This is a genomic window from Actinoplanes cyaneus (assembly GCF_016862095.1).
GTDB classification, from domain to species: Bacteria; Actinomycetota; Actinomycetes; order Mycobacteriales; family Micromonosporaceae; genus Actinoplanes; species Actinoplanes cyaneus.
Window position 1 is genome coordinate 1 of sequence record NZ_BOMH01000040.1, and the last position, 115,343, is coordinate 115,343.

At 71.5% G+C, this 115,343-nt stretch carries 103 protein-coding genes and 1 pseudogene (1 of these 104 running past the window's edge); 28 read left to right on the forward strand and 76 right to left on the reverse strand.

The window, feature by feature from the left end; all coding sequences use genetic code 11:
* Positions 1–218: 218 nt before the first annotated feature.
* Entirely contained in the window at positions 219–1,076 is an 858-nt protein-coding gene (gene map / locus Acy02nite_RS26695) for a type I methionyl aminopeptidase (RefSeq protein WP_203745308.1), read from the reverse strand.
* A 73-nt stretch (positions 1,077–1,149) separates the two neighbouring features.
* Here map and Acy02nite_RS26700 point away from each other — a divergent pair, with 73 nt between their 5' ends.
* Entirely contained in the window at positions 1,150–1,464 is a 315-nt protein-coding gene (locus tag Acy02nite_RS26700; RefSeq protein WP_203745310.1) for an STAS domain-containing protein, read from the forward strand.
* Here the strand turns inward: Acy02nite_RS26700 and Acy02nite_RS26705 are convergent.
* From Acy02nite_RS26705 to Acy02nite_RS26790, 18 genes are all read right to left on the reverse strand, one after another.
* Entirely contained in the window at positions 1,457–4,894 is a 3,438-nt protein-coding gene (locus Acy02nite_RS26705) for a SpoIIE family protein phosphatase (protein ID WP_203745312.1), read from the reverse strand. The two genes, Acy02nite_RS26700 and Acy02nite_RS26705, sit on opposite strands and share 8 nt — an antisense overlap.
* A 73-nt stretch (positions 4,895–4,967) precedes the next feature.
* Positions 4,968–5,705, reverse strand: coding sequence for a gamma-glutamyl-gamma-aminobutyrate hydrolase family protein (locus tag Acy02nite_RS26710; RefSeq protein ID WP_203745314.1), 738 nt, complete (start codon positions 5,703–5,705; stop codon positions 4,968–4,970).
* Between the two features lie 17 nt (positions 5,706–5,722).
* Positions 5,723–6,412, reverse strand: a complete 690-nt coding sequence (locus Acy02nite_RS26715; protein ID WP_203745316.1) for a gamma-glutamyl-gamma-aminobutyrate hydrolase family protein — start codon at positions 6,410–6,412, stop codon at positions 5,723–5,725.
* Between the two features lie 179 nt (positions 6,413–6,591).
* Complete coding sequence (locus Acy02nite_RS26720; RefSeq protein WP_203745541.1) at positions 6,592–7,359, reverse strand: 3-oxoacyl-ACP reductase; 768 nt, start codon at positions 7,357–7,359, stop codon at positions 6,592–6,594.
* Positions 7,359–8,720 carry an aldehyde dehydrogenase family protein gene (locus Acy02nite_RS26725; protein WP_203745318.1) on the reverse strand — a complete coding sequence of 454 codons (1,362 nt, stop codon included), beginning with the start codon at positions 8,718–8,720 and terminating at the stop codon, positions 7,359–7,361. The genes Acy02nite_RS26720 and Acy02nite_RS26725 overlap by 1 nt, the downstream gene beginning before the upstream one ends.
* Before the next feature lie 16 nt (positions 8,721–8,736).
* On the reverse strand, positions 8,737–10,083 hold the full coding sequence (locus Acy02nite_RS26730) for a glutamine synthetase family protein (protein ID WP_203745319.1): 1,347 nt from the start codon (positions 10,081–10,083) through the stop codon (positions 8,737–8,739).
* 12 nt (positions 10,084–10,095) lie between these two features.
* Entirely contained in the window at positions 10,096–11,634 is a 1,539-nt protein-coding gene (locus Acy02nite_RS26735) for an amino acid permease (RefSeq protein ID WP_203745321.1), read from the reverse strand.
* 364 nt (positions 11,635–11,998) lie between these two features.
* On the reverse strand, positions 11,999–12,586 hold the full coding sequence (locus Acy02nite_RS26740) for a hypothetical protein (protein ID WP_203745323.1): 588 nt from the start codon (positions 12,584–12,586) through the stop codon (positions 11,999–12,001).
* 263 nt (positions 12,587–12,849) lie between these two features.
* Positions 12,850–13,905 carry an ABC transporter permease gene (locus tag Acy02nite_RS26745; protein ID WP_203745325.1) on the reverse strand — a complete coding sequence of 352 codons (1,056 nt, stop codon included), beginning with the start codon at positions 13,903–13,905 and terminating at the stop codon, positions 12,850–12,852.
* Positions 13,902–14,795: an ABC transporter ATP-binding protein gene (locus Acy02nite_RS26750; protein WP_203745333.1), complete on the reverse strand. Its 894-nt coding sequence runs from the start codon at positions 14,793–14,795 to the stop codon at positions 13,902–13,904. The genes Acy02nite_RS26745 and Acy02nite_RS26750 overlap by 4 nt, the downstream gene beginning before the upstream one ends.
* A 61-nt stretch (positions 14,796–14,856) precedes the next feature.
* Complete coding sequence (locus Acy02nite_RS26755; RefSeq protein WP_203745335.1) at positions 14,857–15,513, reverse strand: response regulator; 657 nt, start codon at positions 15,511–15,513, stop codon at positions 14,857–14,859.
* Positions 15,510–16,778, reverse strand: coding sequence for a sensor histidine kinase (locus tag Acy02nite_RS26760; protein WP_203745337.1), 1,269 nt, complete (start codon positions 16,776–16,778; stop codon positions 15,510–15,512). Before Acy02nite_RS26760 ends, Acy02nite_RS26755 begins: the two co-directional genes overlap by 4 nt.
* Positions 16,779–16,788: 10 nt before the next feature.
* On the reverse strand, positions 16,789–17,205 hold the full coding sequence (locus Acy02nite_RS26765) for a MerR family transcriptional regulator (RefSeq protein ID WP_425548137.1): 417 nt from the start codon (positions 17,203–17,205) through the stop codon (positions 16,789–16,791).
* Between the two features lie 729 nt (positions 17,206–17,934).
* A complete protein-coding gene (locus Acy02nite_RS26770) occupies positions 17,935–18,306 on the reverse strand; it encodes a hypothetical protein (RefSeq protein ID WP_203745339.1) in 372 nt (123 codons plus the stop codon).
* A 486-nt stretch (positions 18,307–18,792) separates the two neighbouring features.
* On the reverse strand, positions 18,793–19,638 hold the full coding sequence (locus Acy02nite_RS26775) for a helix-turn-helix transcriptional regulator (RefSeq protein WP_203745341.1): 846 nt from the start codon (positions 19,636–19,638) through the stop codon (positions 18,793–18,795).
* A gap of 130 nt (positions 19,639–19,768) precedes the next feature.
* Positions 19,769–20,356, reverse strand: a complete 588-nt coding sequence (locus tag Acy02nite_RS26780) for a TetR/AcrR family transcriptional regulator (protein WP_203745545.1) — start codon at positions 20,354–20,356, stop codon at positions 19,769–19,771.
* Between the two features lie 12 nt (positions 20,357–20,368).
* Positions 20,369–22,507: a YhgE/Pip domain-containing protein gene (locus Acy02nite_RS26785; protein WP_203745343.1), complete on the reverse strand. Its 2,139-nt coding sequence runs from the start codon at positions 22,505–22,507 to the stop codon at positions 20,369–20,371.
* Positions 22,504–23,283 carry an ABC transporter ATP-binding protein gene (locus Acy02nite_RS26790; protein WP_203745353.1) on the reverse strand — a complete coding sequence of 260 codons (780 nt, stop codon included), beginning with the start codon at positions 23,281–23,283 and terminating at the stop codon, positions 22,504–22,506. The genes Acy02nite_RS26785 and Acy02nite_RS26790 overlap by 4 nt, the downstream gene beginning before the upstream one ends.
* 112 nt (positions 23,284–23,395) lie before the next feature.
* Between Acy02nite_RS26790 and Acy02nite_RS26795 the strand changes: the two genes are divergently transcribed.
* Both Acy02nite_RS26795 and Acy02nite_RS26800 read left to right on the forward strand, forming a co-directional pair.
* Positions 23,396–24,382, forward strand: a complete 987-nt coding sequence (locus tag Acy02nite_RS26795; protein WP_239175234.1) for an LLM class F420-dependent oxidoreductase — start codon at positions 23,396–23,398, stop codon at positions 24,380–24,382.
* 180 nt (positions 24,383–24,562) lie between these two features.
* On the forward strand, positions 24,563–25,261 hold the full coding sequence (locus Acy02nite_RS26800; protein WP_203745355.1) for an ArsR/SmtB family transcription factor: 699 nt from the start codon (positions 24,563–24,565) through the stop codon (positions 25,259–25,261).
* 146 nt (positions 25,262–25,407) lie between these two features.
* On the opposite strand, the gene Acy02nite_RS26805 is transcribed toward Acy02nite_RS26800, so the two are convergent.
* Entirely contained in the window at positions 25,408–26,019 is a 612-nt protein-coding gene (locus Acy02nite_RS26805) for a PadR family transcriptional regulator (protein ID WP_203745357.1), read from the reverse strand.
* 123 nt (positions 26,020–26,142) lie between these two features.
* Here Acy02nite_RS26805 and Acy02nite_RS26810 point away from each other — a divergent pair, with 123 nt between their 5' ends.
* Complete coding sequence (locus Acy02nite_RS26810; protein WP_203745359.1) at positions 26,143–26,982, forward strand: GNAT family N-acetyltransferase; 840 nt, start codon at positions 26,143–26,145, stop codon at positions 26,980–26,982.
* A gap of 143 nt (positions 26,983–27,125) precedes the next feature.
* On the opposite strand, the gene ispG is transcribed toward Acy02nite_RS26810, so the two are convergent.
* The 4 genes from ispG to Acy02nite_RS26830 form a co-directional block, all read right to left on the reverse strand.
* Positions 27,126–28,298 carry a flavodoxin-dependent (E)-4-hydroxy-3-methylbut-2-enyl-diphosphate synthase gene (gene ispG, locus Acy02nite_RS26815; protein ID WP_203745549.1) on the reverse strand — a complete coding sequence of 391 codons (1,173 nt, stop codon included), beginning with the start codon at positions 28,296–28,298 and terminating at the stop codon, positions 27,126–27,128.
* A gap of 8 nt (positions 28,299–28,306) precedes the next feature.
* Complete coding sequence (locus tag Acy02nite_RS26820) at positions 28,307–29,599, reverse strand: M50 family metallopeptidase (protein WP_203745361.1); 1,293 nt, start codon at positions 29,597–29,599, stop codon at positions 28,307–28,309.
* On the reverse strand, positions 29,599–30,807 hold the full coding sequence (gene dxr, locus Acy02nite_RS26825; protein WP_203745363.1) for a 1-deoxy-D-xylulose-5-phosphate reductoisomerase: 1,209 nt from the start codon (positions 30,805–30,807) through the stop codon (positions 29,599–29,601). The genes Acy02nite_RS26820 and dxr overlap by 1 nt, the downstream gene beginning before the upstream one ends.
* A 68-nt stretch (positions 30,808–30,875) precedes the next feature.
* Positions 30,876–31,361 (reverse strand): hypothetical protein, encoded by a 486-nt coding sequence (locus tag Acy02nite_RS26830; protein ID WP_203745365.1) that lies wholly within the window; start codon positions 31,359–31,361, stop codon positions 30,876–30,878.
* A 53-nt stretch (positions 31,362–31,414) separates the two neighbouring features.
* Between Acy02nite_RS26830 and Acy02nite_RS26835 the strand changes: the two genes are divergently transcribed.
* Entirely contained in the window at positions 31,415–32,254 is an 840-nt protein-coding gene (locus tag Acy02nite_RS26835) for a YhjD/YihY/BrkB family envelope integrity protein (protein ID WP_203745556.1), read from the forward strand.
* An 11-nt stretch (positions 32,255–32,265) separates the two neighbouring features.
* Entirely contained in the window at positions 32,266–33,840 is a 1,575-nt protein-coding gene (locus tag Acy02nite_RS26840) for a phytoene desaturase family protein (protein WP_203745367.1), read from the forward strand.
* Between the two features lie 429 nt (positions 33,841–34,269).
* Here Acy02nite_RS26840 and Acy02nite_RS26845 read toward each other — a convergent pair whose 3' ends face one another.
* Complete coding sequence (locus tag Acy02nite_RS26845; protein WP_203745558.1) at positions 34,270–35,829, reverse strand: Rieske 2Fe-2S domain-containing protein; 1,560 nt, start codon at positions 35,827–35,829, stop codon at positions 34,270–34,272.
* A gap of 153 nt (positions 35,830–35,982) precedes the next feature.
* On the opposite strand from Acy02nite_RS26845, the gene Acy02nite_RS26850 reads away from it, so the two are divergent.
* The gene (locus Acy02nite_RS26850) at positions 35,983–36,219 is read left to right on the forward strand and encodes a DUF2631 domain-containing protein (protein WP_203745370.1); all 237 of its coding nucleotides are present in this window, start codon (positions 35,983–35,985) and stop codon (positions 36,217–36,219) included.
* Between the two features lie 57 nt (positions 36,220–36,276).
* On the opposite strand, the gene Acy02nite_RS26855 is transcribed toward Acy02nite_RS26850, so the two are convergent.
* From Acy02nite_RS26855 to rpsB, 7 genes are all read right to left on the reverse strand, one after another.
* Positions 36,277–37,626 (reverse strand): DivIVA domain-containing protein, encoded by a 1,350-nt coding sequence (locus Acy02nite_RS26855; protein WP_203745372.1) that lies wholly within the window; start codon positions 37,624–37,626, stop codon positions 36,277–36,279.
* A gap of 37 nt (positions 37,627–37,663) precedes the next feature.
* Positions 37,664–38,842, reverse strand: a complete 1,179-nt coding sequence (gene rlmN, locus Acy02nite_RS26860) for a dual-specificity RNA methyltransferase RlmN (RefSeq protein WP_203745374.1) — start codon at positions 38,840–38,842, stop codon at positions 37,664–37,666.
* Positions 38,843–38,885: 43 nt separating this feature from the next.
* Complete coding sequence (locus tag Acy02nite_RS26865; RefSeq protein ID WP_203745376.1) at positions 38,886–39,857, reverse strand: phosphatidate cytidylyltransferase; 972 nt, start codon at positions 39,855–39,857, stop codon at positions 38,886–38,888.
* A complete protein-coding gene (gene frr, locus Acy02nite_RS26870) occupies positions 39,857–40,414 on the reverse strand; it encodes a ribosome recycling factor (protein WP_203745378.1) in 558 nt (185 codons plus the stop codon). The genes Acy02nite_RS26865 and frr overlap by 1 nt, the downstream gene beginning before the upstream one ends.
* Positions 40,415–40,471: 57 nt before the next feature.
* Positions 40,472–41,224 carry a UMP kinase gene (gene pyrH, locus Acy02nite_RS26875; protein ID WP_203745560.1) on the reverse strand — a complete coding sequence of 251 codons (753 nt, stop codon included), beginning with the start codon at positions 41,222–41,224 and terminating at the stop codon, positions 40,472–40,474.
* A gap of 107 nt (positions 41,225–41,331) precedes the next feature.
* Entirely contained in the window at positions 41,332–42,162 is an 831-nt protein-coding gene (gene tsf, locus Acy02nite_RS26880; RefSeq protein ID WP_203745380.1) for a translation elongation factor Ts, read from the reverse strand.
* Between the two features lie 75 nt (positions 42,163–42,237).
* On the reverse strand, positions 42,238–43,173 hold the full coding sequence (rpsB, locus tag Acy02nite_RS26885) for a 30S ribosomal protein S2 (RefSeq protein WP_203745382.1): 936 nt from the start codon (positions 43,171–43,173) through the stop codon (positions 42,238–42,240).
* Positions 43,174–43,647: 474 nt separating this feature from the next.
* Here rpsB and Acy02nite_RS26890 point away from each other — a divergent pair, with 474 nt between their 5' ends.
* From Acy02nite_RS26890 to dprA, 3 genes and pseudogenes are all read left to right on the forward strand, one after another.
* Positions 43,648–44,007, forward strand: coding sequence for a YraN family protein (locus tag Acy02nite_RS26890; protein WP_203745384.1), 360 nt, complete (start codon positions 43,648–43,650; stop codon positions 44,005–44,007).
* Positions 44,007–45,518: pseudogene (locus tag Acy02nite_RS26895) on the forward strand (YifB family Mg chelatase-like AAA ATPase); the annotation flags it as partial. The gene Acy02nite_RS26890 and the pseudogene Acy02nite_RS26895, both read left to right, overlap by 1 nt.
* Before the next feature lie 230 nt (positions 45,519–45,748).
* Positions 45,749–46,954 (forward strand): DNA-processing protein DprA, encoded by a 1,206-nt coding sequence (gene dprA / locus Acy02nite_RS26900; protein ID WP_203745391.1) that lies wholly within the window; start codon positions 45,749–45,751, stop codon positions 46,952–46,954.
* A 206-nt stretch (positions 46,955–47,160) separates the two neighbouring features.
* Here dprA and Acy02nite_RS26905 read toward each other — a convergent pair whose 3' ends face one another.
* Positions 47,161–47,346 carry a DNA-binding protein gene (locus Acy02nite_RS26905; protein ID WP_203745562.1) on the reverse strand — a complete coding sequence of 62 codons (186 nt, stop codon included), beginning with the start codon at positions 47,344–47,346 and terminating at the stop codon, positions 47,161–47,163.
* 778 nt (positions 47,347–48,124) lie between these two features.
* On the opposite strand from Acy02nite_RS26905, the gene Acy02nite_RS26910 reads away from it, so the two are divergent.
* From Acy02nite_RS26910 to Acy02nite_RS26925, 4 genes are all read left to right on the forward strand, one after another.
* Positions 48,125–48,382, forward strand: coding sequence for a hypothetical protein (locus Acy02nite_RS26910; protein ID WP_203745393.1), 258 nt, complete (start codon positions 48,125–48,127; stop codon positions 48,380–48,382).
* A 259-nt stretch (positions 48,383–48,641) separates the two neighbouring features.
* Positions 48,642–49,046: a winged helix-turn-helix domain-containing protein gene (locus Acy02nite_RS26915; RefSeq protein ID WP_203745395.1), complete on the forward strand. Its 405-nt coding sequence runs from the start codon at positions 48,642–48,644 to the stop codon at positions 49,044–49,046.
* 290 nt (positions 49,047–49,336) lie between these two features.
* Positions 49,337–50,494: a tyrosine recombinase XerC gene (locus tag Acy02nite_RS26920; protein WP_203745397.1), complete on the forward strand. Its 1,158-nt coding sequence runs from the start codon at positions 49,337–49,339 to the stop codon at positions 50,492–50,494.
* 21 nt (positions 50,495–50,515) lie between these two features.
* Positions 50,516–51,700, forward strand: coding sequence for an aminotransferase class V-fold PLP-dependent enzyme (locus Acy02nite_RS26925; RefSeq protein ID WP_203745399.1), 1,185 nt, complete (start codon positions 50,516–50,518; stop codon positions 51,698–51,700).
* Here Acy02nite_RS26925 and Acy02nite_RS26930 read toward each other — a convergent pair.
* From Acy02nite_RS26930 to proS, 13 genes are all read right to left on the reverse strand, one after another.
* Entirely contained in the window at positions 51,668–52,150 is a 483-nt protein-coding gene (locus Acy02nite_RS26930) for a murein hydrolase activator EnvC family protein (protein WP_203745401.1), read from the reverse strand. The two genes, Acy02nite_RS26925 and Acy02nite_RS26930, sit on opposite strands and share 33 nt — an antisense overlap.
* Positions 52,151–52,223: 73 nt before the next feature.
* A complete protein-coding gene (locus tag Acy02nite_RS26935) occupies positions 52,224–52,547 on the reverse strand; it encodes a DUF2469 domain-containing protein (RefSeq protein WP_043532656.1) in 324 nt (107 codons plus the stop codon).
* Positions 52,544–53,383 carry a ribonuclease HII gene (locus tag Acy02nite_RS26940; RefSeq protein ID WP_203745403.1) on the reverse strand — a complete coding sequence of 280 codons (840 nt, stop codon included), beginning with the start codon at positions 53,381–53,383 and terminating at the stop codon, positions 52,544–52,546. The genes Acy02nite_RS26935 and Acy02nite_RS26940 overlap by 4 nt, the downstream gene beginning before the upstream one ends.
* Entirely contained in the window at positions 53,383–53,994 is a 612-nt protein-coding gene (locus Acy02nite_RS26945) for an NUDIX hydrolase (protein WP_239175238.1), read from the reverse strand. Before Acy02nite_RS26945 ends, Acy02nite_RS26940 begins: the two co-directional genes overlap by 1 nt.
* A 44-nt stretch (positions 53,995–54,038) precedes the next feature.
* Positions 54,039–54,701 (reverse strand): signal peptidase I, encoded by a 663-nt coding sequence (gene lepB, locus Acy02nite_RS26950; RefSeq protein WP_203745405.1) that lies wholly within the window; start codon positions 54,699–54,701, stop codon positions 54,039–54,041.
* Entirely contained in the window at positions 54,698–55,591 is an 894-nt protein-coding gene (gene lepB / locus Acy02nite_RS26955; RefSeq protein ID WP_203745413.1) for a signal peptidase I, read from the reverse strand. The genes lepB (Acy02nite_RS26950) and lepB (Acy02nite_RS26955) overlap by 4 nt, the downstream gene beginning before the upstream one ends.
* Before the next feature lie 153 nt (positions 55,592–55,744).
* Positions 55,745–56,101 (reverse strand): 50S ribosomal protein L19, encoded by a 357-nt coding sequence (rplS, locus tag Acy02nite_RS26960; protein ID WP_203745415.1) that lies wholly within the window; start codon positions 56,099–56,101, stop codon positions 55,745–55,747.
* Between the two features lie 127 nt (positions 56,102–56,228).
* Complete coding sequence (trmD, locus tag Acy02nite_RS26965; protein WP_203745423.1) at positions 56,229–56,993, reverse strand: tRNA (guanosine(37)-N1)-methyltransferase TrmD; 765 nt, start codon at positions 56,991–56,993, stop codon at positions 56,229–56,231.
* A complete protein-coding gene (rimM, locus tag Acy02nite_RS26970) occupies positions 56,990–57,556 on the reverse strand; it encodes a ribosome maturation factor RimM (RefSeq protein WP_203745565.1) in 567 nt (188 codons plus the stop codon). The genes trmD and rimM overlap by 4 nt, the downstream gene beginning before the upstream one ends.
* A gap of 6 nt (positions 57,557–57,562) precedes the next feature.
* The gene (locus Acy02nite_RS26975; RefSeq protein WP_111651360.1) at positions 57,563–57,820 is read right to left on the reverse strand and encodes an RNA-binding protein; all 258 of its coding nucleotides are present in this window, start codon (positions 57,818–57,820) and stop codon (positions 57,563–57,565) included.
* Complete coding sequence (gene rpsP, locus Acy02nite_RS26980; protein WP_203745425.1) at positions 57,798–58,325, reverse strand: 30S ribosomal protein S16; 528 nt, start codon at positions 58,323–58,325, stop codon at positions 57,798–57,800. Before rpsP ends, Acy02nite_RS26975 begins: the two co-directional genes overlap by 23 nt.
* Positions 58,326–58,497: 172 nt before the next feature.
* Positions 58,498–59,145 (reverse strand): ribonuclease FAU-1 family protein, encoded by a 648-nt coding sequence (locus Acy02nite_RS26985; RefSeq protein WP_203745427.1) that lies wholly within the window; start codon positions 59,143–59,145, stop codon positions 58,498–58,500.
* Positions 59,146–59,147: 2 nt separating this feature from the next.
* Positions 59,148–60,554 carry a proline--tRNA ligase gene (gene proS / locus Acy02nite_RS26990; RefSeq protein ID WP_203745429.1) on the reverse strand — a complete coding sequence of 469 codons (1,407 nt, stop codon included), beginning with the start codon at positions 60,552–60,554 and terminating at the stop codon, positions 59,148–59,150.
* Positions 60,555–60,637: 83 nt separating this feature from the next.
* Between proS and Acy02nite_RS26995 the strand changes: the two genes are divergently transcribed.
* Entirely contained in the window at positions 60,638–61,168 is a 531-nt protein-coding gene (locus Acy02nite_RS26995; RefSeq protein ID WP_203745431.1) for a SigE family RNA polymerase sigma factor, read from the forward strand.
* Entirely contained in the window at positions 61,158–62,600 is a 1,443-nt protein-coding gene (locus tag Acy02nite_RS27000; protein WP_203745433.1) for a PQQ-binding-like beta-propeller repeat protein, read from the forward strand. The genes Acy02nite_RS26995 and Acy02nite_RS27000 overlap by 11 nt, the downstream gene beginning before the upstream one ends.
* Positions 62,601–62,701: 101 nt before the next feature.
* Here Acy02nite_RS27000 and Acy02nite_RS27005 read toward each other — a convergent pair whose 3' ends face one another.
* From Acy02nite_RS27005 to Acy02nite_RS27015, 3 genes are all read right to left on the reverse strand, one after another.
* Positions 62,702–63,778 (reverse strand): amidohydrolase family protein, encoded by a 1,077-nt coding sequence (locus Acy02nite_RS27005; RefSeq protein ID WP_203745442.1) that lies wholly within the window; start codon positions 63,776–63,778, stop codon positions 62,702–62,704.
* A gap of 460 nt (positions 63,779–64,238) precedes the next feature.
* The gene (gene ffh, locus Acy02nite_RS27010) at positions 64,239–65,786 is read right to left on the reverse strand and encodes a signal recognition particle protein (RefSeq protein WP_203745444.1); all 1,548 of its coding nucleotides are present in this window, start codon (positions 65,784–65,786) and stop codon (positions 64,239–64,241) included.
* A gap of 65 nt (positions 65,787–65,851) precedes the next feature.
* Complete coding sequence (locus Acy02nite_RS27015) at positions 65,852–66,079, reverse strand: hypothetical protein (protein ID WP_203745446.1); 228 nt, start codon at positions 66,077–66,079, stop codon at positions 65,852–65,854.
* A 193-nt stretch (positions 66,080–66,272) separates the two neighbouring features.
* On the opposite strand from Acy02nite_RS27015, the gene Acy02nite_RS27020 reads away from it, so the two are divergent.
* Complete coding sequence (locus Acy02nite_RS27020; protein WP_239175240.1) at positions 66,273–67,955, forward strand: stealth family protein; 1,683 nt, start codon at positions 66,273–66,275, stop codon at positions 67,953–67,955.
* The gene (locus tag Acy02nite_RS27025; protein ID WP_203745456.1) at positions 67,952–69,214 is read left to right on the forward strand and encodes a nucleotide sugar dehydrogenase; all 1,263 of its coding nucleotides are present in this window, start codon (positions 67,952–67,954) and stop codon (positions 69,212–69,214) included. Before Acy02nite_RS27020 ends, Acy02nite_RS27025 begins: the two co-directional genes overlap by 4 nt.
* 594 nt (positions 69,215–69,808) lie before the next feature.
* On the opposite strand, the gene Acy02nite_RS27030 is transcribed toward Acy02nite_RS27025, so the two are convergent.
* The 3 genes from Acy02nite_RS27030 to Acy02nite_RS27040 are packed head-to-tail and all read right to left on the reverse strand — an operon-like array spanning position 69,809 to position 72,802.
* A complete protein-coding gene (locus Acy02nite_RS27030) occupies positions 69,809–70,192 on the reverse strand; it encodes a GtrA family protein (RefSeq protein WP_239175241.1) in 384 nt (127 codons plus the stop codon).
* Complete coding sequence (locus Acy02nite_RS27035; RefSeq protein ID WP_203745460.1) at positions 70,176–71,183, reverse strand: glycosyltransferase family 2 protein; 1,008 nt, start codon at positions 71,181–71,183, stop codon at positions 70,176–70,178. Before Acy02nite_RS27035 ends, Acy02nite_RS27030 begins: the two co-directional genes overlap by 17 nt.
* Positions 71,180–72,802: a hypothetical protein gene (locus tag Acy02nite_RS27040; protein WP_203745462.1), complete on the reverse strand. Its 1,623-nt coding sequence runs from the start codon at positions 72,800–72,802 to the stop codon at positions 71,180–71,182. Before Acy02nite_RS27040 ends, Acy02nite_RS27035 begins: the two co-directional genes overlap by 4 nt.
* Before the next feature lie 69 nt (positions 72,803–72,871).
* Here Acy02nite_RS27040 and Acy02nite_RS27045 point away from each other — a divergent pair, with 69 nt between their 5' ends.
* Complete coding sequence (locus Acy02nite_RS27045) at positions 72,872–74,857, forward strand: acyltransferase family protein (protein WP_203745464.1); 1,986 nt, start codon at positions 72,872–72,874, stop codon at positions 74,855–74,857.
* On the opposite strand, the gene Acy02nite_RS27050 is transcribed toward Acy02nite_RS27045, so the two are convergent.
* Together Acy02nite_RS27050 and Acy02nite_RS27055 are read right to left on the reverse strand one after the other, a co-directional pair.
* Positions 74,834–75,493 (reverse strand): hypothetical protein, encoded by a 660-nt coding sequence (locus tag Acy02nite_RS27050; protein WP_203745465.1) that lies wholly within the window; start codon positions 75,491–75,493, stop codon positions 74,834–74,836. The two genes, Acy02nite_RS27045 and Acy02nite_RS27050, sit on opposite strands and share 24 nt — an antisense overlap.
* 4 nt (positions 75,494–75,497) lie before the next feature.
* Positions 75,498–77,675 (reverse strand): glycosyltransferase, encoded by a 2,178-nt coding sequence (locus Acy02nite_RS27055; RefSeq protein ID WP_203745467.1) that lies wholly within the window; start codon positions 77,673–77,675, stop codon positions 75,498–75,500.
* A gap of 96 nt (positions 77,676–77,771) precedes the next feature.
* Here Acy02nite_RS27055 and Acy02nite_RS27060 point away from each other — a divergent pair, with 96 nt between their 5' ends.
* Entirely contained in the window at positions 77,772–79,958 is a 2,187-nt protein-coding gene (locus tag Acy02nite_RS27060) for a glycosyltransferase (RefSeq protein ID WP_203745469.1), read from the forward strand.
* A 476-nt stretch (positions 79,959–80,434) separates the two neighbouring features.
* Positions 80,435–80,920, forward strand: a complete 486-nt coding sequence (locus Acy02nite_RS27065) for a CAP domain-containing protein (protein ID WP_203745471.1) — start codon at positions 80,435–80,437, stop codon at positions 80,918–80,920.
* A gap of 62 nt (positions 80,921–80,982) precedes the next feature.
* Here the strand turns inward: Acy02nite_RS27065 and Acy02nite_RS27070 are convergent, their stop codons facing one another.
* From Acy02nite_RS27070 to ftsY, 7 genes are all read right to left on the reverse strand, one after another.
* The gene (locus Acy02nite_RS27070; protein ID WP_203745473.1) at positions 80,983–82,026 is read right to left on the reverse strand and encodes an O-methyltransferase; all 1,044 of its coding nucleotides are present in this window, start codon (positions 82,024–82,026) and stop codon (positions 80,983–80,985) included.
* 64 nt (positions 82,027–82,090) lie between these two features.
* Positions 82,091–84,250, reverse strand: coding sequence for a glycosyltransferase family 2 protein (locus Acy02nite_RS27075; RefSeq protein WP_203745475.1), 2,160 nt, complete (start codon positions 84,248–84,250; stop codon positions 82,091–82,093).
* A 31-nt stretch (positions 84,251–84,281) separates the two neighbouring features.
* Positions 84,282–86,555, reverse strand: coding sequence for a [protein-PII] uridylyltransferase (locus Acy02nite_RS27080; RefSeq protein WP_203745480.1), 2,274 nt, complete (start codon positions 86,553–86,555; stop codon positions 84,282–84,284).
* 4 nt (positions 86,556–86,559) lie between these two features.
* Positions 86,560–86,898: a P-II family nitrogen regulator gene (locus tag Acy02nite_RS27085; RefSeq protein ID WP_203745482.1), complete on the reverse strand. Its 339-nt coding sequence runs from the start codon at positions 86,896–86,898 to the stop codon at positions 86,560–86,562.
* 35 nt (positions 86,899–86,933) lie between these two features.
* The gene (locus Acy02nite_RS27090; RefSeq protein ID WP_275407302.1) at positions 86,934–88,358 is read right to left on the reverse strand and encodes an ammonium transporter; all 1,425 of its coding nucleotides are present in this window, start codon (positions 88,356–88,358) and stop codon (positions 86,934–86,936) included.
* Between the two features lie 133 nt (positions 88,359–88,491).
* Entirely contained in the window at positions 88,492–89,289 is a 798-nt protein-coding gene (locus Acy02nite_RS27095; RefSeq protein ID WP_122980938.1) for an aminoglycoside phosphotransferase family protein, read from the reverse strand.
* A gap of 41 nt (positions 89,290–89,330) precedes the next feature.
* The gene (gene ftsY, locus Acy02nite_RS27100; RefSeq protein WP_203745484.1) at positions 89,331–90,476 is read right to left on the reverse strand and encodes a signal recognition particle-docking protein FtsY; all 1,146 of its coding nucleotides are present in this window, start codon (positions 90,474–90,476) and stop codon (positions 89,331–89,333) included.
* 122 nt (positions 90,477–90,598) lie between these two features.
* Here ftsY and Acy02nite_RS27105 point away from each other — a divergent pair, with 122 nt between their 5' ends.
* A complete protein-coding gene (locus tag Acy02nite_RS27105) occupies positions 90,599–92,281 on the forward strand; it encodes an alkaline phosphatase D family protein (protein ID WP_203745486.1) in 1,683 nt (560 codons plus the stop codon).
* A gap of 42 nt (positions 92,282–92,323) precedes the next feature.
* Complete coding sequence (locus Acy02nite_RS27110) at positions 92,324–92,848, forward strand: DinB family protein (protein WP_203745488.1); 525 nt, start codon at positions 92,324–92,326, stop codon at positions 92,846–92,848.
* 5 nt (positions 92,849–92,853) lie between these two features.
* Here the strand turns inward: Acy02nite_RS27110 and Acy02nite_RS27115 are convergent, their stop codons facing one another.
* From Acy02nite_RS27115 to Acy02nite_RS27130, 4 genes are all read right to left on the reverse strand, one after another.
* Complete coding sequence (locus Acy02nite_RS27115) at positions 92,854–93,510, reverse strand: hypothetical protein (protein ID WP_203745490.1); 657 nt, start codon at positions 93,508–93,510, stop codon at positions 92,854–92,856.
* A 91-nt stretch (positions 93,511–93,601) separates the two neighbouring features.
* Positions 93,602–94,216 (reverse strand): HAD family hydrolase, encoded by a 615-nt coding sequence (locus Acy02nite_RS27120; protein WP_203745492.1) that lies wholly within the window; start codon positions 94,214–94,216, stop codon positions 93,602–93,604.
* Positions 94,217–94,223: 7 nt separating this feature from the next.
* A complete protein-coding gene (gene smc / locus Acy02nite_RS27125) occupies positions 94,224–97,805 on the reverse strand; it encodes a chromosome segregation protein SMC (RefSeq protein WP_203745499.1) in 3,582 nt (1,193 codons plus the stop codon).
* A gap of 737 nt (positions 97,806–98,542) precedes the next feature.
* Entirely contained in the window at positions 98,543–98,737 is a 195-nt protein-coding gene (locus tag Acy02nite_RS27130) for a hypothetical protein (protein WP_089291272.1), read from the reverse strand.
* Positions 98,738–99,495: 758 nt separating this feature from the next.
* Here Acy02nite_RS27130 and Acy02nite_RS27135 point away from each other — a divergent pair.
* Genes Acy02nite_RS27135 through Acy02nite_RS27145 form a run of 3 tightly spaced genes read left to right on the forward strand, consistent with a single transcriptional unit; the run spans position 99,496 to position 104,161 of the window.
* On the forward strand, positions 99,496–100,998 hold the full coding sequence (locus Acy02nite_RS27135; RefSeq protein WP_203745501.1) for a DUF3492 domain-containing protein: 1,503 nt from the start codon (positions 99,496–99,498) through the stop codon (positions 100,996–100,998).
* A 2-nt stretch (positions 100,999–101,000) separates the two neighbouring features.
* On the forward strand, positions 101,001–103,595 hold the full coding sequence (locus Acy02nite_RS46690) for a hypothetical protein (protein ID WP_239175243.1): 2,595 nt from the start codon (positions 101,001–101,003) through the stop codon (positions 103,593–103,595).
* Entirely contained in the window at positions 103,592–104,161 is a 570-nt protein-coding gene (locus Acy02nite_RS27145) for a spherulation-specific family 4 protein (RefSeq protein WP_203745503.1), read from the forward strand. Before Acy02nite_RS46690 ends, Acy02nite_RS27145 begins: the two co-directional genes overlap by 4 nt.
* A 348-nt stretch (positions 104,162–104,509) precedes the next feature.
* On the opposite strand, the gene mutM is transcribed toward Acy02nite_RS27145, so the two are convergent.
* The 9 genes from mutM to rsmD form a co-directional block, all read right to left on the reverse strand.
* The gene (mutM, locus tag Acy02nite_RS27150; RefSeq protein WP_203745505.1) at positions 104,510–105,352 is read right to left on the reverse strand and encodes a bifunctional DNA-formamidopyrimidine glycosylase/DNA-(apurinic or apyrimidinic site) lyase; all 843 of its coding nucleotides are present in this window, start codon (positions 105,350–105,352) and stop codon (positions 104,510–104,512) included.
* Positions 105,353–105,361: 9 nt separating this feature from the next.
* On the reverse strand, positions 105,362–106,552 hold the full coding sequence (locus Acy02nite_RS27155; protein WP_203745507.1) for a mannosyltransferase family protein: 1,191 nt from the start codon (positions 106,550–106,552) through the stop codon (positions 105,362–105,364).
* The gene (rnc, locus tag Acy02nite_RS27160) at positions 106,530–107,267 is read right to left on the reverse strand and encodes a ribonuclease III (RefSeq protein ID WP_203745508.1); all 738 of its coding nucleotides are present in this window, start codon (positions 107,265–107,267) and stop codon (positions 106,530–106,532) included. Before rnc ends, Acy02nite_RS27155 begins: the two co-directional genes overlap by 23 nt.
* The gene (locus Acy02nite_RS27165) at positions 107,264–108,163 is read right to left on the reverse strand and encodes a phosphate acyltransferase PlsX (protein ID WP_239175246.1); all 900 of its coding nucleotides are present in this window, start codon (positions 108,161–108,163) and stop codon (positions 107,264–107,266) included. The genes rnc and Acy02nite_RS27165 overlap by 4 nt, the downstream gene beginning before the upstream one ends.
* 24 nt (positions 108,164–108,187) lie before the next feature.
* Positions 108,188–108,361 carry a 50S ribosomal protein L32 gene (gene rpmF / locus Acy02nite_RS27170; RefSeq protein WP_014694262.1) on the reverse strand — a complete coding sequence of 58 codons (174 nt, stop codon included), beginning with the start codon at positions 108,359–108,361 and terminating at the stop codon, positions 108,188–108,190.
* Positions 108,362–108,366: 5 nt separating this feature from the next.
* Positions 108,367–108,957, reverse strand: a complete 591-nt coding sequence (locus Acy02nite_RS27175; protein WP_203745512.1) for a YceD family protein — start codon at positions 108,955–108,957, stop codon at positions 108,367–108,369.
* Between the two features lie 86 nt (positions 108,958–109,043).
* Positions 109,044–109,541 carry an SPFH domain-containing protein gene (locus tag Acy02nite_RS27180; RefSeq protein WP_203745514.1) on the reverse strand — a complete coding sequence of 166 codons (498 nt, stop codon included), beginning with the start codon at positions 109,539–109,541 and terminating at the stop codon, positions 109,044–109,046.
* A 136-nt stretch (positions 109,542–109,677) separates the two neighbouring features.
* Positions 109,678–110,157: a pantetheine-phosphate adenylyltransferase gene (coaD, locus tag Acy02nite_RS27185; protein WP_203745516.1), complete on the reverse strand. Its 480-nt coding sequence runs from the start codon at positions 110,155–110,157 to the stop codon at positions 109,678–109,680.
* Entirely contained in the window at positions 110,154–110,726 is a 573-nt protein-coding gene (gene rsmD / locus Acy02nite_RS27190) for a 16S rRNA (guanine(966)-N(2))-methyltransferase RsmD (protein WP_203745520.1), read from the reverse strand. Before rsmD ends, coaD begins: the two co-directional genes overlap by 4 nt.
* A 330-nt stretch (positions 110,727–111,056) precedes the next feature.
* Between rsmD and Acy02nite_RS27195 the strand changes: the two genes are divergently transcribed.
* Entirely contained in the window at positions 111,057–112,091 is a 1,035-nt protein-coding gene (locus Acy02nite_RS27195) for an LAETG motif-containing sortase-dependent surface protein (protein WP_203745522.1), read from the forward strand.
* 86 nt (positions 112,092–112,177) lie between these two features.
* Positions 112,178–113,509, forward strand: a complete 1,332-nt coding sequence (locus tag Acy02nite_RS27200; protein WP_203745524.1) for an LAETG motif-containing sortase-dependent surface protein — start codon at positions 112,178–112,180, stop codon at positions 113,507–113,509.
* 93 nt (positions 113,510–113,602) lie between these two features.
* Here Acy02nite_RS27200 and Acy02nite_RS27205 read toward each other — a convergent pair whose 3' ends face one another.
* A complete protein-coding gene (locus tag Acy02nite_RS27205) occupies positions 113,603–113,935 on the reverse strand; it encodes a DUF952 domain-containing protein (protein WP_203745526.1) in 333 nt (110 codons plus the stop codon).
* Positions 113,932–115,343: the 3' portion of an ATP-dependent DNA helicase RecG gene (gene recG, locus Acy02nite_RS27210; RefSeq protein ID WP_203745528.1), read on the reverse strand. 799 nt of this gene lie beyond the right edge of the window; 1,412 of the gene's 2,211 nt are visible here — the last part of the coding sequence; the start codon falls outside the window, past its right edge; its stop codon occupies positions 113,932–113,934. The genes Acy02nite_RS27205 and recG overlap by 4 nt, the downstream gene beginning before the upstream one ends.

Below are 115,343 nucleotides of genomic sequence, written 5' to 3' on the forward strand. Positions count from 1 at the left end.
GCTCGCGGTTGTCATGAGGCACGAATGACGACCGTCAGTGCCAGCCGCGGGCGGGAGCCGCGTTGCGGCCGGGAGTGCCCGCGGGGTCGCGAGGGTGACCGCCCGCCACGGCCGGACGGTCGCCGGGCGGCCCGGACCACCGGCGAGCTCGCGTCACTCACGACGGGACCGGGACGCTGCGGTCGATCGAGCCGGACCCCCGTACCGTCGAAGGGTTTTCAGGGAAGGGTGAGGATCTCGTAGCCGTCGTCGGTGACCACCAGGGTGTGCTCGAACTGGGCCGTCCACCGGCGGTCCTTGGTGACGACTGTCCAGCCGTCCTTCCACACCTCGTACTCGTGGGTGCCGAGCGTGATCATCGGCTCGATCGTGAACGTCATCCCGGGCTCCATGACGGTGTCCAGGCGCGGGTTGTCGTAGTGCGGCACGTAGAGGCCGGAGTGGAACGTCTCGCCGATGCCGTGGCCGGTGAAGTCGCGGACGACGCCGTAGCCGAACCGGCGCGCGTACGCCTCGATGACCCGCCCGATGGCGTTGATCGGCCGGCCCGGGGCGACCGCGCGGATGCCCCGCATCATCGCCTCGTGGGTGCGCTCGACGAGCAGTCGCGCCTCCTCGTCGACGTCGCCGACCAGGAACGTCGCGTCGGTGTCGCCGTGCACGCCGCCGATGAACGCGGTGACGTCGACGTTGATGATGTCGCCGTCCTGCAGCACCGTGGAGTCGGGGATGCCGTGGCAGATCACCTCGTTCAGCGAGGTGCAGCAGGACTTGGGGAAGCCCTTGTAGCCCAGGGTCGACGGGTACGCCCCGTGGTCGAGGATGAACTCGTGCACCACCCGGTCGATCTCGTCGGTGGTCACGCCCGGCTTGCAGTGCTCGCCGGCGAGCTGGGTGGCCTGCGCGGCGATCCGGCCGGCGACCCGCATCTTCTCGATGGTCTCCGGGGTCTGCACGTGGGAGCCGCGCCATTCCCTGGGGCGCTTCTTACCCACGTATTCGGGGCGGACGATGCTCGCCGGGACCGATCGCTCACGCGACTGCTTGCCCGGCGCGAGTGGCGCACGTACGGTCATGGTCCCAGCCTATCCGCCGCGCGGGACCACGTTCGGGCCTGTCCTTGCCGCTCCCGGGGCGCTGTGAAATCGTATGTCGGTGGATCAAGAGGGCCAGGACCCGACTTTCTCGGCGATCGGTGCGGTCTCCGGTGACCGGGTCGTCGTGACGGTGGCCGGCGAGGTCGACATGGCCACGGCACCCGCCCTCTTCGAGGCCGCCACCCCGGACCGGATCACCGGCGCGACGATCGACCTGCGCGCCGTGACGTTCTTCGACTCGGCCGCGATCCACACCCTGATCCGGCTCGCGGAGCGGTTCCCGGGGACGCTCGAGGTGTTCCCCTCCGACCGGGTCCGCCGGGTGCTCGACATCTCCGGGCTGGGCGATCAGCCCTGGCTCAGGTAAGGGGCCGGCGCAAGGTCACCGCCGTGCCCTCCGGGGAGCGGTGCACGGAGAGCTCGGTCAGCGCGCCGATCAGGGCCAGCCCCCGGCCGCGGAAGCCGGCGTCGGTCGCCGCCCGCCACCCGCCGGTGTCGCGCACGGTCACCACTACCGCGTTCTCGTGCATCGACGCCTCCACCGTGATGAACGGCTCGTCCGGCTCGATCGGGTGCTCGATGGCGTTGGCCGCCGCCTCGGAGACCGCCACCGTCAGGTCGAACGCGTCCGCCTCCGGGACGTCGTGCGTGGCCAGGAAGTCCTCCAGCCGTTTGCGCAGGACGCTGAGGCGGGCCGGGTCGGCAGGCAGCCGCATGGAGAACTCGCGCGGCTCGGTCACCTCCAGCGCGATCAGCGCGATGTCGTCGCGCCGCACCTGCCGGGCCGCCTTGGCGAGCAGCTGATCGAGCAGGTCCTCGACGTGCTCGGTGGGCTTGGCGGCGTCCTCGGTCAGCTCGACCAGCCCCGCGTCGACGCCCTGCCGCCGGTCCTCGACCAGCCCGTCGGTGTAGAGCAGCAGCCGGTCACCGGGGTCGAGCTGCATCTCCAGGGTCGGGTAGGGCACGTCGCCGAGCGCGCCGATCGGCGGCCCGAGCGCCGTCCCGTAGAGGAACGTGCCCAGTTCACCGCGGGCGACCCGGATCGGCGACGGGTGACCGGCCGACGAGTACCGCACGACCCGCGTATGCGGATCGAAACGCAGGCAGAAGACCGTGGCGAACTGCCGCCGGCCGAGCGTGTCGACCAGACGGTTGAGCCGGCTCAGGGCCGGACCGCAGTCGAACCCCTCGAGGACGTACGCCCGGAGCGCGTTGCGCAGTTGCCCCATCGCGGCCGCGGCCTGCACGCCCTTGCCCACCACGTCGCCGATGACCAGGTAGAGCCGGCCGTCGGGGGCGGCGATCACGTCGTACCAGTCGCCACCGACCCGGGCTTCGCTGCTGCCGGCGACGTAGCGGCTGCCGACCACCGCGCCGGGCACCCGGGGCAGCGACTGCGGGAGCAGGCTGTGCTGCAGCGTCCGGGCGATCCGGTGCTCGGTCTCGTAGAGGCGCGCGTTGGCCAGCCGCAGCCCGATGAGCCGGGCGAGCTGGGTGAGCACCATCGGCTCGACCGGCCCGCCGGCACCGGCCCAGACCCGCAGCTCGCCGAGCGCGACCCCGGCCGTGTCCGGCAGCGGCAGCACCAGGTCGGGCTCCGCGGCGGCGTCGGCGCCACCGTCCCGCTCGGCACGCGCGTCCGGCGCGGCCAGCACCACCCGGCCGGCCGACGTCATGGCCTGCACGTGCCGGGCCGCCACGTCGAGCACCTCGGCGGTGCCGGTCACGACGTTCAGCGCGACCGCGGCGTCGACCAGGCCGCGCAGCCGGCTCACGGTTTCCCGGCGCAGCTGGCCGAGCTCCACATTGGCGCGTACGCGCGCTGTCAGCTCCCGCGTCGAGAACGGCTTGACCAGGTAGTCGTCGGCCCCGGCGCCCAACCCCTCGACCGCCGCCTCCTCCCCGGCGCGGGCGGAGAGCACCACGATCGGCACGTCCCGGGTCCGCGGGTCGCCCCGGAGCGCGGCGATCAGCCCGAAGCCGTCCAGCCCGGGCATCATCACGTCGGTCAGCACCAGGTCGAAGGAGTGTTCCCGGGCCAGCTCGAGCGCGGACAGTCCGTCGGCGGCGGTGGCCACGTCCCAGTACGGGCTGAGCAGCCGCGACACGTGCTCGCGCAGGTCGGCGTTGTCGTCGGCGAGCAGGATGCTGCCGTGGCCGGCGCCCGCGGCGGGCGGGACGGCCGCGGAGTTCCCGCTCCACCAGACCGCCTCGTCGACCCACAGCCGCGGGTCCGCACCGGCCGGCTCGTCGCTGATCCGGTCGGCCGGCAGGTGCGCGGTGCCGAACGGGATCCGGACCCGGAACTCGCTGCCCGTGCCCGGTTCGCTGTGCACACTGACCGAGCCACCGTGCAGCTCGGCCAGCTCACGGACGAGCGCCAGCCCGATGCCGGTGCCCTCGTGGCTGCGCGACCACGTGCCGGTGACCCGGTGGAACCGGTCGAAGAGCAACGGCTGCTCGTCGAGGGGGATGCCGACCCCGGTGTCCCGCACGGTCAGCTCGGCCTGCGCGTGCACCTCGTCGGCCCGGACACGCACCTCGACCCGGCCCTCACGGGTGAACTTCACCGCGTTGGAGAGCAGGTTGAAGACGATCTTCTCCCAGAGTTCGTGGTCCACGTGTACCGGTACGGGTGACGGTGGCGTCTCGATCACCAGGTCCAGCCCGGCGCGCTCGGTGGCCGGGCGGAACGACGTGGCCAGGCGCGCCGTGTGCCCGGCCAGGTCGGTCGGGCGGTAGACCGCGCGCATCCGGCCGGACTCCAGCCGGGAGAAGTCCAGCACAGTGTTGACCAGTTTGAGCAGGCGCAGGCCGTTGCGATGCAGCGGGATCAGCCGCTCGCGCAGGCCGGGACCGGTGGCCGGGTCCTCGAGCAGGTCCTCCAGCGGGCCGAGGATCAACGTCAGCGGGGTACGGAACTCGTGGCTGACGTTCGAGAAGAAGTCGGTCTTCGCCCGGTCCAGCGCGGCCAGTTCGGCGGCCCGGCGGAGCTGCAGCTCGTAGGCCCGCGCGTTCTCCACCGCCCGGGAGATCTGCGCCGCGGCCAGCTCGAGGAAGTCCTGGTAGCCGTCGTCCAGGGCGAGGTGCGGGCTCACGGCGACCACCAGCGCGCCGGCGTCGTCGATGGGCAGCACCAGTTCCCGCTCGGCGGGCTCCGGCCGCGGGCCGTCCAGCACCAGCCGCGCGGACGGCACGTCGGCCCGGTTCTCGGCGAGTACCGCGATCGCCTCGATGGCCAGCGCCGACAGGTCGGGCGAGTCGGCGAGCCGGCGGCCGAGCGCGGAGAGGGTCCGGGCCCGTCGTTCCGCCAGCACCCGGCCGGTGGTCTCGGTGACCACGCAGATGATCCCGCCGATCGAGCCGTCCCCGGACCGGACCGGGTCGTACGAGATGTCGAAGTACGTCTCCTCCAGGAAGCCGAACCGCTCGATCATGAAGAGGTGGTCGGTGGCGTAGAAGGCCTCGTCGCTCTCGTACACCTGCCGGAACAGGTCCTCCAGCACGCCCCAGGCCTCGGCCCACATCTCCCGGCCGGGCCGGCCGAGGTGCGCGGGATGCTTCCCGCCCGTGGTGGGCACGTAGGCGTCGTTGTAGAGCGCGACGTGCTCGGGCCCCCAGAACATCACCATCTGCGCCTTCGACCGAAGCATCATGATCACCGCGTCGGCCAGCTCCGGCGGCCAGGTGGACGGATCACCCACCGGTGAGGCCGACCAGTCCAGGGCGGCCATCCGCCGGCCCATCTCGCCGCCGCGCTCGAAGGCGACACGCAGCCGGGCCGGCAGGGCGCCCATCAGAAGCCTCCCGTTGGGGGTCGGGTGACCGGTGAAGCCGGCTCGGTGGCACGTTAACACCGGAAGAGACCGGTCACACGGTGGCCGCCTCCCGGCCCACCAGGGCGGCCTGGTTCAGGGCCGCGAACACCCGTAGGTCGGCGGTGCGCTCCGGGTGCCACTGCACGCCGAGCGCGAAGGTGCGCCCCGGGTGCTCCAGGATCTCCACCACCCGGTCGTCCGGGCACCAGCCGGTCGCCACGCACTCGCCCGGGTCGGCGACCGCCTGGTGGTGGAACGAGTTCACCGTGGTCTGCCGGCCGAACAGCTGGCGGGCCCGGGAGCCCTCCGCGGTCACCACGCCGTGCCGGCCGTAGTCGTCGGCTCCGGCCGCCAGCGGGTCGGTGCCGGCGTGCGCCCGGTGCCGGTCGTGGTTGATCAGATCGGGCAGGTGCTGGTGCAGGGAGCCGCCGGTGGCCACCGCCATCACCTGGTGTCCCCGGCAGACGCCGAGCACCGGCAGGTCCATCTCCAGCGCCGCGCGCATCAGCATGATCTCGGCGGCGTCCCGCACCGGGTCCACCTCGGTCTCCGGGTGCGGCTCGGCGCCGTAGTTCGCCGGGTCGACGTCGCCGCCGCCGGTGAAGACGATGCCGTCCAGGGACTCCAGCACATCGGTCCCGGGGTCGTCGGGGGTGATCAGCACGGCCCGGCCGCCGGTCGCGTGCACCGCCTTGACGTAGGTCATCGGCAGCATGCCGGCCATCATTTCGTTGCGGCCGAAGAGCACGTGCTGGGCGTACGAGGTGAGGCCGATCAGCGGTCTGCGCATGAGGGTGCGGTTCTCCTTCAGCTCCGTGCGGCCGCCGCCACCAGGGCGCCGAAGAGCCGGAGGTCACGGCTCACCTCGGGGTGCCACTGCACGCCGAGCAGGAACCGCCGATCCGGGTCCTCGACCGCCTCGGGCAGGCCGTCCTCGGCCCGGCCGGTGACGGTCAGTTTTCCAGGATCGGCGACGCCCTGGTGGTGGAAGCAGTTGATGGTCACGTCCTCGCCCATGAGCCCGGCGATCCGGCTGCCGGGGGTGAAGACGGCTTCGTGCTCGCTGTACACCGCGGGGGCGACGCGGTGCCGCTCGTGCCCGAGCACTTCGGGCAGGTGCTGGTGCAGGGTGCCACCGTGCGCGGCGACCAGCAGTTGCATGCCCCGGCACACGCCGAGCACCGGGAGGTCACGGTCGAGCGCGGCCTGCAGCAGCGCGAGCTCGGCGGCGTCCCGTTCCGGGTGGGTGACGGTGTGCGGGCCCGGCTGTTCGCCGTACAGCTCCGGGGAGATGTCCGGCCCGCCGGAGAACAGCAGGCCGTCCAGCACCCGCAGCACGTCGGTGTCCAGGTCGTCCGGGGGCAGCAGCACCGCCCGGCCGCCGGCCAGGGTCACCGCGGCGGCGTAGTCCTGCGGGACCAGAGCGGTGGGGAGATCACGCCAGACCCCCCAGGAGGCGGGCATCACGTACGTCGTTATCCCGATGATCGGACGCATCGCACCACCGTAGTCACTCCGCACAGGTTTTCCGCCCCGGACAGGCGCGCGGCGCCGGCTCTCCGGCGCCGCGCGACGGGCCCATCTGTCCTATCCCGGACGGGGATCCAAGCCCGCCCGACCAGGGATTCGACCCCTGTGTAAGAAGGCCGTTCCCGTTCCGGGGAGTGCTAAACGTTTTACAGGGGCGTCACATAGGCCCCGGTGATGCCGCCGTCGACGACGAACTGGGACGCGGTCATGAACGAGGCGTCGTCGCTGGCGAGGAACGCGACCGCCGCGGCGATCTCCTCGGGCTCGGCGAACCGGCCCATCGGCACGTGCACCAGCCGGCGGGCGGCCCGCTCCGGGTCCTTCGCGAACAGCTCCAGCAGCAGCGGCGTGGCGACCGGGCCGGGGCAGAGCGCGTTGATCCGGATGCCCTCGCGGGCGAACTGGACACCCAGCTCCCGGGTCATCGCCAGCACGCCGCCCTTGCTCGCGGTATAGGCGATCTGCGACGTCGCCGCCCCGAGCAGCGCCACGAACGAGGCCGTGTTGATGATCGAGCCCTTGCCCTGCCGCTGCATGTGCGGGATCGCGTACTTGCAACAGAAGAAGACGCTGGTGGTGTTGACCCGGATGACCCGCTCCCACGCGTCGATCCCGGTGACCAGGATCGAATCGTCGTCGGGCGGGGAGATGCCGGCGTTGTTGAACGCGATGTCGACCCGTCCGTGCCGCTCCACGACGCCGTCGAAGAGGGCCTTGACCTGCTCCTCGTCACTGACGTCGCAGGCCACGAACTCGCCACCGACCTCGCTGGCCACGGCCTTGCCGGCCTCCTCCGAGATGTCGACGGCGACGACCTTGGCCCCCTCGGCGGCGAACCGCCGGGCGGTGGCCAGGCCGATACCGCTGCCGGCGCCGGTGATCACGGCGATCCGGTCCTGTAGACGCTCCACTATCAATCTCCCGTAGCCAGGAACACGTTTTTCACATCGGTGAACGACAGCAGCGCGTCCGGACCCAGCTCGCGGCCGAGGCCGGACTGCTTCATCCCGCCGAACGGGGTCCAGTACCGCACCGACGAGTTGCTGTTGACGCTGAGCGCGCCGGTCTCGACCGCGCGGGCCGCCCGCAGCGCGCGGCCGACGTCACGGGTCCAGATCGAGCCGGACAGCCCGTACTCCGTGTCGTTGGCCAGGCGGATCGCCTCGGCCTCGTCGCGGAACGGCAGGACGCTCACGACCGGGCCGAAGATCTCCTCACGCCAGTGCCGGTCCCCTGTGGACCCGGCGAGCAGAACCGTCGGAGGGAACCACCAGCCTTCGCTTTCCGGAGCGTCGCCGCGGAAAGCGACGTCGGCAGCGGTGACGAAACCCGCCACGGTCTCCCGCTGACCGGAAGAGATCAGTGGACCCATTTCCGACGAGTCCCGGGAGGGGTCCTCCACCCGGAAGTTCTTCACCGCCGGTTCCAGCAGCGAGAGGAACTTGTCGTAGACGGAAGCCTCGACCAGCAGGCGCGACCGGGCGCAACAGTCCTGCCCGGCGTTGTCGAACACCGCCCCCGGAGCCGCGGCCGCCGCCTTCTCCAGGTCGGCGTCGGCGAACACGATGTTGGCCGACTTGCCGCCCAGCTCCAGCGTCACCCGCTTCACCTGGTCGGCACAGCCTGCCATGATCGACTTGCCGACCGCCGTCGAACCGGTGAAGCACACCTTCCGGACCGCCGGGTGCGTGACGAACCGCTGCCCCACCACGCTGCCCTTGCCCGGCAGCACCTGGAACACGCCCTCCGGCAGGCCGGCCTCCAGGGCCAGCTCGCCGAGACGGATCGCGGTCAGCGGGGTCAGCTCGGCCGGCTTGAGGACGACGGTGTTGCCGGCGGCGAGCGCCGGGGCGAAACCCCAGCCGGCGATCGGCATCGGGAAGTTCCACGGCACGATGATCCCGACCACGCCGAGCGGCTCGTGGAACGTCACGTCCACGCCGCCGGCCACCGGGATCTGCCGGCCCGAGAGCCGCTCCGGCGCGCCGGCGTAGTAGTTCAGCACGTCCCGGACGTTGCCGGCCTCCCAGCGCGCGTTGCCAATGGTGTGCCCCGCGTTGCGTACCTCCAGCCGGGCCAGCTCTTCGAGATGCTCGTCGACCACCGCCGCGAAGCGGCGCAGCAGCCGCGCGCGATCACCGGGGGCGATCGCGCGCCACCCGTCGAAAGCCCGCTGCGCACGCTCGATCGCCGCGTCGGTCCCGGCAAGATCCGTCGACGGCACGGTCATGAAGACCGCACCGGTCGACGGATCGACCACGTCAGTTGTGCTCACGCCAAGATCCTCACACTCACAGGCGCTCGAATCCACGGCGTAGTTCCCAATCGGTCACCGCGGCGTCGAAAGCGGCCAGCTCCACCCGTCCCATGTTCGCGTAATGGGCGACCACGTCGCTCCCGAACGCCGCTTCCGCGAGCCCGCTGGACGCCCACAGGTCCGTCGCCTCCCGCAGCGTCCCGGGCACTCGCCCGGCGTCCGGGTCCTGGTAGGCGTTGCCGACGAACTCGTCCTCGAGCGACAACTCGCTCTCGATCCCGTGCACCGCGCCCGCGACCAGGGCGGCGATCGCCAGGTACGGGTTCACGTCCCCGCCGGGCACCCGGTTCTCCACCCGCATGCCCTGCCCGTGCCCGGCGATCCGCAGCGCGCAGGTCCGGTTGTCCACCCCCCAGCGCAGCGCGGTCGGCGCGAACGAGCCCGGCTGGTACCGCTTGTACGAGTTGATGTTCGGCGCGAAGAGCAGGCTGAACTCCCGCATCGTGGCGAGCAGCCCGGCCAGCACGCGCTGCCCGGTCACGCTCAGGTGGGCCGGCCCGTCGCCGAGCATCGCCGACTTCCCGTCCTGACCGCGCAGCGAGAAGTGGATGTGGCAGGAGTTGCCCTCACGCTCGTTGGGCTTGGCCATGAAGGTCAGCGCCATGCCCTCCTGCGCGGCGATCTCCTTCGCGCCGTTCTTGTAGACCACGTGGTTGTCCGCGGCGGCGAGCGCGTCCGCGTACCGGAACGCGATCTCGTGCTGACCGAGGTTGCACTCGCCCTTGGCGCTCTCCGGGAGCAGGCCCGCGCCGTACATCTCGTTGCGGATCCTGCGCAGCAGCGGCTCCACGCGCGTCGTGCCGAGCAACGAGTAGTCCACGTTGTACTGATTCGCCGGGGTCAGGTCCCGGTAACGCTTGTCGAAGGCCTGCTCGTAGGTGTCCCGGTAGAGCACGAACTCCAGCTCGGTCCCGGCGAACGCGGTCAGCCCGTGCGCCGCCAGCCGGTCCAGCTGGCGGCGCAGGATCTGCCGCGGGGACGGCGCCACCGGCTGCCCCGCGGTGTCGAACAGGTCGGCGAGCACCAGCGCGGTGCCCGGCAGCCACGGCACCTTCCGCAGCGTGCCGAAGTCCGGCCGCATCACGAAATCGCCGTAACCGGTGGACCAGGAGGACATCTCGTAGCCGTCGACGGTGTTCATGTCGACGTCCACCGCCAGCAGATAGTTGCAGCCCTCGCTCCCGCCCCCGGCCACCTCGTCGATGAAGTAACGGCCGTGCAGCCGCTTGCCCTGCAATCGCCCCTGCATGTCGGTGAGCGCCAGCAGAACGGTGTCGATCGAGCCGTTGCCGACCGCTACGTCCAGGTCCTCGAGATCCATGGATCAGTCCTATCAGTCGTTGGGCGTCGGCATGGTCTGCTCGCCGTGCGCCGCTTTCTCCAGGAGGTTGGAGCGCGGGCCGGTGAACCACTTGCGGGCGCTCGCGAACCACCAGACGGTCGCGCCGCCGACCACGATCGCCACCGCGACGATCGTGTAGTTGAAGTTCTTCGCCGTGATCGGGCCGGCCGTCGGCAGCACGAACAGCACGCAGATGATCGCCACCCAGACGATCGAGATCCAGCCGACCGCTGCGCTCCACCGCCCGAGGTTCCACGGCCCGGCCGGGAAGTCGTCCCTGCGGCGACGGAGGAAGACCGGTCCCACGTACGCGATGTACAGGCCGATCACCGCGATCGACGTGGCCGCCGCGTACGCCGTGGTGTTCCAGAGCGACGGGAGCACCAGCAGGGTGGAGATCGTCACGCACAGCCAGATCGAGTTCGTCGGGGTGCCGGTGCGCGGGTTGACCTGCTTCCACAGCCGCGAGCCGGGCAGCGCGCCGTCCCGGGCGAAGGCGTACGACATCCGCGAGTTCGCGGTCACCGACGCCATCCCGCAGAACCACTGCGCGACCATGCAGATGAACAGCAGGAACGTGCCGGTGTTGTGCCCTGCCGCGTCGATGAAGATCTGGGCCGGTGGCAGCCCGAGAGCGGTGGTCGCCTCGGCGTCGTAGTCCTGGATCGACCAGGTGATCGCGGACAGCAGCACGAACCCGGCGATCACCGAGACGACCACCGACAGCACGATGCCGCGCGGCGCCGCGTTGGCCGCGTCGTGGGTCTCCTCCGCGACGTGCGCCGAGGCGTCGTACCCGGTGTATGTGTACTGCGCCATCAGCAGTCCGATCAGGACGGCGTAGACGGTGGCTCCGGCGAACCCGAACCCGGTCGTGTTCCGCACCTCGAAGAACACCTCGGAGATCGGCTTGTGCTGGTCCGGGATGACGGCCAGCACGACCACGATCACCGCGACGCCCACCAGGTGCCACCAGGCGCTGACATCGGAGAGCAGCCGCACCAGGTTCACGCCGAACGTGTTCAGCAGCCCGTGCGCCACGATGATGACCAGGAAGATCAGGAACGTCTTGCCCGGCGTGACCTCCAGATCGAAGGTCAGACTCAGGAACGCCGCGGTGGTGATCGCGGCGCCGAAGTCGATGGCCGCGGTCACCGCGACCTCGCCGAGGAAGTTGAACCAGCCGATGAACCAGGCCCAGGCCGCCTTGTTCCGCTTCGCCAGCGCCGCGGCCCACCAGTAGAGCGCGCCCGCCGTCGGATAGGCCGAGCAGACCTCGGCCATCGCCATCGCCACCAGCGTCACCATGATGCCGACGAACAGCCAGCCGATGGTGATCGCGAACGGGCCGCCCGCGTTCATCGCGATCACATAGGACGTGATCGCGCCGGCCAGGATCGAGATGATCGAGAAGGAGACCGCGAAGTTGGAGAAGCCGGACAACCGGCGGTGGAGTTCCTGCTTGTATCCGAGTTGCGCGAGACGTTCCTCGTCGCTGCTGCTTCCGGTGACGGCTGGTTCAGTGCTCATGCGCGAGCTCCCTATGCCGAAGGTGTGACGTGAGCCACGGGTTTCGGTGATGATCGCTCCGCTGTGTTACGGCCGTCAATGATCAGCGTTAATTGCGTTGCCGGTTGTCGCGGCCGGTGCAAGCCTTGGTGGCAACAGGGCGGTGGCTCGGGAGGCTTCACCCGCCCCGGTTGTCGACAACCTGCCCGCGGCGATGCGGGGCGCGGTCACCTCTCTCTTCCCGCACGCGGCGGCACGGCCGCGAGCGCCCGCCCCGCATCGCCGCCCTTCTCAGAACCTTCCAGAATTGCTTTCGCCGTACGCCGTGAGCCCGGATTCCGTGGTATCCGGCGACTGGCTTCCGGGGCGTGCTGACCGATCTGCCTCAGTACCCGGTCGCTCCGGCGGCCGCGCAGGCCGCGTCCAAGCGGTCGTCAGCGGCGGACGGCGCGGAGCCCTCGGAAGCGGCCATCGGATCCTTCGCCGCCGCGACCTTCGACACCGCGGCCGCAAGCCGGCGTACCGCCGAGGTCACCTTGGTCGTCCCGCCGGTGCCGGCGGCCGACGACAGGGCCCGGGCGAACTTCTTGAAGGCCGGCCCGGCGATCCCGGCCGGCACGTCGCCGTCGTCGTCCATGTTGCCGAGCAGGGTTCCGGCGAGGTCCTCCTTGGCGCTGATCACCGAGGCGCACAGTTTCCGGTCGCTGACCACCGGCTTGGCCGACGTCCTCGTCGCGCTCGGGCTCTTCGACGGCGTCCGGGACGGTTTCACGGACTTCGACGGCGACGGCGACGGCGCGGCGGTCCCGGCCGGAGTGACGGTGACCGGCGCGACGACCGGCAGACCGAGGGTGGACTCCACGGCGGTCGGCGTCACCCACGTCTCCTCCGCCGTTCCGGCGCCGCCGCACGCCGTCAGCGCGATCAGCGGAGACACGAGCAGAGCGGCGGTAACCAGCCTGAGGGGAGTCACGCGCGCGGACACTACCGGCACACATTTCCATGATCAAATACTTCCATTATGCATTCGCCCCGCGCTCCGGGTAGCTCCGCGCGGCCCCGATCGACCGGGGTCACCGCGGACCTGATCGGCCGGCGCTGATGGTTGTCGCCGGGCCTGGAACGGACCGTGAGCGCCAGCCGGGCCGCGACTCGCGTCGCGGCCCGGAGTGGTGGCCCTCCGGCGTCGCCGTCTGCGGACGGGCGACTCACGCCGTACGGGCAGATCGGGTTTGATCAGGCTTTCTTCAGAGCGGCCATGAGCGACGTGCGCACCTGGGTCCGCAGCAGCGATCCGGTGTAGACCCTGGCGCCGACCACGAGCAGCGCCACCGCCGTCGCCGCCAGCAGGATCAGCGACACCACCGGCTCCCACGCCGCCACGCCACCGTCGAAGAGCCGGATCGGCATCGCGATCGGGGCGGAGAACGGGACGTACGACAGGATGCGCATCAGCATCCCGTCGTGCGGCACGCTGATCGCCAGGAAGAACGGGATCAGGACGAGCATCTGCACCGGAACCGTGGTGCTGGCCAGTTCCTCCTGCCGGGAGGCGAGCGCGCCCACCCCGGCCCAGAGCGCGGCCAGCATGACGAAGCCGAGCACGAAGAACGGCACGAACCAGCCGACCGCCGGGAGCACCGCGGAGACCAGGCCGGGCGCGGCGTCGGTGGCGCTCATCCCGACGACTGCGACCAGCGCGAGCAGCGCCACCTGGGCGAACGCGAGGACGCTGAGGGCGAACACCTTGCCGGCCAGCAGCGCCCGGACCGGGACACTGGCGACCAGGATCTCCACGATCCGGGTCTGTTTCTCCTCGACGACACTCTGCGCGATCTGCATGCCGAACGAGAACGAGGTGAAGAAGAACAGCATCGCGAACGCGATCGGCACCAGCACCTTGAGGACCGGCGCGACGTCGCTGGGTTCGAGCAGGCGGACCGGAGGCTCGGTGCTGAGCGCCTCGACGACCTCGTCGGGGGCGTCGTCCTTGGCGATCACCTCGGGGCCGGGCAGCACCGCGGCGTCGACGTCACCGTCGCGGACGAGCTGCTCGGCGGTGGCCGTGTCGGCGACCGTCCGCACCTCGAGCCCCTCGGCCTGCAGCACGCTGACGGTGCTGCTGTCGGTGACCGCGACCTTGGTGGCGCCGCTGTTCAGCATCGACGGCAGCAGGAACGACGCCGCCATGATGACCAGGAAGAACACGGTGCCGAAGAGGAACGCCTTGTCACGCAGCTTGGTCCGGATCTCGCGCGCGGCGACGAGCTGAGCGGCCTGGAACGTGGTCACTGGATCACCTCTCGGAAGATCTCGGCGAGCGAGGGACGGACCGGGCCGAACGCGTGCACCGGGCCGCGGTCGAGCGCGGCGCGCAGGATCGGCTGGTCCTCGAACCCGGGCTCCAGGTCGAAGGTCGCGTGCCGGCCGTCCAGGTCGATCAGGGTCACCCCGGGCTGGTCGCGCAGCCAGCCGGCGTCGCCACCGACCTCGATGCGGTAACGCGGCAACGCGTACTGGTCGCGTAGCCCGGACCGGTCGCCGGCGGCGCGGATCGTGCCGTCCGCGATGATCACCAGGTCGTCGCAGAGGCGTTCGACGACGTCGAGCTGGTGGCTGGAGAAGAGCACCGCGGCACCGGCGGCGGCCCGTTCGCGCAGCACGGTGACCACGTTGTCGACGGCCAGCGGGTCGAGGCCGGAGAACGGCTCGTCGAGGACCAGCAGCTCCGGGTCGTGGACCAGGGCCGCGGCGATCTGCGCGCGCTGCTGGTTGCCCAGCGACAGCTTCTGCACGTGATCGTTGGCTCGTTCGGCCAGCTCGAGGCGTTCGAGCAGGGCCATCGTGCGGCGGCGCGCGGTGGCCGCGTCCAGCCCGTGCAGCCGTCCCAGGTAGACGATCTGGTCGAGGACGCTCATCTTCGGGTAGAGGCCGCGCTCCTCCGGCATGTAGCCGAACCGCTGCCTGATCTCCCGCCCGAGCGGCTCGCCGCGCCAGCTCACCGTGCCAGAGTCGGCGGCCAGCACGCCCAGGATGATCCGCATGGTGGTGGTCTTGCCGGCGCCGTTGGCACCGACGAATCCGGTCAGCCGCCCGGAGGCCACGGTGAACGACACGTCCTTGAGGACCTGCCGATCGCCGAACGACCGGTCGACCGCGTCGACGCTGAGATCGGGGTTCATGCCATTGACGGTAGGCATTCCGCACGCTCGTGGCGTCCGGCCCGCGAAGGACCCGGCGATGTCATCCCTGCGAAGGACGGACCACCCCCATCTCATACGCCAGGACCACCGCCTGCGTCCGGTCACGTGCCCCGAGCTTCATCAGGACCCGGCTCACGTGCGTCTTCACCGTCGTCTCGCCCAGGTGCAGGGCGGTCGCGATCTCCGCGTTCGTCGCGCCCCCGGCGAGCTGCACCAGGACCTCGTGCTCGCGCGGGGTGAGGTCGTCGAGGCGTACGCCCGGCTCGGGTGAACGCTGACGGGGCAGGCTGAACTCGGCGATCACCCGACGCGTGACCGCCGGGGCGAGCAGCGCGTCACCGGCCGCCAGCACCCGGACGGCCTCGGTCAGCGCCTCTGGCGTGCCGTTCTTCAGCAGGAACCCGCTGGCCCCGGCCTGCAGCGCGGCGAACAGGTAGTCGTCGCGGTCGAAGGTCGTCAGGATCAGGATCGACGGGCCACCCCCGGCCGCGATCCGGCGGGTCGCCTCCAGCCCGTCCATCTCCGGCATCTCGACATCCATCAGCACGACGTCGGGCCGCAGCCGCAACGCCAGGTCGACCGCCGCGGCGCCGTCGGCCGCCTCGCCGACCACCGTGATGTCATCCTCCATCTCGAGGATGACCCGGAACCCGGACCGGACCAATTGATGGTCGTCCGCGAGGAGGACCCGGATCACGTGGAACTCCCCACCGTCGACGCGTACGGCAACCGCGCCCGTACGCGATAGCCCCCGCCACCGCGCCGGCCGTGCTCCAGCGTCCCGTCGTGCACCGCCACCCGCTCCCGCATCCCGATCAGTCCCATCCCGCTGCCGCCCGCCGCGGCCCCGCCGTGCCCGTCGTCGGCCACGTCCAGCTCCAGCTCGCCCGCCAGGTACCGCACCCGGATGTCGAGCGTCCCGGCCCGCGCGTGCTTGAGGGTATTGGTCACCGACTCCTGCACGATCCGGAAGGCCGCCTGGGAGAGCGACTCGGGCAGGGGCGCCGGATCGCCGTACGTCCCGAAGTGCACCTCGAGCCCCGCCTCCCGGGCCCGGTCGGCGATCTCGCCGATCCGATCGATGCCCGCGCCCGGGGCCGGCTCGACCTCGGCGCTGGTCGCGCGCAACGCCCCCAGCATGCGGCGCAGCTCGTCGACGGCGGTCCGCGCGCCGGCCTCGACCGCGGTCAGCGCGGTCACCGCCTTGACCGGGTCCTTCTCCAGCGCCCGGCGGCACGCGGACGCCTGGATGCCCATCACCGAGACGTGGTGCGCCACGACGTCGTGCAGCTCCCGCGCGATCCGGACCCGTTCCTGCAGGACGGCACGGCCGGCCGCCGCCTCCTGCGCCGCGCGCAGCTCCTCGGCCTGCTCCTGCAGCCGGTGCTCCCGGTGAACCGCCCGCCAGGCCGCGTCGCCCATCAGGTACGTGAACCCGAAGTACACGAGGTTCTGCAGATAGCCGAGCAGGACCGCGGCCCAGAGCTCCGGCTTCTCGCCGCTTTCCGGATCGACCGCGGTGAGGGCGTCGTGGTACAGCGCGTAGGACACGGTCAGCCAGCCGAACATCACCGCGATGATCACCAGCCGGATGGTGCGCGCCCGCGACCGGTCCGGCCCCCACGCGCCGAGCGTGTAGATCGCGGCGCACAACGCGTACGTCGTGATCACCTGCTCCGGCGAGAACCGGACCTGGGCCACGATGAACGCGACCGAGACCACCACTGCGACCGCCTCGGGGGCGCGTCGCCGCCAGGCCAGCGGCAGCGTGGTCACCACCGCCCAGAAGATCTGCTCGGCCAGCGCCGGGGCCCGCTCGGTGTGGTAGTACCCGGCCCTGCGCAGCATGAACAGGGTGAAGACGGCGAGGGCGGCGACACCGGAGCCGATCCACAGGTCGTTCTGACGCTGCCGCGGGGTGGGCCCGGGCCGTCGCCATTCTTCGACGTTCCACGATCGCATGCTGAGACGATTACATGTTTTGTCGAGCCCTGGTGTCGCGGCGGGTCTGCATCGGGATGGTGGCGTCCTCGCCGGGACCCAGCCTGCCGCCCAGCTCCACGATCCGCCGGTGCGCGGCGGCCAGGCGGTCCTCCAGGGTGACGACCCGGACCGCGGCGGTGAGCAGGAAACCCTCGTCGAGCAGGAGCCGGACGCGTTCGGCCAGCTGGAGCTGATGCCGGGAGTAACGGCGATGGCCGCCGGCCGAGCGCTCGGGCTCGATCAGGCCGGTGCCGTCCAGCGAGCGGAGAAATGCCTGCGTCACGCCGATCAGCTCGGCGGCCCGGCCCATCGAATACGCCGGGAGGTCGACGTCGTCCCGCGGTCCGGTCGGCATTCTCACCTCGGGCATCATCTCCTCGGGCGTCGTCTCCTCAGGCACTGTCACCGCGGGCATCGTCCCCTCGGGCACTGTCTCTTCACGCACAGAGTCCAGGGCCCCGGCGGGTAACCGGGGCCCTGGATTTTCAATTCTTGTGCCGGCTCACTGGGCCGGCGCAGGTGGTCGACCGGCTGCGTGCCGCTAGCGGTCGACCGGAGTGATGGGCATCGGCTGCGATCACCTCTTGTCGGGTCGGGGACGTCGTGATTACGCGTTGCTGCGGTATCTCGTCCTCCTTCTCCAACTCAGCTGTTCGCCAGAACAAGCCGGATGTACCAGTTGCGATGCCGGCCGGAGCCGACCTGGAAAACATATCCCCGTTCGCCGCCAATTTCTAGAGTCGCCGCTGTAGATTTTTTCGCCGTGTCCCGGATTGACCTGCGATAACGCAAGCGCCCGTCAATGCCTGCAAGCCCATCCACCCCCGCGATCAAGATCCTCCAACCACCTTTCCCGTACGCCGTGAGACGCCCGCCCCGCGCCTCCGGCCGCCCGCGACCCCCGCCGTTGTCCAGGCTCCGGCCGCGCCCACCCCCACCGGCTGGCCCTCAGGGCTGTCTCCGCCCGCTGAAACAACCCTCACCACCAGCTCACCCCTCTCGACTGGCCCTGAAGGCTGTGTCCCGCCGCCGAAGCAACCCCCAGCACCAGCTCACCGCCCTCGGCTGGCCCTGAAGGGTGTGTCCGGCCGCTGAAACAACCCCCCAGCACTAGCTCGCCGCCCTCGGCTGGCGCTCAAGGGTGTGTCCGGGAGGCTGGAGGCGCCGTGAGCGCCGGCCGGGACAGGCGGCTGGCGACCGCCGTCGCGGTGATCACCAGGACCACGCCGATCGGGATGGCGGCCATGGCCAGCAGGCCGCCGCCGATATTGCCGCCCATCACGCCGGCAGTCAGCGCGCGACCGGTGAGGGCGGCCAGGAACCCGGCCGCGACCAGCGGAATCAGCACGAACCCCCAGGTCCAGCGAAGCCGGCGAGTGAGAGTCGCCCCCACCAGCACCATCGTGGAGGCGACCGCGACGAGGCAGGCCACGATGCCGATCACACGGTCAGCGGCGGCACCGAAACTGACCGCCTCGTAGCCGTAGTCCAGCGGGTATGCCTTCACGCAGCAGGTCCGGATCGGTCATGTCACCGATCAGCCACCAGGCAGCGACAGGCGCGGCGACGACCACGGCGATCCCCGAACGCAGAAGTGCCTTACGCGAACTCATCCCATCCTCCGGCTGCGTCGTACGAGGTCACGAGCGTAGATCCCACCATCAAGATCACAAACAGTTCGCCGGCCCCGATGGTGCTTCCGTCCGTTACACCGCTGAGGGCCGGCCCGCTCCTGACGACTGACTCTCAGCGGTGCTTCAGCCCGGGCGATGCACCCGTGGGCACCAGCCGGCTTTCCGCGGCTGGCTCTCAGCGGTGCTTCAACCGCGCGATGCACCCCTGAGCACCAGCCGGCATCCCGCGGCTGGCTCTCAGCGGTGTTTCCGCTCACTGAGGCACCGCTGGGCACCAGCCGGCCGGGCGGGGCGCGGCTGGGGTCGTGGTCGACGGTGGACGGGCTGACGACGTACCGGGGAAGGCGGGCGAACGCGGGTCAGTCGACGAGGGACTGGGTGCCGAGGACGATGGCCAGGGCGAGACGCTCGGCGTCCTCGGTGTGCGGCTCGGCGCTGTAGACCATGATGCGGAGATCGTCGAACGCGACCGTCAGCGTGTCGCAGTCCAGCGTCAGGCGGCCGGCCGACGGGTGGTCGATCACCTTGCGACGTGACGGGTCCGGCGCCGGGGGCGGGGCCTCCGCGTCCCACAACTGCGTGAAGCGCGGGCACGCGGCGGCCAGGTCGGCGATGAGCCGCGACAGGGTCCGGTCGGCCGGGTACCGGGAGGCGGTCAGGCGCAGGTCGGCGACCAGCCGGGCCTCGTGGTCGGCCTGCTCCTGCGGGGTGTTCACGACCCGGGTCCGATTGCCGGTCAGGTTGCGCCAGATGGCGTTGCGCTCCAGCCCGCGCCAGGTCGTCGTGTCGCCCATCAGCGCGTCGTAGGCCGCGTTGGCCAGCACCACCGTCCAGCTCGCGTCGTAGACGACGATCGGGTTGCCGGAGAGCCGGTCGAGCAGGCGCTGCACGCTGGCGGTGACCCGGGACGTGACGACGCCGTGGCCCGGGGCGGCGTGACCGGCGAGCTGGAAGAGCAGGTCACGCTCGCTGTCGGACACCCGCAGCGCCCGGGCCAGCGACTCGACCACCTGCGCGGACGGGGCGGTGGCGCGGCCCTGCTCGAGGCGGGTCAGGTAGTCCGCCGAGATGCCGGCGAGGGTGGCCAGTTCCTCGCGGCGCAGGCCGGTGGCGCGACGGCGCGAACCGGCCGGGATCCCGGCGGCCTCGGGGGTGACCCGATCACGCAGGCGACGGACCGTCCTGCCGAACTCCCACGACTCCACGCCCCCAAGTCTCCTCGTGCCGCCGGATGTTGTCCTGGCCCTGGCAGTCCTACGAAAAGCGGGCTGCCGGCGAGAAGCGGGCTCACGGCGTACGCGCGAATCGTCTTTTGATCGGCTCTGAGGCGAAGGGTCAGGCCACGCGGCGGACGATCGCGAGCATCGCTTCCTCGATCTCCTCGATCGGCCGGTCGGGCTGGAAGACCAGCCAGTCCACGGCGACGACCAGCCCCACTCCGAACAGGGCCGCGGACGCGACCCGCACGTCCAGGTCGGCCGGGAGCGCCCCGGAGTCCACCCCGGCCTGGACCGTCTCCGCGATCACGCCGATCGCCTGCTCGCGGAGCAGGACCAGGGTCTGCTGCCACTCCCGGTTCGTCCGCCACATCTCGGAGACGAGCAGCTGGGCGAAGGCCCGGTATCGCTGGATGTAGGAGAGCTGCGCCCGGACCAGCGCCCGCACCGCCTCGCGCGGCGGCAATCCTTGCACCGCGGCGCGGAACTCGTCGGTGAGCAGCCCGATCCCGTGCCGCAGCAGCTCCTCGAAGAGGTCGGTCTTGGACTTGAAGTTGTAGTAGACCGTGCCCTTGGCCACGTTGGCCCGCAGGGCGATGTCGTCCACCGTGGTCTCGTTGAAGCCTTTCTCGGCGATCAGCTGCACGGCAGCCTCGTACAGCTTCTGCCGGGTGTCCTCACGTCGCCGGCCCCGCCCGTCGCTCACCACGAGCCCAGGTTAGAGGACCAGCTCGGGATGCAGATCGGTGGTGCTCATCCGGCGTTTCCGGCCGGCGACGACAACCGTCAGCAGGAAGGCGACGAGACCGAAACCGGCCAGGACGATCGCGCCGTGCACGACCGGCCCGGACTCACCGCCGTCGATCGCGTGGCGCATGGCTTCGACGACGTACGTCATGGGCAGCAACGGGTGGATGGCCTGGAAGAACCCGGGCGAGGTCTGCACCGGGTACGTCCCGCCGGACGAGGTGAGCTGGAACATCAGCAGGACCAGCGCCACGATCCGGCCGGGCGCGCCGAGGGCCGCCCCGATCAGCTGCATGATCGCGGCGAAGACGGCGGCGGTCCCGGCGAGCAGGCCGAGGCTGGTCCACGGGTGGACCGGAGACAGCCCGAGACCGAAACGGACCACGGTGTAGAGCAGCGCCGCCTGAACCAGGCCCATCAGCACCCCGGGGAGCAGTCCGGCCAGGGCGACCCGGGGCGCGGGCGCACCCGACGCCAGGTAGCGGCGGTTCAGCGGGCGCAACAGCATGTAGTTGATCATCGCGCCGACCCAGAGGGCCAGGGCCAGGAAGTACGGGGCGAAGCCGACGCCGTACGTCCCGGCGGGGTTGCGCACCACCCGGTCGAGCGAGACCGGGTCGGCCAGGATGCCGGAGCGCGCGGACGCGTCGTCGTAGCCGGGAATCTGCTTCGCGCCGTCGGCGAGCTGGTCCGCGAGCTGCCCGGCCCCGTCCTGCAGGTCGGTGAGCGCGTCGGCGATCTTGTGCCCGCCGTCGGAGAGCTTCGCCAGCCCGTTGTCGAGCTCGCGGGCGCCACTGGCCAGCCGGTAGACGCCGTTCTCCAGCTCGTTCGCGCCGTCCGCGGCCTGCGCGGTGCCGGTCTGCAGCTTCTTGGCGCCGGTGGCGAGCTGGTCCAGGCCGCTCGCGAGCTGGTCCACCTGGGAGCGGGCGTTCGCCACGTCGTCGGCCAGGTGCGGCGCGGCGGCGGCCACCACGCGGGCGTCCTTCGCCACCTCGCGCAGCTTGACGCGCAGCCCGTCCAGGTCTGCCGCGCCGACCCGCTGCTGGATCCGCTCGGCGTCGGCGACCAGGCGTGCGGCCAGGCCTTTCGCCTCCGGCAGGCCGTCGCTGTCGGGCAGCTCGTTCAGCTGCGCCTGCAGGTTCTTCGCGTCCTGGACGGCCCGGTCGGCGGCGTCGTCGATCGCGCCGACGTTCTTCGCGAGCAGGTCGGCGCCGTTCGCGACCAGGGTCGCGGCGTTCTCGATGGTCTGCGCGTTGTCCCGCAGCACCGGCTCGACCTTGTCGGCGGCGGCGTCGACAGCGGTGGCCAGCTTGCGGCCGCCGGTCGCGGCCTGCGCGGTGCCCGAGGCGAGCTGGCCGGCGCCGGTCTCCAGCTGCTCGAGGCCGTCCGCGAGCTGGCCGACGCCGCGGCCGGCGGCACCGAGCTTGCCGGCGATCTGGCCGGCGCCGTCGTGCGCGTGGTCGATCCCGGCGGCCTCCTCGGCGGCGCCCTTGTGGATGGTGCCGGCGCCGTCGGCGAGCTGCCCGGCGCCGTCGGCGGCCTCCTTGGTCTTCGCCTTCAGGTCGGTGAACCCGATCAGCATCTGGTCGTAGTACTTCGCCGAGGCGCTGGTGCTCGCGGCGGCCCGGACCTCGTCGAAGGCGGTGCGGGCGAAAACGCCGGAAAGGTAGTTGGTGGAATCGTCGGAGACGGCACTCAACTGCGCGTTCTCCGGCTTCTTCGCGGCGTTGGGAGCGGCGGCCAGATTGCCCGAGAAGTCGGCGGGGATGTGCAGCTCGATCTGGTACTTGCCGTCCTTGAGACCCGATTCCGCGGTCTTCGCGTCGACGACGTGCCAGTCGAAGACCTGACGCTGGATGAGCTCGTCGGCCAGGTCATGGCCCGCGTCGACGGTCTCGCCGTTCTGCGCGGTCGCCGGTTTGTCCTCGACGACCAGGGCGGCGGGAATGTGGTTGAGCCGGCCGTAAGGATCCCAGAACGCATAGAGGTAAAGGGCGCCGTAGAGCAGCGGCACGACGGCCAGAACTGCCAGGGCGGCGGCGGTCAGGCGGCTCCGGAAGAAACGACGGAGTTCGAGGCCGGCCAGTGAGAGGGATGAGAATCCGATCATTTCGCACCCTGTTCTTCGGTGTCTTCTTCCGAGGTCGTCTCCTGGGCCGGAGGCGTGTCCTCGACGGGCTCTGCCACGGGCGCCGGCTCGTCCACGGGCGCCGGCTCGTCCACAACCGGCTCCGGCTCTTCCGCAGCGGGCTCCGGCTCCTCTACAGGCTTCGGGGACTCCTGGACCTCCGCGTGGCCCGGCTCGCCCGTTCTCGGGTCGCTCAGCACCACCACCCGGGACACCCGCGCCGGATCGATCGCACGTGCCGTGACCAGCACCGCCACGCCCTGCGCTGCCACTTCGCCGAGCAACGCCCACAGCGCGGCCTGCTCCCCCGCGTCCAGCCCGCTGTCCACCCCGTCCAGCGCGATCAGCGACGGCCCTGCCAGACGCGCCAGGATCACCCCCAGGACCTGCTTCTGGTACGGCGTGAGATCGCGCCCCCGCGCCAGCGGGTCCAGCCCGTGCAGGTCCACCGCGGCGGCCCCCCGGCGTGGACGCCCGAGCAGCGCCAGCCGTTCATCGACGTGCTCCCGGACGGTGAACACCGGCTCGGGGTCGTTGACGCCGGTCACGTGCGCGAGTGCCGCCGGACCGGACAGGGAAACCTGGCCCGCGGACAACCGCAGCTTGCGCGCCAGGGCGAGCAGTGTGCTGGTCCGGCCGCTGCCGGGCGGCCCGGTGACGGCGACGGTCTCGCCTGCGTCGATCGTCAGGTCGAGATCCCGCAGGAGCCAGCGCCGGTGGTGCCGCACCCCGGCGCCGGTCGCTGTCAGCACCGTCATGAAGACTCCTCATTTGAACTGACCGGTCAGTCTAAAAACATACCCGCGGCAGATCGTGGGACTGTCCACAGGTGGTGGACATCACGCCCGGGTGACCGGCAGGATCGGGGTCATGTCGATGCGATGGGGCATGACCGTGCCGCTCGGTGGCGTTCCGCTGGCCGATCACGCTGCCGTTTTCACTGCTCTGGCCGATGCCGGGTTCACCGACGCGTGGTCCTCCGAGGTGGCCGGCACCGATGCGTTCACGCCACTCACGCTCGCCGCGGCCTGGGAGCCACGGCTGCGCCTCGGCACCGCGATCGCCCCCGTCTACACGCGCGGGCCCGGCCTGCTCGCGATGACCGCGGCGGCGCTCGCCGAGACCGCGCCCGGGCGGTTCCAGTTCGGGATCGGCGCGTCGTCACCGGTGGTGGCCGGCGACTGGAACGCGGCAGAGTTCGTCAAGCCGTTCGCGCGCAGCCGCGACACGCTCCGCTTCCTGCGCGGCGCGCTCGCCGGCGAGCTGGTCGACCAGGAGTTCTCCACGTTCACCGTGAAACGCTTCCGCCTGGAGCGTCCGCCGGCCGTCCCGCCGCGCATCATGCTGGCCGCGCTACGCCCGCAGATGCTGCACCTGGCAGCCGCCGAGGCCGACGGCGTGATCCTCAACTGGCTCTCCGCCGGCGACGTGCACACCGCGCTCGCCGAGATCAAGGACACCGGCCCGGATTTCGACGTGGCGACCCGGATCTTCGTCGTCCCCACCGACGACGCGGCCTACGCGCGGAGCATCGGCCGCCGGCTCATCACGTCGTATCTGACCGTTCCCGCCTATGCCGCGTTCCACCGCTGGCTGGGCCGGTCGGAGATCCTCGCCCCGATGTGGCAGGCCTGGGAGTCCGGGGACCGCAAGGGCGCGCTGGCCGCCATCCCGGATTCGCTGGTCGACGAGCTGATCGTGCACGGCGCTCCGGACCAGGTCCGAGCCCGGGTCCGGGTCTACGCCGACGCCGGGGTCACCGTCCCGGTGATGGCCCTGCTGCCGACGCCGGAGCTGGAGCGTGGCGGCTTCTCCGCGCTGATGTCGCTGATCGCCGCGCTCGGCCGCCCCGCCTGACCGCACGCCGGCCATCCAGCGCTGTGCCTCACCTCACGCCGGCCGGTTCACACCACCCCGGCGATCACCGCGGGCGCCTGCGACGAAGTCGTGCGGCATCGCGGCGGGCATCGTCGCCGGGCCGTGCGGCATCGCGGCACTTCGGCGGGCGCCGAACCGTCGCCGGCGAACAATGGCGCCATGAGTGATGCCTCGGAACTGGCGGCGTTCGCGGCCCTGCTCGCCGACCGCACCCGGGCCGCGATGTGCCTCGCCCTGTTCGACGGCCGCGCGTGGACCGCGGGCGAGCTGGCCGCGCACGCCGGCGTGGCCCGGTCGACGGCGACCGGTCACCTGGACCGGCTGATCGGCGGCGGCCTGCTGGTCGAGGCGCGGCAGGGGCGGCACCGGTACGTCCGGCTCGCCGACCCCGGTGTCGCCGGCCTGCTGGAGGACATCACCGCCCGCCTCGAGCCCGGCCTCCCACCGGCGCGCGGCCTGCGGGCGGCGACGGCGGATGCCGCCCTGCGCCGCGGCCGAACCTGTTACGACCACCTCGCGGGGCGGCTCGGCGTGGCGGTCACCGACGCGTTGACCGCCGCGGGAGTGCTCGACCAGGCGGCCGGTTTCGCGGTCACCGACGACGGGCTGACCTGGCTGACGGACCGGCTGGGCGTGGCGCCCGATCGGCTGCGGGCGGGCCGGCGGCCACTGGCCCGGGCGTGCCTGGACTGGACCGAGCGGCGATCACATCTGGGCGGGCTGGCCGGGGCACGGGTCTGCGAGACGTTCCTCGATCGGCGCTGGGTGACCCGGATCGGCTCGGGCCGGGCGGTCCGTGTCACGCCGGCCGGGCAGGCCGCCCTGCACGAGCTGCTGGGGCTCACCGGGCTCGACTGACCTCGCCACGCCGGGCGTGACCAGTGCGAACGAGATGAGCGGGGCAAACGGCGTACCGAAGCGAAAGGAGCGCAACCCGAAGGATTGCGCTCCTTTCCCGCGGGCCTGGACCGGCGACGGCCCCAGGTTTTCCGCAGTCACCGCTGTCACTCGCCGTCGGCGAGAATCGCGTACAGCTTGCGCTTGGTGTCGTTGAGCACCTCGAGTGCCCGCTGACGCTGCTCCGGCGTGCCGGAGAACCCGACCTGCTTGAGCGCGCTGAAGATGCCGACCGCCGCGTCGCGGAAGTCCTGCACCTGGTTGAGGGTGTCGTCGCCGAACTGCGCCCACGGCGGGTTCTGCGCGGCGGTCTCGGCCTCGGGCCGGCCGTCGGCGGTGAGCTGGTAGCTCTTGCGGCCGCCCTCGGCGGTCGCCTCGATCAGGCCCTCGTCCTCCAGCAGCTGGAGGGTGGGGTAGATCGAGCCGGGGCTGGGGCGCCAGATCCCGTTGGTGCGGGCATCCAGCTCCTGGATCATCTCGTAGCCGTGCATGGGGCGCTCCAGCAGCAGCGCCAGGACGGCGGGGCGGACGTTGAGCCGGCCGCGACCGCCGCGGCGACCACCGCCTCGCCCGCCGAACTCACCGCCACCAGGGCCGAACGCGCCGCCGGGACCGAACCCGCCGTGACCGCCCGGGCCACCGGAACCGAAGGGGAATCCGGGCGGGAAGCCGAAACCGCGCATGCGACGTCCGTGATGACTCTCGTGGGGGAACCTCATGACCTTCTCCGTTCTGTTGTCGATAGCTAGACGATATATCGGCAACGTGTCGGCTGCAAGGGTTTCCGAACTGATGGGGTTGCCATGCGTGTCGAGAGGCCGGGATCTGGCAATGTGGTAGCTGTGTTGACGGTGCCCATTCGCCAGCTCGGTGAGCCGGAGCGTGCTGCGGTCGAGCGGATCCTGGACGCCGACCCCTATGCGGGCGCCCAGATCGCCGAGCGTGTCGCCGCCCACGGGCTGAACTGGTGGCGGTCCGACGGGCGGATCTACGGCTATGAGCCCGCCCGCCGCGTCGAGTCGATCATCTGGTCCGGCGCGCATCTGGTGCCGGTCGGCGCCACCCCGCCGGCCATCGCGGCCTTCGCCGACCTGCTCAGCCACGAGCCGCGGATCTGTTCGTCGATCATCGGGCGGGCCGAGGCGGTGCTCGATCTGTGGGACCGGCTGAGCGTCCACTGGGGGCGGGCGCGGGACGTGCGGCCCCACCAGCCGCTGCTGGTCACCGACCGGTCGCCGGTGGTCGCGGCCGATCCGGAGGTGCGCCTGGTCCGGCCCGGCGAGGTGGATCAGCTGTTCCCGGCCGCGGTCGCGATGTACACCGAGGAGGTCGGGGTCTCGCCGCTGCAGGACGACGGCGGGCGCGGCTACCGGCGGCGGGTCGCCGAGCTGGTCAAGGGCAAGCGGGCCTATGCGCGGTTCGTCGGCGACCAGGTGATCTTCAAGGCCGAGCTGGCGATCATCACGCGGCGGACGACACAGGTCCAGGGCGTCTGGGTGCACCCGGAATACCGGGGCCGCGGCATCGCGACGGCGGCGATGGCGGCGGTGGTCGACGACGCGCTGCGCCGGGTCGCGCCGACGGTCAGCCTCTACGTCAACGACTACAACACGTCAGCGCGCCGCGTCTATCAGAACTGCGGCTTCGTCTCCGCCGGCGCCTTCGCCACCGTCCTCTTCTGACCCGAAGCCGGGCACTGACCCGAAGCAGGGCCGAAAGCCAGGCACCGACCTGAAAGCCCAACACCGAGCCGAAAGCCCGGGCACGCATCGCGGCCCGGGCTTCCTTCAAACAGAATTCCGATTCGGTACGGCGTGAGCCCCGCTCAGTGGACGGTGACGACCGGGCCGGGGAGCAGCTCGCGCAGCTCGTCCGGCAGCTCGGCGCCCATCTCGTCGGCCAGCCGCAGCGCCTCCTCGACGAGCGTCTCGACGATGATCGCCTCCGGCACGGTCTTGATAACCTTGCCCTTGACGAAGATCTGGCCCTTGCCGTTGCCGGAGGCGACACCGAGGTCTGCCTCCCGAGCCTCGCCGGGCCCGTTCACGACGCAGCCCATCACGGCCACCCGCAGCGGCACCGGGAAGCCGTCGAGCGCGGCCGTGACCTGCTCGGCCAGCGTGTAGACGTCGACCTGGGCGCGGCCGCAGGACGGGCAGGAGACGATCTCCAGGCCACGCTCGCGCAGGCCGAGGGACTCCAGGATCTGCTGACCGACCTTGATCTCCTCGACCGGCGGGGCGGAGAGCGAGACCCGGATGGTGTCGCCGATGCCCTCGGCGAGCAGCGCGCCGAACGCCACGGCCGACTTGATCGTGCCCTGGAAGGCCGGCCCGGCCTCGGTCACGCCGAGGTGCAGCGGGTAGTCGCACTGCTCGGCGAGCTGCCGGTACGCCCGGATCATGACGACCGGGTCGTTGTGCTTGACCGAGATCTTGATGTCGCGGAAGCCGTGCTCCTCGAAGAGCGAGCACTCCCAGAGCGCCGACTCGACCAGCGCCTCGGCGGTGGCCTTGCCGTACTTCTCCAGGAGGCGCTTGTCGAGCGAGCCGGCGTTGACGCCGATCCGGATCGGGACACCGGCGCCGGAGGCCGCCTTCGCGATCTCCTTCACCTTGTCGTCGAACTGCCGGATGTTGCCCGGGTTGACCCGGACCGCGGCGCAGCCGGCGTCGATCGCGGCGAACACGTACTTCGGCTGGAAGTGGATGTCGGCGATCACCGGGATCTGCGACTTCTTCGCGATCGCGGGCAGCGCCTCGACGTCGTCCTGCGACGGCACGGCGACCCGGACGATCTGGCAGCCGGACGCGGTCAGCTCGGCGATCTGCTGCAGCGTCGCGTTGACGTCCGAGGTGAGCGTGGTGGTCATCGACTGGACGCTGACCGGGGCGCCGCCACCGACCAGGACGCCACCGACATTGATCTGCCGGCTCTGGCGGCGCGGGGCCAGCGGCGGCGGGGGTACGGCCGGCATTCCGAGACTGATGGCGGTCATCGACTCACTCACTTGAAGATCGTAATCGGGTTGATGATGTCAGCGGTGGCGGTCAACAGGGTGAACGCACCACCGATCAGGATGACCGCGTAGGTGAGCGGCATGAGTTTGTAGTAGTCGACACGCCCCGGGTCGGGTCGCCGCAACCGCTTGTAGAGCGCGGAGCGGACCCGTTCGTACCACGCGATGGCGATGTGACCGCCGTCGAGCGGGAGCAGGGGCAGCAGGTTGAACAGGCCGATGAACACGTTCAGCGAGATGAAGATCTGCCAGAAGACCTCCGGCACCCCCTTCTCGATCGCCTCACCGCCGAGCCGGCTCGCGCCGATCACGCTGATCGGGGTGTCCGGGTCACGCTCGTCACCGGTGATCGAGTGCCACAGCGCCGGGATCTTCTGCGGGATCTTCCCCATCGCCTTGAACGAGTTCTCGACCAGATACCAGCCGTACTCCCCGGCCGCGGGAACGGCGCCGGCGACGCTGTACTTGATCACGTAGGGCTGATCGGTGTTCCAGCCGAGACCGGCCACCGAGACGAGGGAGACCTTGCCCTTCGGGTCCTCGAGCGGCGCCCGTTCGTCACTGACCAGGTTCACCGTGGCGGTACGGGTCTGACCGTCGCGCACATACTCGAAGACGGTCGGGCCGGCGGGCGAGGCCCGGATGGCGTCGGTGAGCTGACCGTAATTCTCGACCGGGGTCTGGCCCACCTTGGTGATCCGGTCCAGATCCTGCAGGCCGGCGGCCTTGGCCGGTGGCACGATCGCACCGTTCACGCCCGGCTTGCATTCCTCGCCCGCGATCCTCTTCTGGGTCGCCTCGTCCAGCTTCTTGAGCTCGGTCTGCACCGGGAGGCATTCGCCGACCTGGATGAGCGCCGGGTACGTCCGCTGGTCGGCGGAGGTCTGCGGGAGATGGATGTTCGGCAGGCCGACCGAGGCGGCCATCACCCACGCCCCGGCCAGGGCCAGCAGGAAGTGGGTGATCGAGCCGGCGGACATCACGATCGTCCGCTTCCACACCGGGAAGCGCCACATGGCCCGCGGCTGGTCCTCCGGCAGGACGTCGTCGTCCTGCGGGGTCATCCCGACGATCTTGCAGAAGCCGCCGAGCGGGATGGCCTTCAGCCCATATTCCGTCTCGCCGCGCTTGAACGAGAAGATCGTCGGCCCGAAGCCCACGAAGTACTGCGTCACCTTCATGCCGAAGCGCTTGCCGGTGATCATGTGACCCAGCTCGTGCAGGCTCACCGAGACGAGGATGGTCAGCGCGAAGGCCGCCGCACCCAGCCAGAACAGCATCAGGCTCCTTCAGCCACAGTGGCGATCGTCCGCTGCGCCTGGGCACGCGCCCAGGCTTCTGCGGCCAGCACGTCATCGACGGTACCCGGCTCCGCGAAATCCGGGGCAGCCGCGAGCACCCGTTCCAGGGTGTCGACGATGCCCAAGAACGGTAGCCGACCCGCGGCGAAAGCGGCCACACACTCCTCGTTCGCCGCGTTGAAGATGGCCGGCCGGCAACGCCCGGTGCGGCCCGCCTCCTTGGCCAGCTCGACCGCCGGGAACGCCTCGTTGTCCAGCGGGCGCAGCTCCCAGTTGTGCGCGAGCGTCCAGTCGACCGCGGCGGCCGCCCCCGGCACCCGCTCCGGCCAGGCCAGGGCCAGCGCGATCGGCAGGCGCATGTCCGGCGGGCTGGCCTGGGCGAGCGTGGAACCGTCGGTGAACTCGATCATCGAGTGCAGCACCGACTGCGGGTGCACCATCACCTCGATGTCGTCGTAGGGCACCGCGAACAGCTCGTGCGCCTCGATCACCTCGAGCGCCTTGTTCACCATCGTCGCCGAGTTGATCGTGACGACCGGGCCCATGTCCCACGTCGGGTGCTTGAGCGCTTCCTCGGGCGTGACGTTCGTCAACTCGTCGCGGCGACGACCGCGGAACGCTCCCCCGCTGGCGGTCAGCACCAGGCGACGTACCTCATCGGCTCGTCCGCCCCGGAGACACTGGGCGAGCGCGGAATGCTCGGAGTCGACCGGGACGATCTGCCCCTCCTTGGCGATCCGCCGGACCAGCGGGCCGCCCGCGACCAGGGATTCCTTGTTCGCCAGGGCGAGGATCCGGCCCGCCTCGAGCGCGGCCAGCGTCGGCGCCAGGCCGAGACTGCCGACGACGCCGTTGAGCACCACGTCGGCGGGCCACCGCGCGAGCTCGGTCATCGCGTCCGGCCCCGCAACGATCTTGGGAAGTTTGAAGTCACCGGAGGACCAGCCGCGCTTCTGCGCCTCGGCATAGAAGGCCAGCTGCAGATCCTGTACGACGGAGGCGGCCGCGACCCCGACCACGTCGACGCCGAACTCGAGCGCCTGCGCGGCGAGCAGCCCGACGTTGCCCCCGCCCGCGCCGAGCGCGACCACCCGGAACCGGTCCGGGTTGCGGCGAACTATGTCGATGGCCTGGGTGCCGATGGATCCGGTGGAGCCGAGCAGGACGAGGTCTCGCATGCCGCCCATCTTCCCGGACCCGCCGCCCCCGGCCTCGGCCGACCCTCGCCCTGCCCTCGCCGCTCTCAGCCCCGCCCTCAGCCCCGGCCGACCCTTGCCCGGACGTAGCCGGTGAGCTCGGCCCGGGTCGGCGGATCGAGCTCGCCGGTGCGGATCGACACGAATCCGCTCTCCCCCACGGCGACCAGCAGGATCCCGGGCAACTCGTCGACCCTGGTCAGCGCCGGCCATCGGTACAGCACCTCGGCCAGTTCGTTGGCGGCGAAGATGCCCTGCCCGTCGATGCGGTAGGCGGATCCGAGCCCGACCATCGGCCCGACCCGCTTCATCACCCGCTGCAGCGTGCGGGGCGGCACCACGAGCGCGAAACCGAGCCCGAGCAGGATGATCAGCAGTGCCACCAGGTACTGCTCCCAGAACAGCAGGAAGAGCCCGACCAGGAACATCGCCAGTCCGGCGCCCCGGAGCAGCGTGAAGGACGGCCGCAGGAAGTGCTTGACGGCGGCCCGCGCCGCCCGCTCGTCCGGCCCCACGGAGAAGGCGAACGACGTATCGGTGGTCATGAACGCCAGATCATAGTGAGCGGAGGACCGCGACGGGGTACCTCAGAGCCGTGATGATCAGGGTGCGGCGAGTGGTGGCGGCGGTGCTCCGGCCGCTGCGTGGACGCGATCTCGCGCTGCACGCCGCGGCGGTGACGTTCTACAGCGGGATCGCGGTGGTGCCGGTGGCGCTGCTGGCGATCTGGCTGACCGGGCTGGTGGCCGGCGCGGACCGGGTGCGCAGGCTGACCGGCCGTACCATCGCGGCCCTTCCGGACGAGATCGGCGCGCCGCGTGCCCTCGCCGCGCTGATCGAGGCGGGCCTGCACCTGACCCCGCTGCTGGCGCTGGCCAGCCTGCTGCCCGCCACCCTGTACGGCGAGGGCCTGCGCCGCGCCTTCGTCTCGATCTACCGCACGTCGGGCGAGTCGCTGGTCGGCTGGCGAGGCCGGCTCCTGTGGCTGCCACTGCTGGCCGCCGCCCCGGCGCTGCTGCTCGCGCTCTTCCTGGCGCTGCCGACGACCAGCGCGCTGTGGATCCGCGGCGGCTGGTGGTCGGTGCTCGGGGTGGTGCTGTCGTTCCTGGCCGCCTGGCTGGTGCTGACGCCCGTGGTGATCTGGGTCTTCCGGTACGTCGCGCCGGGCCGGCCACCGTGGCTGGCCACCACCCTGATCGGCTCGTTCACGGCGGCGAACCTCTCCGGGTTCCTGCACGGTTTCGTGCTGTTCTGCTCCCTTCCGCTGAAGCTCGGCACGCCGTTCGGTGGATTCGACGCGATCGGCGGGACGGTCGCGGTCGGCCTGTGGCTCTACCTGTTCCACACGATCGTCCTGGTCGGATTCGCGGCGACACACGCCGTCAAGCCTCATTTATCGGACGAATCGGCTAGGGCGGAGGACACCATCGCGAGGTAGCGTCGCTCGGCATGACCTCCTTTCCCGACCGCGCCGACGTGGTGATCATCGGAGCCGGTCACAACGGCCTGGTGTCCGCGATCCTGCTGGCCCGCGCCGGGCTCGACGTCGTCGTGCTCGAGGCGGCCGGGGTGCTCGGCGGCGCGACCCGCACCGAGCACCCGTTCCCCCGGGTGCCCGGCCTCGGCCAGTCCACCGGCTCGTACCTGCTCGGCCTGATGCCGCCGGAGCTGCTCCGGACGCTGGACGTGGACATCCCGATGCTGCGCCGCGACCCGCACTACTTCCTGCCGACGCCCGGCCCGGCCGGCTCGCCGCACCTGCTGTTCGGCCGTGACCGCGAGGCCACCCGCCGGCAGCTGGAGACGTTCTTCTCGGCGCGCGACGCGGCCGCCGACGAGGCTCTCGCCGTGGAGATCGGCGCGCTCCGGGCCGACCTCGCGCCCTCCTGGCTGGAGGAGCCGGGCTCGGTCGAGCAGATCGCCGACCGCTACATCCGCCCGCAGTTGCAGAGCACCTTCCTGGATCTCGTGCGCGGCTCGGTGGCCGACTACCTCGCCCGGTTCGGCTTCAAGAGCGAACTTCTGACCAGTATGTACGCCGTGACGGACGGCCTTTCCGGGCTGACCGCGGGCCCCGACGACCCGGGCACCGGACACAACTTCCTGGTGCACAACATGTGCCGGCTGCCCGGCTCGGACGGCACCTGGATGATCGCCGAGGGCGGCATGGGCACCGTGTCGCGCACGTTCGCCGACGCGGCCCGGGCGGCCGGGGCGCGCCTGTTCACGGACGCCGCGGTGGCGTCGGTGACCGTCGACGGGGGCGCGGCCAGTGGCGTCGTGCTCGCCGACGGCCGGTCGGTCTCCGCCCGCGTGGTGCTGGGCAGCTGTGATCCGTACCGGCTGATGTCCCTGGTCCCGGACGGCACGCTGCCGGCCGCGCTGACCACGCGTCTGTCCGGGGTCAAGAAGCCCGGGACCACGCTCAAGGTCAACCTGGCGCTGCGGGACCTGCCGAGGTTCAGCTGCCTGCCGGAGGGGTCGCCGTCACCGTTCGGCTCGACGATCCATCTGCTGCCGGGCGCCGGGGACTCGCCGATGGCCGCGCTGCGTGCCATGTGGGCCGACGTGCAGGCCGGGAAACTGCCGGACGAGCCGACCATCGAGTGGTACGTGCACACCACCGTCGACCCGTCGCTGCGGGACGACGCGGGGCACCACTCGTCAGCGCTCTTCGTGCAGTCGGTCCCGTTCGAGCCGGCCGGCACTTCCTGGGACGAGGAGCTTCCCGCGTACGTCGATCGCCTGCTCGCCATCTGCGACCGTTACGCGCCGGGCACGTCCGAGCTGGTGGCCGACGTGTTCCCGCTCACGCCACCGGGGATCGAGCAGCACTTCGGCATCACCGGCGGGCACATCCACCACGTCGACAACACTGTCGCCTTCGACCAGCGCATGCCCTACTTCACCGGGGTCGACGGGCTGTATGCGGGGTCGGCCGGCACCCACCCCGCCGGCAGCGTCATCGGGGCCGCCGGCCACAACGCCGCCGTCCGCATCCTCAAGGACCTCGGCCGCTCCTGACCGCCCCACACCGCGGCGAACGACACCCCGAGCCCGTCCGGCACCGCCTGCCGCACCTGGGGACCTCCCGGCCGCGGCAGGCGGTTTCCGGCAGTCCTCCAGCTGGCTCTCAGGGGTGTTTTCCCGGCCTGATACACCCCTGAGCACCAGCCGAGCGGCGCGAGCCGCGCTGCCGGCTGGAGCGAGGCCAAGCCTGCGACGCGCCTCACGCTTGGCCGGCTGGCCCTCAAGGGTGTTTCCCCGGCTTGATACACCCCTGAGCAGCCGAGGGGCGCGAGTCGCGTTGCGGGCTGGAGTGGGGTGGGGCTTGTGTCGCACGGATTCGGGCGGCGGCGCGCTTGCGGCCCGGGGTGGCTGGGCGCCGCGGACCGCGGGGCGGGCGTTGTGGTCTGCGGTTGGGGGCCACAACGCCCGTACCAAAAGACGGGTCTAAGGGGTTTCGGTCTTGTGGGCCCGGATCTTGTGGCCGACACCGGTGAGGCAGCGGCCGCTCGGCAGGTCGAACTTCCAGCCGTGCAGCTGGCAGGTCAGGACGTTGCCGTCGAGGACGCCGAAGCGGGACAGGTCGGCCTTGAGGTGCGGGCAGCGGCGCTGCACCGTCCAGTCGCCGAACTGGGTGTCCTCGGCGTCGACCGCCTTCTCGTGCTCGTCGTACCAGCCCTCCGCGTACTGCAGGCGCTCCTCGGAGAGGCACTTGAAGAAGGCGTAGACGAACTCGTTGTACTGCCCGATCCGGGCCGCGGAGAAGCGGCAGGAGAGGAAGAGCGAGTTGACCCAGTCGCCCTCGTCGATGTGGATCAGGTGCTCGATCAGGGCGCGGCCGGTCTTGAAGCGGTAGCGCACCTTCTCGTCCGCATACGGCCGGACCTGCTTGCCGGGGAAGTCGACGACGATCGACTCGAGGACCTCGCCGTCCGGGCCGAACGAGTCGGTGAGGTCGAAGCGGACCGGGCCGCCGACCCCGTTCGCCAGGTAGATCGACTCCTCCAGGAGCGGCTCGATGCGCTTCTTCAGCTCGCCGAGCACATCGATCTCGGGGTGCCGCCAGGACGCCTTCTCGGCGGCGATGATCGGGGCCTTGCGCTCCCGCATCTCCTCCAGGTGGGCGGTCTTGTTGGCGAAGAACTCGTCGACCGGCATCGGATGCTCGGTGGTCTGCTTCGTGCCGCCGTCGGTGAGGGTCGTCACGCTGCCCGGGAGCTGGACGACCGCGTTCGTGCCGCCGACCTTCGCATACTCCGTGAGGAAGACCGACTGGTCGGGGAAGATGTTGCCCTCGTCACCGTGGATGTCGTTGAACTGCCAGAGCGAGTCGTCGAGGAAGCACGGCGGGCCGGCGATCGGGAAGACGAAGTCGGCCTTCAGGTCGTCGATGTAACGCCACGTGCGGTCGAACTGCCGGTCGCGCTTCTGCTTGCCGAAGGCGGTCTTCGCGGTCTCCGGCAGCTCGTAGACCATCGGGTACCAGATCGCGCCGGAGAACTGCAGCATGTGCGCGTGCACGTGGCCCAGCTCGTTGAAGCGGGTCAGGTCGGCCGGGCGGGCGTCGTTCTGGTTGAGCAGGCGGATGCCGTCATATTCCACCCAGAGCGACGAGTCGCCGATCGGGCCGTCGGTCGGGCTGATCAGCGCCTGGATCATGATCTTGAGGCCGCCGTCGAGCTCGTGCACCTCGTCCGACCTCGTCCGCAGGAAGCTGGTGAAGCCCAGGTCACGCAGCTCGTCCTCGAGCTGACTCGTCGGGTACTCCGGGAGGAGGACTGTCGCCTTCTTGCTGATGAACCGCTTGAGGTGCTCGGCGTCGAAGTGGTCCCGGTGCAGGTGGGAGACGTAGAGGTAGTCGACGTCGCCCAGCGTCTCCCAGTCGAGCTGAGAGTTGTCCGGGAACGGGAACCAAGAGGCGAAATACGCCGGATTCACCCACGGATCGGTCAGAATGCTGCCCGCGGCCGTGTCGATCCGCATGCTCGCATGGCCGGTGCCCGTGATCCGCACTTGTCGCTCCTCTGCTTCGGCGGCTTGTAACCGTACCTTCGGCGGCTTGGTGGCCGCATCGAAAGTACAGCCGGGTTGCTGGCTCGCGCCCAGCGGCCCCGTGACAGACTGTGGACGACGCTCAGATCATCGACGAGGAGGACCGACGTGTCGGCGTTGGAAGAACACCAGGACGTCCACGCTCCGGACCAGCTGAAGCCGACCAACCGCCGGCGGGCCCAGCGAGGCGCGATCATCTCCGCTGTGGTGCTGCTCATGTTCTTCTGGGGCAACCAGGAGGGCAACACGGAGAAGGTGTGGCTCGTCCTGCTCGCGGTCGGCCTCGTCGCCGTGGTGATCGGTGACATCGTGCTGCGCAAGGCCGGTCTGCGGCCGAACGACTGAATCGTCAGGCAACGCAGAAGGGCCCGCTCCCGGCGGGCCCTTTCACGTTTGCCGTCGTTACCGGCGACCGCCGCGCAGCAGGATGTCCTTCACCTCGCGCAGGGCGGCGTCGACCTCGGCCTCGAAATACCCGTTCGGCACCAGGCCGAACTGGAGCATGTCGAGGTCGTTCTCGTTCACCGGCATCGGGCCGCGACCGGTCATCGCCTGCAGGATGCCCTCGAACAGCCGGTCCACCTGCATCGGGTCGTAACCGCTGCCGAAGCGCCGCGGCTGGAACGTGCGGCGCAACTGGTCCACCCGGTAGAGCTCGCCGCCGGGCTCGCCGATCGGCGGCCCCATCTGCGGCTGCTGCGGCTGCTGCGGTTGAGGCTGACCGTAGCCACCGGGCGGGCCGCTCATCGGAGCGCCCGGCGCCGGTGAGCCCGGCATCCCGGCCGGCGGCGGCTGCATCGGGCCGCCGCCCATGGGCGGGCCGGGCGGCAGCTGCTGCGGGCCACCGTAACCACCGCTGCGCGGATCATTGCGCGGGTCATTGCGCGGGTCACGGTCGGGCATGCGGATCTCGGCGGTCATGTCGGTGCGGCCGTGCCGACCCGGCTCGAAGCCGCCGAACGTCGTGGGCTCGTCGTAACCGCCCTGGTCATAGCCCTGCGGGGCCTGGCGCTGCGGGAGCTGCGGCTGGGCGCCGTAGCTCGTGGGCTCGTCGTAACGGCCACCACCATACGGATCCGGCTGCTGCTGCTGCATCGGCTGGCGCTGCGGCATCTGCGGGGGCATGCCCCCGGGCGGCATCATCCGGTCGTCGCGGACCGGGGCGGGGAGCCGCTCGGTCTGCGCCATGCCCGGGTTCATGCCGGGGCCCATCCCCGGATTGCCGAACTGCGGCTGCCCGGGGCCGGGGCCACCGTACTGCTGCTGGTTCGGGTTGCCGAACTGCGGCGGGCCGGGCTGCTGGGGACCACCGGGCTGCTGCGGGCCACCCATGCCCATGCCGGCGCCCGCCATGCCGTTGCGCGGCATGCCGCCGGACAGCGCGGGCGGGCCGCTGGGCTGGCCGATCGGGCCGGACCGGTCGATGGAGCCACGGTCGATGGCACCGGAGCGCTCGGCGGTCAGGCCACTGCGCATCGAGTCACGCATCGAGTCGATCGGCCGGTTGCCGCGCTCCTCGAACTCGGCGAGCTGGCGCTCCACCCGGTCGAGGTGCAGGTCCACCTGCCATTCGTCGTAACCACCGAAACGCACGCGGAAGACGACGTCGTGCACTTCCTGAGCGGCGACGGGCGGGCCGACCTGCTCCCCGGCCAGGGTCGCCTCGACCCGGTCCAGGAAGGCGTCGACCTCATCGACCTTGTAGCCCCGGCGCAGCGCACGCCGCCGGAAACGCTGTCCCTGACTACTCACAACGTCTCCCACTCCGCTCGCTGGGACTTCCGCCCAGTCACTGTGCCACCTCCGCGTCGGCCGCGACGCCCCCTGCGCCCGCCCGCGTCAACTCTCCCGCGGCCAGCTGGCCGCAGGCGCCGTCGATCTCCCGGCCGCGGGTGTCGCGGACCGTGGTCGACACGCCGGCCTCGCGCAGCCGCCGGACGAACTCCCGCTCGACCGGCTTGGGGCTGGCATCCCACTTGCTGCCCGGGGTCGGGTTGAGCGGGATGAGATTCACATGGGCCAGCTTGCCGTGCAGTAGGCGGCCGAGCAGGTCGGCACGCCAGGGCTGATCGTTTACGTCCCGGATCAGGGCGTATTCGATGGAGACCCGACGGCCGGTCTGCGCCGCGTAATCGAACGCGGCATCGAGCACCTCGGCCACCTTCCAACGCTGGTTGACGGGCACAAGCTCATCGCGCAGATCATCATCGGGGGCATGCAGTGACAACGCAAGAGTCACCGAGAGCTGTTCGGCGATCAACCGGCGCATCGCGGGCACCAAACCCACCGTGGACACCGTGATGTGCCGTTGTGAAAGACCGAGCCCCTCCGGAGCCGGAGTGGTCAGGCGGCGAACCGCCTCGATGACCCGGGGATAGTTGGCCAGCGGCTCGCCCATCCCCATGAAGACCACCCGGGACAGGCGGGGCGGCGAACCGGTGACCGCGCCCGAGGCGGCGACCCCGGCCAGATAGACCACCTGGTCGACGATCTCGGCGACCGACAGGTTGCGGGTCAGGCCCTGCTGGCCGGTCGCGCAGAACGGGCAGGCCATGCCGCAGCCGGCCTGGCTGGAGACGCAGGCGGTGACCCGGTCCGGATAGCCCATCAGCACGCTCTCCACGAGCGCGCCGTCGTGCAACCGCCAGAGCGCCTTGCGGGTGGCGCCGTCGTCGCAGGCCTGCTCACGGATCGGGGTCAGCAGCGTGGGGAGCAGCTCGGCGGTGAGCTTGTCACGCGTGGCCGACGGCAGGTCGGTCATCGCGGCGGCGTCACGCACCAGGCGGCCGAAGTAGTGGGTGGAGAGCTGCTTGGCCCGGAAGGCCGGCTCGCCGAGAGCGGTCACCGCGGCCTGGCGCGCGGCGAGGTCGAGGTCGGCGAGGTGGCGCGGAGGCATGCTGGGACGGCGGCGGGTGGACACCGCGTCGGGCTGGTCGGGACTGATCGGGATGACCGGAAGAATCGTCATGGCGTATCCAGTCTCCCACGCTCCACCGGCAGGTCGCCCATGGCTAGTTCGGCGCGATGATCGCGAAGAGCAGGTAGGCCGTGGGGACCGCGAAGAGGATGGAGTCCAGCCGATCCATCAGCCCACCGTGGCCGGGCAGCAGGTTGCTCATGTCCTTGACGCCGAGGTCGCGCTTCAGCATCGACTCGGCCAGGTCGCCCAGGACCGCGACCACCGAGATCACGGCGCCGAACAGCAGCCCGTAGTAGACCGGGATGTCCATCAGGAAGAACAGCAGCGCGGCGGAGCCGATCGCGGAGGCGGTGATCGAGCCGGCGAAGCCCTCCCAGGACTTCTTGGGGCTGATCTTCGGAGCCATCGGGTGCTTGCCGAGGAACACGCCGGCGGCGTAACCACCGGTGTCGGAGAGCACCACGCCGGCGACCGTGGCCAGCACGCGCCACTTGCCGTCGTCCGGCTGCACCAGCATCGCGGCGAAGCTGAGCAGGAACGGCACATACACCGCGATCAGCGTGATCGGGGTGAAGTCACGGCGCACCGCGCTCACGCCGTCGGCGAGACGCCACAGGGCCGAGGCCCCGATCGTCGCGAGCAGGCCCAGGGCCAGCGCGTCGGGACCCGCATACCACGCCAGACCGGTCATCCCGACCGTCCCGGCGATCAACGGGACGACCGGCGGGTGGGAGCCGGCAACGTTCATCGCCCGGGCGGTCTCCCAGACCCCGACGCCGGCGGCCACGACCAGCACGCCCAGCAGGGCCGGCGACCAGACCAGCAGGGAGGCGAGGACCACGAGGCCCAGGCTGAGCCCGACCGCGATGGCGGCCGGGAGGTTGCGGCCGGCCCGGCTCTTGCCCTCCGGCGCGCGACCGCGACCGGCACGGCGCCTGCCGGGACCACGCTTGGCCTCCTCGGCCGGCGCCTTGTCGTCCGCGTGCCAGGCGGGATTCTCGTACGCCGCCTCGGCGTACGACTCGCCGGGGGATTGCCCGGCACGCGGATCGAGGTAGGACATCAGACTTCGAGCAGCTCGGCTTCCTTGTGCTTGACCAGCTCGTCGACCACCGCGACGTACCGGTGGGTGACGTCGTCGAGCTCCTTCTCGGCGCGACGACCATCATCCTCGCCGGTCTCGCCGTCCTTGACCAGCTTGTCGATCTGCTCCTTGGCCTTGCGGCGCACGTTGCGGATCGCGACCCGGCCCTCCTCCGCCTTGCTCCGCGCCACCTTGATCATCTCGCGGCGGCGTTCCTCGGTCATCTGCGGGAGGTGAATGCGCAGCTGGGTGCCCTCGTTGTTCGGGTTGACGCCGAGGTCCGAGTCACGGATGGCACGCTCGATCGGGCCGAGCTGGGTGTTGTCATACGGCTTGACGATGACCATGCGCGGCTCCGGGACGCCGACCGAGGCCATCTGCGTCACCGGGGTGGGTGCGCCGTAGTAGTCCACCACGATCTTCGAGAACATCGCGGGAGTGGCCCGGCCGGTCCGGATGGCGGCGAACTCCTCCTTCGCGTGCTCGACCGCGCTTTCCATCTTTTCTTCGGCCTCGAAAAGGATTTCCTCGATCACCGGCTCTCCTCGCTCTCTTCAGTGGTGCGGAATGTGGCTTGCGGTTCGAGCGCGAGCTCAGGCGGTGATCAGAGTGCCGATCTTCTCGCCGGCACAGGCGCGCACGATGGTGTCGTCACCATCCGCGCCGAAGACGAGCATCTGGAGCTTGTTCTCCTCGCAGAGGCTGAACGCGGCCTGGTCGGCCACCCGCAGCCCGCGCTGGATGACCTCCTGGAACGTGATGTTGTCCAGCTTCTGCGCGGCCGGGTCGATCCGGGGGTCGGCGGTGTAGACCCCGTCGACGCCGTTCTTACTCATCAGCACCATGTCGGCGTGGATCTCGAGGGCGCGCTGAGCGGTCACCGTGTCGGTGGAGAAATACGGCATGCCGGCGCCGGCGCCGAAGATCACGACGCGGCCCTTCTCCAGGTGGCGGATCGCGCGCAGCGGAATGTACGGCTCGGCGACCTGGGCCATCGTGATGGCCGTCTGCACCCGGGTCTCGATGCCCTCCTTCTCCAGGAAGTCCTGGAGGGCCAGGCAGTTCATCACCGTCCCGAGCATGCCCATGTAGTCGGCCCGGTTCCGGTCCATGCCGCGTTTCTGCAGCTCGGCGCCGCGGAAGAAGTTGCCGCCGCCGACCACGACGGCGACCTGGATGCCCCGCCGGTTCACCGTGGCGATCTGCTTGGCGAGCGCCTGCACCACATCGGGGTCGACGCCGACCGCGCCGCCGCCGAAAACCTCGCCGGACAGCTTCAGCACGACCCGGCGCGGCCGCATGGCCGGCGGGTTCTCGTCGACCGTGGCGGACTGCTCGGTCACCATCGTCATGAGACCCGCCTTCCCTTCAGTTCTGCAGGAGACCTTATGCGACCGGGAGGCCGGACGCTCAATCGCGTACCCGACCTCCCGTGCCATTGCTGTGTGGTGCCTTACTCCTGGCCGACCTCGAACCGGACGAACTTGGTGAGCTCGATCCCGGCCTCGGTGGCGATCTGCTTGACGGTCTTCTTGTTGTCGACGACCGAAGCCTGCTCCAGCAGGACGAAGTCCTTGAAGAAGGAGTTCACCCGGCCTTCGACGATCTTGGTGATCGCCTGCTCGGGCTTGCCCTCCTCGCGAGCGGTCTGCTCGGCGATCCGGCGCTCCGACTCGACGACCTCGGCCGGGACTTCCTCGCGGGTCAGGTACTTCGGCCGCATCGCGGTGATCTGCATGCCGATGCCGCGGGCGTCCGAGTCGGCCGCCTCGTCGTCCTTGCCGGTGTACTGCACCAGGACGCCGACCTGCGGCGGCAGGTCCTGCGCCTTGCGGTGCAGGTAGACCGCGACGGTGCCGTCAACGATCGTGAAGCGGTTCAGGACGATCTTCTCACCGATCTTCGCGGCGTAGTCCTGAACCAGGTCGGCGACGGTCTTGCCGTCCTCGATCGTGGCGGCGAGCAGCGCGGCGGCGTCGGCGATGTTGTTCTTCTCGCCGAACTCCACCAGGCGCTGGCCCAGCGCGACGAAGTCGGGGGTCTTGGCGACGAAGTCGGTCTCGCAGTTCAGCTCGAGCAGAGCGTTGCCCGAGTGGCTGACGATGCCGTTGGCGGCGGTGCGGCTGGCCCGCTTGCCGACGTCCTTCGCACCCTTGATGCGCAGGAACTCGACGGCCTTCTCGAAGTCGCCGTCGGACTCCTCCAGGGCCTTCTTGCAGTCCATCATGCCGGCACCGGTGAGTTCGCGGAGCTTCTTCACGTCCGCGGCGGTGTAGTTAGCCATGACTCTTCTCTCGATGTCAGTCGGGAAAACGGCCGCCGCCTGGTCACAGCGGCGGCCGGAAGCACGTCGGTCGACTTACTCGGCGGGGACGGCAGCGACCGGCTCGGCAGCAGCCGGCTCAGCAGCGGCAGCAGCCGGCTCAGCAGCGGCAGCGGCCGGCTCAGCGGCAGCGGCGGCCGGCTCAGCGGCGGCGGCCGGAGCAGCCTCGTCGGTCTTCTTGTCGGCGCCCTCGTAGAGGTCGCGCTCCCACTCGGGCAGCGGCTCACCGGCGGCGACGGTGCCCGCCTCCGGCTTGGCGTCCGCGTCACCACGGTTGCGGCCGGAACGGGCGATCAAGCCGTCGGCGACGGCGGCGGCGATCACCTTGGTCAGCAGCTCGGCGGAGCGGATCGCGTCGTCGTTGCCCGGGATCGGGAAGTCGACCTCGTCCGGGTCACAGTTGGTGTCCAGCACCGCGATGACCGGGATGTTGAGCTTCCGCGCCTCGTCGACCGCGATGTGCTCCTTCTTGGTGTCCACGACCCAGATCGCCGACGGCGTCTTGGTCATGTCCCGAAGGCCACCGAGGGTCTTGGTGAGCTTGGTCTTCTCACGGTAGAGCTGGAGGGTCTCCTTCTTGGTGTAACCCGCGGCCGTGCCGGTCAGGTCACCCAGAGCCTCGAGCTCCTTCATGCGCTGCAGACGCTTGTACACCGTCTGGAAGTTGGTCAGCATGCCGCCGAGCCAACGGTGGTTCACGTACGGCTGACCGACCCGCGTCGCCTGCTCGGCGATGGCCTCCTGCGCCTGCTTCTTGGTGCCGACGAAGAGGATGTGGCCACCCTCGGCGACGGTGTCGCGGACGTAGGCGTACGCCTTCTCGATGTACTCGAGGGTCTGGCGCAGGTCGATGATGTAGATCCCGTTGCGCTCCGTCATGATGAATCGCTTCATCTTCGGATTCCAGCGACGGGTCTGGTGCCCGAAGTGGACACCGCTCTCCAGCAGCTGGCGCATGGTCACGACGGCCATGGTGGTACTCCCTGATCTTCCCTGGTTGTCACGCCCATCAACGATGAGCGTCCTGGTGCCTGGTCGCCGGCCACAGTCGGACCCGAAAGATCATCGGGACCAGGGAGGGCCGTCGCCGCCGGCCGACGCGCCAGGAGCAGCGGTCGGAACGGTCGGAGGGCACGCGAGGTCGACCGCCTGGGCGGTCGCCGGGACCAAGCATACGCCAACCTGTTTCCCACCCGAGCCACGGCCCTTTTCCGGGCCACCGCCGGTCGGCCGCGGACAAGCAAGATCACACCGATTGCGGCGTACGCCGTGGGAGCCCGCGTCGGCAGCGCCGAGGTGAACGTCACTTCCGTCACGCGCCGGCAGCAGGTGCCTCCTTCGACCCCGCCGTAGCACACCCGACCGGCGTCTGACGGATATCCACAGCGACGCTCTGTCCACAGGCAGGGACGCTCCGAGCTGCCGTTCCTGCCACCGTCCGGCGGCATGACGACTCAGCGGCAGGCGATCGGGGCGTACGGCGAACGACTCGCCGCCCGGCATCTGGAGGAGCGCGGCCTGGTGATCCTGGCCCGCAACTGGCGGTGTTCCGACGGGGAGGTCGACCTGATCCTGCGGGACGGCGACTGTGTGGTGTTCTGCGAGGTGAAGACGCGGCGGACGGCGACATTCGGGCCGCCGGCCGGCGCGATCGACGCCCGCAAGGTGCGGAAACTGCGCGGGCTGGCGGTGCGCTGGCTGACCGAGACCGGCACACGCGCGCCACAGGTCCGCTTCGACGTGGTGGAAGTGTTCCCGCAGCCGCGGGGCGCCAGCCGGGTCGTGCACCTCCGGGCGGCGTTCTGATGAGCTACGCGCGAGTGCTCTGCGTCGGCCTGGTCGGGGTCGCCGGCCGCCTGGTCGAGGTGGAGGCCGACCTCTCCCCGGGCCTGCCCGCCGTGGTGCTGACCGGCCTGCCGGACGCCGCCCTCCAGCAGGCCCGCGACCGGGTCCGCGCCGCGGTGGTGAACAGTGGGTGCGAGTGGCCGCCCGGGCGGATCACCGTCAACCTGCTCCCGGCCGCCCTGCCCAAGCACGGCAGCGGCTTCGACCTGGCGATCGCCGCGGCGCTGCTGACCGGCGCCGGTGCCCTGCCGGCCGGGCCGCTGGACGGCGTGGTCCTGCTCGGCGAGCTCGGCCTGGACGGGACGGTCCGCCCGGTCCGCGGCGTGCTCCCGATGGTGGCGGCCGCCGCCCAGGCCGGCATCACCCGGGTGATCGTGCCGCTGCCCAACGCCCGCGAGGCGACCGTGGTGCCTGGCGTCACCGTGCGCGCGGTCGACTCGCTGCGGCGCCTGGTCGGTTTCGTCCGCGGCGACGACCGGCTGCTCGATCCCCCACCGGAGTCCCCGGCACCGGCCGTCACCGGGCCCGACCTGGCCGACGTCGCCGGTCAGCAGTTCGGCCGCTACGCCTTGGAGATCGCCGCGGCCGGCGGCCACCACCTCGCCCTGCTGGGCCCGCCCGGGGCCGGCAAGACCATGCTGGCCGAGCGGCTCCCGTCGATCCTGCCGGTGCTCGACGACGAGGCCGCGCTGGAGGTGACCGCGCTGCAGTCGATCGCCGGGGTGCTCCCGCCGGGAAGCGGTCTGATCCGCCGCCCGCCCTATCAGGCGCCGCACCACAGCTCGAGCATGGCGGCGCTGATCGGTGGAGGCAGCGGCCTGGCCCGGCCCGGGGCGCTCTCCCTCGCCCACCGGGGCGTGCTGTTCCTCGACGAGGCCCCGGAGATCCCGCGGACCACGTTGCAGGCGTTACGGCAACCGCTGGAGAGCGGGCGGGTGGTGCTGGCCCGAGCGCGCGGAACCACCGAGTACCCGGCGCGGGCGCAGCTCGTCCTGGCCGCGAACCCCTGCCCGTGCGCCACCACCGATCAACGCTGCACCTGCAGCCCGCAGGTCCGGCGGCGGTACATCGGCCGGCTCTCCGGCCCGCTGCTCGACCGGGTGGACATCCGCATCGACCTGCTGCCGATGCGATCCGCGCAGCTGATGACGGCGGGCGGACCGGCCGAGTCGTCGATGGCGGTGGCGGCCCGCGTCCTCCGCGCACGTGTCGCGGCGGTGCACCGGTGGGCCGCCCGGGGCGACTGGCGGATCAACGCCGACGTGCCGGGGCCACAACTGCGGCAACCGCCCTGGCTCCTGCCCGCACGGGACACCGTCGCGCTGCGGACCGCGCTGGATCGGGGCACCGTCTCGGCCCGGGGATTCGATCGGGTGCTCCGGCTCGCCTGGACCATCGCGGATCTGGACGGGCGCGACCGGCCCGGCGGCGACGACGTGGCGGAAGCCCTGCAGCTGCGAACGGGGAACGCCGGTCCAGCGCCGATGGCTGCCGCCCGTCGGCCGCACCTCACCGCTGGGCGATCGGACCGGCCTCTTCCCGAGGCCGATTCGTCCCCGCTCGCCTCCCTCCCCGCCGGCGATCCGGTGCCCGGTCACGGCATCCCGCCTCTGGCCGGCAGCCCACCGTCCCCGCCGGTCGGCGAGGACCCGTCACCGACCGGCGCGACGTCCCTGTTCGCCGACGAGTCGGTGGTGCGGCGATGAACGAGCCGGGCAGTCACGCCGACCGGATGGCCCGCGCCGCGCTCACCTGGCTGGCCGAGCCGGGGAACCGGGCGGTCTGGACGCTGGTCCAGCAGGCCGGGGCGCCGGCCGCGCTGGACAGGCTGCTCGCCGGGGACGTGCCGGACCGGTGGCTGCGGTCCGCGATCTCCGCCCGGAGCGCGGCCGGGGACGCACGGGAGGTCGCTGCGGAAGCGATGCGCCTCGCGGAGGAGGCCGGTGCCCGGCTGGTCGTGCCCGCCGACGCGGAGTGGCCCGCCCGGGTCGACACCCTGGCAGCGCTGGAGATCGACAGTGGCATGCGGGTCAACCGCGACACCCGGCCGCCACTCTGCTTCTGGGTACGGGGAGACCTGCCGCTCGGCCCCACGCTGGAACGGTCGGTGGCGATCGTCGGAGCCCGGGCGTCGACCGGATACGGCACGCACGTGACGAACGAGCTGGCGTACGGGCTCGCCGAGCGGGGCTGGACGGTGGTGTCCGGCGGCGCGTACGGGATCGACGCGGCAGCCCACCGGGCCACGCTCGCCGCGAACGGCGCAACGGTGTCGGTGCTGGCGTGCGGGGTGGATCGGCCGTACCCGGTCACGAACTCGGAGATGTTCGCCCAGATCGCCGAACGGGGCCTGCTGATCAGCGAATGGCCACCCGGCGCCGAGCCGCTGAGGCACCGCTTCCTGATCCGGAACCGGGTGATCGCGGCCGCCACCGCGGGCACCGTCGTGGTGGAGGCGGCCGCGCGCAGCGGTGCCACCCAGACGATGAGCCGGGTGCTCGCCCTGAACCGGCCCGGGATGGTGGTGCCGGGACCGGTGACCTCGGCCATGTCGGTCGGCTGCCACGAGCTGTTGCGCAAGTATCCGACCGCCCGGCTGGTCACCTCGGTCGCCGACGTGCTGGAGGAGGTCGGCCTGATCGGGGAGTACCTGGAGCCGGAGCCACGCGGACGCGAGCACGCCCGGGACCGGCTGGACGAGCAGTCGGCGCTGATCCTGGAGGCTCTCCCCCGGCGCGGCACGGTCACCCCGGAGGATCTCGCGGCGGCGGCCCGGCTGGAGCTGCGTACCGTCCTGCGGCGCCTGTCCCTGCTGGAGGCCGCCGGTCTGGTGCTGCGGACCGAGACCGGGATCATGCTCACGCCCCGAGGCGGTCAGCCCCCTGGAAACCGTCACTCGAACGGGTGAACGCTGCCGCGCGCCTCAGTCGCCGAGAACCCGGCAAAGTGGACTGTCTGCAATGGATCCTCGCCTTCCCGGCACGGATCTTGAGCACGGCGCTGACCACGGTTTCCGCCGCGATTTACTGCGGAAACTTTGTACGTGCGACGGACGGCCGCTCCCGCGACGGGCGGCCCGGCCCAGCGGGTGGGCGCAGGCCGCCGCAGAAGCGATCAGTCTTCGGATTCATCCAGGTCACGGCGGTGGACCTTCATCCACGCCTCGACGTCCTCGGTCTGCCACACCTTGCCCTGAGCCAGGTCCGCGACCGGCTTGGGAAAGTCCGCGCGGCTGGTGATCTGGTACGCCCTCTGACGGCTCACACCGCCCAGGCGGATACGGATCTCGTGTGCGCCCATGAGGCGGATCGGCTTCACTCCCACATGATCGACCGTAGGCGCGGGACTATTAGGCGTACGGCAGGTTGGCGGAAGACAGCTAGTCGCGGGTCCTCTAGGATCGTCGCCATGACTAGATGTCGCCCGACAAGTGAACAGGTGCCTTTCTCCCCTCGTCACCGCCGCGACTGGCGCACACTGTGGCGCCGTTGCCGGTGCGGGTTGCCGGCCCCGTGCGTGGACCGGCTGGTGCCGGCGCCGGCCATGCCCTACCCGCCGCGCGGCGCCATTCCGGAGTGCACGGATCCGCCCGCGCATTCCGACAAAGCCCCTCCTGGTCCGCAAAAGCCGCGGATAGCCGTGGTTCCCCAGCAGCGCCGGGCCCCTACCCGGTCCCACTCCCCTGACGCTGCCGGAGAACCGCAGGCCGGCGGAGGAGGCGATTCCGCTCGAGCAGAGGGCCGCACGTCGGCAACAGACGGCGACGGGCCGGAGGAGTCCGACGATCAGGCGAGCCCGAACAGCGCCCGGCTGGACGGCATTCAGCCGGGCACGGCGGCCGGGCGCCCGGCGGGCCGCGCCGCGGTGCCCCGGCCCCGGCATTGGGAGGCGAACGTGGGCCGCGCCGGGAACCTGACGCCAGGGCAGTGGCATCGGGCGGTCTGCAACGACCCGTTCAAGAACCATCTGCATCGACGGCGGGACCAGCGCTGAGCGGGCACATCGGCGAAGAAGGGCGGCGCACCGAGCGGAAATCGTCCTCCGGCGCCATCGCGGGCCGGATTCGGGGGGAACAGCGTTGACCACCACACAAGGAACCGAACACCTGCACGAGCGGCCGAACTGGAACTGCCGCGTCTGCGGCCGGCCCTGGCCGTGCCCCACCGCACAGACAAGACTCCTGTACGAGTACCGCGCGTTTCCGTCGCTGCTGCGGATCTACCTGTCCGCGCAGATGTACGAGGCACTCCAGGACATGGTCATCGAGGGCGAGAAGCCACTGAACCTCTACGACCGGTTCCTCGCGTGGGTCCGATTCGACCCACCACGCCACTGAATGACCGCCGTCGAGAACCAACTCGCGCCGAACAAGCGAACGGCGAGCAGCGAGCGGCGGACGGCGGACGGCGGACGGGCGACGGGCGACGGGCGACGGGCGACAGTCGCGCCCAGCAGTCAGTGACCGACCTGGCAAAACCGTCGCCCGCCCTTCCGTCCCGGCCGTTTTCGTCCCTCCGGGGCGGCGTCTCCATCATAGTTATATTGGTCTGTAGGTACAACGTGACGGAGGATCGTGATCACGTAAAATAGTGGCCATGATCGATCATTCGGCGGATCGGGCGGTCTTCAGGCAGCTTGCTGACCTGCTGCGGGATCGCATTCAGTCCGGCGAGCTGGGTCCTGGCGAGCCGCTGCCCAGTGAGCTGCGCCTCGCTCAGGATCACGGTCTCAGTCGCACCACCGTGCGTCAGGCGATCGGCCAGTTGCGCACCGAGGGGCTGGTCACTGTCGACCGCCCCCGCGGGACGTTCGTCCGCGTGCCGGAGCCGGTCCAGGTCGTCACGCTGGCCCGAGGCGAACACGTCGGCGCCCGCATGCCGACCGACGCCGAGCGCCGCAAACATCGCCTCGGCGAGGGCGTGCCGGTGCTGGTCGTGACCACCCCCGAGGGCACCGAGACGGTCCACCCCGCCGACCGCGTCCAGCTGACCCGCCCCTGACACCGCACAGGACCGACCGGCCGACGAGCCGGCAACCGCTGCCGACCGGACGCCGATCGACCCGTGACCGCATGTGACTGGCTCGGCGACCCCGGCCGGATGGGCACCGCTCGTCCAGTGACCGCCTCCGACCCGCTCGGCGAACCCAACCGGACGGGCGGCCCACGGCCCGCGACCGCACCCGACCGGCTCGGCGCGCGACGACCGGGCCGGCCGCTGAGGAACAGCCCGCCGTGGCATGAGGCGACCATAGGGGCCGGGTACGACAAGAAACCGGCACACTGAACACCGTGGACGCCTATCGACGACGGCCCCGGCCGAAGCGCGTGACCGAGCTGCACGAAGCGCTGCCGCCGGAGCTGCGGGAAGCCGTCGACCGGTTCGGGCATCACCTGGCGGTCGTCGAGGATCGATCCGAGCACACCGTGCGGGCGTACCTGGGTGACGTGGTCTCGCTCCTCTCGCACGCCGCCGACCAGGGCTGCACGACGGTGGCGGATCTCGACATCACGGCCCTGCGCGGGTGGCTGGCAGCGCGGCTGGGTGAGGGCGCCGCCCGTACGTCGCAAGCCCGCCGCGCCGCAGCGGCCCGGACCTTCACCGCGTGGTCTCACCGGGTCGGTCTGTCCCCGGCCGACGCCGGCGCCGGGCTGGCCAGTCCCCGGGCGCACCGCGACCTCCCGCATGTCCTTCGCCTCGAACAGGCGACCGCCCTGGTCACGGCCCCGGGCAGCCACGGGGGCGCCGCCACCGAAAAGGCGGACGAGCCGGAGCGGGCGGACGAGCCGGAACAGACAGCCGAGTCCGGGAGCAAGAACGGTGATCTGATCGCCATCCGGGATCGAGCGGTATTGGAGCTGCTCTACGCGACCGGAATCCGCGTCAGCGAGCTCTGCGACCTCGACACGTCCGATATCGATCACGCCCGGCAGGTGGTCCGGGTCTTCGGCAAGGGCGGCAAGGAGCGCGCGGTCCCCTACGGCCATCCAGCCCGCGACGCCCTCGACGCCTGGCTACGCCTGGGCCGCCCCGCGCTCACCGAAGCCGCCCGCCCAGGACAGGACGCCGCCCACGCAGCACAGCCGGCCACCCGCCCGGGACAGCCGGCCGCCCGCCCGGGCAGAAACGCGGCAGGAGCACGCAAGACCGGCCCCGCAGGACGGAAGACCGGCGCCGACGCCCTGTTCCTGGGCATCAAGGGCGGCCGTCTCCAGCCCACCGTCGTCCGCCGGGTGGTCTCCGCCGCCGCCCGGTCCGCCGGCCTGCCCCACACCAAACCCCACGACCTGCGTCACTCCGCCGCCACCCATCTGCTCGACGGCGGCGCCGACCTGCGCGCCGTCCAGGAGTTGCTGGGCCACAGCTCGCTGTCGAGCACGCAGATCTACACCCATGTCTCCACCGAGCGGCTGCGCGCCGCCTTCCGTCAAGCTCATCCGCGAGCCTGAGACACCGTACGATCGGAAACCATGAGCGCCGAAGATCCACCGCAGCCCATCCCCGGCGCCCGTCTCCTGTTCTCGCTGGATCCGGCGGTGTCGTACCTCAACCATGGCTCGTTCGGCGCGCTCCCGATCAGCGTGCAGCGCGCCCAGCAGCGGCTGCGCGACGAGATGGACCTGAATCCGATGCGTTTCTTCGGCGTCGGCCTGCTGGACCGGATCGTCCACACCCGACGGCATCTGGCCGCGTTCCTCGGCGCCGACCCGGACGGCAGCGCGCTGACCACGAACACCACCGCCGCGGTCAGCCTGGTGCTGCAGTCGGCCGGGCTGGGCCCGTCCGACGAGGTGCTGCTCACCGATCACACCTATGGCGCGGTCGCGATGGCGGTGCGGCGCGAGTGCCGGCGGACGGGCGCGACCGCGCGGACGGTCGCGGTGCCGCTGGGCGCCTCCGGGCCGGAGATCATCTCCCGGGTACGGACCGCGCTCCGCCCCGGCCGCACGAAACTTCTGATCATCGACCAGTTGACGTCGGCCACCGCCACGCTCCTGCCGGTTCGCGAGATCGCGGCGGCGGCCCGTTCCCAGGGCATCCCGGTCTTCGTCGACGGTGCGCACGTGCCGGGCATGCTGCCGGTGAACGTCGCCGAGATCGGTGCGGATTTCTGGGTGGGCAACCTGCACAAGTGGGCGTGGGCCCCGCGCGGCACGTCGCTGCTGGCGGTGGCGCCGGAGTGGCGCCGGCGGATCGATCCGCTGGTCGTCTCGTGGGAGCACGATCAGGGCTTTCCGCTGTCGGTGGAGTTCCAGGGGACGCTCGACTACTCCCCCTGGCTGGCGGCGCCGGCCGGTGCCTTCGCGATGCGCACGCTGGGGCTGGAGGCGATCCGCGAGCACAACGTCGCACTGGCCGCCTACGGTCAGCGGGTGCTCGGTGCGGCGCTCGGCCTGACCCCGGCGGAGTTGCCGGAGCCCGGGCCGGGTGTCTCGATGCGGATCGTCCCGCTCCCGCCGGGCCTGGCCACCACCATTCCGGAGGCGCACGCGCTGCGTCAGCACATCGCCGACAAGCTGGCCGTCGAGACGCACGTGAACGCGTGGGGCGGTCGTGGCCTGCTCCGGTTGAGCGCGCAGATCTACAACCGTCCCGAGGAGTACGACCGCCTCGCCGAGCGGCTACCCGCCCTGCTGAACGCCTGGCATTGGTAGGAGCCGGACCCGGCCGAGCCCGAGCAGGGCGAGCGGATCCAGATAGTCCTTCCCGCGCCGGACACCCCAGTGCAGGCACGCGTCGACGGGACAACCGGCGTGTCCCGGCTCCAGAACCCCCAGGGGCTCGCCCGTGGCCACCACGTCACCCACCGCCGCGGAGGCCGTGACGGGCTCATAGGTGCTGCGCAACCCGCCCGGATGAGCGACGCTGACCACCCCGCGCCCGGCGACCAGCCCCGCGAAGACCACCGTCCCGCTGCCGGCGGCCCGGACCGTGAGCCCGGGAGCACCACCGAGGTCCACGCCGCGGTGCCCGGGAAGCCAGGGCTCCGGCGGCGCGTCGAACCGCCGGGTCACCTGGGGCGGCGCCAGCGGCCACCCGAAGCTGCCGGCAACCGGGGCCGGGACCGGGACGGCGGCCAGCAGGAACACCCAGAAGAAAAACATGCGGGCGAGTCTGACCGGCCCTCAGCCGACCGGCGACCCGCCCTGTGCACAACCCCGCGGTGTGGATAACCCGTCAGCCGCCGAAGTTGGCGTCATCCGGCAGTGAGATGTCCGGTTTCTCCAGCTCCTCGACGTTCACGTCCTTGAACGTCATCACCCGCACATTCTTGACGAACCGGGCCGGACGGTACATGTCCCAGACCCAGGCGTCGTGCATCTCGACCTCGAAATACACCTCGCCGTCGGAGTTGCGCACGTGCAGGTCCACCTGGTTGGCCAGGTAGAACCGGCGCTCGGTCTCCACGACGTAGGAGAACTGGCGGACGATGTCGCGGTACTCCCGGTAGAGCTGCAGCTCCATCTCGGTCTCGTACTTCTCGAGATCCTCTGCGCTCATCGTGTCTCGCCCTCCATGGCCTCATCTTCCCCCACCGACGGCGACGGCTGAGGCTGCTCGCCCGACGCCACGCCGACGGTACCCTCAGCCGCGACCGGAAGCAGCAGCGGCTCGGTAACGGATACGTCGAACAGGGACGGCACCGGCGCCGGGGCGGCCGGCCTGCGAGCACGCGGCGGAACGTTCCCGCGGCCCGAGGCGGCGGCCACGTTCACGTAGGAGAACCGGTGCTCGACGCAGGGCCCGTGCCGGAGCAGCGCGGCGCTGTGCTCGTCCGTTATGTAACCCTTGTGCACGGCAAACCCGTACTCCGGGAACTGGTCGTGCAGCTCGACCATCAGCCGGTCCCGGGTGACCTTGGCGAGCACGCTGGCCGCCGCGACGCAGGCCGCCACCCGGTCGCCCTTCCAGACCGCGAGGCCGGGCACCCCCAGCCCGTCCACCGGGAAGCCGTCGGTCAGCACATACTCCGGGCGGACGGTGAGCGAGGCGAGCGCCCGCCGCATCGCCGCCAGGTTGCAGACGTGGAGGCCGCGCGCGTCCACCTCGGCCGGCGGGACGATCATCACGGACCAGGCCAGCGCGCGGTCGACGACCTCCGCATACACCCGCTCGCGCGCGGCGGCCGTCAGCAGCTTCGAGTCGGCCAGCCCGGGGACCTCGCCACGCTTGCCGGCGGGCAGGATCGCCGCGGCGGCGACCAGCGGCCCGGCGCACGCTCCCCGGCCGGCCTCGTCGGCGCCGGCCACGTGCTCGAAGCCCCGCCGCTGGAGCGCCTGCTCCAGGGCGTAGAGCCCGGCCTCCCGGCGGACCACGGTGCGCGGTGGCGCCAACATCAAAGACCCTTTTCCCGTACGCGATCAGCCGCCCCTGGCAGCGAAGATGCCTCCACCTGAGTGGGAGCCGCCGCCGGAGCGCCCGCCGCGGAAGAAGCCTGCGAGCCCGCCGCAAGAGAGGCCGGAGTGCCCGCCGCGGGGGAAGCCCCGTCGACCTGCGACCGCAGCAGCCCAGCCAGGCCGACCGGGTAGATCAGCTCGTCGGTGCCTTCCAGCTCGGACGCCGACCACCACCGGTGCTCGATGATGGTGAGCTGCTCCTCCTCGTCCATCCCGGCCGTGTCGACCTGCCAGTCGGTCACCCGGAACAGGAAGAAGTCCTGCGTCTGCGCGTAGTCCCGGCCGTTGAAGGAGAACTCGGTCAGCTCGTGGAGGATCGGCTCGCCCAGGTCGGCGGCGTCGACGCGCAGCCCGGTCTCCTCGAAGAGCTCCCGCGCGGCCGCCTGAACCGTGCTCTCGCCCGGCTCCAGCCCGCCGCCGGGGGTGAACCACCAGCGCGTCCCCGGGCGGGCCGGGTCACCGCCGTGCAGGAGCAGGGCGCGCCCGGCCCGGTCGACCAGAAGCACCCGGCCGGCGCGGCGCTCGATGGTGGGCTGGTTCGACTCGGTCACCCGTCAAGACTAAGCACTCGGCGTCGATCTTCCGAACCGCCCTCTCACCGGGCGGAGGCGTTCGGGATGTCGTTGTACGTATCGGGCACTGTCAACCAGGTCGCGCGGCCGACCGGCCAGAAGATCGTGAATGCCCGGCCGACCACCGAGTCGACGGTGATCGTCGCGTCCTGCAGCTTGCCGGCCTGGTCGGTCGCGGCGCTCTGCTCGTAGTGCTCCAGCGAGTCGCCGGAGGCCTCCCGGTGGTCGCCCATCACCCAGAGCCGCCCGGCCGGGACGGTGATGTCGAACTTCTCGTCCGCCACCTGGTTCCGGGTGCCGTCGGCGTCGGTGTAGATGTACGGCTCGTCGAGCGAGTGCCCGTTGATCACGAGCCGGCTCTGGTCGTCGCAGCACATCACGTGGTCGCCGGGGGTGCCGATGACCCGCTTGATGAAGTCCTCGCCCTCGGCGCCGGACTGCCACTCGGTGGGCGCCTTGAAGACGATGATCTCGCCGCGCTTGGGATCCCGGAAGTCATACACCAGTTTGTTGACGAGCACCCGGTCCCACACGTTCAGCGTGTGCTCCATGGAGGGGGACGGGATGTAGAACGTCTGCAACACGAAGGCGCGCACCAGGACGGCGACGAGGATCGCCACGCCCAGCAGAATGGGAAGCTCGCGCCAGAAGGACCCCCGGCGCTTTTCGGTCTGCTCGTCAATCACGCTCGGAGCCTACGTCGTCGGGACACGAACAACATGGTGGAACGCGCGGACAGGGCGGCGGTCAGCAGCAACGGGAAGAGGCCGGCGGCCACCTGTGGATCCTGCCGGGGTTGCGGCCCGGGTGGCCCGATCGCCGCGGTCGGATGCTCCTTGGCGAACTGCTTCCAGACCTCAGGGACTTCGAGCCCGGTGAATCTACTGCTGGGCCAGACGGTGACGAAGGCGCGGCCGATCACGTTCTCGATCGGGACCGGACCCTGGCAGCGGGCATCCTGGGAGACCTGCCGGTGGTCGCCCATCACGAACATCTGCCCCGCCGGAACGGTGACCTCGGCGAATTTCCGGCTGGTGCACTGGCCGGCGATCACCGGCTGGCTCAGGTCGGAGTTGAAGCCGTCGGCGATGTAAGCCTCATCGATGCCGACCCCGTTGACCGTGATCCGGCCCTGGTCGTCGCAGCAGGCAACCTTGTCACCCGGAAGACCGATCACCCGTTTGATGAAGTCCCGCTCGCCGGGACGGCTGACGCCGACCAGGTCGCCGATGGTGCGGCCGAGTTTCGCCCCGAACGTGTTGCTGACCGGCTCGCTGACCTCGGGCGCCCAGTTGTCGGTGCCGCGGAACACCACGATCTCGCCGCGCAGTGGGTCGCGCATGTCGTAGACGACCTTGTTGACCAGCACCCGGTCCTTGAGCTCCAGCGTCTTCTGCATCGACCCGGAGGGGATGTAGAACGCCTGGACCAGGAACGTCCGGATGAGCACTGCCAGGCAGAACGCCACCACGAGCAGCAGCGGCAGCTCCTGCCAGAGGGGCATTTCCTTGCGCCTGAGCATCGACCGCCGACGAGGGGACGGACGATAGCCTTCCATCGGATCCACGCTTCGCATCTCCTGACGCCTACCGGCCGAACCGCCCCCGGATACAGCACTACCGCCCGGGTTTCCCGGCTAGGGGAAGTTACGAGCGGTAGGACTGGAATGGTTCATCACCGGGCACAGCCGTCAGCCTAGGCCTTCGCGGCTGTGCCGGATCTGAGAGGCTCAGACGGTCTGCTTCTCCCGCAGCTCCTTGATCTTGGCCTTCTTGCCGCGGAGCTCACGCAGGTAGTAGAGCTTGGCGCGGCGGACGTCACCACGGGTGACGACCTCGAGCTTGTCGATCGCCGGGCTGTTCAGCGGGTAGGTCCGCTCGACGCCGACACCGAAGCTGATCTTGCGGACCTTGAAGGTCTCCCGCAGGCCACTGCCCTGGCGAGCGATCACGACGCCCTGGAAGACCTGCACACGGGAACGATTACCCTCGACGACCCGGGCGTACACCTTGAGGGTGTCACCGGCGCGGAAGTCCGGAAGGTCGGTGCGCTGCGACTGGGAGTCGAGCTCGTCCAGCGTGTTCATCGCTGCATCCTTGTATAACTAGTGCTCACCGTGTGTTCGGTGACGCAGACGGGTACTTCTGACCCTCCTCGGCTTCAGAGGGTCCTCGTCCCCTCCCCGCGGCGCGGGACTCGGGACGGCAACCTCCCTACTTTGCCACACGCGGTGGCGGGAGCTCCAATCCGGCCTCGGCGAGAGCCTTGCGGTCCTTGGCGTCGAGGCTCTCCGGCGGGTACGCGGCGAACAGGTCCGGCCGGCGGTCCGCGGTGCGCAGCAGGCTCTCGGTGCGGCGCCAGCGGGCGATCCGGCCGTGGTCGCCCGAGCGCAGCACGTCCGGGACCTCGCGCTCGCGCCACGACGCCGGCTTGGTGTAGACCGGGGCCTCCAGCAGGCCCGCCGCGTGCGACTCCTCGGTCAGCGAGTCCGCGTTGCCGAGCACGCCGGGCAGCAGGCGGGTGATCGCTTCCATGATCACGATGACCGCGACCTCGCCGCCGAACAGCACGTAGTCGCCGAGCGACACCTCGCGCACCGGCATCCGGGACGCGGCGTCGTCGATCACGCGCTGGTCGATGCCCTCGTACCGCCCGCAGGCGAAGACCAGGTGCGGCAGCGCGGCCAGCGCGTACGCGTCGGCCTGGGTGAACGGCTTGCCGACCGGGGACGGGATGACCAGCGCCGACTCCGGCGTGGTGACCGCGTCCAGCGCCTCGCCCCACGGCTCGGGGCGCATCACCATGCCGGGCCCGCCACCGTACGGGCTGTCGTCCACCGTCCGGTGCACGTCATAGGTCCACGTACGCAGATCGTGCACGGTGAGGTCGAGCGTCCCGGTGGTCCGCGCCTTGCCGATCAGCGAGAGATCGAGCGGGGCGAAGTAGTCCGGGAAGATCGAGACGATGTCGACCTTCACAGATCCAGCAGTCCTTCGGGGAGGTCGACCACGATCCGGCCGCCGGGGACGTCCACCGCCGGGACCATCGCGGTGACGAACGGGATCAGCGCCGTGCCGCCGGCGGCCTTCTTCAGCACGATCAGGTCGGAGGACGGAGCGTGGTCGATCCGGTCCACCGTGCCCAGCGTGACGCCGTCGGCCGACTCCACGCGCAGCCCGATGAGCTGGTGGTCGTGGAACTCGTCCGGGTCCTCCGGCGGGGTCAGCACGGAGCTGTCCACCTGGAGGAACACGCCACGCATCGCCTCGGCGACGTTGCGGTCGTGGATGCCCTCGAACACCGCGATGCCGCGGCCCTGATGCCAGCGGATCGACTCGAGGGTGAGCTGTTTCGGAACTTCGAAGCGAGCGCCGGGAGCGGGGGTGCCCGCCGGGCCGGTGCTCACCCGGCGGTCCCTGGGGACCTCCGTGATGAACACCGACCCGACGGTGAAGCGTTCCTCGGGCTCGTCGGTCCGCACGACCACCGAGACCTCGCCCCGGATGCCGTGCGGTTTACCGATCTGGCCGACGACGAGCAGCATCGGTCAGTACGCGTCGACGATGTCGACGCGGATGCCGCGCCCACCGATCGACCCGATCACCTGACGCAGCGCCTTGGCCGTGCGCCCGCCGCGCCCGATGACCGTTCCCAGGTCCTCCGGGTGCACGCGAACCTCGAGCCGCTTGCCGCGGCGCGAGTCGACCAGACGGACCCGGACGTCGTCCGGGTTGTCGACGATGCCCTTGACGAGGTGCTCCAGCGCCGGCCGGAGCGCCCCGTCAGCTTGCGTCGGCGCCGGCACCGGCCGGGTCCTGTGCAGTCTCGGCGACAGCCTCGCGGTCCGGCTCGGCCGGGTCGGCCGGCTTGGTGTCCGTCGGGCGGGTCGCGGCGACCTCCGGAGCGGCAGCCTGCTTCTCGGCCTTCGCCTTCTTCGGCGTGGCGGCCGGCTTGCTGGCCTCGGCAATACCCAAGGCGGCCTTGGCCTCAGCCTCGTACACCTCGGTCTTGCTCTGCTTGCTCGGCGCGACCAGCAGCGGCGGCGGAGCCGGCAGGTTCTTGAACTTCTGCCAGTCGCCGGTCTTCTCCAGGATGCGCTGCACCGGCTCGGACGGCTGAGCGCCGACCGACAGCCAGTACTGCACACGCTCGGACTTGACCTCGATCACCGAGGGGTGTTCCTTCGGCTGGTAGATGCCGATGTACTCGATGGCGCGACCGTCACGCTTGGTGCGCGAGTCGGCGACGACGATGCGGTACTGCGGGTTGCGGATCTTGCCCATCCGCAGGAGCCGGATCTTAACGGCCACGGTTTATTCGCTCCTGATGACTGCGTGGGTGAGCCGACCGGAACCCACGTGGGGATGCGGGACCGATGCCTCGTGGATTGGCAATGCATGAGGGGTTAGAGGGCGCCTCATGACGTGCCGGATACCAACAAGCCATTCTGCCAGATGAACGGCCGGGAAGCCCAACCGGGTGTCAGCGCGCGCCGGGACGATCCCAACCGGCCGGCAGTTGCGCCGGAACGGGCCAGTCCGGGTCCGGGCGGAAATCCGTCCAGGTCCCGTCGAAGGGGAACCGGCCGGCCTCGATCTTCTCGATCACCCGGCGGCCCTCGGCCCACACCGCGTCCGGGTCCGGCACCCAGTAGTGCTCGGGCAGGGCGAGACGCTCGGCGAACTCGTCCTCGTCCTTCCACCGCCACGTCCGGTCCGGCCAGGCGACCACGTCCAGGTCCTGATCCACCACGTCGACCCCGGCGAGGTCGCCGTCGTCCCAGCGGACCGCCCGCTCCTCGAGGTTGACGTACCAGTTGGTGAAATCACCCTCGGGCGAGCGGAAGAACCAGACCGAATGCTCGCCCCGCGCCGGCAGGAACTTGAGGATGCCGGGGCCGGACCAGGTGACCGGGATCAGCTCGTGCTCCAGCGTCACCCACTCGGTGAACGGCATGTCGCGCACCCCGCGGCCGTCCACCGCGACCTCGATCACCATGGCCGAGCCGCGGGCCAGCCAGAGCAGCAGCCCGCGGTCGTCGTCGGAGACCACCCGGCAGGGGCGGACGTTGACCAGCCGGCCCGCGGAGAAGTTCCGGTACAGGACCGGCCGGCCCACCTCGAACCCCATGATCAGTACGAACGTCCCAGGTACGCAATCAGGTCCGGCTCCTCGTCCGACTCCGGCATCGTGCCGTCCTCGCGGGTCAGGCAGCGGACCGTGACGGCCTTGGCGTTCGCCTGCTTCTCACCGGCCTCGCCGACCGCGGACCACGGCACCCGGGCCCAGCCGGTCTGCGACGCCTCGATCGCCTCCTCCAGCGTCTTCACGTCGACCGTGCGCTCGACCCGGAACGCCAGTGCGTCGTCGTAGAGCCGCTGCTGGTCGGCCTTGAGCGCGGCGACCACCGCTGTCGCGACCTCGGCGAGCGCGATCGGCGACTTCGAGCCGTCCACCCGGCGGGCCACCACGGCGTTGCCGTTGGCCAGGTCACGCGGACCGACCTCGACCCGGATCGGGATGCCCTGCAGCTCGGCGTCGACGGCGCGGCGGCCGAACGGGATGTCCGCGCGGTCGTCGAGCTTCACCCGTACGCCGGCGGCCTTCAGCTCGTCGCGGAGCTGCGCGGCGGCCTCCGCGACGCCCTCGCCGGCCTTGACCACCATGATCTGCACCTGGATCGGCGCGAGCCGAGGCGGCAGCCGCAGGCCGTTGTCGTCGCCGTGCACCATGATCAGGCCACCGACCATGCGCGTCGAGGTGCCCCACGACGTGGTCCAGGCGTGCTCGACCGTGCGGTCGGCGGACGAGTAGGTGATGTCGAACGCCTTCGCGAAGTTCTGCCCCAGCTCGTGCGAGGTGCCCATCTGCAGCGCCTTGCCGTCGCCCATCATGGCCTCGACGGTCATCGTGTTCGTCGCGCCGGCGAACCGCTCGCCCTTGGTCTTGCGGCCGGGCACCACCGGGATGGCCAGGAAGTCCTCCATGAACGCCTGGTAGACGTGCTTGTGGATCTCCCGCGCGTGGTCCCGCGCGTCCTGCTCGGTGGCGTGCGCGGTGTGCCCCTCCTGCCAGAGGAACTCGGTGGTCCGCAGGAACGTGCGCGGGCGCAGCTCCCACCGGACCACGTTCGCCCACTGGTTGAGCAGCAGGGGCAGGTCACGGTACGAGTCGACCCACTTGGCCATGAACTCGCCGATCACGGTCTCACTGGTGGGCCGGACCACCAGCGGCTCGGCGAGCTCTTTGCCGCCGGCGTGGGTGACCACGGCCAGCTCCGGCGAGAAGCCCTCGACGTGATCGGCCTCACGGCGCAGGTAGTTCTCCGGGATGAAGAGCGGGAAGTACGCGTTCTGAACGCCCTGCTCCTTGATGCGCGCGTCCATGTCGGCCTGCATGCGCTCCCAGATGGCGTAGCCGACCGGCCGGATCACCATCGTGCCGCGCACCGGGCCGTTGTCGGCGAGTTGCGCCTTGGCGATGAGGTCCTGATACCAGCGGGGGAAGTCCTCCGCACGGGGAGTGAGCACGCGAGCCATGAGGAAGCATCGTAGTCGTGGCCCGAGCGCAACCGGCCGGGTGGGCATCCCGTGTCCCTCAACGGAGAAGGACGGGGTGACGGATGGATTTCGACGGCTTCTACCGGGACACCTCCCGGCGGCTGCTGCGATACGCGTACGGACTGACCGGTGATCCCGGCGAGGCCCAGGATCTGGTGCAGGAGGCGTACGCGCGGGCCTGGCAACGCTGGCGCAAGGTGTCGGCGTACGAGGACCCGGAGGCGTGGCTGCGGCTGGTGGTGAACCGGCTCTCCACGGACCGGTGGCGCCGGATCGGCGTACGCCGGGCGCGGGCCGCCGCCGAGCCACCACCGGCGACCGTCGGGCCGCCGTCGGAGGACGCGGTCCTGCTGGTCCGGGCGATGCGTGAGCTGCCGGACGCCCAGCGCCGCGCGCTCGCCCTGCACTACCTGCTGGACCGCTCGATCGCCGAGATCGCCACCGAGACCGGTTCGTCGCTCGGCACCGTCAAATCCTGGCTGTCCCGGGGCCGGACAGCGCTCGCGGCCGTCCTGAGCCCCTCGGCGGCCGACGCTTCGGCCGCCGACGCTTCGGCCGCTGACGCCGAGGAAGGAGTTCGCCGTGCCCGCTGACCTGGACGACCTGTTCACCGTGCTGGGACGGCAGGCCGACACGATCCCGATCGGCACCGCCTCGCAGGCACGCCGCCGCGGCGATCAGCGCCGCAACCGGCACCGGGCGGTGCTGGCCAGTGCCGCCGCGGTGGTGCTGCTCCTGACCGGGGCCGGGGTGGTCTCGTTGCGCCAGCACCGCAAGGCCGACCCGATCCTGCCCGCCACCACCCCGTCCCGGGTCCGTGGGCTGGCGCAGCTGGGCGAGCCGCTGCCGGTGCCCGCGGGGCAGAACTGGAGCGCGGCACGGATCTCCGGCGATCGGGTCGTCGGGCTCGCGAACTCCGAGGCGGTCGCGGTCGACACCCGTACCGGGACATCGCTCTGGACCTTGAACGGCAGCTGGATCGGGGTGGTCGCCACGGCGGCGACGATCATCCTGGTGCGCCGCGAGGAGATTCAGCCCGAGGACATCAAGGCCGGCGAGCGGCGGGTGCTGGAGTTCCACGATCCCGCCACGGGCGCGAAGCGCTGGCAGCTGCCGCACACCACCGACGATCGGCTGATCCTGCACGACGACGTGCTGGTCCGCTTGGACGCGACCACCAGGAGGACCACCGCCTATTCGCTGGCCCGCGGCAAGCCGCTCTGGGCGGTCACCGACGACGCGACGTTGATCAGCGGCATGCGGACCGGGGCGGACCACTCCGAGGACCTCTACGGCGTCAGCTCCGCGCTCTACCAGCCGGAGTCCGAGAAGGCCTTCCCCTACACCGACGACCGACTGGTTTCGATCAGCGCGAAGGGCCGGGTGACGATCCGGGACATTCACACCGGAAGGGTGCGATCGACGGCGCAGGGACAACCGAACCCCGAGGACCTTCTCGCGTACGAGGGTTCGATCTACACCACCGTCACCGCCGATCCGGGGCGTGCGCCGGCCTCCCTGTCCCGCGTCCTCTACGCGCCCCGCGATCCGTGGATGTGGGACAGCGCCTTCCCGTGCGGGCCGGACCGGCTCTGCCTGTTCGAGTACCGCTATCTCGACCCCGCGACCGAGAAGATGGAGGCCCACCTCGTGATGATCGACTCGGTGACCGGCCGGGTGGTCCGGACGACCGGGGCGGTGCCGCTCTCCGGAACCCACGCGATGCGCGCCGGTCACATCATGGCCAGCGGCGGCGGCAACAAGGGAACCGCGCTCTACGACGAGAACGGGGAGGCCCGATACTCCGACAACGGCGTCGGCGGGTTCGTGGACGACGGGAACGTGCTGACCCTGACCCGGGACGCCGGGGACGGCAGGTTCACCGTCCGTGGCGTCTCCAACATCGACTTCCGGAAGGTGACGCTCGGCGTGATCCCGGAGCTCTCCGGCCGGTGCGACTGGAACGACGACCTGCTCACCTGCCCGACCGGAAAGGGCCTCTACACCTGGCGCTTCACCCGCTGATCACCTGACGACGGCCCCGCTGGACGCACGTGACGACCGCGCCGCACGGCTCACGTGACGACCGCGTCGCGGGACTCACTTGACGACCGCCCCCGCAGCACTCACTTGATGACGGCGCCTCGCAGCACGATGCGGCGGGGCGCCTTCACCACACGCAGATCCTTGCGCGGGTCGGCGTCGTAGACGACCAGGTCCGCCAGGCCGCCCTCGACCAGGCCGGCGAAGCCCAGCCACGCCCGCGCCTTCCAGGACGCCGCGGCCAGCACATCCACCGCCGGGATGCCGGCCTCGTGCAGGTAGAGCATCTCCTCGGCGGCCAGCCCGTGCCGGATCCCGCCGCCCGCGTCGGTGCCCACGTAGATCGGCACGCCGGCCTCGTGCGCCGAGCGCACCACCTCGGGGAAGTTGTCCCGCAGGGCGATCATGTGGTCCGCGTACCCGGCGAACTTGGGCCGGGCCTGATCGGCGATCTTCCCGAACGTCCGGATGTTGATCATCGTGGGAACCAGGGCGGTCCCCCGGCGGGCCATCTCGTCGATCAGCTCCAGGGACAGGCCGGTGCCGTGCTCCACCGAATCCACCCCGGCCCGCACCATGATCTCCACGCCCTCCTCGGAGAACGTGTGCACCGCGGCCCGCGCGCCCGCCGCGTGAGCCGCCTCCACCGCCGCGGCCATCGTCGACTCGTCCCAGCTCGGGGCGAGATCGCCGACCTCCCGGTCGATCCAGTCGCCGACCAGCTTCACCCAGCCGGTGCCGGCCTTCGCCTGCGCGGTGACCGTGGCGGCGACCTCCTCGGCCGGAACCTCGACACCGATGTCCCGCAGATAGCGCCGGGGCGGCGCGACGTGACGCCCGGCGCGGGCCAGGCGGGGCACTCCCGGCTCGTCGTCCAGCTCCGGATAGGGGTACGGCGAACCGGCGTCCCGCAGCGCCAGCACGCCCGCGTCCCGGTCGATGTGGGCGAGCTCACGGGCTTGGTCGAGGCTCTCGATGGGCTTCGCGCCGTACGCGATCCCGAGGTGGCAGTGCGCGTCGACCAGCCCGGGCACGATCCACCCGCCGTCGCTGATCGTCTCGGCGTCGGCGACGGGCTCGAACGTGACCCGATCGCCGACCAGCCAGATGTCCCGGACCTCAGCGTCCGGCAGAACCGTGCCACGCACATGCAACGCCATGGAACAGTCCTACCGGATCGACGGGCTCGGCGTCCCACTGGGCGACGATCGGTCACCGCCCTCCCGGGCCGGCAGCCGCCGCCCGTCCCGCCCAGCCGCCGCTCACGGTTCTGCCCGGCCGGCCGGCGCCCGCCGCCCGCCGCTGGTCCCCGCCCGGCCCGCCGGTCGAGGCCGACTCGGGGCACGGTCTGCTCGCCAGGCACCGTGCGCCTCTGCTCGCCGCCCAGCCGCCGCTCACCGTCGACCGGGCTCCAGGCAGGGCCCCGGGTGCGCCATGATCAGCTCCGGCTGGCACTCACGGTCGGAAACAGCCCCCGAAACAACCCTGAGCACCAGCCCGACCAACCGAGCTGGCACTCACGGTCGGAACCGACCCGGAAACAACCGTCAGCGCCAGCCCGACCAACCGAGCTGGCGCTGAAGGGTCGAAAACAGCGCTGAAGCACCCCTCAGCGCCAGCTCAGCTGTCCTTACCCTTGGGCTTGTTCAGCTTGTTGAAGTCGATCTTCGGGAGCTTGAACCCCGGCGGCATCCCGCCACCGGCCAGCGCGTTCGGGTCCAGCCCCGGGGGCAGTTGCGGCATCCCGCCCGGGAAGCCGCCCGGCATTCCCGCGGGCATGCCGCCGCCGCGGGGGCGGTTGTTCTTGCCCTTGCGCTTGTTCTTGGAGCTCTTGGTGGCCGAACGGCGGCCGCCCGGGAGGCCCATCATGCCGCTCATCTGCTTCATCATCTTCTGTGCGTCGGTGAAGCGGTTGAGCAGCTGGTTCACCTCCATCACCGTGACGCCGGAGCCGTTGGCGATGCGCAGGCGGCGGGACGCGTTGATGATCTTCGGCTCGGTGCGCTCCTTCGGCGTCATGGAGCGGATGATCGCGGTGACCCGGTCGAAGTGGCTGTCGTCGAGCTCGGCCAGCTGGTCCTTCATCTGGCCCATGCCGGGCATCATGCCGAGGATGTTGGCGATCGGGCCCATCCGCCGGACGGCGATCAGCTGGTCGAGGAAGTCTTCCAGCGTGAACTGCTCGCCACCGAGCAGCTTGCTGGTCATCTTCTCCTTCTGATCCTCGTCGAAGGCCTGCTCGGCCTGCTCGATGAGGGTCAGCACGTCGCCCATGCCAAGGATCCGGCTGGCCATCCGGTCCGGGTGGAAGACGTCGAAGTCCTCCAGCTTCTCACCGGTGGAGGCGAACAGGATGGGCTGGCCGGTGACGTGCCGGACGGAGAGCGCGGCGCCACCGCGGGCGTCGCCGTCGAGCTTGGAGAGGACGACGCCGGTCACGCCGACGCCGTCGCGGAACGCCTCGGCGGTCTGCACCGCGTCCTGGCCGACCATGGCGTCGATGACGAAGATGACCTCGTCGGGGCTGACCGCGTCCCGGATGTCGCGGGCCTGCTGCATCATCTCCTCGTCGATGCCGAGACGACCGGCGGTGTCGACGATGACGATGTCCTTCGCGGTGCGCTTGGCGACCTCGATGGAGTCCCTGGCGACCTTGACCGGGTCGCCGACGCCGCTGCCCGGCTCGGGCGCGTAGACGTCGACGCCGGCCCGGCCGCCGACGACCTGGAGCTGGTTGACCGCGTTGGGGCGCTGGAGGTCGGCGGCGACGAGCAGGGGCTGGTGGCCCTGGCCCTTGAGCCAGCGCGACAGCTTGCCGGCGAGCGTCGTCTTACCGGCGCCCTGGAGACCGGCCAGCATGATCACCGTGGGCGGCTGCTTGGCGAAGACCAGCCGCCGCCCCTCACCACCGAGCGTGGTGATCAGCTCTTCGTGAACGATCTTGATGATCTGCTGGGCCGGGTTGAGTGCCTGGGAGACCTCGGCGCCGCGCGCCCGCTCCTTCAGGCTGGCGATGAACGCCTTGACCACCGGCAGCGCAACGTCGGCCTCCAGCAGCGCGAGACGGATCTCCCGTGCGGTGGCGTCGATGTCGGCATCGGTGAGCTTGCCCTTGCCGCGGAGCTTGGTGAAGATCCCGGACAGGCGGTCACTCAGGGTGTCAAACACAGTGCGACTTCCCGTTGGTCGGTGGTGATGGCGTCGACCGCAAGCCTACTTGGAGCCGACGACGCTCACCGGTTCCGCATCCGGTACGTCTTCGTCGCCGCCTCGATCCGCCGCTGAGTGCGGGTCCCGGGGGCGATCTCGCGCTTGATCCGGCCGTAGAGCCAGAGCCCGCCACCGACCACCGCGGCGGTCAGCACCAGGTAGAAGAAAGCGCCGAACAGTGCGTGGGCCACCCAGCTCACCACGACCACGCCACCGACCAACGCCAGCAAGAAAAGCACTGCCTTGCCCATCTGGACCCTCCCGGTCTCGACTGCCTACCACCATGCCGCGCCGGCGCAACCGGTCGCATCGGCCGAGCCCCTGAGTCGTCCCCCTAGGGGTGGCGCCTGCCGAGTAACCAGCCAAACGTGCAGTTGATGGCGTATACCGGCATTAAAAGGCATAGACCGCAACTTCACTCTCCGCCGTCGCGTTGAAGCACGCGTGGTGCGGCGAAAGGACGACGGCGTGGCCCTGCGGCGGATCCTGCGGCGGACACCCTGGGCGATCCGGCGACGGATCGCCCGGGCCGCCGTGCGCCGGATCCTGCCCCGGATCGCGCCGGAGCGACGACTGCGGGTCGCCCGCGCCCTGGTGCCGATGGAGCCGGGCCGGATCCGCCGGCTCACCGCGCACGTGGTCACCACGACCAGCCCCGCGCAGGTACGCCGGGACAACCTCCACCTGGTCACCGGCGCACTCGACCGGGCCGGCGTCGACTGGTTCCGCCTGCCCGACCCGAGCCCCGGGCGCACCGCTGTGGCCGTACGGGAAAGCGACAAGGACCTGGTGACCCGCCTCCTCGCCGGAATCGCCCGCGGCGACCGGGGGATGATCCGGCGAGGCGGCCCGAACGGCCTGGTCCTGGCCGTGTGCCGTCCGGTGACCGACCCCACCGGCAGTCTGGTCCTCGGCCCGGAGCACGCCTGCGAGGTGGAGTTCTGGCGGGCGGACGGCCAGTGGCTCGTCGCGCCGCGGCGCAACCCGGTCGCCGACCGGATCCCGATCGGTGAACCGGTCGTGGCCGCCCCGGAGCCGGTCTTCGGGGCGTTCTGCGCGCCCGGCGACACCACGGCGTACCGCACCCGGCAGGTCTTCGCCGGCGTCGCACCGGACCGGATCGGCTTCCCGATCGACGTGGTCTACACCTGGGTGGACGGCGGCGACCCGGACTGGCGGCGGCGCAAGGAGCTGGCGCTCGCCGGGAACCCGTGGGTGCGGGAGGTCCACCGGCAGGCGGCCAACGACTCGCGCTGGGTCAGCCGGGACGAGCTGCGCTTCTCGATGCGCTCGCTGCACGCGTTCGCGCCCTGGGTGCGGCACGTCTACCTGGTCACCGACGGTCAGGTGCCGGCCTGGCTCGACCTCGATCATCCGCGGCTGACCCTGGTCGGGCACGAGGAGATCTTCGGTGACACCGGCGCGCTGCCGACCTTCAACTCGCAGGCGATCGAGTCCCGGCTGCACCGGATCCCCGGGCTGGCCGAGCACTTCCTCTACTTCAACGACGACGTGCTCCTGGCCCGGCCGGTCACCCCGGACCTGTTCTTCACGGCCGGTGGGCTGACCCGGTTCTTCCCGTCGCCGTCGCTGGTCGACCCGGCCCCGCGCGGGCCCGGTGACCGGCCGGCCGACGCGGCGGCGAAGAACAACCGGCGGCTGATCGAGGAGACGTTCGGGCGGGTGCTGACCCGCAAGATGATGCACACGCCGCATCCGGCCCGGCGCAGCGTGCTCGCCGAGATCGAGTCGCGCTTCGCCGAGCAGGTCCGGGGCACCGCCGAGCACCGGTTCCGGCACCCGGACGACGTGTCGGTGCTCTCCTCGCTTCAGCAGTACTACGCGTACCTGACCGGGCGTGCCGTCCCCGGGGCGATCCGGCACCGGTACGCCGACCTGGCCGACCCGTCGACCCCGCTCAAGCTGGCGACGCTGCTGCACGACCGCGACGTGGACACGTTGTGCCTCAACGACGTGGACAGCCCGGACACGGCCCCCGGGTCGCTGCTCGCCGAGTTCCTGCCGGCGTTCCTGCCGTTCCCGTCGCCCTTCGAACTGCCCGGCCCGCCGCCCGACCCGACCCCCCGTCGCTTGATCACAACCACCAACACAAGGAGATTCCCGTGAGCTACGACGTGGTCATCCTCGGCCTGGGGTACGTCGGCCTGCCGCTGGCGCAACAGGCGATCCGGGCCGGCCTGTCGGTGCTCGGCTTCGACGTCGACGAGACCGTGGTGAAGTCCCTGGCCGACGGCCGGTCGCACGTCGACGACCTGAGCGAGGCCGACGTCGCCGCGATGCTGGCCGACGGGTTCCGCCCGACCGCTGACGAGACCGAGATCGCCCAGGCCCGGACGGCGGTGATCTGCGTGCCCACCCCGCTCTCCGAGGGCGACGGGCCGGACCTGCGCGCGGTCACCGGCGCGACCGGCGCGGTCGGTCGCAACTTACGACCGGGCATGCTGGTGGTGCTGGAGTCGACCACCTACCCGGGCACCACCGACGACGTGGTGCGGCCGGTGCTCGAACGGCTCTCCGGGCTGACCGCCGGCATCGGCTTCCACCTGGCGTTCTCGCCGGAGCGCATCGACCCCGGCAACACCGAGTACGGCCCGCACAACACGCCGAAGGTGGTCGGCGGTTACACCCCGGCCTGCACCGACGCGGCCGCCGACTTCTACGGACGCTTCATCGAGACGGTCGTCCGGGCCCGCGGCACCCGGGAGGCGGAGACGGCGAAACTGCTGGAGAACACGTACCGCCACGTCAACATCGCCCTGGTCAACGAGATGGCCCGGTTCTGCCACGAGCTGGACATCGACCTCTGGGACGTGATCAACGCGGCATCCACCAAGCCGTTCGGCTTCCAGGCGTTCTACCCCGGGCCGGGCGTCGGCGGGCACTGCATCCCGATCGACCCGAACTACCTCTCGCACAACGTGCGCAGCAAACTCGGCTACCCGTTCCGCTTCGTCGAGCTGGCCCAGGAGATCAACGCGACCATGCCGGCCTACGTCGCCCGGCGCGCGCAGAACCTGCTCAACGGCGCGGGCCAGGCCGTCCGCGGCGCGACGATCCTGCTGCTCGGCATCACCTACAAGGCCAACATCGCCGACCAGCGCGAATCCCCGGCCACCCCACTGGCCAGGCAGCTGTCCACCCTCGGCGCCACCGTCGCCTATCACGACCCGCACGTACCCACCTGGGACATCGCCGGCGTCCCGGTCTCCCGCACCGACGACCTGGAGGGCGCCGTCGCCTCCGCCGACCTGGTCATCCTCGTCCAGAACCACCGCGAATACGACGTCGACCACCTGGCCCGCCTCGCCAAACGCTTCTTCGACACCCGAGGCGTCTCCACCGTCCACGAAGCCCACCGCCTGTAACCCCACCCTCCAGCGATCCCACCCGGTCCAGCTCCGTTCCGGTCCGCTTCGGATCACTCCGGCATTCCGGCCCGGTCCAGCTCCGCTCCTGGTCCGGGCCGATTCGGCTGCTCTGGTACGGCTCGGCCAGGCCCCAACCGCACGTGACGGTCCCTGGTCGTGGGGCGCGAGCTGATCCCGGCTCCGGGCCGACCAGCGACCACGGCGGGAAGCGGTGGGTCACTCCCGGCGGGCCTGTTCGTGAAGAGCACGCCGGCCCGCCGCTGGTCCAGGCGCGGCCGCGGCGCAGCGTCCGGGCTGGTTGTCATGGGCGTTATTCGTGCCTCATAACGCCCATGACAACCAGCCGGAACCGCAACCCGCGGCCGCAGCCGTGACCCACGAGCCAGCTCGCGTAGCCGGCCCAGCGGAACGCGCGGGGCGGGGTGCGGGACCCACGAGCCAGCTCGCGTAGCTGGTCTGCGGGGTGCGGGACCACAGACTTACGCCGGATGGTCGCTGGTCGGCCTGGAGCCGGGATCAGCTCGCGCCCCAGGACCAGGGACCGTCACGTGCGGTTGGGGGGCGGCGCTAGGCCGTACCGGCGAAGGGGTTTCAGGAGAAGGTCCAGCGTGAGTTGAGGACGTAGTTGATCACGGGGATGAGCGTGAGGGCGATCGGCTGGACCACGGGGTAGGGGGCGGCGAGGATCTCGGTGCCGAGCCAGAGGACCGTGGTGTTGATCGTGAACGCGACCGCGGTGACCGCCAGGAACTTGGAGCCGGCAAGGGCGTGGCCGGTGGCGGAGCGGAAGACCCACCGGCGTTGCAGCAGGTAGGAGACGACGATGCTGGCGAGAAAGCCGGTTGTCGAGGCGATCACCGGGCGCAGGTGCAGCAGGTGGATCCCGGCCAGGCCGAGCCCGAAATGGGTGACTGTGCTGACTCCGCCGCTCAGTCCATAACGGATGACTCTGGCGAGGTCATCGCTGACGCACACGCTCGGTCCACTGTTCCGGGACATCGAGCGGCGAGACATCGAGCGACGGGACATCGGCCGACGGGACATCGAGGGACGGTAACCCGGTCAGCTCCTGGACGAGGTAGCGGGGACGGCCGCGGACCTCCTCGTGGATCCGGGCCAGGTATTCGCCGATCACGCCCAGCCCGAGCAGCACGAACGTGCCGGTCACCAGCAGCAGCAGGATGACCGTGGGGAAGCCGGCGACCGACTGGCCCTGCATCCAGCGGACCAGGGTCTGGATCCCGAGCACCACCGAGAACGCCGCGAACGTCAGCCCGCCGAGCGTGACCAGGTGCAGCGGCGCCGAGGTGAACGACGTCAGCCCGTTGACCGCCAGCCGGAACAGCGACCGCGCGGTCCAGCGGGACGCGCCGCCCGCACGGTGGTCGATGTCCACCTCGATCGTCTCGCGGGTGAAGCCGATCCAGCTGCTCGTGCCGCGGAAGAACGACGAGTGCTCCGGCATCCGCAGCAGCGCGTCCAGCGCGGGCCGGGCGAGCAGCCGGAAGTCGGTCGCGTCGACCAGGTCCACCTTGGTCATCCGGGTGAACGCGCGGTTGAACACGCGCGCGCCGAGCCGGCCGGCCGGCGACTGCCCGGTCCGGTTGCGTTTGACCGCCTCGACCACGTGCGCCCCGGCCCGCCAGCGGCGGATCATCTCGGGGATCACCGACGGCGGGTGCTGCAGGTCCGCGTCGATCACGACGACCGCGTCGCCGTCGGCGTGCTCGAGGCCGGCCAGCAGCGCGGCCTCCTTGCCGAAGTTGCGGGACAACCGCAGGCCGCGGATCCGCGGGCCGGTCGACGCGTGCGCGGCGATCCGGCTCCACGAGTCGTCCGCCGAGCCGTCGTCGACCAGCACCAGCTCGTAGTCCTCGCCGAGCCCGCCGAGCACCTCGGCCATCCGGGCGACGAACCGGTCGACGCCCGCGCCCTCGTTGAAGACCGGCGCCACCACCGAGATCATGCCGGACCCCTCGTGCAGAACGGCCGGTGCGCGAGCCGGTAGGAGGCTGCGTTCACGGCCTGGTCGAAGCGGCGCATCTCGGGCTGGTACCCGGGCCGCCGGTCGCGCGGCAGACTGGCGCGGAACTGCTCGCGCAGGGTGCAGCGGCGGCCGTCCCCGGCGGCCGACCGGTCGAAGTCGGCGATCTCCTGGGCGACGCGGTCGTGCACGTACGCGGGTCTCTCGGCGGCCACCCCGGCGCGGTGGTCCCGGTTCGCCGAGGTGGAGATCGCGGCGATCACCACGAGCAGCAGCACCCCGGCGAGCGTCCCCCGGCGGTGCGCGCGCCCGCTGTGGTGGCTGCGCGCGAAGACCCAGGCCAGCACCGCGACCGTGAGCAGCGCACCACCGGCCCCGGCGAGCGCGCTGTCCCGCCAGCCGAGCCCCCACCAGCCGGCCGCCGCGAGCCGCTGCAACTGCTCGTTGAGCGCCCCCATCGTGGCCGCCGGCAGCAGCACCGCGATCCCGGTCGCGGCGAGCGCCCCGGCCTGACGGCGGTCCGGGCTGTCGTAGCGCGGCAGGTCCCGCCGGAACCGCACGACCAGCGGGAGCAGGACCACCAGCGCGACCAGTACGGCCGGGCCGAGCGTGTGCCCGTACGGCCCCTCCCCCGCCCGCTGCCACATCAGCGGCGGCACCCAGGAGGTGAGCCGGTTCGGCAGCGCGCCCAGCATCCCGGCCGGCGCGACGTCCGACCCGGAGTAGCAGGTCCCGCCGGCGCACCGGCCCGCGATGATCACCCGGACCGGGATCGCCACCGGCAGGAACCCGGCCCAGAGCAGCCCGGTGAAGCGTGCCCCGCCGACCGTCTGCCGCCAGGAGAGGCCGAGCACCGCGCGGGCCCGGACGAGCGCGACGAGCGCCGCGAGCGGCAGCGCCAGCCAGGCCATCTCGTTGAACGCGGCCAGCGCCGCGCCGGTGACGACGGCGAGGGCGCCGAGCCGCGGCCCGAGCCGGTGCCGCCCCACGGTCCGGGCGGCGGCCGCGGCGACCAGCAGGACGAGCGCCGCGGTGAGGAAGTAGAGCCCGCCGAACAGGACAGTGGTGCTGGTCCGGCCGGCCGCCACGAAACTGCCGCCGACCGCGAACGGCAGCACGGCGGAGACGAGCGAGGGCGGGCCCGCGAACGTCCGGCCGCGGCTCAGCACGGACTCGGCGAGCACCACCGTGGCGAGGGTGAGAAGGATCGCGCTGACCATGGCGACCAGTCGCAGGGACACGTTCGCCGGCAGGCCGAGCAGGTCGGTGATCGCGAACGTGACAGTGTCCAGCGCCCATTCGACCATCCGGCCGAGCGGGCGGAAGTTCCCCAGGTTCAGATACTGCGGAACGGAGTGGACCGCCTCACCGAACAGCTCCCACGGCCGGGCCAGGTACCGCGCGCCGTTGGCATAGACGTTGAACCGGTGGTCGGCCCCGGGCGGCAACGCGACCAGCGGCGACAGCACGATCACCGGGACCAGGGCCGAGCGCAGCACGATCGCCCGCCACACCGGCTGCCAGGGCCGGCGCGGCTGCACCGGCACCGCCGCGGCGGTGAGCGTCGGGGCCGGCACCTCGGAGGCCGTGGGGGCTGTCACACCCCGAGCAACGAGAGCCGACGGACGCAGGTTGCGACACCTCCGCGCGGGGCGGCGCGTTGAACGGCGGTGAGTCAGCCGCAGAACTTCCGCTCCGACATCGAAGGCCTCCGCGCGGTCGCCGTGCTCCTGGTCGTGCTCAGCCACGCCGGGGTGCCGTTGATGGCCGGCGGCTACGTCGGCGTCGACGTCTTCTTCGTGATCTCCGGTTTCCTGATCACCTCGTTGCTGCTGCGCGAGGCCGCGGCGCAGGGGCGGATCTCGATCGGGCGGTTCTACGCCCGGCGGGCGCTGCGGCTGCTGCCGGTCGCGGCGGTGGTGCTGATCAGCACGCTGATCGCGGCGAGACTGTGGCTGCCGGCGACCCGGATCGGGGAGCTGTCCCGGGACGCGCTGTCGGCCGCCGGATACGTGGCCAACCTGCGGTTCGCCGAGATCGGAACGGACTATCTGAACGCCGACGCGCCGCCGTCGCCGTTCCAGCACTTCTGGTCGCTGGCCGTGGAGGAGCAGTTCTACCTGCTCTGGCCGCTGCTGCTGATGCTGCCCCGACGCAAGCCGCTGCTGGCAGGGCTGGTGCTGGCGTCGTTCACGGCCGGGGTGCTGGTGACCGCGCGGTCGGCGCCGTGGGCGTACTTCGGGCCGCACACCCGGGCGTGGGAGCTGGGCGTCGGCGCGCTGCTGGCGGTCTTCGGGGTCCGCGCGCGCAGCCGGGTCCTGGGCGGCGCCGGCCTGGTCGCGATCGTGATCGCGGCGCTGTGGTTCGACGACGCGACGCCGTACCCGGGGATGTATGCCCTTCTCCCGGTCGCCGGCGCCGCGGCCGTGCTGGCGGGTGGCTTCTCCCCGCTCGCGGCCCGGCCGTTGCAGGCGGTCGGGCGGCTCTCCTACGGCTGGTACCTGTGGCACTGGCCGCTGCTGCTGATCGGCCCGGCCGCGCTCGGCCTCGACCCGTCGCTGCCGCTCGCACTGGCCCTCGCCGCGGCCGCGCTGGGCCTGTCCTGGGTGACGTATCACCTGGTGGAGAACCCGGTGCGGCACCAGCCCCGGCTGCGCGCGCGACCGGCCCGGGCGCTCGGACTGGGCGCCGGGCTCTCCGCGGCGGTGGCGGCGACCGCCGTGACCATCGCGCTGCTGCCGCATCTGGTGCCGGCCGGCGCGTCGATCCGGGATCTGCGGGTGACGACGGCGGGGGCGGCCGACCCGTACGCGGTGATCACCCGGACCGTCCGCGCGAGCCGCGCCACGACGGAGCTGCCGGCGAACCTGGAACCCGCGCTGACCGCGGTGAACGCGGACAAGGCGCGGGTCTGGCCGGATGGGTGCCACGTGGAGGCGGACGCCGTGGTCGCGCCGGACGGCTGCGTCTACGGCGATCCGGCCTCGCCGACGACGGTGGTGCTCTTCGGCGACTCGCACGCGGCCCAGTGGTTCCCGGCCGTCGAGCGGGTGGCGATCGAGCACCGGTGGAAGCTGGTGTCGCTGACGAAGAGTTCCTGCTCGGCGGCGGATCTGCGGCTCTGGCACGGCGGGCGGCTGCGCGAGTACACCGAGTGCGCCCGGTGGCGGGCGTCGGCGATGGCCCGGTTCGCGGCGCTCAAGCCGTCCCTGGTGGTGATCGGGTCCAGCTTCAACTACCGCCCGGTGGACACCGCCCGCGACGAGGGCGCGCAGTGGACGGCGGCCTGGCGGCGAACGTTCGGCGCGTTCACCGGGATGGGCGCCCGGGTCGCGCTGATCAAGGACACGCCGTACTTCGACGAGCGGGTGCCGGTCTGCCTGGCCCGTCAGGCCCGGCTCAAGCGGATCAACCGGTGCGGGGCGAGCGTGACCGAGGCCCTGCGCGGGCCGGCCCAGCGTGCCGCGCTCGCCGGCCTCACCGACCCGCGGGTGACCCAGATCGACCCGGTGCCGTGGCTCTGCTCGGCCACGTTCTGCCCCGCGGTGGTCGGCAACGTGCTGGTCTACCGCGACTCCAACCACCTGACCACGACGTACGCCCAGACCGTGTCCCCGCTGCTGGACAGGGCGCTACCGCAAGAGTTCCGCCAGTGACGGCGGGTTCAGCCGGTCGACGACCACGGTGCGTCCGGTGCTGTGGTCGCGGCAGAGCTGGGCCAGCCGCTCGGCGAGCAGGTCGTCCCACGCCCGGCCGGGCCGGTGCCGCTCCCAGGTGGCCCGGTCCGGCAGGTACTCGATGAGCACCCCGAGCTTGCGCAGCAGGGAGAACGACGGGTCGTCGGTCAGCACCACCGGGCGGTGGTCGGGCGTCACGAGCAGCCGCTGGTTGATCGTCACCACCAGGTCGCGCAGGGCGTCGTGGTCCAGTCCGATGGCGACGTACAGGTGCGCGGGCAGCCGCTTCGCGGCCTTGGGATCAACCCCCTGCTTCGGTACGGCCGGAGCACCGCCCGCCGCGGGCCGCAGTCGCCGGACGAGCGCGCGGACCAGCCTCGGCGAGGTGCGCAACGGGTTGCGGACCAACGAGACCAGCGCCTTCCCGAGCCGGTAGGAGCCGCTGTCACGCAGGCTGCGGCTCTTCTCCCGTTCCCGGTCGCGCTGGTCGGTCAGCCGGTCGCAGCGGGCCCGCCAGGAGTCGCGTTCCAGCTCGACCGAGCGGATCCGCCCGGTGAGCGCGGCGATCTCCCAGTGCAGCTTCTCCAGCTCAGATTTTGTGGACAAATCGGGCATGTAGTCACGCTCCGCTTCGTACGTTCTCCGCGGCCAGCCCCGCCAGCCAGCGCGCCGCGGCCTCCGCGCCGTTGCCGAACCCGAGCTCGGCGCAGCGCCGGGCCAGTTGTTCCCGCACCCGCGGCCGGACCGCCTCGCTCAGCACCCGTTCCAGCTCGTCGCTCTCCGGATCCTCGACACAGAGCGCCGCGCCGGCCGCCGCCGCGAACCGGGCCCGGCCGAGCTGGTCGTCGAGCAGGGTCTCCCGGTTCGGCACGAAGACCGCCGGCACCCCGAAGGCGAGCAGCTCATGGAAGGAGTTGTAGCCGGACGCGCTGACCACCAGGTCCAGCCCGTGCAGATACCGGCTGATCGGGTACACCTTGACCACCTCGGTCCCGGGCACCGGCGGGAACGGCTCGGTCGCGATCATCGACTCGGCGAGCAGCACCTGGAACCCGGCCTCGCGCAGGCGTGCCGCGATCCGGCCGACCGGTGACGCGATGTCGTTGATGTTGCCCGCCCCGAGCTGCAGCAACGCGGCCGGGCGGTCCTGCGCCAGGCCGAGCGCGGCCCGGGCTTGCGCCGGCTCGACCAGGTCGTCGCGGTCCAGCAGCATGATCGGCTCGACCGTGTGCACCCCGGCCCGGTCCGCCACGGTCGGGCCCTGATCGGCCTCGGCCGCGAACTCGCCGGGCTCCAGGATGCCGTCGAAGGCCGGGCCCCTGGCGATCCACTCGGCACCGGTGCCGCGCCGCCACATCGGCCGGCGCACCCAGACCCAGGTGACGTCCGGGCGGGCCACGGCGGCGGCCACGATGCCGTCGTGCGGGACGCTGTCGACCGCCACGACGGCCGGGCGGTGCAGGTCGACCAGGTGCTCCAGGCGCGACTGCAGGAAGGCGGACCAGCGCTGTCTCGCCGTCCCGAGCACGGCCCGCGACGGCAGGTACTCGGTGAGGAAACCCTCGCGATGGGCGACCGAGGCGCCGTACGACTGGGTGGCGATCACCGCGGGATGCGCCTGCGGCAGCCGGCGTCCGATCGCCATCAGCCGGGACAGGTGCCCCAGGCCGGCGCCGTTGTCGCTGAGCATCAGCACCGGCCGGACCCGCGGCGCCGGGTCACCGTGCCGGGCCGGGCCGGGGGCGCGGTGCGCGGCCGGGCGCGCGCCGGCGCCCCGCTCGGCGAGCCGGGCCAGATGCGAGGCCGGACCGTAGCGGGCCGCCACGAACTCGCGCGCCCGGGCGGCCACCTCCCGGTACCGTTCGTGATCCGCCCACAAGCCGCGGACCAGCGGTTCCACGCCGGCCGGGGTGGAGTAGAGCGCGGCGTCGCCGAAGACCGGCCGGAAGTGCTCACCGATGATCGCCGGCACCCCGGCCGCCATGGCCTCCAGGATCGTCCGGCCGAACGCCTCGACCAGGTCCGGGTCGTGGAAGTAGACGAAGAAGTCGATGCCGTGCAGGAAGTCCAGCGGCGTCTGAGCGCCGAACGGGAGCACCTCCCAGTTCGCCGGGCGCCGCCCCAGCAGGCGGGTGGCGATCTCGCCGCCGCCCAGCACCCGGACCCGCAGGTCGGGCCGGTCCGGGTAGGCCAGCAGCAACTCGTCGGCGGTGCGTGGCCACTTCACCGGGTCGGCCCGCCCGTGCCGGCCGATCACCGGCAGCTCGCCGCGCGGGCGGTTCCCGGGCGTCCATTCGGACACGTCGATGGTCTCGTGCCAGTCGGCGGCGCCCAGACCGGGCAGCTGCGCGCGGATCGCGGGACTGATCGGCGCCCACTCGACGTCCGGCCCGAAGTACAGCTCGACCCGGTCCCGCACCTCGGCGAAGTCGTAGTAGCGCCGCGGGTCGGCCGCGTCCCCGGGCGCCTGGTTGACCACCATCACGGTGCGGTCGGCACGGACCCGGGGCACCTCGGCCAGATCCGCCGTGAAGATCCGCGGCTGGCGGATCACCAGCAGGCGGGCGTGCGTCGTGGCGTCCGGCCTGGCCAGCTCGGCCAGCCCGTCGCGGAGCAGGTCGGCGATCCGCGGGCTGAACGGCAGGCCGTCCCGGTTGTGCGGCGACGGCACGTGCACCAGGACCGTGCGCAGGCCCGCCTCGGCCTGGGCGCGCACCTCCGCCGCGATCGCCGCCGAGTTGCCACCCGGATAGCGGAAGTCCGAGAGGATCGCCACGTCATGGACGGTCGCGGTCATGATCGTGCACTCCCGTTCCTCAGGTTTACCCTCGTGGTGCAACGACCCGCGCGGTGATCACGTCACGCCCGGCCGGGGCGGGGCGTTGGGCAGACCATGCGCACCCGACACGCCCCCGGCACGTACGGATCCGCCCTGCTCGACAGGCAGCTGCGCGCCCTGCGCCGCTCGGGGCCGGACGGGCCGGCGAACGCCGCGCTGCGGGCCCGGTCCGCTGACGCGCGGGTGCTGCTGGAGCACGCCGGTGACGACCCGTGGGCGGTCGGCGAGCTGGCCCGGGTGATCGCGTGCCAGGACCTGGAGCCGGAGGACCGGGCCACCGGGCTCGCCCTGCTCGACGATCTGTTGCGCACCCACGGGCCGGACGCGATCGCGCCGGAGCACCAGGGGCTGCACGCCCAGCTCGCCTTCCCCGCAGGGCGGGCCGCCGAGCTGCTCGACCGCTACCCGCGGATCCCCCGGCAGGTGCGGGAGGCGCTCGGCGTGGACCTGGCCGAGCCGTCGCTGTGGCCGGCCCGCTTCAACGAGCTGCTGCCGGGGCCCGGGATCACGATCGCCGACGGGACGGGACCGCGGTTCGAGCGGATCGTGCCCGGGACGGTGGAGCCGGTGGACGGGCCACTGGTGACGACGGTCGTCACGACGTACCGGCCAGGTCCGGCTCTGCCCGTGACGATCCGGTCGCTGATCGCGCAGAGCTGGACCGCGCAGGAGATCCTGATCGTCGACGACGGCTCCGGGGACTCGGCCGTGCTCGACGAGGTGTCCGGGCTCGACCCGCGGATCCGGGTGCTGCGGCTGCCGGTCAACGGCGGGACGTACGTGGCCCGCAACGCCGCCCTCGACGCGGCGACCGGCGAGTTCGTGACCTTCCAGGACTCCGACGACTGGTCGCACCCGCTGCGGCTGGAACGTCAGGTGCGGCCGCTGCTCGCCGACCCGGCGCTGTTCGCGACGACCTCGGCCGGGATGCGGGTGACCGGTGACCTCGTGGTGACCCGGCCCGGGTATCCGTGGCACCGCACGTACAACCTGTCCTCGCTCATGCTGCGGCGGGAGGTGGCCCTGGCGAAGCTCGGGTACCTCGACACCGTCCGCAAGGGAGCGGACGCGGAATACGTCGAGCGCGCCCGGGCGGTCTTCGGGCGGCCCGCCGTGCAGCACCTCGCCGGGGAGACCCTCGCGCTGATCCGGCTCTCCGGCGGGTCGCTGTCGAGCGCCGACCTGGCGGCGGGGTGGATGCACCCGGCCCGGCAGGCGTACCTGTCCGCGTTCCAGGCGTGGCACGCCCGGGTCGCCGCCGGACGGGAGAGCGCCCATCGGCCGCGTACGCCGTCGCAGCGGGTCTTCGCCGCGCCGCGCTGCCTCACGGACTCCTGCGCCCCGTCCTCCTACGACCTGATCGTGGCGGGTGACCTCACCGTCGCGGAGAGCGCCGGGCCGGTTCACGCTCTGCTCGGGTCGCACTTCGCCGTGCTGCACCTCCCGGCGCTCGGCAACGCGGCACGCAACCTCGACCCGGACGTCCAGCACCTGATCAACACCGGCGCGGTCGAGCAGGTCGTGCTGACCGATCAGGTGCACGCGAGACTGCTCGTCGTCCGCGGCCCGGAACCGCTCGCGTTCGCCCCGAGCCTGCCCAGCGGCATCCGCGCCGACCGGGTGGTGATCGAGGAGGAGGCGCCATGGGCCACCGACCGCCTCTTCGGGACCGTGCCGGTGGTCGTCCCACTGCCGCGGACCGCCGATGCCCGCAAGTGGCGGACACTGCGCACCGGGCCGTCCGCCGACCGCCCGATCCTCGGCCGGTTCACCACCGAGGTCCCGGGCGACCTGCTCGGTGTCCTGAAGAACTCGGCCGACTTCGACGTACGCCTCCTGGACCGCACCGCGGTCACGCCGCGGCGTCCCCCGCTGAACTGGCTGGTCTACCAGGAGACGGACGTGTCAGCGCGCTCGTTCCTGCACCAGCTCGACTTCTACGTGGGTCTCGACGACCCGGCCGGCGACCTGCTCCCCGCGCTGGCCGCCGGCTGTGTCCTGCTGCTGCCCCCGGAACGCGCGCCGGAGTTCGGCCCCGCCGCCGTCTACTGCACCGCCGCCGACCTGCACCGGACGGTTCGCCGCCTGCACCGCGCCCCGGCCCGCTGGTCGTCACAGAGCGCCCGGGGCCGCGACTTCGCCCGCCGGCACCCGCACGCCGAATACGCCCGGGCCGTCCTCGACCTGCTGCCCCACCCAGCCCCGATCCCCCACCCCCGCCCAGCCCGCCCCCACCCGTGACCTGATGAGCGCTGAGTCCGCGCGAGGTTCGCGCGGGGCCGGGCATGCGCGGCGGTCACGGTCCCGGCTGGTTCTCATGGGCGTTATGAGGCACGAATAACGCCCATGAGAACCAGCCGAAAGAGGGAGCGCGTCGCTGCCGGGACCACCAGCGGCGTCGCGGACTCCGGGCGGCGGCACTGTGCGGCCGGCTCGAGGGCGTCGATGGGTGTGCTGCTCTGACCGCGACCAGCCACGGACGTCGCCCTGGAGGGTTTCGCGTTGTGGGCCGGCCACGGCCCTGCGAAGCCCGCAAGGGTCCCCGCGGGAGCGACGATCCGGACCACAGCGGACGCAGGACCTGAAGATCTCGAAGTTCCGGCAACCGAGCCGCGACGTATGGACAACCGTCCGACAATCAACCCGGAGCGGGCTCGCGCCGAAGGGAACGGTGAACCTGGCAGTACGCCAGGCGCCGAACTCCGAAAGGGTCCTCCTTGCGCTCGCTGTTCCGTCGCCTCGCCCTGGTCGCCGCTCTCGCCCCCGCCGCCGCTCTCGGGGCGACGCTGTTCGCGACGCCCGCCGAGGCCGCGCCGGTGTCCGAGTCGACGCTGCAGGCCGACATCGTGCGGCTGACCAACGTGCAGCGCGCGGCGCACGGCTGCGGCGCCCTGAAGGTCGACTCGCGGCTGGTCACGGCGGCTCGCGGGCACAGTGCGCACATGGCGCAGACCGGCGCGTTCAGCCACACCGGCAAGGGCGGTTCGAACTTCGTCGCCCGGGAGAAGGCGGCCGGCTACACGAAGCCGTCGGCGGAGAACATCGCGTGGGGCTACCGCTCCGGCAAGGACGTCGTCACCGCGTGGATGAAGAGCCCGGGCCACCGCGCGAACATCCTGAACTGCAAGTCGAAGACGGTCGGCGTCGGCGCGGTCTACAGCAAGGGCGGCGCCCCGTACTACACCCAGGACTTCGGTTACTGACCCCCAATGCCAGAGCGCCCCTGCCGATCCCCCTGCGGCAGGGGCGCTCGCCGTTCCGTGAATCAGCCCCGCGTCTCACCGCTGAGCGAGGCAAGCTCGCCGGCCGCGGCGCGGTTCAGCAGTAGGACGGCGTGCCGGCCGAGCAGTTCGTCCCCGCGGGAGAGTCCGTCGACGTCGGACAGCCAGCGCTGCAGGGCGGCCTGCTCGTCCTTGCGCCCGGCGTCGTCGACGACGATCGTGGCGCGGTCGGCGAGGCGCGGCCCGGTGACCGGCAGGGCGGGGTATCGGCTGTCCGGCCCCACGGCCGCCGGTGGCCCGTCGATCAGCAGGAAGTCGATGTCGTCGAGGTCTTCCAGCACGGCCGGGTCGTACCAGGAGTAGGTCCGGCCGTCGAGGTCGACCGGTGCGAGTGGCGCGTCGCGCACCTCGGCGACCCCGGTCAGCCCGTGCGCGTGGAGCGCCGCCCTGGTCCGGTTGGCGTAGTCCGGGTCGTGGTCGAGCGAGATCAGCCGCCCGCCGTGCTGTTCGAGGACGTAGGCGAGCCAGATCGTCGACGTCCCGCTGCCCAGTTCCAGCACGAGCCGTGGCTTCCCGGTCCGGACCAGGAAGACCAGCTCGAGCAGGTCCGTCGGGTTCAGCGCGTAGTCGCCGGACGACGGCATCGGCGCCCGCGGCGTGAGCCCCTGGAACAGCTGGACGGTCGCCTCCACCTCACGCGGCACGGTGAATCGCAGGTCACGCAGGCCCCGATCGGCGATCCGCTGGACCCGGGCGACGGCGTCGGTCAGTTCGCGGTGCCGGTCCTCGGTGTCGAGGCGTTGCCGTTCGACGGCGGCGACGACCCGGCGCTGGGTCTGGTCGAGCACGACGCGCAGGTCACGGATCTCGCGCCGGTCGGCGCGCAGGCCGAGCAGCCGCAGGTTGACCCGCAGCACCCCGGCGACGGCGAGCGCGAGCAGCAGGGCGAGCAGGCAGACGGCGATCCGGGTGGAGCCGAGCGCGGCGGCCAGGACGGTGCCGGCGACGAGCACCGCGGTGGCCACGACGGCGCCCGTCGTCAGCGGGCCGAGCTGACGCAGCCGCCCGGCGAGTTTCCGAAGAACCATTGACTGTCACCTCCGTGCCGGGTCGCGGTCGCAGGGGGCGACCACACTCCCCTAACGTCGGAGCTCACCGGCCGTTACGTGCGAGCGCCGCTATCCGATTCGCGAACTTCGCCGGGTTGTGCGCGGCGAGGAGTGACGCCCGCCGGGCTGCCGCCGACTCCGGATCCGCCTGCAACCGCCGGATCTCCTCGAGATCCGGGGCCACGACGACGCACCCCATCGCCGTGGCGTCCAGGACCGACCGTGGCGACAAGGACAGGTCCAGGTAGAAGTCGAGTTGCCCGAGGAACTCCAGCGCGTCCACCTCGGACGCCCGGTAGACGAGCCGATCCGCTGGTTGCCGGGGCAGCCGGACCCCATCGGCGACGCGCAGCCGCAGGTCGGACCCGGGCAGCGGACGCAGTTGCCGGCTGTCGGTGATCTCGGCGCCGACGACCGGGACTCCCGTGAGCGCGGAACGCCGTGGCGCCATCACCGGGTCGACAGTGACGGTAGGCAGGTCGAAATCGGTCAGCGGCACACTGTCGACGGCCGCCCGGACGGCCGGGGTCTGCGGGCACCACAGCGGCGTGACCCCGAACAGTCCCGCGTCCAGCCCCTCGCGCACGGCCTCGTCGAGCAGGACCAGGACGGTCCGCGGGACGATGCCCACCTGTTCGGCGGGCGGATGGCGCACCACCTCGGCCTGCCTGACCAGGAGCACGCCGCACTGAACCGGATCGGTCAGCGCGACCTGCCCGATCCGCCCCGCGTTCACCCGGTCCTGGACGGTGTGGTGCACCGGGAGCCGCTTCCGCGACGGCCGGCGCCAGTCCTCCAGGTGCAGGATCGCCACCCGCAGCCCGTGGCGGAGCAGCGCTTCGATCTCGGCGAGCGCGGATCGCTGGGTCTCCCCCGGTGCGCGCCAGTCGGCGGCGACGATCACGTCGTACGCCTCGGCCGGAAGATGATCACAAGCGGACCGCAGGAGATGCGCCGGGGCCGGGAAGGGGCGACCTGATCCGTCTCGCGGCCGGAAGGCGGCCGCCTGGCCGGAGGCGATCCGGCGGTGCCAGGCGAGGTATCCGGAGCGGTAGAGCGCACGGGCCGGGTGGATCCAGTACGGCCGGATCTCGGCACGCGACAGCGACCCGCCGGAGAGCCGGATCAGCGCGAGGTGCTGCGGCAGGTGCTGGACGGCGCGCGCACCGAACGCCGCGATGATCCGGTCGATGTACTCGGAGTCCCCGCCCTTGCGCACGACGTCGAGGTAGCCGGCCGTCCTCAGCACCGGGTCGCGGCGCAGCAGCAGCGCGGACGGGTTGAGCCCGCCACCGCGCAGGCCGAGCCGGGTGAGCGTGAGATCGTCGGTGACCCGGCGCCCGCAGGAGGTCGTGGCCACCAGGCCCGGGTCTCTCAGCAGGGGCGTGACCTGCAGTTCCAGCCGGCGCGGGTGGGACCAGTCGTCCGAGTCCTGGAAGGTGGCGAACTGGCCGCGCGCGGCGTCGAGGCCGGCGTTGCGGGCGGCGTACGTCCCGGCGTTGCGCACCTGCCGCAGCATCCGCACCCGCGGGTCGAGCGCCGCGGCCCGTTCCAGGATCGCGTCGAACTCCGGCGGCGACCCGTCGTCGACGATCAGCACCTCCAGGTGGCGCCACGACTGCGCGAGGATCGACCGGACCGCGGTGAGCAGCCCGGCGCCAGGCCGGTACGCGGTCACCACCACACTGATCAGTTCCGGACGGTCCACCGGCGACACCCGGGCCGTGCACAACCTGTCGAAGGGCGCCCGCCCGGTCCGGCCGTCGAGCCTGACCGCGGGCGACGGCAGCCCGGCCCGGAAGAGTCGCAGCCAGAGCGCGTGCGACCGGCGCCGATGGCGGAACGGGTTGGCCAGGTCGGTGAGGAGCTCCCACCGCACCCGCCGGTCCACGCGGTGCCACGGCGAGCCGGTCAGTTGCGCGTACACCGCTCGCTGCGGCGCGGGCATCGCTCGCGCGCCGAGCAGTTCGAAGAGCGCCAGCGCGTCGGCCCGGTCGTCCGGTGACAGATCCTGCAGAGCGATCAGCTGGGCCAGCGCCGCCAGCGGTTCAACCCTGATCTCGCCGATCGGCTGCCCCGGGCGGGCCCTGGCGAGCAGTTCGCCCAGGCCTCCCGCACCGCCGAGCGCCGCCCGCGCCCACTCGTCGCGCAGGCTCACGGCCCGGTTCCGGACCGCCGCCGCGACGTTCTCCACCCCGTACATCGGGTGGTCCAACGCCCGGGACGGGCTCGGGTTACACCGCCGCGAGCACCGCCCGCTCGACCCGGTCCCGCTCATCCGCCGAGGCCCACGCCCCGACCAGGTAGAACGCGTCGACGACGTCCCCGCCGAGGGTCGAGATGCGGGCCGCCCGGATCTCCGCCCCGGCCTCGTCGAGCGCCGCCGTCACCCGGTAGAGCAGCCCCGGGGAGTCCGCGGCGCGCAGCTCGAGCACCACCGCGTCGGTCGCCGCCGCCCGCTGCCAGATGACCTTGGGCTCGGCCGTGCCGCCGCGGGCGCTCATGGCACGGGCCCGCACCCGCTGGGTGACCGACACGTCCCCGGCCGCCACCCGGCGCAGGTCGGCGGTGAGCGCGACCGGGTCGTACGGCGTCCCGTACCGCGGAGACGTGTAGAACTCCACGATCGCCCGGCCGTCCACCGTCGTGGTGTTCGCCGCGACCACGTCGAGCCGGTGCATGGCCAGGCAGGCGGCCACGCCGGCGAGCAGCCCGCGCCGGTCGGCCGCGGCCACCGACATCTGGTCGCCGTCCAGCTGCACCACCGGCAGCTCGCCGCTGAGCAGCTCGGGGTCGGGCTCGGGGGGCTCCGGCAGCGCGCCGGTGTCCAGCGCCGTACGCACCCGCCGGACCAGCTCGGCCATCAGCCGGCCCTTCCAGTCCGACCAGGCGGCCGGCCCGGTGGCCTGCGAGTCGGCGCGGGCCAGGGCGTGCAGCAGGTCGAGGGTGGCCGGGTCGCCGACCGCCTCGGCGACAGTGGAGATCGTCTTCGGGTCGTCCAGGTCGCGGCGGGTCGCCACGTCGGGCAGCAGCAGGTGCAGCCGGACCATCTTCTCGACCGTCGCCACGTCAGCGGGCGGCAGGCCGATGCGGGCGGCGATGTCGGCGGCGATCGGGGCGCCGACGAGCCTGTGGTCCCCGGGCAGGCCCTTGCCGACGTCGTGCAGGAACGCGCCGATCAGGAGCAGGTCGGGCCGGTCCACCTCGCGGGCGTACCGGGTGGCCTCGTAGGCGGCCTGCACCAGGTGTCGGTCGAGCGTGAACCGGTGGATCGGGTGGTGCTGCGGCAGGCTGCGCATCCGGGCCCATTCCGGCAGCCAGGCGTCGATCAGGCCGTACCGGTCGCAGGTCTCCCAGGCCGGCAGCAGGCCGGGCCCGGCGCCGAGCAGCGAGACCAGCGCGGCGCGGGCGCTCGCCGGCCACGGATGCGGCAGCGGCGGGCAGAACGCCGCCAGCCACTCGCAGGTGGCCCGGGCGATCGGGAGCTGCACGGCGGCGGCCGCGGCGGCCACACGCAGGGAGAGGCTGGGGTCGGCGACCGGGCCGATCGCGGTGCGGGCCAGGACCAGCTCGCCGTCCTGCTCGACGACGTCGCGGGCGATCGGCCGGCGGGCCGGGGCGGGTGGCACGCCGACCGGGCGGCGGCGGTTGCCGCGCAGGCGGTCGACGGTTCGCCAGGCGTCGTCGACGGCGTGCGCGACCGTACGCGCGTCGCCGGAGACCCTCCTGAGCAGCGCGTCCGGGTCCTCGATCTCGAGCAGGCCGGCGACCGCGGCGCGTTCCTGGGCGACCAGACGGTCGACCCGGCGGCCGACGGCGAGGTGCAGGGCGTCCCGGGTGTCCAGCAGCCGCAGCGTGGCGGCGCGCACCGCGGGGCGCATGGTGTCGGCGATCCCGGCGCGACCGATGCCGCGCAGCAGGGTCACGTCACGCAGGCCCCCGGCCGCTTCCTTGAGGTCGCCCTCGAGCAGGAAGGCCAGCTCCCCGTGGGCGGCCCAGCGCGTCTGCGTGAGCTCTTTCAACTGCGGCATCAGCCGTACGGCGGTGCGCCGCCACTGATCACCGGAGGCCGCGACGAGCTCGGCGGAGAGCGTCTCGTCGCCGGCGACGTGGCGCGCGTCGAGCAGGCCGAGCGCGACCTTCACGTCGTCGTGCGCGACCGAGAGCGCCTCGGGCAGCGTGCGCACCGAGTGGTCGAGGCCGAGGCGTGCGTCCCAGATCGGGTACCACAGCGCGGAGGCGATCCGGTCGATCCCGGCCGTGCCGCTGTGCAGCAGCACCAGGTCCAGGTCGCTGTAGGGGGCGCAGTCCCGCCGCCCCAGCCCGCCCACGGCGAGCAGGCTGACGCCGGGCAGGTGGCTCGGGAACAGCTCCCGCAGCCAGACGTCGAGCGCCGCGGCACGTTTGTCGCGTGCCGCGGCGCCGATGTGGTCCCGCAGTTTGTCGAGCGAGCCACCGGCCGACGGCCGAGCGGGCGGGGCCGGGGGCTCACTCAACGGGTTCGCCATGTGCTTACAGCGCGTCCAGGCCGCGCTCGCCGGTCCGGACCCGGATCACGTCGTCGACCGTCGTGACCCAGACCTTCCCGTCACCGATCTTGCCGGTCCGCGAGGCGCTCACCACGGCGTCGACGATCTTCTCGACGTCGAGCTCGTCCGTGATCACCTCGACCTTGATCTTCGGGAGGAACTCGATGGTGTACTCGGCACCCCGGTACACCTCGGTGTGCCCCTTCTGCCGGCCGTATCCCTGCACCTCGCTCACGGTCAGCCCGGCGACGCCCAGGGCGTGCAGAGCCTCCTTCACCGCGTCGAGCTGGTACGGCTTGATGACCGCGGTCACCAGCTTCATGCTCAGTCCTTCCACTTCAGCAGCCATGGGAGAGATTAACCGGGGATCTTCTGGCTGGCGTCCGCCTTGCCGTCAGCGTCCACCGCCTTGGCCGTGCCGAGGCCCGCCAGGGCGAAGGCGCTGCCGCCGCCGGAACCCGCGGCCGGGGTGAAGTCGTAGGCCGACTCGCCGTGGGCGGTGATGTCGATGCCGCCGATCTCCGCCTCCTCGCTGACCCGCAGGAGCTTGAGCGACTTCAGGACCAGGGCGATGACGGCCGCGATGACCAGGGAGTAGACGGTGACCGCGGCGCTGCCGACGAACTGCCGGCCGAGCTGGGTGAAGCCGCCGCCGTAGAAGAGGCCGTCCTTGCCGCCGAGCACGTCGGTGATGGCGCTGTTGGCGGTGTTGGTGGCGAAGAAGCCGATGGACAGCGAGCCGATCCAGCCACCGACGAAGTGCACGCCGACCACGTCGAGCGAGTCGTCGTAGCCCAGCTTGTACTTCAGGCCGACGGCCAGGGCGCACACCACACCGGCGATCAGGCCGAGCACCACGGCCGGCAGCGGGGCGATGAAGCCACAGGCCGGGGTGATGGCGACCAGGCCGGCGACGGCGCCGGAGGAGGCGCCGACCAGGGTGGGCTTGCGGTCCCGGATCCACTCGACGGCGACCCAGCCGACCAGGGCGGCGGCCGTGGCGAGCTGAGTGTTGACGAACGCGACCCCGGTGACGCTGTCGACGGTCAGCTCGGAGCCGGCGTTGAAACCGAACCAGCCGAACCAGAGCAGGCCGGCGCCGAGGGCGACGAACGGGACGTTGTGCGGGCGCATGTTCTCCCGCGGCCAGCCGACCCGCTTGCCGAGCACCAGGATCACCCCGAGTGCGGCCGCGCCGGCGTTGATGTGGACCGCGGTGCCACCGGCGAAGTCGAGCGCGTGCAGCTTGGCGCCGATCCAGCCACCGCCCCAGACCCAGTGCGCGACCGGGACGTAGACCACGGTGAACCAGCCGATGGCGAAGAGCACCCAGCCGCCGAACTTGAGACGGTCCGAGAGCGCGCCGCTGATCAGGGCGACGGTGATGATGGCGAACATCATCTGGAAGGCCATGAAGACGTACACCGGGATCTTGGTGGTGCCCCAGAGGTCACCGGCCCAGCTGATGTCGGTGCCGCCGTACTGGGTGAGGTTGCCGATGATGTTGTTCAGGCTCGCGTTGCCGCTGGCGCCGAAGGAGAGGCTGAAGCCGTAGAGCGCCCACAGCACGGAGATGATCCCGATGCTGGAGAAGCTCATCATCATCATGTTCAGGGTGCCCTTGGACCGGTTGAGGCCACCGTAGAAGAGCGCCAAGCCGGGGGTCATGAGCAAAACGAGCGCAGACGACAGGAGCAACCAGGCGGTATTGCCGGTATCGATCTCCACGCTGCCTCCTCTCGGATTAGGTGTCCTCTCAACACGCGACCGAGGGGGCAGCATCGCCGTGTCGGCCGGTTCGACGCAGACTGTGTCGGCTGGCTGTTTCGAGCACGGTCTACGCGCGATTTCCGGCGCGTCACGGGTTGTTTCCGACGTGTGAAGAAACTCTCACAACGCCATGATCAGCGGAGATTCAGCGGAGTGCGTACTCCAGAGTGTGTCGTTCGTAATCCAGCAGCCGCAGATCACGCATCGGCCGGCGTAAATGGCCTTTGTGCACGATGCGGACGAAAGCCGGGTCGCCCGCGGCCGCCATCCGGCGGATGCCCTCGACGTGGTCGACGATCCGTTTCCTTATGGTGCGCACCAGGCGATGCCGGTCCCGCGGGATCAGCCCGTAGGCGTCGGCGAAGAGCCGCAGCCGGCGCGGCCGGTTCGGCCGCTTCCAGCCCAGCGTGTACGAGTCGCGGTCGCTGAACAGCGGCACCCAGGTCCACGCCGCGTACGCCACGTCGTAGATCCGGGAGCCGGGCGAGGCCAGGTCGAAGTCGATCAGGGCCAGCGTGCCGTCGGGCCGCCAGACCACGTTGTGCGGGGCGGCGTCGTGGTGACAGATCACCTCGGTGTCCGGCGGGGGCGGGCCGAACGAGCGCCAGACCGCGCCCGGCGGGGGCACGAACCCATACTGCGCGTCGTGGAACATCCGCAGCATGGTCGCGACCGTGACCAGCGCCTCCTCGGTCACCCAGTGCGGGGCCAGTGGATATTCGCCGCACTCGCCGTCGAGGTAGGTGAGCACCTCGCGGCCCTTCTCGTCCATGCCCAGCGCACTGGGCGAGCCGGTGAACCCGACCCGCTCCAGATGGTTGAGCAACGCGTGGACGGCGGGCGTCCACGGCCCGGCGTTACGCCGGACCGTGTCGCCGATCCGGGACACCGTGCTGACGTTGCCACCGTGCAGCGGTATCTCGCGCAGCGGCTCCTGCGTCACCCACAGCCTCCCTGATACGTCCGCGTAACGTCCCTGTGAGACTACGCGGTCTCGCCGAGGAGAGCCTCGACGAACGCCGCCGGCTCGAACGGGGCGAGGTCGTCGGGGCCCTCGCCGAGCCCCACCAGCTTGACCGGAATTCCCAGTTTGCGCTGTACGGCGATGACGATGCCCCCCTTCGCGGTGCCGTCGAGCTTGGTGAGCACCACACCCGTGACGTCCACCACCTCGGTGAAGACGCGGGCCTGCTCCAGCCCGTTCTGTCCGGTTGTGGCGTCCAGCACGAGCAGCGTCTCGTCGACCGGGCCGTGCTTCTCCACGACCCGCTTGACCTTGCCCAGCTCGTCCATCAGGCCGACCTTGTTCTGCAGGCGGCCGGCGGTGTCGACCAGGACGGTGTCGATGCCGGTCTCGATGCCGCGCTTGACGGCGTCGAACGCCACGCTCGCCGGGTCGCCGCCCTCGGGGCCGCGGACCGTCTCGGCGCCGACCCGCTCACCCCAGGTGGCCAGCTGCTCGGCGGCCGCGGCCCGGAAGGTGTCGGCCGCGCCGAACAGCACCGTGCGGCCGTCGGCGATCAGCACCCGGCCGATCTTCCCGCAGGTGGTGGTCTTGCCGGCGCCGTTGACGCCGACGACCATGACGACCGCCGGGCGGCCGTCGTGCGGCGTCGTCCGCAGGCTCCGGTCGAGATCCGGCTCGAGCGCCGACACCAGCTCCTCGGCGAGCTGCTCGCGCACCCCGGCCACGGTCCGCGTGCCGAGGATCCGGACGCGCTCCTTGAGCCGCTCGACGATCACCTGGGTGGCTTCGACCCCGACGTCGGCGGTGATCAGGCTGTCCTCGATCTCCTCCCAGTCGTCCTCCTCCAGGTGGTCCCGGGAGAGGACGGTGAGCAGGCCACGACCGAGCGCGCTCTGCGAGCGGGCCAGGCGGGCACGCAGCCGGACCAGGCGGCCGGCGGTGGGCTCCGGGGTCTCGACGACCGGGGGCGCCACCTCCTCCTCGACCTCGGCGACCGGTTCCTCGGCCGGGGCGACCAGGGGCGGGAGCTCTTCCTCGACGGCGGGCACCTGGGGCACCGGCGTCGGCGGAAGCTCCTTGCGGCGCATCCGGGGCACGACGAGCCCGACCGCGCCCACGATCAGGACGACGAGCAGGATCACTGCGGCGACCACGTATTCCATGCCGAAATCCTGACAGATGCGCCGTCCGGCCGTGGCGTGGGCCACGTACTGGCCATTCCTGGCACTCATTGGGAAGTATGTGGGCACCCCCGAGAACCAGCTTGGAAGGCCGGTGCCGTTCAGTGACCGCGCAATTGCTCATCGGACCACTGCTACGCCGGGTCACCGGCGACCGCGCCACCATCTGGGTGGAGACCAGTGCGCCCACCACCGTCCGGGTCGAGGCCGAGGGCGGGGCGTCCGGGTCCGCTCCGACCTTCTGCGCGTACGGGCACCACTACGCCCTGATCGTGGTCAGCGGCCTGGCGCCGGGGTCCTGGCACTCGTACCGGGTGCTGCTCGAGGACCATGAGGTGTGGCCGGTGGCCGGCTCGCCGTACCCGCCGTCGGTGATCCGCACCCGGGCCGCCGACGACGCGGACCAGCCGGTCAGCCTGCTCTTCGGCTCGTGCCGGCAGGCCACCCCGCAGGCCACCGGCCGTCAGCTGCCGCCGGACGCGCTGGACGCGTACGCCCGCCGCCTGATGGCCGATCCGGATCACCGGCCGGACCTGCTGGTGCTGCTCGGTGACCAGGTCTACGCCGACGAGACCTCACACAAGGTGCGCCGCTTCCTGCGCCGCAACCGCCCGGCCGGCCACGACGGCCCGGCCGACCAGGTGATCACGTTCGAGGAGTACACGAAGCTCTACCTGGAGTCGTGGCGGGACCCCGAGGTCCGCTGGCTGTTCTCCACCGTGCCGAGCGTCATGATCTTCGACGACCACGAGATCATCGACGACTGGAACACCTCGGCCTCCTGGCGCGCCGACATGGCCCGCGAGCCCTGGTGGCGGGAGCGGATCTCGGCCGGTCTCGCCTCGTACTGGGTCTACCAGCACCTGGGCAACCTGAGCCCGGACGAGCTGGACGCCGACCCGCTCTACCAGAAGGTGTCAGCCGCCGAGGACGCCACCGACCTGCTGCACGACTTCGGGCTCGGCGTGGACGATCCCGGCTCGGCGGAGAACACCGACCAGCCGTACCAGTGGAGCTTCGCCCTGGATCTGGGCCGCACCCGCCTGGTGGTGCTGGACAACCGCTGCAACCGCGTCCTCACCCCGGGCGCCCGGGCGATGCTGCCGGCCGCCGAGTGGGACTGGTTCATCAGCCAGGCCCACGGCGACTACGACCACCTGGTCGTCGGGTCGTCCCTGCCGTGGCTGATGCCGCCCGCCATCCACCACCTGGAGGCGTGGAACGAGAAGGTGTCCGAGTCCCGCCGCTCGCGGCGCTGGGCCGCGTTCGGGGAGAAGGTGCGGCGCGCGTTCGACCTGGAGCACTGGGCCGCGTTCGGGAAGTCGTTCGACGCGCTCGGCGAGCTGTTCCGGCGCCTCGGCGAGGGTGGCGTGGGCGCGCCCGGGCACCGGGTCGGCGCCGGCGGCGCGTATGCCGCTCCCGCGTCGATCAGCGTGCTCTCCGGGGACGTGCACCACTCGTACGTGGCAAGGGCCGAGTTCGGGCACGCCATGGCCACCCCGGTGATGCAGCTCACCTGCTCGCCGATCCACAACGAGGTGCCGCTGCCGCTGCGGCCGCTGATGCGCGTCGCCTGGCTGCCGCCGGTCACCCGGGCGGTCCGCGGGCTCGCGAAGTCCGCGGGGGCGAGCAAGCCGCTGGTCCGGTGGAAGCGACTGTCCGGGCCGTACTTCGGCAACGCCATCGGGACGCTCTCCCTCGACGGCCGGCACGCACAGGCGCTGATCGAGGGCACCACCAAGGACGGCAGGCTGCACGAGGTGGTGGCGGCCGAGTACCAGCCGTGAAATGCGTGGCGGCGCGAGCGTGGCTGCACCAGGATGACGGCGATGACTACCTGGACCGCGCCCGAGGCGCAACGAGTGACCGAGCCGATGACCGGCGACGAGCGGCCCATGCTGCAGGGCTGGCTCGACTGGCACCGGCAGACGCTGCTGCACAAGTGCGCCGGCCTGACCGCCGAGCAGCTCAGGATCACGGCCGTCGAGCCGTCGAGTCTGAGCCTGCTCGGCCTGGTCCGGCACATGGCCGAGGTGGAGCGCTGGTGGTTCCGCAACCGGGTCTGCCAGGACGCCACCGCCACGGAGATCTACTGCACCGACGACAACTCCGACGGTGACTTCGACGACGTGGCCGGCGCCGACGCCGAGGCGGATTTCGCCACCTTCCACGAGGAGGTCCGGCTCGCCGACGCGGCGGTGGCCGGGCTGCCGCTGGACCACGAGTTCTCCGGCCGCAACGTCCACACGATCAGCCTCCGCTGGGCCTACCTCCACATGATCGAGGAGTACGCCCGGCACAACGGCCACGCCGACCTGCTCCGCGAGCGCATCGACGGCCTGACCGGGGCCTGACTCTCTCAGTCGCCGAGGTGCGGGATCGTGGACTTGCCCTGGTCCCGCACGGTGAACGCGGTCAGGCCGTCGCCCTCCCCGCTCTCCTGAGCGATGACCTTGCCGTCGCTGGTGGCGAGCACGAACAGGCCACCGACCTCGATCAGCACGCCTTTGCCGTCCTCCGCCTTCGGGAAGGTGAAGACCTGATCCTGTTTCCCGGCGTCGCAGGCGACGGTCTTCAACTGCAGTTGCGCGCTGCCGCCCGGCGAGTGCACCGACAGGCACCACGGCTCGCCGCCCTCGATCAGCTTGGCGGTCTGGATCAGGTACTTGTCGCCGCCGGGCTTGACCGGAGTGGTCACGAACAGCGCCGGGTCCTCCAGGTGGTCGGTCAGCGTCACGATGCCACCGGACCCCACCGTCAGCAGTTGCTGCCCACCGGACTGCACGGTGCCGAAGGTGAACTGCCGTCCGCCCTGGATCGAGGCGCCCGGCCCGACCGGCGCGAACCCGGCCGGAGCGCTGGGGGTGCCGCCGCTCTCGACGGGCGCGCTGGTGCTGACCGGCGCCGAGCCGGGGGCCGGGCTCGTGGCCGGCGCGGCCGTGGTGCCCGACGAGGAACACGCGGTGGCGCCCAGGGCGATCAGGCAACTCCCGGCGAGCAGGGCGATCTTCGACATGTCGATCCTTCCGGACAGGCGTGCCCCGATGGCACTCCGTCATCTTGGACGGTCCGCCCCGGCCCCTCGTTCCGCGAACGCGGGGGCGGCATCAATCCGGGAGATCAAGGGCCTTCCGGAGGTACGGCACGTGTTCCGGCCCGGTCCACCGGTAGGCGGACAGTCCCGCCACCCGCGCTCCCCGGATCACCCGGTCGTCGTCGTCCACGAAGAGCACGTGCTTGGGCACCTCCCGGATCGCCAGGCAGGCCTGCTGGAAGAACTCCGGGGCCGGCTTGTGCACCTTCATCTCCCACGAGCTGAGGACGAAGTCCACCTCGCCGGTGAGGCCGAGCGCGTCCAGGTCGCCGCGGAGCCGGTCGGTGGCGTTCGTGGCCAGCCCGACCTTGCGGCCGGCGGCACGCACGCCCCGGACGAACTCCAGCGCCTGCGGGTCGACCTCGCCCCGGTACGCCTGCCACTCGGCGACCGCGGCGGACGCCTCCGGCCCGTCGAGCGGCAGCCGGCTCGCGACCAGGCCCATCCACTCCTCGTCGGAGATCTCACCGGCCATCGCGGGGCGGTAGATGTCCCACGACATCGAGGTCTCCAGCAGGGCGGCCGGTTTCAGCCCGTACTTCACCTCGACGGCGATCATCGGGGCCGGGTCCCAGCGGCGCAGCACGCCGTCCAGGTCGATGAGCAGGGCCCGGGCGCGGTCGCGCATAAGTTACCTAGTCCTCTGGTTCGCGGTTCAGGCGTTGACTGATCACCTGGGTGACGCCGGCTCGCATGGTCACGCCGTACAGCGCGTCCGCGACCTCCATGGTCCGCTTCTGGTGCGTGATGATCAGCAGCTGGCTCTTCTCCCGAAGTTGCTGGAAGAGCGTAATCAACCGGCCCAGGTTGACGTCGTCGAGGGCCGCCTCGACCTCGTCCATGATGTAGAAGGGCGACGGGCGGGCCCGGAAGATCGCGCAGAGCATGGCGACCGCGGTCAGCGAGCGCTCACCACCGGAGAGCAGCGACAACCGCTTGATCTTCTTCCCCGGCGGACGGGCCTCCACCTCGACGCCGGTGGTGAGCATGTCCTCCGGGTCGGTCAGGATCAGCCGGCCCTCGCCGCCCGGGAAGAGCACTTGGAACACCTGCTGGAACTCACGGGCGGTGTCCTCGAACGCCGACGTGAACACCTCGAGGATCCGGTCGTCCACGTCCTTGACCACGGTGAGCAGGTCCTTGCGGGTCGCCTTCAGGTCCTCCAGCTGGTCGGAGAGGAACTTGTACCGTTCCTCCAGCGCGGCGAACTCCTCCAGCGCCAGCGGATTGACCTTGCCCAGCAAAGTCAGGTCACGCTCGGCCTTGTTGGCCCGCTTCTCCTGCGTCGGCCGGTGGAACGGCACCGGCTCCGGGGAGGGCTTGCCGTCCTTCTCGGCCGCCGCCACCTCCGCCTGCGTCGGCGGGACGAGCTGCTCCGGCCCGTACTCACTGATCAGCGTCTCGACGTCGAGCGAGAAGTCCTCGGCGGCCTTCGCCTCCAGCTGCTCGATACGCATCCGCTGCTCGGCCCGGGCCATCTCGTCGCGGTGCACCTCGCTGGTGAGCCGCTCCAGCTCCGTCACCAGGCGCTTCGCCGTGGCCCGCACCTCCTGCAGCTCGGCCTCGCGGCTGGTGCGCTCGTGCGCGATCCGGTCCCGCTCCTGCGCCGCGGCGGTGACCGAGACGGCGACCCGCATCAGGGCGGTGTGCGCGCCGGCCGCGACCGCACGGGCGATCTCGGCGCCGCGGGCGCGGGCCGCGCGACGGGCCGCGGCGCGCTCGCGGGCCTGCCGCTCCTGGTTGGCCTGACGCAGCAGCGAGTCGGCACGGCCGGCGATCGAGGAGACCCGCTCCTCGGCGGTGCGCACCGCGAGCCGGACCTCCATCTCGTTCTGCCGGGCCTGGGGCACGAGCGCGGCCAGCCGGTCGCGCTCCTCCGTCGACGGCTCCTCGTCGATCGGGGAGTCCTCGGCCAGGCGCAGCCGCTCCTCCAGCTCGGCGACCCGCATCAGGTCCGCCTCCCGGGCGGCCTCCGCCTTCTGCCGGGACGCGCCGAGCCGCTCGCTCTCCGCCTTCGCCGAGCGCGCGCCGGCACCCAGCTCGGCGAGCCGGCGGGCGGCGGCGTTGCGCTCCCCCTCGGCGGCCCGCTTCGCCTGCGCGGCGACGCTGACGGCCTGCTTCAGCTCGGCGACCTGGGCCCGTACCTCGGAAAGCTGCTCCTTGATCTCGGCGATGCGCTCCTCGGCGGCGGCGCGCCCGGCCCTCGCCTCGTCGACCGCCGCCTGCACCTCGATGTAGCTGGTGGCCTTCGCCGAGCCGCCGGCCGCCGCGTAGGCGCCGAGGACGTCGCCCTCCGGGGTCACCACGCGCAGCTCGGCGTTCGTGGCGACCAGCGCGGTGGCCGCGGCCAGATCCGGCACCAGCACGACGTCGCGCAGCGCGCGGTTGAGCGCCGGGCGGATCTGCTCCGGGCAGTCGATCACATCGGGCGCCCAGGTCGCGCCCTCCGGCAGAGCCGGGCGCAGCGTGTCCAGCGGGCCCTGCAGTCCGGGCCCGGCCGGGGCGGCGATGATCAGCGAGGCCCGGCCGGCGTCGGCGATCTTGAGGGTACGGACGGCCTCCACCGCCTCGTCCAGACTCGCCAGCGCGACCGAGTCGGCGAGCGTGTCCAGCGCCGCGGCCAGCGCCGTCTCGTGCCCCGCGCGGACCGTCAGCATCGACGCCAGGCTGCCGAGCAGACCGGGCACCTGGCCGGTCTTCGCCAGCAGCGCGCCCGCGCCGTCCTTACGTTTCAGGCCGAGCGCGAGCGCCTCCTCACGGGCCTTGAGGCTGGCCGCGTCCTTCTCCGCGGCCCGCTCCGCGTCGGACAGCTCGCGGACCACCGCGGCGGCCTTGTCGTGCGCGGCCACCGCCTCGTCGTGCTTGGCGTCCAGGTCGGCGTTGTCCCGGTCGGCGTCGGAGGACTCGGCGGCGACCACGTCGACCTCGGCCTGCGCCGCCTCGGCCCGCATCAGCGCGTCCTCGTGCGCGGCCGCCAGGCGCTCGATCTCCTCGGCGGCGCTCGTCGTCCGGGCGCGCGCGGCGTTCACGTTGCCGACCAGCTTCGCCAGGCCCTCCCGGCGGTCGGCGATCGCCTTCGCGGCGGCCCGCAGCTCACCCTCCGCGGCGGCCAGCTGACGCTCCAGCTCCTGACGGTGCTCGACCGCCTCGGCCAGGCGCATCTGGTCCTCGGTGAGCGCCTCGCGCAGCTCCTCCTCCTGCTCGCGGACCCGCTCGGCCTCGGCCTCCAGCATCTCCGGGTCGCGGCCCGGACGCTCGTCGTCAGGCGTGGCGGCCAGGTGCCGCAACCGCTCGGTGGCCAGCTGCTCGGTCGACCGGAACCGCTCCTGCAGAGCGGACAGCTTGTACCAGGTGTCCTGCGCGGCCTGCAGCAGCGGCGCGTCCTCGGCGTGGGCGAACTCCAGATCCGCGAGCATCCGCTGGACCTCGCGGTTCTCCTCCTCCACCTCGCCGCGCCGGGTACGCATCGCGGACTCGTCCGCGATCTCCTTGTCCAGCGTCGTGCGCAGCGTGAACAGGTCGTCGGCGAGCAGGCGCAGCCGCGCGTCCCGCAGGTCGGCCTGGATGCCGGCGGCGCGCCGGGCCACCTCGGCCTGCCGGCCCAGCGGCTTCAGCTGGCGCCGCAACTCCGCGGTCAGGTCGTTCAACCGGTTCAGGTTGACCTGCATCGCGTCGAGCTTGCGGACCGCCTTCTCCTTGCGCTTACGGTGCTTGAGGACGCCGGCCGCCTCCTCGATGAACGAGCGGCGGTCCTCCGGCTTCGCGTGCAACATCGCGTCCAGCCGGCCCTGGCCCACGATGATGTGCATCTCCCGGCCGATGCCGGAGTCGCTGAGCAGCTCCTGGATGTCCAGCAGGCGGCAGGTGTTGCCGTTGATCTCGTACTCACTGGCGCCGTCGCGGAACATCCGCCGGGTGATCGACACCTCGGTGTAGTCGATCGGCAGAGCGCCGTCGTTGTTGTCGATCGTCAGCGTGACCTCGGCTCGCCCCAGCGGCGCCCGCCCCGCCGTGCCGGCGAAGATGACATCCTCCATCTTCCCGCCACGCAGCGCCTTCGCCCCCTGCTCACCCAGCACCCAGGCGATGGCGTCGACGACGTTCGACTTGCCGGAGCCGTTCGGCCCCACCACACAGGTGATGCCCGGCTCCAGCCGCAACGTGGTGGCGGAGGCGAAGGACTTGAAGCCCTTGACCGTCAGGCTCTTGAGGTGCACGGATCTCCGAGGGTCGGCGGTGTTCTGCTGGGTGGCAGGCTACCCGCACGGGTCAGGCAGGGTAGTGCTACGGCGCGCCACACGCGGGTCGGCGCCCCAGAATATCCGCCGCTCTCCCCCTGTTCCGGGTGCGGCCGGTGCTCACCCTCCGCCGTCATTCCGCAGCGCGGGCACACCCCGTTCCCGGTACGTCCGGTGCTCCCACACCGACGGCTCGGCTGCTGGCGGTCATTCGCTTCCGGCACGACCGTCATTCACGGCCGACTGCCTCTACCGGCAGTTATGCCCCATGGGTTTTCCACACCAGCCGGTTGTCCACAGGCTCCCAGCACGATCTTGCGTTCTCTCGGCATCATGGTCCGTGGTGGTGGCACCCCCCTTTGGGAGGGCGGGTTCTGCTCGTCGACGGGCCGCGTGGGCAGTCCCGTAGGCAGCGCGCGCAGATCGGGGATCGTGCAGCCCGGCACAGATCGGGGGGTGTGGCCGGATTACACCCGTGAACGCCGGCCTTGAGCTTCCGGCTGGCCCTGGAGGGTGTTTTGGAGGCTGGTTACACCCGTGAGCGCCAGCCTTGAGAGCTCGGCTGGAGCTGGCGGGTGTTTCGGGTGGCGAGAGGGCACAAAAAACTGCGCGCCGCCACTGATGTGGAGGCGCGCTTTTCTTTGATGCGTTGTGGTGCGAGGGGGGATGATCGCCGGTCAGTCACCCCGCGGAGACGGCCCGGCGGTCGGTAGAGCTCAGGTCAGCGCCGGCTCGGTCAGCCGCAGAATGTCGTCCGCCTCGGCTGCCGCCGCCGCGAGGCGGTCGTTCTCCGCCCGGAGGCGGGTGACCTCGAACTCCAGGGCCTGCACCCTGGAACGCAGTCGGGTGACCTCGTCGAGCAGGCGCCGATCGGGCGCCGCACCTACGTGGCCGTAGAGGGCCTTCGCCATCGTGACTCCTTGTGACACGGTGCGTATGTGACTGCTTTGCCGGAAATGGCCGGCCAAATGTGCGCGCAGCGCGCGAACTGACGCACCAAAGCACTCACGGGCACGCGTGAGAACAGAGTCCTGCCAATGATGCGGCAAAACTCTCTTAGGTGCTGATGCTCAAGCCACGAATGGTGCCGGGGCATGAGTGGGCGCGACTAGCGACATCTCCATAGTCCGCCCATACCCAGGCTCCGTCAAGCCGAGCGCACGCCGTTGACCGGCCGACGTCAGTGAATCACGCCACCAGGGGGTCTTGAACAGCGATTATGCGCGGCGCTGCCGGTTTGTCGATCTCAGTGGGACCTTCCCACCCAGCTCACTCGATGAAGTTCGATCAACACCGTACGCGTCCGGCTCGCTTCCGGGCCACCTATTTGATCAAGAAATTCCCCGCCCCGCCGGACATCGCACCCCTTCACTCGCGCCACGCAGCCGGGGGGTCACCGACACACAACCCCTTCCGGAGCTATCTCGGACCACGAGGGCCCGCCATCCCCGCACGGACGCGTCGGGGCGGCGCGACGGGACCTGCCCGAGAGGTCGATCAAGGACGGGACACGGGTCGATCAGCGAAGCCGCGAGGACGGGGTGAACAGGACGGCCTTTCGGGCAAAAACGGGCAAACACGGACGACAAAGTAGGACAAATGTTGCGTTTTTCTGTCGCCTAGCTGACATGCTCCTGTGGCCCGGGCCTCTTGTGTCGTTGCCCCCAGCGTGAATCCGACCCCGTCGCGTGAGCGCATCTGTCTGCTCACCGGCGGCGGGTACCCGTACCGCCGGGACGCCCTCGGAGGTTGGTGCCGGACGCTCGTCGACGGGCTGCACCGGTACCGCTTCGAGCTGCTGACCGTCACGGACCGGGAACTGCCGTCCGCTCCCGCGTACCCGCTGCCGCCCAATGTCGGCTCGGCGCGCGCCGTCGCGCTGGGTCGTGAACCGGCCCGCGCCGAGCGGCGTCGTGCCCAGCTCCCGGAGGGCGCCGCCGACGCGGTCGCCCACCTGTGCCACGGCCTGCTGGACGAGACGGCGACCGACGTGTTCGCCGAGGGCCTGCGCGGGATCGCCGAGCTGGCCGTCAACCGCCCGAGCCCGCTGACCCGGTTGCCGCTCGCCGACAAGTTGCTCGACGCGTGGCGCTGGGGGGTCCAGCCCGTACCGGACGAATTGCCGAAGTTGAGCGTGCGTGACGCCCGGTCGGCGGCGATGCTGCTGCGGCACGCTCTGCGGGCGCTGGCCGTGCCGGTCCCGGAGGTGGACCTGGTGCACTGCGTGGGTGGGACGACCCCGCTGCTCGCGGCGCTCTCCGGGCGGTGGCGCAGTGGCACGCCGCTGCTGCTGACCGAGGCCCGTACGCCGGTGACTCGCCGGCGCCCGTCCGAGGAGCGCCTGTCCCCCGCGGTCCGGCTGGTGCTGCGCCGGTTCCGCAGCGCCGTGGCCCGCACCGGGTACGCCGAGGCCGAGCTGATCGCCCCGCTGAGCACCTACCACCACGGGTGGGCGCTGGATCACGGCGCGGCACCGTCCCGGCTGATCCAGGTGCCGGCCGGGGTGGACCCGAAGGAGTACCCGGGCGCGGCCGAGCTGGAGGACCCGCCGACCGTGGTGTGGGCCGGCAGCGGCGGCCCGGACAGTGGACTGACCCTGGTCCTGGACGCGTTCACGGAGATCTCGGCGGCGCTGCCGGGGACCGTGCTGCACCTGGTCGGAGTGACCGCCGCGCACGAGGAGTACTGCGCCGACCGGATCGAGGGCACCGGGCTGAGCGGCACGATCCGGATGCATCCGCTGCCGGCGGACCCGCGGGAGCGGTTCACCGTCGGGCAGGTGGTGGCGCACGTGCCGGGACCATCCGATCCGCCGTCGCGCCTGGTCGAGGCGATGATGTCGGGCCGTCCGGTGGTGGCGGTCGACGTCGGGCCGACCGGGGAGACGCTCGGCTCGACCGGGGTGGTGGTGCCCGCCGACGACCCGTCGGAGCTGGCCATCGCCATCGTCGGCCTGCTGCGGGCCACGCCGCGCCGGCGTGCGCTGGGCGAGGCGGCCCGGCGACGCGCGCTGAGCCACTTCACCGCCGACCGGGTGGTGCGGGTCTACAGCGCTCTCTACACCGATCTTGCCGCGCCACCCCTGGCGCCGGCCTTCGAACTGGCGCTCGCCGTGCCGGCGCCCCGCACCCCGATGCCGGCCACGCTGCGCTGGCTGACCAGGGAGGACTGAAAGTGACGATCACTCCCCCACGCGGGACCCCGGGATCCGCGCGGACCGCGTCCCGCAACCGGCGGCGGCGTCCCCAGCCGGGCGAGCCGCGACATGCCGCGAACGCTCCGGCGTTCGAGGAGGCGCCCGCTGCGCGGCGCCGCACCACCCGGCCTCCTGCCGAGGGTCCGGGCGAGCTGTTCGCCGGCGATGTCGAGGAGGTACGTACGGATCCCGCCGATCTGCCGCCGGAAGGACTCGGCGCGCGACTCTACGAGGTGATGTCGGACTCCGAGCGGGAGACCGCGGTCGCCGAGACCCTGCTGTTCGTGGCGCCGGCCTTCGACGACGAGCCGCCCGCCGGCACGCACCCGGTCCCGCCCGTGACGTTCACCGACACGGACCTGGCGAGCACCGAGCTGGCCATTGCGGACGTGGCCGGTACGGACCTGGCGAGCGCTGATCCGGTGAGCGCCGACCCGCTCGGGGTCGAGGCCCGTCCGCCGCTGAGCGAGCCCGAGTCGGCCGGGATTCCGGTCCCGCCCGCCGAGACCGTCCTGTTCGCCCGGCCCGCCGACCTGGTGCGGGCAGCGCCACCGGTGCGGCGCGAGGTCACGCCGCTGACCGAGACGTTCCTGTTCGGGACGCCGCCGGCCCGGCACGCCCAGGAGCCGCGGTCGCCGATCGACGGGACCGCGGAGACGCTGCTCTTCGCGGGGCTGGCCCGAGCGCTGGCCACCGCCGAGGAGGAGCCCGCCGACTCCCCGGAGGCGAGGTGGGACATGTCCTCCGGCGCCGGGAGTGCCCTCACCACGGATCACGCCACCGGCGGCCGGGGATGGGCCGGCACGCCGTACCGCAGGGCCTGGGACGTCCTGGATCGGAACGCGGCGCAGCCGCTTCCGGAGGACGAGCGGACAGCGCGGCGCGGATGGCGCAGACGGGACCGGAAGGCCGCCCCGGAGGAGCTCGCGACGGGCGCGGCGGGCCTCGGCCGCCCCGGACGGCTGGTGAACCGCAAGCGCTCCCGGAGCACCGACTTCGACCACGACGTCCCGGCGCCCGAAGAAGCTTGGATCCCCGCATACCCGCAGGTGGACGAGCAGCCCTGGCACGGCTCGCTCCCCGAGGACGCGAAGATCGTGGGGGTCGCCGAGGTCCCCGAGGTCGCGGAGGGCCCGGCCGCGCCGGCCGCCGGCTGGGTCGCGGAAGACCAGGCCGAGTTCGACGCCAGCTGGGTCGCGGAGGACTCGGCCGCGCCGGTCCCGGCGGAACCGGAGGACGAGGATCCGTTCGGGGCGCGGCGCACGCTCAGCCCCGAGGCCGAGGCCGCCTGGCGGGCATTCGCCGACGGCGACCGCGAGCCCGGCACCGAGATCCGCACCAACCGGCGCGCCAGGAGCCGCTGGCTGACCTCGCTCTCCGGCGAGCAGCAACCGGCGGAGAAGCCGAAGCGCCGGATCTTCCTGATGCCGGTGATCCTGCGCTGTCTGCTCTACCTGGGCCCGGTCAGTGTCGCGGTGGCCGGGGCCGGCGCCCTGGCCCGCGTCGCCTGGCCGGTCGCCGCGGGGACGCTGCTGCTCGGCTGGTCCGCGGCGCAGGCGCTGACCAGCATGGGCGTCACGGTCGCGCGCCGGGCCGGCCCGGAGGCCGCGGTACGGCTGATCGGCGCCGGTTTCGCGGCCGTCACCGCGCTCTGGTGCGCGCTCGTCTGGATCTCCCCGGGTGAGCTGCTCGGCCCGGACCGGCTGCTCGCCGCGTCGGTCGGCGCCGGTGGCCTGGCGACCCTCGCCACGGTGACCGCGGCGCTGGTCGCCCGGGCCGAGTCCGCCGTGATCCTCTGGTATCTGCCCTGCTGGCTGCTCGCCGCCGCCGCGCTCGCCGGGGACGCCGGGATGGGCTGGGCGCACTGGGTGCCGGTGGAGACGCTGCTGCCCGCGACCGTCGTGACGGTGCTGGTGCGGGCGTTCCGGCCGGCGGTGGTGCCGGGCCGTCGGTGCCGGATCCCCCGGCTCACCGCCGTGGAACGCCGGCGCGGGATCGCGTACCTGGTGATCGGGGTCTCCCAGGCGCTCTGCGTGGCCCTGCTCTGGCAGGCCGGGCCGGACGTCACGCCGTCGCTGGTGGCGCTGCCGCTGCTGCTCGCGGTGCCGATGCTGGAGGCGCTGATCGGCTGGCACACCGCCCGGATCGACGCCGGGCTGGACTCCGCGCAGAGCGTCGGTGAGCTGGACAGGCACGTCCGCAACGTCACCGCGATCACGCTGGCCGGGCTGCTGCCGCCGCTCGCCGCGGGCGGGGCGCTGGCGCTGGCGGCGTACCGGTTGCCGTACCAGCTCAGCCACCTCGGCGCCACGCAACCCGCCGTGCTCGCACTGGCCGCCGGGACACTGCTGGGCGGGGTCTTCGCGATCACGTTCCTGCTGGCGGCGCGGTCGCGTACCGGGATCGCCGCCACCCTCGCCGCTGCACCCTCACTGGCCACCCTGGCCCTGCCGCTGCTCCCGCAGCCGGACGCCGGTCCGCTGCCGCTCGCCGTCGCCGTGCTGGCCGCGACGCACGTGGCCGGCCTGCTCATCGTCGCCCTGACCGCCGCCGACCTCCGGAGGACTTCGTGAAAACCCTGTTCCCCGCGTACGCCCACCCCGGTCCCGAACTGGAGCTGGACGCCGACACCTGGATCGTCCGCGAGAACCCCGGCGACCGCAGCACGCTGCACCAGTCCCTCGGCCGGATCGACCTGGACTGGGGCAGCCGCTCGCTCGCCGACGTGCTCACCGATGTGGACGCCTGGCGCGCCGACGGCGTCGAGGGTCTGTTCCTCGACCGTGCCCCGGCCGGCTCGGGCGGGGTCGGGCCGGTCGCGCTGACCGTCCGTCTCGCCGCCCGCCGCGGCCTGCACCGCGTGGTGCTCAACCCCGGGGTGCCGACGCATCCGCTCTACCGCGAGCTGGGCGTGCGGATCTGCACGTTCGAGGGGCCGTGGTCGGCCTATCAGAGCTGGGACGGCGACGGCGCCCGCCCCGGCGACGGGCACCTCGTCCACGGTGTCCCGTCCGCATTGCTCACCGCCGCCCGCCGGCTGATGGGCCGTCGTGGCGCCGGCTTCGGACTGGCCACCGACACGAGCCCGGATCTGAGCCCGGCCGGGGCTCCGGGAGGCGGGGCCCACAGCGCCGACTGATCCGGGCGGCGGGGCTCACAGCGGCGACTGATCCGGACGGCGGTTCTCGGCGACGGGGTGATGTCGGCGACGGTACGGACGTGGCCCGAGCCCCGTGGCTTGTCAGGCGCGAGGTGGCCACCACCCCGGGTCACCTCGCGCCCCGCCCTCCCGGCTGGTTCTGATGGGCGTTATCCGTCCCGGATAACGCCCATCAGAACCAGCCGGGACCGCAACTCGCGGCCGCGGCCGGGACCACCTCCGCAGCTCGCGGAAGCGCCACAAGCCGCGAGCCGGGAGGCGCGTCGCGGCCGGGACCACCACTGGCCCGCGGGGAGTGCCACGGGGCAGGGCTCACGGCGTACAGAATCAGCGGGGTCGGGGTTGGCAGCGGGGACAGCTGAAGCTGGAGCGGTTCATGAAGCTCTCCCGCCGCATGATCGCGCCGCAGCGCTTGCACGGCTCGCCTTCGCGGCCGTAGGCGTTGAGCGACCGGTCGAAGTACCCGCTCTCGCCGTTGACGTTGACGTAGAGCTCGTCGAAGCTCGTCCCGCCGGCCACGATCGCCTCGCCCAGCACGTCACGGACGTGTTGGAGGAGGCGCGCGACCGCCGGCCTGGTGAGCTTGTCGGTGGGGCGGGCGCCGTGCAGCTTGGCGCGCCACAGCGCCTCGTCGGCGTAGATGTTGCCGACCCCGGAGATCAGGGTCTGGTCGAGCAGGGCCCGTTTGATCTCGGTGTGCCGCCCGCGCAGCCGGGCCGAGAACGCCGTGTCGTCGAAGAGCGGGTCCATCGGGTCACGGGCGATGTGCGCGATCTCGTCGGGCAGTTCCGCGCCGCCCTCGGAGACCGACAAACCGCCGAACGTGCGCTGGTCGACGAAGCGCAACTGCGGGCCGCCGTCGGTGAACGAGAAGCAGACCCGCAGGTGTTTCTCGTCCTCCGCGTCGGCGGGCTGCATCAGGAGCTGGCCGCTCATGCCGAGGTGGGCGATGACCGAGTCGCCGGAGTCGAGCGGGAGCCACAGGTACTTCCCGCGGCGGGAGACGTCGAGGATGGTACGGCCGGTGAGCATGGCGACGAAGTGGGCGTCGCCGGGCAGGTGACGGCGGATCGCGCGCGGGTGGTGCACCTCGACCGACGAGATCGTGCGGCCGGTGACCCACTTGGCGAGACCCGTCCGGACGGTCTCGACCTCGGGAAGCTCGGGCAAGGGGGGTCCTCACATCGTGTAGGGCCAGATGGTGATCAGGTAGGCGCCGTACCAGAGGCCGAAGGCGGCCCACGCGCTGATCGCCAGAACCGCGACCCGGGGGCGGGCGCGGGCGGCGGCGATCACCGACGGCAGCAGCGTCAACAGTACGGGCAGCAGCAGCCGCGGCTTGGAGTGGTAGAACCCGGCCTGGCCGTAGACGAGGATCATGGCGACGACCCCGTAGACCGCGAGCGGCAGCCACGGCTTCTGCGCGAGCGCGACCCCGGCCGCGGCCAGCGCGGCGAGCAGGATCAGCCCGACGCTCACCTGCACCCAGCCGTCGGCGCCGGTGAACGTGGCCTCCAGAAAGCTGATCGTGCTGCTGCCGTAGTCGAACGACGTACCCCAGCCGGCCGTCTGGATCTTGAACCAGGCGGTCCAGTCACCGACCCGCCAGCCGACCCAGCCGAGGAACAGCGGCACGCCGGCGAGAGCGGTCGCGGCCGCCGCCAGGGGCGGGAGCTTGTTGCGCTCGTGGCGGACCGCCATCAGCGCGGCGACCGCCAGGGCGAGCGCCGCGGCGGCACCGGTCGGCCTGGTCAGCGCGGCGCCGAGACCGAGCAGGGCGGCCGGGAACCACGCCCGCCGGTGCGCGGCCACCAGCATGCCGGCGACAAGGGCGAGGAACAGGCTTTCCGAGTACGCCATGGACAGCACCACGGACACCGGCGCCGAGCAGCAGATCGCGACCAGCGCCCAGCCGGCCCGCTTGCCGTAGAGGCTGGTGCCGAGCAGGTGCAGCGCGATCGCCGCCCCGATCGAGGCGATCCAGGCCACGCCGACGGCCGCGACGTTCGGGGCGACGCCGAGCAGCGTGACCCCGCGGATCAGCATCGGGTAGAGCGGGAAGAACGCCAGCTCGTTGGCCTGCAGGACGTGGTTGGCGTCGTACGTGTAGCCGTGCGGGTACCCGTTCAGGGCCACCCGCAGGAACCAGCCGCCGTCCCAGACGAGCAGCCGGTGCCAGACGTCCCCGCCCGACGTCGATTCACCGCCCAGCCACCAGATCATCAGCAGCTGGGCGATCCGGGTCAGCGCGAGCAGCCCGATCGCGACGGCGACCCCGCGACCGCCGCCGGCCTTCTCCCAGATGCTGTCCCGCGGCTCGCTCTCGTCCGCCGTCGTCGTTGCCGTCTCACTCGGGCTTGTCGTCGCCATCGGTCTCGTTCCGATCGGTGAGGGTGCGCCAGGCGGCCGCGGCCGCACGCTGCTCGGCCTGCTTCTTGCTGCGGCCCTCGGACCCGCCGTAGCGGACGCCGGCCACCACCACCCACGCGGTGAACGTCTTCGCGTGATCCGGACCGGAGTCCTCGATCACATAGTCCGGCACGCCGAGCCCGAGCGCAGCGGTCAGCTCCTGCAGACTGGTCTTCCAGTCCAGCGCGGCGCCCCGGCCGGCCGACTCGGCCATCAGCGGGTCGAACAGCCTGTGGATCACCTCGCCGGCCGTCTCCAGCCCGTGCTCCAGGTAGATCGCGCCGAGCAGCGCCTCCAGGGTGTCGGCCAGGATGCTGGCCTTGTCCCGGCCGCCGGTGGTCTCCTCGCCCTTGCCGAGCAGCAGGTGCGGGCCGAGGCCCTCCTCGCCGAGGCCGCGCGCCACGTCGGCGAGCGCGTGCATGTTCACGACGCTGGCGCGCAGTTTCGCGAGCTGGCCCTCGGGCAGGTCCGGGTGGTTGTGGAACAGGGCCGACGTGATCACCACGCCGAGCACCGAGTCGCCCAGGAACTCCAGGCGCTCGTTGGTGGGCAGGCCGCCGTTCTCGTACGCGTACGAGCGGTGGGTCAGTGCCCGTTCGAGCATCTCCGGCGCGATCGGAATGCCGAAGGCCTCTTCCAGGGGGAGGGTGGGGGGACGGCGACGCTTGTCATTCATGCGATACCTCGTTGTACGACATCAATTCGGCGATGGCGGTGCAGGTCGGCGGCGAAGGCGATGCCGTTGGCCAGATCGGGGCCGGTGGCGGCGCCATGGCAGACGACCACGACGCCGCGGACGCCGAGCAGGACGGCGGCGCGGGTCTCGTCGGCTTTTCTTGTCCCGTGGACGGCTTCGAGGGCCTTCAGGAGGACGTTTCCGGTGAAGCCGTCGGTGACCACGACGTCGGCGGCGGCGCCCAGCACGACGTCGCTGCCCTCGACCAGGCCGGCGTAGCGCAGCGGCAGGTCCTCCAGGAGCCGCGCGGCGGCCCGGCGCAGGCGGTCGCCCTTGCCTCGCTCGGTGCCGATGGTGAGCAGGCCCACCCGCGGATCGGGGAGGGCGTGGACCGCGGTGGCGTAGGCGGCGCCGAGCCGGGCATGGGTGGCGAGGGTCTCGGCGTCCGGGTCGACGGTCGAGCCGACGTCGAGCAGCACGAGCCGGCCGGCGGCGGTGGGCAGCACGGCGGCGAGCGGGGGACGGCGGATTCCGGGCCAGCGGCCCAGGGCACGTGCGGCGGAGACGACCGTCACGGCGGTGTCACCGGCGGAGACCAGCGCGTCGGCATGGCCCGCGGCGACGGCCTCGGCGGTGGTTCCGCCGGGCACGACGGTGATGCGGTGGCGCTGCGCCGGTCGGAGGGCGTCGAGCACCGCGTCGGCGGCATCAGCCGGGCCGACGAGAGTCAGGTGCAGGGCCGGATCGTCCTCGGCGGCACGCAGAGCGCCGTCAACCACGACGGCGGGAGCGTGGTCCCCGCCGAGGAGGTCGACGGCGATCCGCGCGGTGCCCGGCTCCCTGTGGGGAGCCGGGGCACCGGTGGAACGCCACTGTCCGGGTACGACCCGCCCGATGATCGGGCGCGTCACTCGGCGGCGTCAGACCTCGAGGACCTGACGACCGTTGTAGGTGCCGCAGACCGAGCAGGCGGTGTGCGGCAGCTTCGGCGACTTGCACTGGGGGCAGGCCACGGTCGAGACCGCGGTCGCCTTCCAGTTCGCCCGGCGCGAGCGGGTGTTGCTGCGCGACATCTTGCGCTTGGGGACGGCCACGGTTCCTACTCCTCGGTGTGTTTCTGCGGGTCTTGCGGCGGGGTCGCCGTCAGATTACGGAGAGCGGCCCAGCGGGCATCGACTTCCTCGTGGCTGTGATCAGCCGGAAGGTCGTCGAAATGCACCCCGCAGTCGGGGCACAGCCCAGGGCAGTCCGGGCGGCAGACCGGGTTGGTCGGCAGGGTCAGCACCACCGCGTCCCGCACCGCCGGCTCCAGGTCCAGCAGGTCGCCCTGCATCCGGCCCACCTCGTCCTCGTCGGTGGTCTCCTCCGTGGTGCTGTCCTCGTAGGCGAACATCTCCGCGAGGGACACCTCGAAGGTGCTGTCGATCTCGTTGAGGCACCGGCCGCACTCGCCCTGGAGCGAGCCGCGAACGTTGCCGCTGACATAGACCCCCTCGGAGACCGACGTCAGGCTCAGATCGAGCTCGAGGTCGGAACCCTCAGGGACCGAGATCAACTCCAGGCCGAGGTCCGCAGGCGCCGGCACCACCCGTTTCAGGGCACGCGTCGCACCAGGCTGCCGGGGTAGCTTCGTCGTGTCGACGACCAGCGGCTGCCTGGGATCCAGGTGACTCTGCGGTGACTTGGGCATCATGATCCTCAGCCATGGGTAGGCCGACCGAAAACATTACCTGAGCTTGCGGGAAGTCGTCGAATCGGCCCGGGGTTCGGCCCGGCCTAGAACGGTAGCGGGCGCTCCGCGTCCTCACCCTGGAAGGTGCCGATCTCGCGGAGCGCGTGCATCTTGTCACGGCCTCGCTCGATCGACGCCAGCGCCCTGGTCAGGAACTGCTCGAAGTTGGCCAGCGCGGTGTCGACGTAGTCGTCGACCTCCTCGCGCAGCCGCTGCGCCTCGCCCCGCGCCTCGGCGATGATCCGGGCGCCCTCGTGCTCGGCCGAGACGGTGATCTCGTTCACCGAGACGAGGCGGGCGTGCTCGGCCTCGCCCTCGCTGACGATCCGGTCCGCCTCGCGGCGGCCGGCCTCGATGATCCGGTCCCGCTCGTCCAGGACCGCGGCCGCCTTGCGAAGCTCGGAGGGGAGCTCGGCGCGGAGCTCCTCCAGCCGCTCGATCATCTCGCCCCGGTCGAACATGAAGTTCGTCCGGGACATCGGAACCGAACGCGCGTCCTGGACGTGCTCGATGAGCTCGTCGATACGGTCGAGCGGATCCACCGGTTTCTCACTCCCGTCGTCGAACCGCCACCCAGCGTGGTGCGATCACGTTACTGTGCCGCCGCCCCGCCCGACTTCGGCGCGCCGACGGCTCCCGGGCCGTGTTTCGGACCCCGGCCGGTTGCGAGACGCGGCCCTAATTCTGCTTCAGGCGGCTGACCAACCGGGTGAGCACCGGGTCCGGCAGGTACGCCGAGGCGTCGCCACCCCACTTGACCACGTCTTTGATCAGACTGGACGACACGAACGAGTACAGCGGGTTGGTCGGCATGAACAGCGTCTCCACACCGGAGAGCCCGATGTTCATCTGCGCCATCTGCAACTCGTAGTCGAAGTCGCTCACCGCGCGGATGCCCTTGACCACCACCTCGGCACCCTGGTCGCGGCAGAAGTCCACCAGCAATCCGTGAAAAGACATCACCCGGACATTCCCGTACGGGGCGGTCACCTCGCTGAGCATCTCGAGGCGCTCTTCCACGGTGAACATGCCGGACTTGGTCTGGTTGATCAGGACTCCGACGACGACCTCGTCGAACAGCCGGCTGGCCCGTCCGACGATGTCGATGTGACCGTTCGTGACCGGGTCGAAGGAGCCGGGACACACCGCTCGTCTCATGATCGGCGACCGTACCAAAGAGTGGTCTCGCCGTAACGCCGGGTGCGATCGCCGACCACACCGTCCACCCAGCTCAACGGCTCTCTGCGAGTCGATCGGGTGGAACGCTCGAACACCACCACGGCGTCCGGGGCCAGCCAGCCGTTGGCCATCAGCTCCTGTTGCACGGCGTCGACCTCGTCACTACCCAGCGCGTACGGCGGGTCGGCGAAGACCACGTCGTACGGCCCCCCGTCCGGAGGATCGGCGAGAACCTGCACCACTTTTCCGGTGACGACCCGGGCCGCAGGACCGACACGGAGAGCGACCACATTGTCACGGACGACCCGGGCCGCCTTGGCGTCCGATTCGACCAGAAGGACGTGATCGGCACCGCGGGACAGCGCCTCCAGGCCGACCGCACCGGATCCGGCATAAAGGTCGGCGAACCGCGCACCGGACAGATCCGTCATCGTCTCGAGAGTGCTGAAGAACGCCTCGCGAACCCGGTCAGATGTGGGCCGGGTGTGCACACCGGACGGAACGGACAGACGCCGCCCGCCATGTGCCCCGGCGATAATCCTCGTCATCGGCCTCGACGCTAGTGCACCCCAACCGAACGGCCACCAGCGCGTGAACAATTCCCTCGTCACAGGCACTACGCGCAACGGGACCGTCCCGTTGCAGTGAAAAAAGATCACGGGTTCATAACAAGACCCTTATGTGACGCTGAGACGTTTCTTTGATCGCAGGAAGTGGCTAGGGTCGGGCCTCGTTGCGAACGTCCTTCACGGACCGTCCGCAGGCGACGTGGGGAGGCGTCGTCGCAGCCCTCGCCGGTTTTCCATAGCGAGCGGCCAATGCCGCATGGCCTCCTCACGCCCCGAAAACTTCCTGCCCCCGTTCCCAGGAGTAAGCGCGTGAACCTGTCCAAGTCCTCACTCCGTCGTGCGGCCACTGTCGCCGCCGGCGCTGCCCTCGGCCTGGGTGGCATCGCTGTCTTCGCAGCGCCCGCCTCCGCTCACCACAGTGACATCACGGCCGACACGACGTGTGACACCAAGACCGGCAACTGGACCGTCGAGTGGACGGTCTTCGGCTACGCCCCCGCCGGCGTTCCGACCTACCGATTCGAGACGCTGGACACCGCCGCGATCGGTGGCAAGGCGGGCCCGCTGGTCGGCCTGCACAAGGGCGAGGACTACGCGACCAACACCGCGACCGTGGGCAAGCAGGCGCTCGCCGCCGACGCCACGTCGATCACTCTGACCGAGACCGTCAAGTTCTCGAACGGCGTCGGCGACACGCTCCACAGCAAGACGGTGAACCGCCCGGAAAACTGCAAGAAGGGTGAGCCCACGGCCAGCGCGTCCGCTTCCGCGAGCGCTTCCGCTTCCGCTTCGGCGAGCGCGTCCGCTTCGGCGAGCACGTCCGCTTCCGCGAGCACGTCCGCTTCCGCGAGCACGTCCGCTTCCGCGAGCACGTCCGCTTCCGTGAGCGTGACCCCGAGCACGACCGCCAGCGCTCCGGAGGAGCCCCTGCCGGACGACCTGCCGGGCGAGCCCACCCCGATCTTCGCGGCCGACTGCGACAGCATGACCTTCGGTTTCGACAACCCGGCCGACGGTATCGCGATCAAGCTGCACTTCAAGTCGAGCGACGGCACCGAGAAGGACCTGTCCATCGCGCCGGGCGAGAAGAAGAGCACGACCATCGACGCCAAGGCCGGCTCGACCGTCGACGTGACGATCACCCTGACCTACAAGGGTCAGACCATCACCAACACCGAGACGGTCAAGTTCGACGACGAGAAGCCGGCCGACTGTGACGACGAGCAGCTCGCGCTGACCGGCGCCAACAGCAGCACCATCGCCGGTGGTGCTGTCCTGGTCCTGCTCGTCGGTGCCGGCCTCTTCTTCATGGCCCGCCGCCGCAAGATCCGCTTCACCGCCTGATAACCAGGTGAACCACCGCTAGTACCCGGGGGCGCGTCGACTCTTCGTCGACGCGCCCCTTTCCGTCCCCCGTACCAGGAGAACGAATGAAGTTCACCCCCCGCTTGCGGCACGTCGCGGCTCTCGCGGCCGGCGCCCTCGTCAGCCTCGGCAGCCTCGTCGCCTTCGCCGCTCCGGCGCAGGCCACCAACAGCTGCACGAGCGGCGCCGAAGCCCGGTTCGAGCACAGCTTCAACGGGCCGGCCGGCACCGCCAGCATCAAGCTGCTGAACGGTCCGATCTGTGAGAACCAGCAGGTTCCGCTGACGCTCGTCTCCTACACCGCGCCGTCGGCCTCCTTCTCGCTGCCGCAGTACGTCCTGGACAGCTCGACGCAGTTCTTCACCGACAAGACCCCGAAGAACGACAAGGGCGAGCTGCGGATCGACTTCAAGGTCAAGGTCCCGACCTGCTTCACCCAGGTCGACTTCGTCTTCGGTGACAAGGTCATCAACCCGCTGACCGACAACAGCGCCAGGTACGACAACGACAAGGTCGGCAGCCCGGCCGGGCGCGGCGCGCAGTCGAAGCCGGCTCTCGGTCAGCCGCAGAACGCCTGGTGGAACGGGAACAACGGGGACTACAAGAACGGCGTCTGCGAGGCCAAGCCGGCCGTCGAGGCACTTCCGGACTGTGCGGGCAACGTCAAGCTGTCCCTGATCAACCGGGACGCCGGCGTCACCAGCGTGCGCTTCGAGATCACCGCTGACGGCGGCTTCACGCAGAGCCAGGTCGTCGACAAGAACGACAAGAGCGACCTCACGATTCCGGCCGCCAACGCCAAGAACATCAAGGTCACCGCCGGTGGCAAGCAGCTCTGGGCCGGCTCCTGGACCAAGCCCGCCGGGTGCACCAAGCCCGAGGTCGGTGCGCCGGTCACCGAGATCAAGAGCACCTGTGACTCGCTGGTCTTCACCCTGAAGAACCCGGAGAACGGCGCCGCGTCGCTGACCGGCACCTTCACCCCGGCCAAGGGCGAGGCGCAGACCGTCACCGTCAAGGCCGGCGAGACCAAGACCGTGACCTTCCCGGCCACCGAGGGTCTGACCGTCGCCGTGACCGGTGACTTCCTCGCGCTGAACGGCGACGTCAAGTGGACCAAGCCGGAGAACTGCACCAAGCCGAACCCGGGCACCAGCACCTCCAGCTCGGCTTCGCCGTCCGCCTCGGTGTCCGCGTCGGCGTCCGCTTCGGCTTCGGCGTCCGCTTCGGAGACCCCGGCCGAGGCCACCCCGAGCACCAGCTCCACCGAGGGCGGCGCGCTGGCCCTGACCGGTGCCAACTCCAGCACGATCGCGGGTGGCGCGGTCCTGCTGGTGCTCGTCGGCGCCGGCCTGTTCTTCCTGGCCCGTCGTCGCCGGGTGAACTTCAAGGCCTGAGGTTCCCGCTAGCGGTTGACTGAGGAGAGGCGCCTCCGGTGGATCACCGGGGGCGCCTCTTCGTGTCAGGGGCTCATACAGGCCGGCGACGCGTCACGTCAGGGGCGGGAACGAGCCGTCCGGCAGCGGCTGGTACTCGTGGACGGCGATCACGGCGGAGACGGGCAGCGGCCCGTACACATGCGGGAATTGACGTCCTGAAGGGTCGGGCGGGCTGCCGTCCTCCCAGACGACCGGCACGTCGACCTTGCCGGGGTCGATCTCCAGGAGCACCAGGTCCGTCCGGCCGCGGTAGAACAGCGTGGCCGGGACGTGCACCCACTCGGGGTCGGAGCAGTGGATGAAGCCCTCGGACTCCAGGGTGTCACCGGCATAGCTGTCCGCAACGGACTCCCACGTGGACCGTGGGCAGAGGTGGAAGATCATCCCTTCTCCAGGTACTCGGCGCGGTCCTCGTCGACCAGCGCGGCGACCGACGCGGCCAGCGCCGGATGGTCGGTCAGATCGGGGTCGTCGCCGACGAGCGAGGCCGCCTCGACCCGGGCTTCCTTGATCAGCTTCTCGTCCCGGAGCAGGGACAGCAGCCGCAGGTGGGAGTGCTTGCCGGACTGGGACGCGCCGAGCACGTCACCCTCACGGCGCTGCTCCAGGTCGATCTCGGAGAGCTTGAAACCGTCAGTCGTGGAGGCGACCGCGTCGAGCCGCTCGCGGGCGGCCGACCCTTCGACGGCCTCGGTGTGCAGCAGGCAGACGCCGGGCGCGGAGCCCCGCCCGACCCGGCCGCGCAGCTGGTGCAGCTGGGAGACGCCGAACCTGTCGGCATCCATGATGATCATGACGGTGGAATTCGGCACGTCGACGCCGACCTCGATCACCGTGGTCGCGACCAGCACGTCCACCTCGCCGGCCGCGAAGGCGCGCATCACCGCGTCCTTCTCCTCGGGCGGCATCTTGCCGTGCAGCATCTCGACCCGCAGACCCTTGAGGTAGTGATCGCGCAGCGCGGGCAGCACCTCGGTCACGGCCAGCGGCGGGCGCCGGGCGGGCTCGTCGTCCGACGGAGGTTTCTCCTCGTCCTCGGGGCCCTCGCCGATGCGGGGACACACCACGTACGCCTGGTGGCCCGCCGCCACCTCCTCCTTCACCCGTTTCCAGGCGCGGTCGAGGTACGCCGGTTTCTCCAGCGCCGGGATCACGTGCGACGCGATCGGCGAGCGGCCGCGCGGCAGTTGCGAGAGCACCGACGTCTCCAGGTCGCCGTAGACGGTCATCGCGACCGTGCGCGGGATCGGGGTCGCGGTCATCACCAGCACGTGCGGTGGACGGGCCGCCTTGGCGCGCAGCGCGTCACGCTGCTCCACCCCGAACCGGTGCTGCTCGTCGACGACGACCAGGCCGAGATCGGAGAAGTCGACCCCCTCGTACAGCAAAGCGTGTGTCCCCACGACGATGCCGGCGGTCCCGTCGGCGACCTTGGCCAGCGCCGCACGCCGGGCCGCCGCGCCCAGCGAGCCGGTGACCAGGCTCAGCTGGGTCCCCTCCGGGTCGCCGTCGAGCTCACCGGCCCGGCCGAGGGCGCCGAGCTGCGCGCTGATCCCGCGGAAGTGCTGGGTGGCGAGCACCTCGGTCGGGGCGAGCAGCGCGGCCTGGCCGCCGGCGTCCACCACCTGCAGCATGGCACGGACCGAGACCAGCGTCTTGCCGGAGCCGACCTCGCCCTGCAGCAGCCGGTGCATCGGGTGGGCGCGGCCCAGATCGGCGGCGATCTCCTCGCCGACCGACGCCTGGCCCTCGGTCAACTCGTACGGCAGGGCCGCGTCGAACTTGTCCAGGA

What these genes read in the sequence shown, in the direction of transcription:
- Acy02nite_RS27050 (WP_203745465.1), bottom strand. Translation starts at nt 75,493, where the DNA reads ATGCCCGATTTGTCCACAAAATCTGAGCTGGAGAAGCTGCACTGGGAG.
- Acy02nite_RS26925 (WP_203745399.1), top strand. Translation starts at nt 50,516, where the DNA reads ATGAGCGCCGAAGATCCACCGCAGCCCATCCCCGGCGCCCGTCTCCTG.
- Acy02nite_RS26890 (WP_203745384.1), top strand. Translation starts at nt 43,648, where the DNA reads ATGACGACTCAGCGGCAGGCGATCGGGGCGTACGGCGAACGACTCGCC.
- ispG (WP_203745549.1), bottom strand. Translation starts at nt 28,298, where the DNA reads ATGACCGCCATCAGTCTCGGAATGCCGGCCGTACCCCCGCCGCCGCTG.
- Acy02nite_RS27155 (WP_203745507.1), bottom strand. Translation starts at nt 106,552, where the DNA reads ATGGCGACGACAAGCCCGAGTGAGACGGCAACGACGACGGCGGACGAG.
- pyrH (WP_203745560.1), bottom strand. Translation starts at nt 41,224, where the DNA reads ATGGTGACCGAGCAGTCCGCCACGGTCGACGAGAACCCGCCGGCCATG.
- rpsB (WP_203745382.1), bottom strand. Translation starts at nt 43,173, where the DNA reads ATGGCCGTCGTGACCATGCGCCAGCTGCTGGAGAGCGGTGTCCACTTC.
- lepB (WP_203745413.1), bottom strand. Translation starts at nt 55,591, where the DNA reads ATGCGAAGCGTGGATCCGATGGAAGGCTATCGTCCGTCCCCTCGTCGG.
- Acy02nite_RS27115 (WP_203745490.1), bottom strand. Translation starts at nt 93,510, where the DNA reads ATGTCGAAGATCGCCCTGCTCGCCGGGAGTTGCCTGATCGCCCTGGGC.
- Acy02nite_RS27060 (WP_203745469.1), top strand. Translation starts at nt 77,772, where the DNA reads ATGCGCACCCGACACGCCCCCGGCACGTACGGATCCGCCCTGCTCGAC.
- ftsY (WP_203745484.1), bottom strand. Translation starts at nt 90,476, where the DNA reads ATGGAATACGTGGTCGCCGCAGTGATCCTGCTCGTCGTCCTGATCGTG.
- Acy02nite_RS26705 (WP_203745312.1), bottom strand. Translation starts at nt 4,894, where the DNA reads ATGGGCGCCCTGCCGGCCCGGCTGCGTGTCGCCTTCGAGCGCGGCGGC.
- rplS (WP_203745415.1), bottom strand. Translation starts at nt 56,101, where the DNA reads ATGAACACGCTGGACGAGCTCGACTCCCAGTCGCAGCGCACCGACCTT.
- coaD (WP_203745516.1), bottom strand. Translation starts at nt 110,157, where the DNA reads ATGAGACGAGCGGTGTGTCCCGGCTCCTTCGACCCGGTCACGAACGGT.
- Acy02nite_RS26760 (WP_203745337.1), bottom strand. Translation starts at nt 16,778, where the DNA reads ATGCGATCGTGGAACGTCGAAGAATGGCGACGGCCCGGGCCCACCCCG.
- Acy02nite_RS27055 (WP_203745467.1), bottom strand. Translation starts at nt 77,675, where the DNA reads ATGACCGCGACCGTCCATGACGTGGCGATCCTCTCGGACTTCCGCTAT.
- Acy02nite_RS27200 (WP_203745524.1), top strand. Translation starts at nt 112,178, where the DNA reads ATGAAGTTCACCCCCCGCTTGCGGCACGTCGCGGCTCTCGCGGCCGGC.
- Acy02nite_RS27110 (WP_203745488.1), top strand. Translation starts at nt 92,324, where the DNA reads ATGACTACCTGGACCGCGCCCGAGGCGCAACGAGTGACCGAGCCGATG.
- Acy02nite_RS26985 (WP_203745427.1), bottom strand. Translation starts at nt 59,145, where the DNA reads ATGGGGTTCGAGGTGGGCCGGCCGGTCCTGTACCGGAACTTCTCCGCG.
- dprA (WP_203745391.1), top strand. Translation starts at nt 45,749, where the DNA reads ATGAACGAGCCGGGCAGTCACGCCGACCGGATGGCCCGCGCCGCGCTC.
- dxr (WP_203745363.1), bottom strand. Translation starts at nt 30,807, where the DNA reads ATGGGCGGCATGCGAGACCTCGTCCTGCTCGGCTCCACCGGATCCATC.
- Acy02nite_RS27120 (WP_203745492.1), bottom strand. Translation starts at nt 94,216, where the DNA reads ATGCGCGACCGCGCCCGGGCCCTGCTCATCGACCTGGACGGCGTGCTG.
- rlmN (WP_203745374.1), bottom strand. Translation starts at nt 38,842, where the DNA reads ATGACGATTCTTCCGGTCATCCCGATCAGTCCCGACCAGCCCGACGCG.
- Acy02nite_RS26820 (WP_203745361.1), bottom strand. Translation starts at nt 29,599, where the DNA reads ATGCTGTTCTGGCTGGGTGCGGCGGCCTTCGCGCTGACCATCCTCGTC.
- Acy02nite_RS26805 (WP_203745357.1), bottom strand. Translation starts at nt 26,019, where the DNA reads ATGAGGTTCCCCCACGAGAGTCATCACGGACGTCGCATGCGCGGTTTC.
- Acy02nite_RS27085 (WP_203745482.1), bottom strand. Translation starts at nt 86,898, where the DNA reads ATGAAGCTGGTGACCGCGGTCATCAAGCCGTACCAGCTCGACGCGGTG.
- Acy02nite_RS26700 (WP_203745310.1), top strand. Translation starts at nt 1,150, where the DNA reads ATGTCGGTGGATCAAGAGGGCCAGGACCCGACTTTCTCGGCGATCGGT.
- Acy02nite_RS26935 (WP_043532656.1), bottom strand. Translation starts at nt 52,547, where the DNA reads ATGAGCGCAGAGGATCTCGAGAAGTACGAGACCGAGATGGAGCTGCAG.
- Acy02nite_RS27070 (WP_203745473.1), bottom strand. Translation starts at nt 82,026, where the DNA reads ATGGTTCTTCGGAAACTCGCCGGGCGGCTGCGTCAGCTCGGCCCGCTG.
- Acy02nite_RS27130 (WP_089291272.1), bottom strand. Translation starts at nt 98,737, where the DNA reads ATGGCGAAGGCCCTCTACGGCCACGTAGGTGCGGCGCCCGATCGGCGC.
- Acy02nite_RS26790 (WP_203745353.1), bottom strand. Translation starts at nt 23,283, where the DNA reads ATGACGGTGCTGACAGCGACCGGCGCCGGGGTGCGGCACCACCGGCGC.
- Acy02nite_RS26915 (WP_203745395.1), top strand. Translation starts at nt 48,642, where the DNA reads ATGATCGATCATTCGGCGGATCGGGCGGTCTTCAGGCAGCTTGCTGAC.
- Acy02nite_RS27075 (WP_203745475.1), bottom strand. Translation starts at nt 84,250, where the DNA reads ATGTACGGGGTGGAGAACGTCGCGGCGGCGGTCCGGAACCGGGCCGTG.
- tsf (WP_203745380.1), bottom strand. Translation starts at nt 42,162, where the DNA reads ATGGCTAACTACACCGCCGCGGACGTGAAGAAGCTCCGCGAACTCACC.
- Acy02nite_RS26715 (WP_203745316.1), bottom strand. Translation starts at nt 6,412, where the DNA reads ATGCGTCCGATCATCGGGATAACGACGTACGTGATGCCCGCCTCCTGG.
- Acy02nite_RS26785 (WP_203745343.1), bottom strand. Translation starts at nt 22,507, where the DNA reads ATGATCGGATTCTCATCCCTCTCACTGGCCGGCCTCGAACTCCGTCGT.
- Acy02nite_RS26995 (WP_203745431.1), top strand. Translation starts at nt 60,638, where the DNA reads ATGGATTTCGACGGCTTCTACCGGGACACCTCCCGGCGGCTGCTGCGA.
- Acy02nite_RS26840 (WP_203745367.1), top strand. Translation starts at nt 32,266, where the DNA reads ATGACCTCCTTTCCCGACCGCGCCGACGTGGTGATCATCGGAGCCGGT.
- Acy02nite_RS26710 (WP_203745314.1), bottom strand. Translation starts at nt 5,705, where the DNA reads ATGCGCAGACCGCTGATCGGCCTCACCTCGTACGCCCAGCACGTGCTC.
- Acy02nite_RS26795 (WP_239175234.1), top strand. Translation starts at nt 23,396, where the DNA reads ATGTCGATGCGATGGGGCATGACCGTGCCGCTCGGTGGCGTTCCGCTG.
- Acy02nite_RS26730 (WP_203745319.1), bottom strand. Translation starts at nt 10,083, where the DNA reads ATGGATCTCGAGGACCTGGACGTAGCGGTCGGCAACGGCTCGATCGAC.
- Acy02nite_RS26800 (WP_203745355.1), top strand. Translation starts at nt 24,563, where the DNA reads ATGAGTGATGCCTCGGAACTGGCGGCGTTCGCGGCCCTGCTCGCCGAC.
- Acy02nite_RS27090 (WP_275407302.1), bottom strand. Translation starts at nt 88,358, where the DNA reads ATGCTGCCCCCTCGGTCGCGTGTTGAGAGGACACCTAATCCGAGAGGA.
- Acy02nite_RS26750 (WP_203745333.1), bottom strand. Translation starts at nt 14,795, where the DNA reads ATGAACCCCGATCTCAGCGTCGACGCGGTCGACCGGTCGTTCGGCGAT.
- Acy02nite_RS27015 (WP_203745446.1), bottom strand. Translation starts at nt 66,079, where the DNA reads ATGGGCAAGGCAGTGCTTTTCTTGCTGGCGTTGGTCGGTGGCGTGGTC.
- rnc (WP_203745508.1), bottom strand. Translation starts at nt 107,267, where the DNA reads ATGAATGACAAGCGTCGCCGTCCCCCCACCCTCCCCCTGGAAGAGGCC.
- Acy02nite_RS26865 (WP_203745376.1), bottom strand. Translation starts at nt 39,857, where the DNA reads ATGTCCTACCTCGATCCGCGTGCCGGGCAATCCCCCGGCGAGTCGTAC.
- Acy02nite_RS27205 (WP_203745526.1), bottom strand. Translation starts at nt 113,935, where the DNA reads ATGATCTTCCACCTCTGCCCACGGTCCACGTGGGAGTCCGTTGCGGAC.
- proS (WP_203745429.1), bottom strand. Translation starts at nt 60,554, where the DNA reads ATGGCTCGCGTGCTCACTCCCCGTGCGGAGGACTTCCCCCGCTGGTAT.
- Acy02nite_RS26905 (WP_203745562.1), bottom strand. Translation starts at nt 47,346, where the DNA reads ATGGGCGCACACGAGATCCGTATCCGCCTGGGCGGTGTGAGCCGTCAG.
- Acy02nite_RS27080 (WP_203745480.1), bottom strand. Translation starts at nt 86,555, where the DNA reads ATGGCGAACCCGTTGAGTGAGCCCCCGGCCCCGCCCGCTCGGCCGTCG.
- Acy02nite_RS26830 (WP_203745365.1), bottom strand. Translation starts at nt 31,361, where the DNA reads ATGACCACCGATACGTCGTTCGCCTTCTCCGTGGGGCCGGACGAGCGG.
- Acy02nite_RS26735 (WP_203745321.1), bottom strand. Translation starts at nt 11,634, where the DNA reads ATGAGCACTGAACCAGCCGTCACCGGAAGCAGCAGCGACGAGGAACGT.
- Acy02nite_RS27005 (WP_203745442.1), bottom strand. Translation starts at nt 63,778, where the DNA reads ATGGCGTTGCATGTGCGTGGCACGGTTCTGCCGGACGCTGAGGTCCGG.
- map (WP_203745308.1), bottom strand. Translation starts at nt 1,076, where the DNA reads ATGACCGTACGTGCGCCACTCGCGCCGGGCAAGCAGTCGCGTGAGCGA.
- Acy02nite_RS26940 (WP_203745403.1), bottom strand. Translation starts at nt 53,383, where the DNA reads ATGTTGGCGCCACCGCGCACCGTGGTCCGCCGGGAGGCCGGGCTCTAC.
- Acy02nite_RS27035 (WP_203745460.1), bottom strand. Translation starts at nt 71,183, where the DNA reads ATGATCTCGGTGGTGGCGCCGGTCTTCAACGAGGGCGCGGGCGTCGAC.
- Acy02nite_RS26930 (WP_203745401.1), bottom strand. Translation starts at nt 52,150, where the DNA reads ATGTTTTTCTTCTGGGTGTTCCTGCTGGCCGCCGTCCCGGTCCCGGCC.
- Acy02nite_RS26835 (WP_203745556.1), top strand. Translation starts at nt 31,415, where the DNA reads ATGATCAGGGTGCGGCGAGTGGTGGCGGCGGTGCTCCGGCCGCTGCGT.
- Acy02nite_RS27175 (WP_203745512.1), bottom strand. Translation starts at nt 108,957, where the DNA reads ATGCCCAAGTCACCGCAGAGTCACCTGGATCCCAGGCAGCCGCTGGTC.
- rsmD (WP_203745520.1), bottom strand. Translation starts at nt 110,726, where the DNA reads ATGACGAGGATTATCGCCGGGGCACATGGCGGGCGGCGTCTGTCCGTT.